The organism is Pseudonocardia tropica, from assembly GCF_040105315.1.
GTDB classification, from domain to species: Bacteria; Actinomycetota; Actinomycetes; order Mycobacteriales; family Pseudonocardiaceae; genus Pseudonocardia; species Pseudonocardia alni.
Map to the genome: position 1 here is coordinate 170,334 of NZ_JBEDNP010000002.1, position 114,254 is coordinate 284,587.

A 114,254-nucleotide genomic window follows, 5' to 3' on the forward strand; every position below is an offset into this window, starting at 1 on the left:
GCGTCGCCGCCGCCGCTCTGTCGATCACCGAGGTCCCCTCGGTGGAGAAGGAGCGGATGTTCGGCGAGACGAACCTGCGCACCTTCGCCGACGGCACCCGCGTCCTGCGGACCCTCGCCGCCGAGCGGCGTCGTGCCGGTCGCGACGACCGGCCCGCCGCGACCGGCACGGCCGTCCCCGGCCCCGCCGCGGTCGTCCCGCCCGCCGGGCACCCGGCGGTGCCCGCCACCCCGGCCACGGCTCCGGTGCCGCCTGCGGTGCCGGACCGTGCCGTCCCGGCGGCGCAGCCGCAGCGCCCGGCCCCGCGGCCGCACGCCGACGCCCCGGCCCCGCAGCGCCCGCAGCAGCCGTCGCGTCCGGCCCCGCAGCCCCAGCCCGGTGCGGGCCGGCCCGCCCCGCAGCAGCCGGTCCCGTCACCGGTCGCCCGCGAGCAGCGCCCCGTCGGCGCCGAGCGCGACGGGTCCGCCCGTCCCGAGCGGACCGGTGTGCGGTACGCATGGGGGGAAGAGGCGTCCTGAGCGCCCGGGACCGGATCGGGCCGGTCCGTGTCCCACCGGCCCACGCCCCACGAGGGGCGTGGCGCCGGGAGAACCACCAGTGAAGAGGAGTGAGCCGCGGTGGGCGTGCAGTCCGCAGCAGAGCTGACCCGCGCGAGGACCGCGCGGCGGTACGTGGCGATCCTGCTCGTCGCCGCCGGCGTCATCGCCTGCGGACTGAGCATCGCCGGGGTCAGCGGGGGCGCACTGGGCGAGTTCCGGCTGCTGGTCACCATCGGCTTCCTGCTGCTCGGTCCCGGCTGGGCCGCCGCGGGCTTCCTGCGCCGCGCGCCCGCCGCGCACGTCTGGCTGCTGACTCTGGGGGTCGGTACCGCCGTCACCCTGATCGGCGGCCAGCTCATGGTCAGCCTGGGGCTCTGGTACCCGAGCGTCGCCCTGTTCGTCGTCACACTCCTGTCGGTCCCGTTCCTGCTGCGCCACGCCGTGGTGGCCCAGTGAGCGGGACCTCCCGGTGAGGCCGGTCGGGCCGGCGCGTCCCCGCCCCGCCGCGGGCACGCCCGGTCCCGGCCCCCTCCCCGGACCGCAGGCGACGGGCGTCGACCCGGACGCCCCGACGCAGCGTCTCGCCATCGCCCACGCCCGGGCGCACTCGCGCCGCAACGCCGAGCAGCACACCGAGTACCTGCCGCCGTTGGTCGGGCTGCGCGGGCCCGGCGAGAACCCGCCGACCCCGCCGCCCACCCCACCGCCCGGACCGGGCGGCGGAGACGGCGGCGGTGGGGACGGTGAGCAGGTCCCGGACCGCAACGGCGGCGTCGGCGACGGCATCGCCCTGACCCTGTGCTCGGGCTTCGGCTCGGTCGCCGGGCTGCTCGGCGTCCTGATCGCGACCCGGATCATGCCGCAGGCCGAGGTCGGCCGGGCCTCGGAGTTCGTGTCGGCCTTCCAGCTGATCGGCGGCGTCGCCCAGCTCAACCTGGGGCTGGCGCTGCTGCGCTGGCTCCCCGGGGCCGGCCGGAAGTCGGTCCGGCTCACGTTCGGCTCGCTGCTGCTGATCATGCCGCTGTCCGGGCTGATCGGCCTGGTCTACGGCACGCTCGTGCCCCGGGTCGCGGAGGCCGCGGGTGGCGGCTCGTTCGGCTGGGGACTGGTCGTCCTGGTCCTGACCTGCGCCGGCTGGTGCGTGTTCGTCGTCCACGACTTCGTCATGGTCGCCATCGGGCGGCCGTGGGTGGCGGTGTGGCGCAACGGCACCTTCGCGGTGACCCGGATCGTGCTGCTGCTGGCGCTGGGCAGCACGCTCGCGTCCGAGGCGCTGGTGCTGTCCTGGGCGATCCCGGTCGTGCTGTGGATCGCCGCGGGCACCGTGCTGCTGTGGTTCATGGTGCGGCGCTTCGCCCGCGCCGGTGGGCCGGGCACGCTGCCGTCGCGCCCGGAGATGATCGCGTTCCTGGCGCCGACCGCGCTGGCGCAGTGCGGCAACGCGCTGCTCTACAACCAGGTCCCGCTGTTCGCGAACTTCCGGATGGGCAACGAGATCGGCGCGGTCTTCTTCATCTGCTGGCAGGCGGTGACCGTCATCGACCTGGCCGCGACGTTCTTCACCAACTCGCTGACCGTGCAGACCGCCCGGGAGCCGCACCGCGCCGAGGAGTTCGCCCGCGTCGCCCGGCGCCGGATGCTCCTGCTGTTCGTCCCGGCGCTCGGGCTGGGCGCGGCACTGGGCTACCCCGTGCTGTCGCTGCTCGGTGAGGGCTACGCGCCGGGCGCCCCGGCGCTGGCCGTGCTCATGGGCGGCCTGTTCTTCCGGCTGATCGTCGTGTTCGAGCTCGCCCGCCGCCAGGCCGACGGCGACGGGATGGGCTACGCGAAGATCCAGCTGCTCAACACCGGCCTGGTCGTGGTCTTCGCCGGTCTGGTCCCGCTGCCGGACCCCGGAACCGCATCGGTCAGCATGACCATGCTGCCGGTCGTCCTCGGCTACGTCGGCGCGCAGATCCTCTGCGCGCTGGCACTCAGATTCGTCCCGGCGTGGAACCGCCGGAGCACACCGGAGGTGAAGTCGTGACGTCGGAGACCCGCCGGACGGGCGGCCCCGACCCGTCCACCCGCGGCCACCGCGGCGAGGAGCCCGCCGTCGCGCGGACCCGCGTCGCGGAAGAGAGCGCGAGCGAGCGGACCCAGTTCGTCACGCCACCGGGCCCGGACTCGCCGACCATGGCCGTCCGCGGCCCGGTCCCGCGTCCGCCCGGTGACGGCCCGCCGCCGCCCCCGCCGCCCGCACCCGAGACCGCCGAGCCGCTGTCCCCGCTGTGGGTCTGGGGCGCCCCGGTCCTGGCCGTGCTCGCGGTGCTGCTGCTGCCTGTCGCCGCCGCGACGACCGACCTGTCCGACCTGGGCGGCTGGGGCCTGGCCCCGGCGCTGAGCCCGTTCGCGTGGCTGGCGCTGCTGCTCGCGATCGGCGCCTGCCTGGTCGAGCTCTGGTCGCGCCGCCCGCGCATCCCGATGCTGGGTGCCGCGACGGGGGTGCTGCTGCTGTGCTCCACCGGTCTGCCCTCGGTCGTGCAGCCCCAGGCCCGGTTCACCACCGCCTGGCTGATCTCCGGTTTCGTCGACGCGGTCTCCGCCAACAACGGCGTCCCGCCCACCGGCGTGGACGCGCGGTTCTACTGGCCCGCGTTCTTCGCCCAGTGGGCGTGGATCCGCGACGCCGCCGGCGCCGACCAGCTCGACACGATCCTGCGCTGGTACCCGCCCGCGGTCACCGCGGTGTGGGCGATCGGCGTCTACGCCCTGGCCCGTTCGATGCTCGGGGGCACCCGTGCGCCGTGGGTGGCGGCCTGGCTGTTCATCGGCCTGAACTGGATCGAGCAGGACTACTTCTCCCCGCAGGCGACCGCGATCGTGCTGCTGCTGACGGTGCTGACCTTCGCGCTGGGCCCGCTGGCGACCCGCCGCGTCGACAACGCCGGGGTCCCGGGCTGGCCCCGGGCGCACCGCGGGGCGCCACCGCTGCCCCGGTGGCGGCGCTGGCTGGTGTCGGCGCTGACCCCGCCGAACACACCGACGCTGCCCGCCCGGCAGCTGCTGCTGATCTACTTCTGCGCGGCGCTGTGCGTCATCGCCGTCGCCCCGGCCCACCAGCTGACCCCGTTCGCGATCATCGGCCAGCTGGCCGTGCTGGCGGTCGTGGGCCGGTTCCGCGGCCGGGGGCTGGTGGTCGTCGCGATCGCGGCGGTGACGGTGTTCGTGCTGATCGGCGCCCGCGACTTCTGGATGAACCAGATCAGCATGATCATCGGTAGTGGCGACGACGGCAGCGCGCTGCAGGCCGGTGTCGCCGACCGCTTCCAGGGCGACACGGGCCAGCTGGTCGGCAAGGGGTTCCGGGTCGCGATGACCGGCCTGACCTACGTCCTCGGCTTCGCCGGGGCCTGGGTCTACTGGCGCCGCCGCCGCGACCTCGTACCGATCCTGCTGGCGATCATCCCGATGGGGATGGCGGTCGTGCAGAGCTACGGCGGCGAGCTGCTCCTGCGCGTGCTGCTCTACGGTCTGCCGATCCTGTCGATCCTGGCCGTCGACGCGCTGCGGGCCTTCGCCCGCGTCGACCGCAAGCGCGAACGGCTGCTCGCGGTGGGGATGGTGGTCGTCTTCGGTCTGCTGATCTTCATCCGCGGCGGCAACGAGGCCTACACCGACGTCACCACCGAGGACGTCCAGATGACCCGCAAGGCCTACGCCGAGGCGCCGCCCGGGGCGACGGTGCAGCCGTTGTCCACGGTCGGGCCGTACGCCCTGGAGGGCGTCGGCGAGAACAACAACATGGCCTCGGGCGGTCAGGGCTGCGCGGTCCTCGCCGCGGACCCGTTCCGCTGCATCGACCAGGTCCAGCCGCAGACGCTCCTGTTCTACCCGGCGATCGAGAAGCAGGGCGTCGTGCTGAACGACCGTGAGCCGGGCTGGACGATCGAGATCCGCAACCAGCTCATCGCGTCGGGCCAGTACCGCGCGACCTACGAGAGCGGCTTCGACGCCATCCTGGTGCGCAACGAGCCGCCCCCGGCGCCGGGCGTCCCGGCACCGGCGACGGCTCCGGCCCCGGCGGCCGGCGGGGAGGTGCCGAACCCGTGAACGGATTCCTCCTGACCTGGCTCGCCTTCGGCCTGATGCTGGCGGCGTTCGCCGCCCGCGCCTGGGTGGTGGAGACCAGCCGGGGCCGGCTGGTCACCAGCGGGTCCGCGCAGCGCGGGCTCACCGCGGCAGCCGTCGCCTCGGTGGCGCTGGTGGTCGTGATGCTGACCCTCAACGGCGGCGTCGAGCTGGTCGAGCTCGTCTCGGGGGGCCGGGCCGACGTGACCCAGCCCGCCGAGCCGCTGCCCGGGCAGGACCCGGCGGTACCGATCCAGCCGCAGGCCCCGGCCCCGGCGGCACCCGCGGCCCCGGCCGACTGACCGACCCGCGACACACGAGGGCCCCGACGCCGTACGGCGCCGGGGCCCTCGGTCGTGCGTGGGGGTCAGCCGCTGTAGCCGATGGCCACGTACTTGGTCTCGAGGAACTCGTCGATGCCGACGTCGCCGCCCTCGCGGCCCAGCCCGGACTCCTTGACCCCGCCGAACGGGGCGGCCGGGTTCGACACCAGACCGGTGTTGAGCCCGATCATGCCGCTCTCGAGGTTCTCGGCGATGTGCAGCGCCCGGTTCAGGTCCCGCGTGTACACGTAGTTGACCAGGCCGAACTCGGTCGCGTTGGCCGCGGCCAGCGCGTCGTCGGCGCTGTCGACGACGGTGATCGGCGCGACCGGGCCGAAGATCTCCTCATGGTTGAGCCGGGAGTTCACCGGAACGTCGGTGAGCACGGTCGGCGGGTAGAAGTAGCCCGGTCCGTCCTGGGCCTTCCCGCCGATCGCGACCGAGGCGCCGGCGGCGACGGCGTCGGCGACCAGGTCGGCGACCTTGTCCAGGCCCTTGGCGTCGATCAGCGGGCCGACGTTCACGCCCTCCTCGGTGCCGCGGCCGACCGTGAGCGCGCCCATCCGCTCGGCGAGCTTCGCGGTGAACTCCTCGGCGACGCCGCGCTGCACGTAGAACCGGTTCGCGGCGGTGCAGGCCTCGCCCATGTTCCGCATCTTGGCGATCATGGCGCCCTCGACGGCGGAGTCGACGTCGGCGTCGTCGAGCACGATGAACGAGGCGTTGCCCCCCAGCTCCAGCGACGAGCGCATGACCTTGTCCGAGGCCTGGGACAGCAGCAGTTTCCCGACCGGGGTGGACCCGGTGAACGACATCTTGCGGGCGCGGCCGTCGCGCAGGATCGGCTCCATCACCGCGCCGGCGTCGGTGGCGTTGATGACGTTCAGGGCGCCGTCGGGCAGGCCGGCGTCGGCCAGCACCTGCGCGAACGCGAGCATCGTCAGCGGCGTCTGCGGTGCGGGCTTGATCACCGACGCGCAGCCGGCGGCGACCGCCGGGGCGATCTTGCGGGTGCCCATGGCCAGCGGGAAGTTCCACGGGGTCACGAACACGCAGACCCCGACGGGCTGGCGGATGGTGAGGAAGCGGGTCTGGCCGTTCGGGGCGACCTGGTAGCCGCCGTCGATGCGCACGGCCTCCTCGGAGAACCAGCGCAGGAACTCCGAGGCGTAGACGACCTCGCCCTTGGCCTCGGCGAAGGGCTTGCCCATCTCCAGGGTCATGAGCAGGGCCAGGTCGTCGATCCGCTCGTGGAGCAGGTCGTAGGCGCGCCGCAGGATCTCGCTGCGCTCCCGCGGCGGCATCGCGGCGATCGTGGGCTGGGCGGCGTGCGCGGCGGCGAGGGCGTCCATGCCGTCGGCGGGCGAGGCGTCGGCGACCTCGGTCAGCACCTCTCCGGTGGCCGGGTCCTCCACCTTCGCGGTCGCGCCGTTCTCCGCCTGCCGCCACCGGCCGCCGATGAACAGGCCGGTGGGGACGGCATCCAGCACCCTGCGCTCGTCAGCATTGGTGGTCATGCCCGGAACGTACCCCGGTGAGTCGGCCCGTAGACACCGCGGCGCCGGCGGGGCTGGGTCATGATGACGCCCGTGGCAGCGACATCGACACCGGTAGCGGCCCTGCCCGAGCTCGTGCCCGACCCGGTCGAGCTCCCCGCCGGGCTGGCGGACCTGCGGGCCGAGGTCCGGTCCTTCCTCGACGACGAGCGCGGCGCCGCCCGCTGGACCCCGCGCGCGGACGTGTGGCTCTCCGGCTGGGACGAGTCGTTCTCCCGCAGGCTGGGGGAGCGTGGCTGGCTCGGGATGACCATCCCCACCGGGTACGGCGGGCACGGCCGGACCGCGCTGGAGCGCTACGTCGTCACCGAGGAACTGCTCGCCGCGGGCGCCCCGGTGGCCGCGCACTGGATCGCCGACCGCCAGATCGGGCCGTCGCTGCTGCGCCACGGCACCGAGGAGCAGCGTCGCGCGTTCCTGCCCGGGATCGCCCGCGGCGAGGTGTACTTCGGCATCGGGATGTCCGAACCGGACTCCGGCTCCGACCTGGCGTCGGTGCGGACCCGGGCGACCCGCGTCGACGGCGGGTGGCGGCTGTCGGGCACCAAGGTGTGGACCTCCGGGGCGCACCACGCGCATGCGTTCTTCGCGCTGGTGCGCACCGAACCGCGCGACGACGCGCACCGGCACGCGGGGCTGTCCCAGTTCCTGGTGGAGCTGGACTCGCCCGGGGTGGAGATCCGCCCGATCCCGTTGCTCACCGGGGCGCACCACTTCAACGAGGTCCGCTTCGACGACGTGTTCATCCCCGACGCGCGGGTCTTCGGCGAGCCGGGCAACGGCTGGGCCCAGGTCACCGGCGAGCTCGCGTTCGAGCGCTCCGGACCGGAGCGGTTCCTGTCGACGTACCCGCTGCTGGCGTCGCTGGTCGGCGAGCTCGTCGGGGCGGGCGGCGCCGACGCCGGCACCCGTCGTCGCGTGGGGTCGCTGGTGTCGCGGCTGTGGACGCTGCGGGCGATGTCGCTGGCCGTGGCCGGGGCGCTGGAGTCCGGCCGGGCCCCCGAGCTGGCCGCGGCCCTGGTCAAGGACCTCGGTACCCGCTACGAGAACGAGATCGTCGACGCCGCCCGGCTCCTGGTCGACATCCCGCCGGACCCCGGCGCGGAGTCCGGGTTCGCCCGGCTGCTCGCCGACGCCGTACTGCACGCGCCCGGGTTCACCCTGCGTGGCGGCACCAACGAGGTCCTGCGCGGCATCGTCGCGCGGGGGATGGGACTGCGCTGATGGCCCGCAACACCGACCTCGCCGACCTGGCCGCCTCGATCCTCGCCGCCGGGTCCGACGACCGCGAGGGCACCGGCCTGGACGCCGCGGCCTGGACGGCGTGCGCCGGGGCCGGGCTGACCTCGCTGACCGACCCGGACACCGGCGGCACCCTCGACGACGCCGCCGTGCTGCTGGAGGTCGCCGGCGCCGACGCGGCCCGCCTGCCGCTGGCCGAGACCGATCTGCTCGCCGGGTGGCTGGCCCGCGCCGCCGGGCTCGCCGTGCCGGACGGACCGCTCGCCGCCGTCGTCACCGACGCGACCGGCGGGGACCGCCCCGCCGGGACCGCCGGGGGCACGGTGACCGGCAGCGGCGGCACCGGCGGCACGGTGTCGGCGGCCCTGGCCCGGGTGCCGTGGGGGCGTTCGCTCGCCGCGGTCGTCGTCCTCGACGGCGACCGGGTGCTCGTACTCGACGCGCGCGCGGCGGAGGTCACCGAGGGCGCCAACCTCGCCGAGGAGCCCCGCGACGGCCTCACCCTCGACGCGGTCACGCCGCTCGCCACCGGCACCGCCCCCGCCGGGGCGGCTGCGGAGCTGACCCTGCGGGCGGCGCTGGCGCGGTCGCTGCTGCTCGCCGGCGCGGCCCGCGGCGCACTGGCCCGCTCGGTGGCCTACGCCGGGGAGCGCACCCAGTTCGGTCGTCCCATCGGCCGCTTCCAGGCCGTGCAGCAGATGCTCGCCGAGGCGGGCGCCGAGGTCGCGGCCGCCTCCGCCTCCTCCGCCGCCGCGACCTCGACCGCGCGGCGCGCGGGGTTCGGTGCCCCGGAGACCGCGTTCGCCGTCGCCGCGGCGAAGGCCCGCTGCTCGGAGGCGGCGACGGCCGTCGCGCGGATCGCCCACCAGGTGCACGGGGCGATCGGGTTCACCCGCGAGCACGCGTTGCGGCTGGTCACGACCCGGCTCTGGGCCTGGCGCGACGAGGACGGCGACGAGGCGTACTGGAACGACCGGGTCGGGGCGGCCGCGCTGGACGCGGGCGCCGACGGGCTCTGGCCCCTGGTGACCGGGCGGCCCTGACCCGGCCCGAACCCGGTGATCGTCACGGGTGAGGGGTTCGGTGCCGGATCCGGCACCGGACCCCTCACGCCCGGCGATCACATCTTCCGGAAGTCCCAGCTGGTGATCTTCTCCGGGCGCAGCCGCAGCCACGCGTGCCGTCCGTCGATCACGACCTGGTCGCCGGTGTAGCGCGCGGCGAAGGCCTGCTCGACCCGCTCCAGCTCCGGGTTCGGCTCGCCGGTGCGGGGCACCTCCCCGACGACCTCGACGGAGCCGCGCAGCTCGACCCCGCGCAGCTCGGCGTAGTCGTGCCCGGCGTCGACGACGACGGCGATCCGCGGGTCGCGCCGCAGGTCCGCCCAGCGCTGCGAGCGCGAGAGCGAGGTCAGCCAGAGCGCCTCGCCGTCCCACAGGTACCAGAGGGGGGTGGCGTGCGGGCCGTTCACGCCGTTGGTCGCGACCCGGCAGGTGCGCTCGGCGTCGAGGAAGGCGGTGACCTCCTCCGAGGTCATCGCGATCTTCCGGCCGCGGCGCTGCGGCTTCGGTGCGGTCATCGTCCGAACCTAGATCAGACCCCGGCCGGTGCGGGTGGGTCGCCCGGGGAGAGCATCACCACGTGCCCGACCTGAGCCCCGGCCTGGAGCAGCTGCTCGCCACCGACCGTCCCACGCCGTACCTGGCGCTGGACCCGTCCGTCGCCGCGGAGCGGTACCGCGCGCTGGCCGCGGCGTTCGGCGACGCCCGCATCCTCTACGCCGTCAAGGCCTGCCCGGAGCCCGCCGTGCTGCGCGCCCTCGTCGCGGCCGGGGCCGGGTTCGACGTCGCCTCCCAGGCCGAGATCGACCTGTGCCTGGCCGCCGGGGCGGACCCGGCGGCGCTGCAGCACGGGAACCCGGTGCGCGGCCCCGGTGCGGCCGCCCGGGCCGCCCGCGACGGCGTCACCCGGTTCGTCACCGACAGTGCCGAGGACGTCGACGCCCTCGCCACCGAGGTCCCCGGCGCCCGGGTGCAGGTCCGGCTCTCGGTCGACGACACCGGCTCGGCGACGCCGTTCCACGGCAAGTTCGGGGCGCCGCCCGACGCCGCCGTCGCGCTGCTGCACCGGGTCGCGGACCGCGGCCTCGTCGCGGCCGGGGTCACCTTCCACGCGGGGTCCCAGCAGACCCGCCCCGCCACCTACGCCGGGGCAGTCGCGCTCGCGCTGGGGGCCGCCGGGCGGGCCGGGCTGCGCCGCCCCGAGCTCGACCTGGGCGGCGGCTGGCCGGTGGCCTACCGCGCCGCCGTCGCCCCCGCGCAGGACTACGCCGCGGCCGTGCGCACGGCGGTGGCCACGGCCGTCGACGCCGGGCACGTGGACGGCGCGACGCTGCTGCTGGAGCCGGGCCGCGCGCTGGTCGCCCCGGCCGGGGTGCTGCGTGCCCGGGTGCTGCGCGTGTCCCGCCGCCCGGGCGTCGACCACCGCCGCTGGGTCTACCTCGACGTCGGCCGCTACCAGGGCCTCGCCGAGACCGAGGGTGAGGCGATCGCCTACCCGCTGCGCGTGCCCGGGCGCACCGGCCCGTGCGGACCGGTCGTCGTCGCGGGCCCCACCTGCGACGGCGACGACGTCGTCTACCGCCGCACCCCGGTGGCGCTGCCGCTGGACCTGGCCGCGGGCGACGTCGTCGACCTGCTCGGGGCCGGCGCCTACACCTCGAGCTACGCCTCGGTCGGGTTCAACGGGTTCGGCCCGCCGGCGGTGATCGTCGCGGGGGAGGGGGCGTCGCTCCCACATCCCGGTTAACGTGTCCGGACGTGTCATCCTCCACCTCGCCGATCATGTCCGTGCCCGCCGCCGCGGCCGGAGAGCTGCATCCGGCCGTCGGGCTCGGGACGGGCGCACCCGCGCTGCCCAGCACGTCGTCACCGGTCGGCAGGCACGTCCTGGCCGAGCTCGGCGGCATCGCCCCCGAGATCCTCGACGACGGCGACCGCCTGCGCCGCGACCTGACCGCCGCGCTGACCGAGGCCGGGGCCCAGGTCCGCCAGGTGGTCGTCGAGCGGTTCGAGCCGCAGGGGGCGACCGTCGTCGCGGTCCTGGCCGAGTCGCACGCCTCGATCCACACCTGGCCCGAGCACGGCGGCATGCACGTCGACGTGTTCACCTGCGGCGAGAGCGCCGACCCGGTCGACGCCGTGCGCCGCCTCGCCGACCGCGTCGGCGCGACCGACACCGCACTGCAGGTCGTCGACCGCGGCGGCGCCCCACGCACCGTCACCGAGCCCATCTCGCCCGGCCTGACCCGGCGCTGGGACCTCGGCCGCGTCCACCACGTCGCGCACACCGGGTTCCAGCACGTCGTCGTCGCCGACACCGCGCACGGCGTCACCCTCTTCTGCGACGACGAGCGCCAGTCCACCGAGCACACCCAGCTCACCTACCACGAGGCGCTGGTGTGGCCGGGTGCGCTGCTGGCCCGCGAGCTGGACCGGGTGCTGGTCGTCGGCTCCTCGGAGGGCGTCGCGTCGGAGATGGCGGTCGCGGCCGGTGCGAGCCGGGTCGACCACGTCGACATCGACGCCGAGGCCGTCCGGATCTGCGCCGAGCACCTGCCCTACGGCTACACCCCCGAGTCCCTCGCCGCGGCCGAGCGCGGCGACGGCCCGGTGCACCTGACCTACGGCGACGGGCGGCAGTTCGTCCTGGACTCCGGCGAGCACTGGGACCTGGTGGTCGTCGACCTGCCCGACGAGCGCCCCGACGAGCCCGACGCCCAGATCAACCGGCTCTACGAGGAGGAGTTCGTCCGCGCCTGCGCGCAGCGGCTCACCCCCGGCGGGGTCCTGGTGTTCCAGGCGGGCAGCCCGGCGGTGTGGCGGGACGCGACGCTGCGCTCGGCCTGGCAGCGCTTCGCCGCGGTGTTCGGCGAGACCGGCGGGCGCGGGGTCTACATCGGCTGCGAGGAGCACGAGTGGGCCTTCCTCGCGGGCGTCCGCGAGCCGATGGACGATCCCGGCGCGGTCGCCGCCGGCCGGCTCGCGTCGATGCCGTCGCAGCCGGAGCTGTGGGACGCGACCGCGCTGCGGCACCGTCTGGTGGCGCCGCCGTCGCTGCGCAGGCTCACCGACCGAGCGAGCCCGGCCCACGGTGCGTGACGGGCCGGGTCGCACCCGGCCCGTCACGTGCGCCGAACGGGGCGTAACCGGCCGGCGACGATGATCGTTGGTCGGTCAGGACCGGCGTGCCCGCGCCGGCACCGTCCGACCGGAGGTCCGAGAGCCCGTGCGCCGTCCCCGTCCGTCCCGGTGGCTCGCCGTGGCGACCATGACCCTGCTGAGCTCGGCGGGGATGAGCGCCCTCGCGCCCGCGCAGGCGGAGGCGCCGACCACGTTCGCCGAGACCACGCTGTCGGCGCGCAACCTCGACACCGCCCCGGTCGGGCGCTTCGTCGCCCTGGGCGACTCCTACGCCGCGGGCCCGCTGGTCCCGGTGCAGCAGGGCACGCCGTCCGGGTGCCTGCGCTCCAACCAGAACTACCCGTCGGTGCTCGCCCGCTCGGCGGGCATCGGCCGTTTCACCGACGTGTCCTGCAGCGGCGCGACGACCGAGGACATGACGGCCCCCCAGCAGGTGCAGGCCGGCCCGAACCCGCCGCAGCTCGACGCCCTCGACGGCTCCGAATCGCTGGTCACCCTGACCGTCGGCGGCAACGACATCGGCTTCTCCGGGATCATCACCGAGTGCGTGCGCCGCTCCTCGGCCAACCTGTTCGGCGCGGCCTGCAAGGACTTCTACACCGCGGGCGGCACCGATCAGCTCGCCGAGCGGATCGACGGCACCGAGTCGAAGGTCTCGGACGTGCTGGCGAAGGTCCGCGACCGGTCGCCTGCCGCGCGGGTCGCCGTCGTCGGGTACCCGTCGATCCTCCCGGACACCGGTCCCGGCTGCTACCCGGTCATCCCGTTCAGCCCGGGCGACACCGCCTACCTGCGCGAGACCGAGAAGAAGCTCAACGCGATGCTGGCCGACGCCGCCCGCGACGCCGGTGTCGACTACGTCGACACCTACACCCCGACCATCGGCCACGACGCCTGCACGCTGCCCGGCGTGAAGTGGGTCGAGGGCCTGGTCCCGACCTCGCCCGCCGCGCCGGTGCACCCCAACGCCCAGGGCATGCGCGCCATGGCCGCGGCCGCCGGTGACGTGCTCGGCATCCGGGTCGCCCGGCCCACCTCGCAGCCGATCCCGGGGGCGACCAACCCGGTGCCGACCGGGTCGCTCCCGCCGCAGGCCCGCACCACCAACTGAGGTAGGGACCTCCGGACCACGGTGCGTGTCAGACTCGCACCGTGACGGGGACGGTCGAGCGGGGACGACGCCTGCCGGTGCCGGCCCGGTGGGGCGAGCTGCGGACGTGGGTGGCCGCGGTCGACCCGGGCCACACCCGGCTGCACCTGGCCTCGGTCGCGACGGCGGCGATGCTGCTGGCCGCGGTCGCCGCGAACGTGCTGCGTGCCCTGACCGGGCAGCCGGTCACGATCGTGCTGTTCTCCGTGGTGCTGGCGATGATCAGCAACCTGGCGGTGAACGAGAACGACCTGCGACGGCGGCGGGTCACCACCGCCCTGATGGTCCTGCCCGCCGCGGCGTCGGCGACGCTGTCCGCGCTGCTGGCGACGAACCGGGTCGCGGCCGACGTCGTGTTCGTCGTGGTCATGATGGTCGCCGTCGCGGTCCGGCGGTACGGGCCGCGCGGGGTCGCGCTCGGCATGGCGGCGTTCATGCCGTTCTTCTTCGTGCAGTTCCTGCACGCCGGCACCGGCGAGCTGCCGTTCCTGCTGGCCGGGGTGGTGATCGGCATCGGCAGCACCTTCCTGCTGCGCTGCCTGGTGTTCACCCGCCGCTCCGAGGCCGTGCTGGACGCGCTGTTCCGCGCGTTCGAGGCGCGGCTGCACGCGCTGCTGCTCACCGCCGTCGAGGCGGTGGAGACCACCGCCGGTGAGCCCGACCTCGACCCGCTGGTGCGCGCCCAGGCCCGGCTCAACGAGACCGCGCTGCTGGTGGCCGACCGGCTCGACGACACCGACGACGACACCGACGACGGCCCCGGCGCCGCGGCCGGTCCCGTCGCGGGCCTGCGGCAGTGGATCATCGACTCCGAGCTGGCGGCCGAACGGGTCGCCATGTCGGTCCGCCGGTCGGTCGAGCACCACGACCCGATCCCCGACGACGACCGCGCCCGGCTGGCCGAGGGGCTGCGGGCCCTCGCCGCGGCCACCGCCGTCGGGACGCCCGGCGCGATCGCCGCCCGCCTCTACGACGGCGCACGGTCCGCCGTCGCCGACGTCGTGGACCGGCCTGCCGGGGTCGGGCCCGCCGCGCGCGAGCAGCGGATCGGGTTCGCCGTCGTCCGGCTCGCCGACGCGATGCAGACCACCGTCGAGCAGGCCCGGCTGCGGATCGCCGAGCACCACGACACCGACCGGGAGACCGCGGGCGGCGACCCCGTCCCGTCCGCCGACACCACCGGGGGGACCCCGGCGGGCCGGGACCGGTTCGGCGGGCTCGCGCTGCACACCCGCCAGGCCGTGCAGGTCGGGGTCGCCACCAGCCTCGCGATCGTCGTCGGCGAGCTGATCTCCCCGGCCCGCTGGTACTGGGCGGTGATCGCCGCGTTCGTGGTGTTCGCCGGCACCGCCAGCCGCGGCGACGTCCTGAGCCGCGGCTGGGCCCGCGCGGTGGGCACCGCGGGCGGTGTCGTGGCCGGGATGCTGCTGGCGCTGCTGGTGGGCGGCGACGTCGTGGCCAGCCTCGCGCTGCTGTTCGTCTGCGTGTTCCTCGCCCTGTACCTGGTCCGGATCTCGCAGGCGATGATGGCGTTCTGGATCACCGCGGTGCTGGCGCTGCTCTACGGTGTGATCGGCCAGTTCAGCGTGCAGACCCTGGTGCTGCGGGTCGAGGAGACCGTCGTCGGCGGCGCGCTGGGCATGCTCGCCGCCTACCTGATCCTGCCCACCCGCTCGCGCACGGCCTTCGCCGAGGCCCTCGACGACGCCCTCACCGCCGTCGACGTCTCCCTGCGCACCTCGGTCGACGCGGCGCTGGGCCGCCCCGGCGCCGGTGACCCGCTGGAGAAGGCCCGCGCCGTCGACACCGCGGTGGCCACCGTGCGGACCCGTGCGGTGCCGCTGCAGCACCCCGTCGCCCGCAGGCCGCTGCGCCGCGGGGTGCACCACACCGTGCGGGTCGTCGGCGCCGTCGACCACTACACCCGCCAGCTCGCCGCGCAGGCCGCGACCGCGTCGGTGCCCGGCTGGGCCGCGACCCTGGAGCCCGCGGCCGCACGGGTCCGTGCCGACCTCGACGGCCTGCGCCGCATCCTCGACGACGGCTGGGGCCCCGCCGACCGGCGCGAGCACCCAAGTGGCGCGGGCCCCGCCGACTACGGCGTCGGCTCCGCGGAGGAGCTGCTCGACGCCGCCGAGGCGGACGCGGCGTCGCGGTCCGCCGCCGCTGCCGGAGCCGGGACCGAGCGGACGCGCCGGCTGGCCGCGGCGCGGCTGCTGCGCCGGATCGACCAGCTCGCCGTCGGGCTGGCCCGGGAGCTGTGCGGCCGGACCTGGAGCGAGCCCGCGCCCGCCGGGCGCGGCGCCGGTCACGCGGACGGGTCCGGTGCCGCGGGTTAGGGTCCGCCCGTGATCTCCGTGAGCACCCACGACGACGTCGGTCTGATCGAGCTGAACCGCCCCGAGCGCCGCAACGCCCTGGACATCGCGACCTGCCGGCAGCTGGTCGACGCCGCCGCCGAGGTCCGCGCGGCCGGCGCGCGGGCGGTCGTCGTCGCCGGGAACGGGCCGGCGTTCTGCTCCGGCGCCGACTTCGGCGAGGTCTACACCGACGAGTTCCTCGACGCGCTCTACGCCGGGCTGCACGCGGTCGCCGACCTGCCGATGCCGACCGTCGCCGCGGTGACTGGGCCCGCGATCGGCGGCGGGCTGCAGCTGGCCCTGGCCTGCGACCTCCGGGTCGCCGCCCCGGAGGCGGTGTTCGGGCTGCCGACCGCGCGGCTCGGGCTGGCCGTGGACCCGTGGACGATCGAGCGCCTCGTGCAGATCGCCGGCGGCGGCACGGCCCGTAGCCTGCTGCTGGCCTGCGCCACCGTCGACGCCACCACCGCGCACGCCCGTGGCCTCGCCGACACCCTCGGTGACCGCGACGCCGCGTTCGCCCTGGCCCGCGACATCGCCACCATGGCGCCGCTGACCCTGGCCTACAACAAGCGTTCGGTGGACGCGTTCGGCCGCGGCGGGCACCCCGACCCGGCCGTCGTCGACGGGCTCACCGCGGAGTTCCGCGGCTGCTGGGCCGCCGAGGACATCGCCGAGGGCCGCGCCGCCCGGATCGAGAAGCGCACGCCGGTGTTCCGCGGCCGCTGACCGGAGGTACTGGACGCCGCAACGACCGTCCGGCGCACCCTGCCAACCGCCGATCGGACGTATGAGGGTGGCCCGTTCAGGTCAAGATCATGTCGGGCTACCGTCCGGAACCGACCGGCTGCGCAGCGCGTCCGGTCGGTCCGGGCGGGCCGAGGACGTCGAGCCCGCCGGGCCCGGCGGAGGAGCGGACGGATGCGCGCACGGGGACGGAGCCGGACCGCCGGGCTCCTCGCGGCGGGCGTCGCGCTGACCGGCGCCCTGACCGCCGGGCTCGTGGCGGGTCCCGCCCTGGCCGAGCCGTCCGAGCAGCCCGCCCCCACCGACCGGCAGGTCGCCACCGGCGAGCTCGTCCCGGGCACTCCGTGCACGTCCTCGGCGCGGGCCTGCGTGGACCTGGAGAGCCGCTCCACCTGGCTGGTCGACGCCGGTCACGTCGTCGCCGGGCCGGTCGCGATGCGTCCCGGCGACCCCGAGGCCCCCACGCCGACCGGCACCTTCGCCGTGCAGTGGAAGGCCGAGCAGTGGACCAGCCGGGAACGGCTGACCCGGATGCCGTGGTCGGTGTTCTTCGCCCAGGGCGGGATCGCCTTCCACCAGGGCGACCTCGCCACCCCCTCGGCCGGCTGCGTCAAGCTCACCGATGCCGATGCGCGCCAGTGGTTCGGCTACCTCCAGGTCGGCGACCAGGTGCAGGTCCACTGACGACGCGTCCGGTGTGAGCCATCTCCCGTGGGGTTTCTACGCGAGGTAGAATGGTTCGCGTAGGATGGCCTTCGTGACGAGTCTGGGCGAGTTGGAGCGGGCGGTCATGAACGTCCTCTGGGAGACCGACCGGGACATGACCGCCCGTGAGGTGCAGGACCAGCTCTCCGACCGCGACCTGGCCACGACGACCGTGCTCACCGTCCTCGGGCGCCTCGAGCGTAAGCAGTTGGTCCAGCGCATCCGCGACGGACGCGCCCACCACTACCGCCCGGTGGCCAGCCGGGAGGACCACGTGGCCGAGCTGATGACCGACGCGCTCGACGACGCGTCCGACCGGGGCGCCGCCCTCGCACGGTTCCTCGGCTCGATGTCGGAGGAGGAGCGGTCCCGGTTGCGTGACCTGCTCGGCTGAGCGCCGGACGGTCGACGACCCTGTCCGGTCGCGGGGGTAATGCGGCGCCGAGCCGCGCTCTCCGCGACGATGTGACGCGATGCAGCTGACCGCGCTCGGACTCGGACTGCTCGGCGTACTGCTCGCCGAGCCGGTCAGCCGTGCGCTGGCGCGGGCGAGCTGGCCCGGCCGCGACCCCGTCGGCGCATTGCTGCTGTGGCAGGCCGTCGGGCTCGGCGGCGGGATCTCGCTGTTCGGCGCGGGGCTGGCCTACGGGCTCTCCCCGATGGGGCACAGCCTGCCGTCGGCGGCCGCCGCGCTGGCGGCGTCGGTGTCGGCGGGGGAGTGGCCGGACCGGATGGACCCGCTGCACGTCGGGGCGCTGCTGATCGCGGTCGGGGTGCTGGTGCGACTGCTGTCGGTCCTGGTGATCACCACCGTGCGGACGCTGCGCGCCCGCCGCCGCCACCGCGACCTGCTCGACGTGCTCGCCACGCCCTGGCCCTACGCCTCCGGTACCCGCGTCCTGGACCACCCCGCCCCCGTCGCGTACTGCCTGCCCGGGCGCAGCTCCCGGCTGGTGGTGTCGGCCGGGGTACTGGAGGCGCTCGACACCGCCGGTGTCGTCGCCGTCCTCGCGCACGAGCGGGCGCACCTGCGCGAACGACACGACCTGGTCGTGCTGCCCTTCGTGGCGTGGGGGGCGACGGCGCCGTTCGTGCGCGGCATGGTGCACGCCCAGCTCGCGGTGGCCCGGCTGATCGAGATGCGGGCGGACGACGTCGCCCGCAGGCTGTGCGACCCCACCGAGCTGGCGACCGCGCTCAAGGCCATCGGCGGGTCCGCGCCGGCGGCGGCGCTGTCGTCGTTCACCGACGCGCTGGAGGCCCGCATCGACCGGGTCACCGCGCCGCCCGTCCCGCTGCCGCGCGTCGTGCACGGGCTGATCCGGCTGGTCGCGGTCGCGCTGGTCGCGGTACCGGTGTGGCTGCTGGTCGCCCCGTGAGCACCCCGGCGCCCGCCCTGGTCGATGCGTTCCCCGGGGCGGAGCCGCTGCTGCGGGTCCACGCTGCGTCGCTGCCCCAGCCCGACCAGCTGGCCGGTCCGTTCGTCGCCCGGCTGCTCGTGGCCGCGCTCTCGCCGCTGCCGGCACCGACCGTGGCCGCCTTCGCCCACGCGGCGGGCACCCGCGTGCGGGCCGGCGACGACATGTCGTCGCGGCCGCCCGGTGCGCCGGCGGACGCCGACTACCTGCGGGGCCTGCCGGTCGCCGCGGACGACGAGCGGGCGGGCACCCCGGTCGCCGGTCTCGGACGCGCGGTCGAGGAGTTCTCCGGGGAGTCGCTCGCGGCGGTCCCGGCGGCCGGGGACTGGACCGGCGACCGGCTCGGGGAGCTGCTCGGTGCGGTCACCGGCGACGGCCCGATCGGGTTCCTGGTGTCGCTCTCGACCGGTGAGCTGGGCGCCGCGGGCACCCCGGTCGCCGATCTCGACGCCGGGGCGCGGCCGGGGCCGGACTGGTCGACCGCGCACGTCGTCGCGCTGTGGGGGCGCCGGGACGGGCCGGGCGGGCCGCTGCTCGCCGTCGCCGACACCTACCCGCAGCTCGGCTCGCCGGACCTCGGGCCGGGACTGCACCTGCAGCCCGCCGATCGGGTCGCGGCCGCGCTGGGCCACGGCGGCGGCCTGGTCCTGGTCGGGCCGGACCGGCGCCGCGACGCGCTGACCGCGGCCGTCGTGGCCGCCGGGCTGTCCCCGCGCTGGTGGGAGGACCCGGCCTGACCTCAGGCCCCGTGCGTCTCGAACAGGGACGGGCCGCCGCGGTCGTCGGCGAGCAGCGCCCGGGTGGCGGCGACGTTGCGGACCCGCGCGGCTTCCAGCGACGCCGGGCTGCGCCGCACCCACCGGCGCTGCACCGCGATCACCCGCCCCAGGACGGCGACGCCCACCTCCCACCCGGGGCTGCGCCGCAGACCCAGCCCGGTGGTCACCGCGGCGCCGTGGAAGCGCCGGGCCAGTGCCTGCAGCAGGCGGCGCCCCTGCGGCACGGGCAGGCGCAGCGGCTGGACGAGCAGCGCGGCGACGGCCCCGACCAGCGCCCCGGCCAGCGCGCGCGACTCGGGGGCGGGCGGTCCGGTGACGGCGGTGACCAGTGCGTCGAGCTCCTCGGCGTCGGCGTGCGAGGTGACGTCGCGGACCAGTTCGGGGTCGATGCCGAGCTGGTGGGCCAGCAGCCGCCAGCAGGCGTAGACCTCGGTGGTCTCGGCGGGGGTGAGCCCGAACCCGATCGTCGCCTCGGCCCGCATCGAGACGAGGGTGAAGTCCAGCCACGTCCGGACCAGGTCGACCTGGTTGACCGGGGTGCCGTGCACGGCCTCGTCGAGGCCGCGGTCGCGGGCGAGCACGCGCATGTGGGCGTGCAGCACGCGGACCTGCAGGGTGCCGACGTAGCCGGGGCTGCCGGGACGCATGCCGCCGGGCAGGGTGGCGGCGAGCAGCCAGGTGCCGGTCTCGGTGAGGCGGCGCTCGGCGGATTCCACCAGCCGTCCGGTGGTGCCGAGCAGCACCGCGATCGACGGGGAGCCGTAGGTGCGCAGCAGCGCCCCGGCCGACAGCGACAGGGTGTGCACCGCGGGCGGCGCGGTGAACATCGGCCGGATCCCGGTGTCGAGCATCGCGGGGTCGGTGCCCGCGGGCAGTGACTCGGCCGAGGTGAGCAGGGCCGCGACGGCGGGGGAGGGGTCGGTCAGCGACGCGAGCCCGTCCCGGACGCCCCGCTGCAGCGCCGCGGTGAGCGCGCGGCCGCCGTCGCGGCCGGCCGCGCGGATCTCGGCGACGACGGCGTCGGCGAGCGGGTCGCCCGCGGTCCGGGCCCGCAGCGCGAGGTCGGCCCGCCGGGCGCCGAAGCGGGCGGCGAGGGCGTCCCGGTCGGGCGCGCCGGGCGGTCGGGTGGCGGTCACGGGAACCGGTCCTCCTGGGTCTGGTGCGGGGTGTCGTGCGGGGTGTCGCGCTCGTCGTGGGGGGCGAGCCCGGCTCCGGCGAGCAGCCGGGCCATCCGGGCCCGCAGCTCGGGCCCGGTCGGCGGGCCGGGGGCGAACACGGCCAGCGCGGACAGCCCGAAGACCCCGGCGAACAGCTCGCGGGCCCGTTCCCGGTTCCCGACGTGGTCCTGGATGAGGTCGACCAGGGCCGCGTCGGGTTCCGCGGCGGCCGGGCCGGTGGCGGTGCCGCCGTGGCCCCGGGCGACGCGCACGCGCAGCTCCAGCATGGTCAGGAACACCGCACGGCGGGGGCCGAGCAGGTCGACCAGGTAGGCGGTGCAGGCGTCGAGCAGGGTCAGCTCGCCGGAGCGTGCCCGGCGGGTCAGCTCGCCCAGCCGTGCGACGGCGTCGTGCTCCAGCTCGGCGGCGACCGCCTCCAGCAGCGCGTCGACGGTGCCGAAGTGGTAGGTCGCCGACGCGGCCGAGGCGCCGGCGCGGTCCGCGACCCGGCGCAGCGTCAGCCGGTCGAAGCCGTGCGCGGTGACGACGTCGACGGCGGCCCGCACCAGCGCACGACGGGTGTCGGCGCCGCGTCGTCGTCGCCCGTCGGGGGTGGGATCGGCCATGCCCGACAAACTATCTGTACAGACAGACAGATTCTAGTCCGGTCCGCGGAACACGGTTCCGCGACGGCGCGCTGCGCCCCGGAACCGGGCGTAGCGTGGAGATCGTGCCCGTCACACCTGACCTTCCCCGTACCGTCGGTGCGCTGCGTGCGTCCGGTCACCTGCAGCGCCCCGTGAAGCACGAGATCCGCGACAACCTCCTGGCGGCCCTGCGCGAGGGCCGCGACCCCTGGCCCGGCATCGTCGGCTTCGACGACACCGTCGTCCCGCAGCTGGAGCGGGCCCTCATCGCCGGCCACGACCTCGTCCTGCTCGGTGAGCGGGGCCAGGGCAAGACCCGCCTGCTGCGCTCGCTGGCCGGCCTGCTCGACGAGTGGACCCCGGTCATCGAGGGCTCCGAGATCGGCGAGCACCCCTACGAGCCGATCGTGCCCGCCTCGATCCGGCGTGCCGCCGACCTCGGCGACGACCTGCCGGTCGCCTGGGTGCACCGCGACCACCGCTACACCGAGAAGCTCGCCACGCCCGACACCTCGGTCGCCGACCTGATCGGCGACGTCGACCCGGTCAAGGTCGCCGAGGGCCGCTCGCTGGGCGACCCCGAGACCATCCACTTCGGGCTCGTCCCGCGGTCGCACCGCGGCATCGTCGCCATCAACGAGCTGCCCGACCTGGCCGAACGCATCCAGGTCGCGCTGCTCAACGTGATGGAGGAACGCGACATCCAGGTCCGCGGCTACACGCTGCGGCTGCCCCTGGACGTGCTGCTCGTGGCCAGCGCGAACCCCGAGGACTACACCAACCGCGGGCGGATCATCACCCCGCTCAAGGACCGGTTCGGCGCCGAGGTCCGCACCCACTACCCGCTGGAGCTGGCCCCCGAGGTCGAGCTCGTCGCGCAGGAGGCCGACCTCGTGGCCGAGGTGCCGCGGCACCTGCTCGAGGTCGTCGCCCGGTTCACCCGGCACCTGCGCGACTCCTCCGCGGTCGACCAGGGCTCGGGGGTGTCGGCCCGGTTCGCCGTGGCCGCGGCCGAGACCGTCGCCGCCGCGGCGCTGCGCCGCGCCGCGCTGACCGGCGAGGAGACCCCCTACGCCCGGCCCGTCGACCTGGAGTCGGTTCCCGCGGTGCTCCGCGGCAAGATCGAGTTCGCGTCGGGGGAGGAGGGCCGCGAGGACGAGGTGCTCGAGCACCTGCTGCGCCGCGCGACCGCCGACACCGCCCGGTTCGCGCTGCGCGGTGTCGACCTCGACGAGCTCGCCGTCGCGGTCTCGACCCGCCCGGTCCGGACCGGCGAGCGGATCCCGGCCAAGGACGTCGTCGCCGCGCTGCCGCAGGTCGACGCGCTCACCGAGATCGCCGCGAAGCTGGGCGCGTCGGGCACCGAGGATCCCGGCCCGATGGCCTCGGCCGCGGAGCTGGCGCTGGAGTACCTGTTCCTGACCCGCAAGTTGGCCAAGGACTCCTCCGACGACGGTGACACGGTGTCGTATGGCTGATCCGAGACGTCGTCGCCGCCGTTACGCCTACGGCCCCTACGTGGGCGGGCCCGACCCGCTGGCGCCGCCGTACGACATCCGCGCGGCGATGGACCAGATCGGCCGCGACGTCATGGAGGGCTCCTCGCCGCGCCAGGCGCTGCAGGAGCTGCTCCGCCGCGGCCTCGACGGGCGGCGCGGGCTCGACGACCTCACCCGGCGGGTGTGGGAGCGGCGCCGGGACCTGCAGCGCGACAACCGTATCGACGGGACGCTGCAGGAGGTCCGCGAGCTGCTGCAGCGTGCGCTCGACGCCGAGCGCGAGGCGCTGGGCCACGAGGACTCCGACGACGCGCGGTTCCGCGAGATGCAGCTCGACGCCCTGCCGTCCGACACCGGCGGTTCGGTCCGGGAGCTGGGCGAGTACGACTGGCGGTCCTCCGAGGCCCGCGAGACGTACCAGGAGATCCGCGACCTGCTCGGCCGGGAGATGCTCGACCAGCGCTTCGAGGGCATGAAGCAGGCCCTGGAATCGATGGGGCGGAACGCCACGCCCGAGGGCCGTGCGGCTCGCGAGCGGATCAACGCGATGCTCGACGACCTCAACGACCTGCTCGACCGGCACGCCCGCGGTGAGGACACCACCGAGCAGTTCGCCGAGTTCATGCGCTCCCACGGGGAGCACTTCCCCGAGAACCCGCAGAACACCGACGAGCTGGTCGACGCCCTCGCCGCCCGGGCCGCCGCGGCCCAGCGGATGATGAACTCGATGTCGGCCGAGCAGCGCGCCGAGCTGGCCGAGCTGGCCCAGCAGGCGTTCGGCGACCCGCGGCTGTCGCAGTCGCTGGCCCGCCTCGACGCCCAGCTGCAGGGCCTGCGCCCGGGCGAGGACTGGTCGGGGGAGGGGGACTTCCGCGGCGAGAACCCGATGGGCATGGGCGAGGCGACCCGCGCGATGGAGGAGCTGGGGCAGCTCGACGCGCTGGCCGAGCAGCTGGCGCAGAGCTACCCCGGGGCGCGGATGGAGGACATCGACCTCGACGCGCTCACCGAGATGCTCGGCCCGGAGGCCGCCGCCGACGCCCGCACCCTCGCCGAGCTCGAACGCGAGCTGCAGCGCCAGGACCTGTTCCGCCGGGCCCCCGACGGGTCGCTGCTGCTCTCGCCCAAGGCGCTGCGCACGCTCGGGCAGTCGGTGCTGCGCGACGTCGCCGACCGGATCTCCGGGCGCCAGGGGCAGCGCGACACCCGGCGTGCCGGGGCGGCGGGCGACGCGACCGGGGCGACCCGGCCGTGGGCGTTCGGCGACACCCAGGCCTGGTCGGTGCCGCGGACCCTGCTCAACGCCCAGCTGCGCCGCGCCGGCGGCGACGACCGGGCACTCGACGTGTCCGACGTCGAGATCGTCGAGACCGAGCAGCGCACCCGGGCCGCGGTGACGCTGCTGGTCGACACGTCGTGGTCGATGGTGGCCGAGGGCCGGTGGGTGCCGATGAAGCGCACCGCGCTGGCGCTGCACCAGCTCATCTCGACCCGGTTCCGCGGCGACGACCTGTCGCTGATCACCTTCGGGCGGCACGCGCAGACCGTGGACCTGGCCGAGCTGATCGGGCTGGAGGGCGTGTACCGGCAGGGCACCAACCTGCACCACGCCCTGCTGCTGGCCCGCGAGCGGCTCGCCGCCCGGCCCGACGCGACGCCGGTGGTGCTGGTGGTGACCGACGGCGAGCCGACAGCGCACCTGGAACCCGACGGCGAGGCGTTCTTCGACTACCCGCCCAGCCCGTACACGCTGCGGGCGACCGTCGACGGGCTGGACCGGCTGATCGGGATGGACGCGGCGTTCACGTTCTTCGTGCTCGGCGACGACCCGGGGCTGCTGTCGTTCGTGAACCGGCTCGCGCGCCGCGCCGGGGGGCGGGTGGTGCAGCCCGACCTCGACGGCCTCGGCGCCGAGGTGGTCTCGGACTACCTGCGCCGCCGTACCGGCTGACCGCGCGGCGCCGGGCCGACGGGCCGGTGCGGGATCAGGCGGGGGCGGGGTGCAGGTGTTCGGCGATCCAGGCGCGCAGCGTCGTCGGGGTCGTCGACACCACGTCGCGGCGCTGCTCGGGGACGTACCCGGGGGCCGAGAGGCCCTCGGCCATCCCGGCGACCGCGTCGACCTCCGGTGCCGTCATGCCGACGCCGGCCAGCATCGACCGGAACTCGGAGCCGGGCAGGTGCACCGCGCGGACCGGGTGGCCGAGGACCCCGGTGAGCACCGCCGCGGCGTCGTCGAACGTGAGGTCCGCGGGTCCGTGCACGGCCTGCACCAGCCGCCCCGACCACACCGGCCCGAGCAGTCGCACCGCGGCGACGGCGGCGACGTCGACGGGCGCGACCCACGGCAGCGGGTGGTCGAGCGGCCACGGCGTCGACAGCGTCCCGCCGGCGAGCTCGTCGGCCGACACCAGCAGGTTCGACATGAAGTAGCCGCACCGCAGGTGCAGCACCGGGGCGCCGGTCGCGTCGAGCGCCTGCTCGGTCGCGGCGAGACCGTCGATGTCCCCCGCCCCGCGCCGCAGCTCCGCCCCGCCGCTGCTCTGGAACACCGTCGCGCCGATCTCGTTGCGGCGCAACGACTCCGCGACGACGGCCGCGCAGGCTGACTGGTGGGCGAGCGGGTCGGTGCCGGACGGAGCCGGCGGGTTCACCCAGTACAGCCGGTCCGCCCCGAGCGTGGCGCCGACGACGGAGTCGGCGTCGGTCTGGTCGGCGACCACCGGCTCGACCAGCCCGGCGAGGTCGGGGGGCAGCCGGGCCGGGTCGCGGAGCAGGGCCACCGGGCGGACCCCGGCCTGCACGAGCAGGCGCAGCAGCCGGGAGCCGACGGTGCCGGTCGGTGTCGTCACCACGATGCGCATGCCGGCACCGTCCCACGGGGGTCCGACGGTCACACCCCGGCTCAGCCGAGCCAGGGGCGGGCGAGGCGGTCCCAGGTGCCGTCGGTGCGGGCGGTGCGCAGCCAGGCGTTCACGCGCCCGGTGAAGGCCGGGTCGCCGGCCGGGGTCAGGTAGGCCTTCTCCGACGCGGTGAACGGGGCGTCGGGGTGCACCGAGCAGAGCACCCCGGGGTGCTGTGCGGCCTGCCAGCGGGTCTCGATCGCGTCGGTGACCATCAGGTCGGCGCGGCCGGCCACGATCTCGTCGAAGATCGTGGAGTTGTCCGGGTGGTCGACGATCGTCGCGCGGGTGAAGGTCTGCCGGGCGAAGCGCTCGTTGGTCCCGCCCGGGTTCACCACGACCCGCACACCCGGCCGGTCGATGTCGGCGACCGTGCCGTAGCGGGCGACGTCGGGGCAGCGCACGATCGGCGTCTTGCCGTCGCGCAGGTAGGGCTCGGTGAACACGGCCCGCTCCGCGCGGTCCGGGGTGACCGAGACGCCGCCGACGGCGATGTCGCAGCGTCCGGCGACGACGTCGTCGAGCAGGGTCGCCCAGGTCGTGCGCACCAGCTCGGCGCGGGCACCGAGCTCGGCGGCGAGGTCGCGGGCCATGTCGACGTCGATCCCGGACCAGGTGCCGTCCGCGGCCAGTGCGGTCAGCGGCCGGTAGTCCCCGGTCGAGCAGACCCGCAGCACCTGCGACGACGCGACCCGCTCCGGCGTCGGGGACCCCGGTGCCGCGGGCGCACCGCATCCGGCGACCAGCAGCGCGAGCAGCAGGACGATCGGCAGGCGGCGCACGGCTCGGGACCCTAGCCGCCGTTCGGAGGGGTCCACGACTCCGGAGAGATGTCGGCGGTGCGGATGCTGCGGACCAGCGCCTCGGCCGGGTCGCTGCGCCGCCGCCCGTGCGCGAGCACCAGCTCGACCGGGCCCAGCTCGGGCAGCCCGGCACGGTCCCCGACGACCTCCAGCCCGTCGGGGACCAGCGTCGCGGCGTGCGCGAGCACCCCCAGCCCGGCGAGCGCGGCGGCCCGCAGGCCGGACAGGCTGCCGCTGGTGCAGGCCATCCGCCACGGCCGCCCGACCGTCTCCAGGGCCCCGACGGCGGCGGTGCGCGACAGGCTCGGCGGGGGATAGGCGACGACCGGCACCGGGTCACCGGGGCCGAGGGGCAGCCCGGGCGCCCCGACCCACACGAACCGGTCGCGTCGGACGACCAGCCGGCCGTCGTCGGGGCCGGGGAGGCGCTTGGCGAACATCAGGTCCAGCTCCCCGGCGTCGAGGCGGCGTTCGAGCCCGCCGGCCAGGCCGACGGTCAGCTCCAGGTCGACCTCGGGGTGGCGGCGGCGGAAGTCCGCGAGCACCGCGGGCAGCCGGGTCAGGACCAGGTCCTCCGACACCCCGAACCGCACCCGGCCGTGCACCCGCGACGCCCGGAAGTGCGCCATCGCCCGGTCACCCGCGTCGAGGATGGTGGCGGCGAACTCCAGCATCGCCTCGCCGTCGACGGTGAGCGACACCGAGTGGGTGTCGCGGTCGAGCAGCGGGCGACCGACCGTCGCCTCCAGGCGTCGCACGTGCTGGCTGACGGTGGACTGGCCGACGCGGAGCGTGGCGGCGGCCCGGGTGAAGCTGCGGGCGCGCGCGACCGCCGCGAAGGACCGCAGCTGGACGGGGTCGAGCACCCGGTCATCATAGATCGCGGACACAGTCATGGTGATCAGCCGGTTTCCCGATGGGCGGACGGCTTGCAGGATGGCACCGTGCGAGTCCGTTCCGATCCCTTCCTGGTGCTGCTCCTCGTGACCGTCGGCGTCGCGTCGCTGTTCCCCGCGCGCGGCGCGGCGGTCGGGGTCGTCGACGTCGCCGTCACCGCCGCGATCGGCCTGCTGTTCTTCCTCTACGGCGCCCGCCTCTCCGCCGCCGAGGCGCTGGGCGGGCTGCGGAACTGGCGGCTGCACGGCACCGTCCTCGCGGCGACGTTCGTGCTGTTCCCGCTGCTCGGCCTGTCGGTGCTGCTGCTGCCGGAGTGGCTGCTGCCCGCGCCGCTCGCCGCCGGCGTCGTGTTCCTGAGCTGCCTGCCGTCGACCGTGCAGTCCTCGATCGCCTTCACCGGCGTCGCCCGCGGCAACGTGCCCGCCGCGATCGTCGCGGCGTCGGTGTCGAACGTGCTCGGGGTGGTCCTCACCCCGGTGCTGGCCGCGCTGCTGCTGGCCACCAGCGGCGGGTTCGACGCGTCGAGCTTCGGCGACATCGCGCTGCGCCTGCTGGTGCCCTTCGTCGCCGGGCAGGCGGCACGACCGCTGATCGGCCGGTTCGTCGCCCGGCACAGGAAGCGGCTGTCGCTGGTGGACCGCGGGTCGATCCTGCTCGTCGTCTACGCCGCGTTCGGCGAGGGCGTCGTCGCCGGGATCTGGGGGCGGCTCACCCCGGTCTCACTGCTCGTGCTGCTCGGGATCTGCCTGGTGCTGCTCGCCCTGGTGCTCGTCGCGACCTCGCTCGGCGCCCGCGCGCTCGGTTTCGACGACGCCGACCGCATCGCGATCGTGTTCTGCGGGTCGAAGAAGTCGCTGGCCAGCGGGCTGCCGATCGCCGGGGTGCTGTTCGGCGGCCCCGCCGGGGCGCTGGTGGTGCTGCCGCTCATGCTGTTCCACCAGATCCAGCTGATGGCCTGCGCGATGATCGCCGACCGGGTCGGCCGGCGCCGCGCGGCGCTCGACACCGACCGGATCGCCGGAGCACCATCGCGGGCGTGACGCCGCCCGCCTGCCGCCTCTGCGGCGCCCCCGGTCCCGACGACGCCGGGGTCGCCGCCGTCGCGGGCTGGGTGACCGACCGCGACGAGCGCGGCCGTGACGGCAGGCTGTGCCCGGCATGCGCCCGCCGCCACGTGCGCGACATCGAGTCGAAGCTCGACGTCGAGTGGTGGTGAACGCTCAGGTCCCCGCGAGCCGGGCGACGACCGGGGCGAGCGCCCGCGCGTACGCCTCGCCGACGACGACGTAGCTCGCGCCCCACTCGTCACGGCGTCGGCGCAGCTCGCCGGCCATGGTCGCGACGGAGCCCCGCAGGCGCGCCGGGCAACGCGGGTCGCGCAGGATCCGCACCGCGTCCGGCCCGGCCCACCGTGCGGCGTCCGGCGGGAGCCGGTCACCGACGGCGAACAGGCTGGTGGCGATCTCGACCGGGTGCCCCCGCAGCGATGCCGCCATGGCGGCCACCTGCTCCCGGGTGGCCGTCGGTGGGGCCGCGAGGGCGACGGTGTCGGCGTCCCGGGCGGCCGCGGCGAGAGCTCGCGGACCGGAGGCGGCGACGACGAGCGGGGTGCGCACCATGCCCTGGTGGGCACGCTCCCCGGCACGGACCGCGGCGAGCGTCGCCTGCAGGGCGGCGAGGCGTTCGCGGCCGGAGCCCCAGGGCAGCCCGAGACGCTCGGCGTCGGAGCCGGCGGCCGGACGGCCGGTCCCCAGACCCAGCTCGAACCGGCCGTCGGTGAGCGCGGTCATGGACCGGGCCTCCCAGGCGACCGCGTCCGGCGGTCGCAGCGGCGCGGCCAGGACGAACGGCCCGACCCGCAGCTCGGGGACGGCGGCCGCCGCGGTGGCCAGGGCGACGAGCGGTGCGTGCGTGTCCAGGGTGTCGGGTGTGAGCAGGACGGCGAACCCGAGATCGGCGACGGCGCGGGCCCGGCCGGTCCACTCCGCACCCGTACCGGAAGCGGCCGCGAGCACGCCGAACCGGAACGGACGGTTCATCGGGAGGCTCCCGGCAGGGGGTCGCGCAGGGTGAAGGCCAGGGCGAGGAGCACGACGACCCCGCCGAAACGCCCCACGGGCAGCAGCGGGTAGAGGACGGGGGCGGCCGGGGCGAGGACCGTCGCCAGCGCGCAGACCCCCACGACGACACCCAGCCACCCGATCACGCGTGGCGCGCCCCCGCCCGCCACCACCGGGATCGCCAGACCCAGCAGGACCAGCCCCAGCGGCACGACGAACCCGGGTCCACCCGCGCCGAACCAAACCGCAGCGAGCAGTTTCGCGAGCACGGCGTCGCCGTACGGGGCGACGACGGCACCGGCCCAGCCGGCGAGTGCGGCCACCGAGAGCGACGCCGCGGCCAGCACCGAGCCCGCGAGCGCCATGAGCGGTCCGGGCGCGGACGGCGCGGCCCGTTCGACGCGACGGACCGCGGTCGCGGCGAGGACGACCAGCGGGATGGCCGACCCGAGCAGGGCGGCCGATCCCGCCCCCATGGCTCCCGCGTGGGCCCGGGCGAGCGCGAGGACCTCGGCAGGCGGTGTGTCCGGCCGGGGGCCGGCCGCGCCGAGCACCGCGGCGACGCCGGTGAGCACGGCGAAGGCGACGGCGGGCACGGGCAGTGGCGGCCCCGCGGGGACGGTCCGGTGGTCGTCGATCATCGTCATCTCCCGTAATCGTTATAAATATGAACGATTACAGTTCGACACCGTTGGTCAAGTGATACGGTCTCGACGTGGCGACGACCCCGCGGGCCGGTTCCGCGTTCCTGCTGGCCCAGCTCGGGGCACACGCCGCGGCGCGCTTCGCCGACCGTGTCGCCGCCCTCGAGCTCACCCCGCCCCAGGCCGGTCTGCTGCGGGCGGTCGCGTCCGGACCGGGCCGTTCGCAACAGGCCCTGGCGAGCCACCTCGGCATGCCGCCCAGCAGGCTCGTGGCCGTCGTCGACGAGCTCGCCGGGCGGGACCTGCTGGAGCGCCGCCGCAACCCGCAGGACCGTCGGCTGCACGCCCTGCACCTCACCGCCGCGGGAGAGCGGGCGATCGCACGGATCGGGCAGGTCGCCCGCGCGCACGACGACGATCTGCTGGCCGTTCTCGACGCCGACGACCGCGCCACGCTGCACGCGTTGCTGACCCGGGTGGCCGCGGACCAGGGACTGACCCCCGGGGTGCACCCGGGCTTCCGCCGGCTCTGAGCCGCGCTGTGGACCGTCCCGGAATCTGCGACCGACCGCGCGCGTTCGCATGCGTGACCGCTTCCGAGAGCTAGGTAGGTTTGACCGCATGGAGACCTGGGCCCCGACCGACGTCCCGGCACTGGAGGGCAGCGGCCCGCCGCTGCGCCTGCACGACACCGCCACCGGCCGGGTCCGGCCCACGGCGCCCGGCCCGGTCGCGACGATGTACGTCTGCGGGATCACCCCCTACGACGCGACCCACCTCGGCCACGCCGCCACCTACCTGACCTTCGACCTGGTCCACCGCTACTGGCGCGACCTCGGCCACGACGTGCACTACGTCCAGAACGTCACCGACATCGACGAGCCGCTGCTGGAGCGTGCCGAGCGCGACCAGGACGACTGGATCGTGCTGGGCCTGCGCGAGACCGCCCTGTTCCGCGAGGACATGGAGGCGCTGCGGGTACTGCCGCCGCGGGAGTTCGTCGGCGCGGTCGAGGCGATCCCCGAGATCGCCGAGCTGGTCGAGAAGCTCGTCGCCGCCGGTGCGGCCTACCGGATCGACGACCCGGAGTACCCCGACGTCTACCACGACGTGACCGCCACCGGGCACTTCGGCTACGAGTCGAACTACGACCTCGACACGATGCTGAGGTTCTCCGCCGAGCGCGGCGGCGACCCGGACCGGCCGGGCAAGCGCAACCGGCTCGACCCGCTGCTGTGGCGCACCGCACGCCCCGGCGAGCCCGCCTGGGACTCCGGCCTCGGCCGCGGCCGCCCCGGCTGGCACGTGGAGTGCGCCGCGATCGGCCTGAACCGGCTCGGCCCGCAGATCGACCTCAACGGCGGCGGCTCGGACCTGATCTTCCCGCACCACGAGTGCGGCGCCCTGCACACCGAGTCCCTCACCGGTGAGCACCCCTTCGCCCGGCACTACGTGCACACCGGCATGATCGGCCTCGACGGCGAGAAGATGTCGAAGTCCCAGGGCAACCTGGTCTTCGTCTCCAAGCTGCGCAACGCCCGCGTCGACCCGAACGTCATCCGGGTCGCCCTGCTCGACGGGCACTACCGCACCGACCGGTCCTGGACCGACGAGGTGCACGCGAAGGGCGACCGGCGGGTCACCCGCTGGCGCGAGGCCGTCGGCCTCGACGCCGGACCGGACGCGACCGCGGTGGTCGCGAGGCTGCGGACCCACCTCGCCGACGACCTCGACACCCCCGGTGCGCTCGCCGCCGTCGACGCCTGGGCCGAAGAGGCGCTCACCCGCCGCGGCACCGACACCGGTGCCCCGCAGCAGGTGCGTACCACGCTCGACGCGCTGCTCGGCGTGCGCCTGTAGCCGCACGGCGAGCGCGGATCCCCGGGGCCCGACACGGCACGCACCCGACCGGCGCGCCGGGCACGGAGCCGGGAGACTCCACGGATGGCCCTCAACGTGCTGGGCGGTGAGCTGGAGACCTGCGGGACCGATCCGCTCACCGGCTTCTACCGCAACGGATGCTGCGACACCGGTGGGGAGGACGCGGGCGTGCACACCGTCTGCGCCCGCGTCACCGGCGAGTTCCTCGACTTCTCCCGCGAGCAGGGCAACGACCTGACCGCCCCGAACCCGGGGTCCGGGTTCCCCGGCCTGGTGCCGGGGGACCGGTGGTGCCTGTGCGCGAGCCGCTGGGTCGAGGCGCTGCGCGAGGGTGTCGCACCGCCGGTGGTGCTCGAGGCGACGCACGCCCGCACCCTCGAGTGGGTCGACCTCGACGACCTGCGGGCGCACGCCGCCGGTTGAGGGCTCAGGCGCGGCGCGGCCGGTCGGCCGCGAGCACGGCCGGCGCGCCCGCCGCCAGCAGCACCGCGGGTGCGAGGAACGCGAGCACCGGATCCGCGTGGTAGACCGGCGTCAGCGCCACCGGCGACGCGGCCGTCCCGGCGAAGCGGACCGCCTGCACGACCGACACCGCACCGCCGCCCCCGTTCGCGCCCAGGACCAGGGTGTTCACCCCGACCAGGATCAGCTGGCCGCACACCCCGCCCAGCGCCCACAGCGCGACGACGACGCCCAGCACCGGCACCAGCCCGATCAGCGCGACGAGCACCCCGCCGACGACGGTCCCGGCGACCACGCAGCGCCGGGCGCCGAACCGGTCGACCGCGCCCCCGATCAACCGGGCGGTGAGGATGCCGGCCACGCCCAGCGCGGTCAGCACCAGCCCCCGCCCGCCCGCCCCCAGGCCGAAGGTCTCCTCCAGGCGCAGCGCCAGCAGGAAGTTCAGGCCCGCCAGGCAGCCCCAGCCGATCCCGGCGACCAGCCCGAGCCGCAGCACCGGACCGGTCCAGGCCGCCCGCAGCCGCGGGGGAGCGCCCGCGGGCGCGGCGCCCGCGCCCCCGGGGATGCCGATCACGGCCAGCCCGAGCGCCACCAGGGCGGCCCCGCCGAAGGCCAGCCGCCAGTCCAGCTCAGCGGCCAGCCCGCCCACCAGCGGCGCCGAGGTCTGCCCGGCCGCCTGCAGCGACCCGAACCAGCCCAGCACCCGGCCCAGCCGGTCCGGCTCCACCGCGGCGGCCAGCGCCGCCAGCAGCAGGGGGGTGGTGAACGCGTTCGCGACGCCCTGCAGCGCCCGCCCGGCCAGGAAGACCGGCCAGGACACCGCCAGCACGCAGGCCAGTGAGGCGACGACGTAGAGCGCGTACCCGGCCACGACGGTGCGCCCCCGGCCCCACCGGTCGCCGAGGGTGCCCGAGACGAGCATGACCCCGGCGAACGGCAGCAGGTACGCGGTGATCGACACCGCCGCCGTCGCCGTCGGGACGCCGAAGTCGGCGCCCAGCTCCGGCAGCATCGCCGCGGTCAGGCCACCGCCGAAGGGCCCGAGGAAGGCGCCCAGGAATAGCGCCGCCCGGCGCAGCGCCACCACGTGCCGCGGCCGGTCAGGAGTTGGGGCCGCGGCGGCGCAGGTAGCGCTCGAAGTCCGCCGCGATCGAGTCACCGGAGGTCTCGCGCAGCTCGGTGCGCGCCTCCTCGTCGTCGGACTCCGACGCCTGCTCCTCCAGCTGGCGCACGTACTCGCGGACCTCGTCGTCGGCGTCGGCCATCTCCGAGACGGTCCGCTCCCACTCCTCGGCCTTCTCCGGCAGCACCCCGAGCGGCACTTCGACGTCGAGGGACTCCTCGATCCGGTGCAGCAGCGCGACCGCGGCCTTCGGGACCTGCGCCTGCGAGACGTAGTGCGGCACCTCGGCCCAGTAGGAGACGGCCGGGATGCCGGACTGCACGCAGGCCTGCTGGAAGACCGCGACGATCCCGGTCGGGCCCTCGTAGTTCGACGGCTCGGTGCCCATCGCCTTCTGCGACTCCGCGTCCCAGGAGGTGCCGTTCACCGGCGTCGGACGGGTGTGCGGGACCTCGGTGAGCAGGGCCCCCAATGTGATGACCTTCGTCACGCCGAGGCGCTCCGCGTGGCCCACCAGCTCCGCGCAGAACGTCTTCCAGCGCAGGTTCGGTTCGATCCCGTTCACCAGGACGACATGCCGGTCGGTGCCCGGCAGCGTGGCCCACGACAGCCGGGTGGTCTGCCATTCGATGCGCCGGGTGACGCCGTCGGAGAGCTTGACGTGCGGGCGCGTGACCTGGAAGTCGTAGTACTCCTCGGGATCGATCGAGGTCAGAGGCTTCGCGTCCCAGCTGAGCTCGAGGTGCTCCAGCGCGGTGCTCGCGGCCTCACCGGCGTCGTTCCAGCCCTCGAACGCGGCGATGAGGACCGGATCGACCAGCTGCGGCGTGCTGTCGCCACCCGTGATGCTCGGCTCTCCGTCGGTCATCACCCCAGCCTACGACCCCGCGGGCGCGAACCCGGGTTCCTCCCCCTCCACCAGGTACCGTGGCGGATCGTGTCATCTACGACGGGAGCGGATCACTCGGTGGGCACCTCTGCGCACGACAGCACCCTGCACCCGGTCGACCCCGAGCGGGTCCGGCGGGCGGCCCGGCGCACGGAGCAGCTCCGGGAGCTGCTCGGCCGCCGCATCGGCGTGATCGACGGTGCCTGGGGCACCGTCATCCAGGGTCTCGGGCTGACGGCGGCGGACTACTCCGCGGACTGGCTCCACGGCCACCACAAGGACACCAACGGCGACCCGGACCTGCTCAACCTCACCCGTCCGGACCTGATCCTGCAGGCGCACCGCAACTACTTCGACGCCGGCGCGGACCTGACCACGACCAACACCTTCACCGCGACCACGATCGGCCAGGCCGACTACGGTCTCGAGTCGAAGGTCGACGAGATGAACGTGGCCGCGGCGAGGCTCGCCCGCGAGGCCGCCGACGAGGCCGAGAAGGCCACCGGGGAGCCCAAGTGGGTGGCCGGCTCGATCGGCCCGCTCAACGTGACCCTGTCGCTGTCGCCCAAGGTCGAGGACCCCGCCTACCGCGCGGTGTCCTACGAGCAGGTCTACGACTCCTACGCCCGGCAGATCGCCGCGCTCGACGAGGGCGGCGTCGACGTCCTGCTGATCGAGACCATCTTCGACACGCTGAACTCGAAGGCCGCGCTGCAGGCCGCGCACGACGTCGCCCCGCACCTGCCGGTGTGGATCTCGGTGACCATCGTCGACCGCTCCGGGCGCACCCTGTCCGGGCAGACCGTCGACGCGTTCTGGACCTCGGTGCGCCACGCCGCGCCGCTCGTCGTCGGGCTGAACTGTGCGCTGGGCGCCGACGAGATGCGCCCGCACGCCGTCGCGCTCGCCGAGATCAGCGACGCGTTCGTCGCCACCTACCCCAACGCGGGACTGCCGAACGCCTTCGGCGGCTACGACGAGACGCCTGCGCAGACCGCGGACTTCCTGAAGGAGTTCGCCGAGTCCGGGCTGGTCAACATCGTCGGCGGCTGCTGTGGCACCGGCCCGGACCACATCCGGCACATCGCCGACCGGGTCAAGGGGCTCCCGCCCCGGGTGCCGACCGAGGCCCCGCAGCGCACCCGCTTCTCCGGCCTGGAGCGCTTCGAGATCGGCCCCGACACCGGCTTCGTGATGATCGGTGAGCGGACCAACGTCACCGGCTCCAAGCGGTTCCGCCGGCTCATCGAGTCCAAGGACTACAACGGCGCGCTCGACGTCGCACTGGACATGGTCCGCGGCGGCGCGAACATGCTCGACGTCAACATGGACGCCGACCTGCTCGAGTCCGCCGACGAGATGCGCACCTTCCTCAACCTGCTGGCCACCGAGCCCGAGGTCGCCCGGCTGCCGATCATGATCGACAGCTCGCGGTGGTCGGTGATCGAGGCCGGCCTGCAGTGCGTGCAGGGCAAGGGCGTCGTCAACTCGATCAGCCTCAAGGAGGGCGAGGAGCCCTTCCTGGAGCAGGCCCGCAAGGTCAAGGCCTACGGCGCGGGCGTCGTGGTGATGGCCTTCGACGAGACCGGTCAGGCCGACACCGCCGACCGCAAGGTCGAGATCTGCGGACGCGCCTACGACCTGCTCGTCGAGAAGGCCGGGCTCGACCCGCACGACATCATCTTCGATCCGAACATCCTCGCCATCGCCACCGGCATGGAGGAGCACAACGACTACGCGAAGGACTTCATCGAGGCCTGCCCCCGGATCAAGGAGCGCTGCCCCGGCGCCCACATCTCCGGTGGCGTCTCGAACCTGTCCTTCGCCTTCCGCGGCAACAACGTCGTCCGCGAGGCCATGGACTCGGCCTTCCTGTTCCACGCCATCAAGGCCGGCCTGGACATGGGCATCGTCAACGCCGGCCAGCTCGCGGTCTACCAGGACATCCCGGCCGACCTGCTCGAGATGGTCGAGGACGTCCTGTTCAACCGCCGCCCCGACGCCACCGACCGGCTCGTGGAGAACGCGGACCGGTTCAAGGGCGAGGGCACCCGGCGCAAGGTCGACCTGACCTGGCGGGAGAACGACGTCCGCGCCCGCCTGTCGCACGCGCTCGTGCACGGCATCGTCGACTTCGTCGAGGCCGACACCGAGGAGGCCCGCGCACAGGCCGCCCGGCCGCTCGACGTCATCGAGGGCCCGCTGATGGACGGCATGAAGGTCGTCGGCGACCTGTTCGGCGACGGCAAGATGTTCCTGCCCCAGGTCGTGAAGTCCGCCCGCGTGATGAAGCGCGCCGTCGCCTACCTCGAGCCCTTCATGGAGAAGGAGAAGGAGGAGGCCAAGGCCCGCGGCGAGATCGACGCCCGCGGCCACGGCAAGGTCGTCATGGCCACGGTCAAGGGCGACGTGCACGACATCGGCAAGAACATCGTCGGCGTCGTGCTGGGCTGCAACAGCTACGAGGTCATCGACCTCGGCGTCATGGTGCCCGCGCAGACCATCCTCGACACCGCCGTCGCCGAGGGCGCCGACGTCGTCGGGCTGTCCGGTCTGATCACCCCCTCGCTCGACGAGATGGTGAACGTGGCCACCGAGATGGAGCGGCGCGGCCTGAAGCTGCCACTGCTCATCGGCGGCGCCACGACCTCCCGCCAGCACACCGCGGTGAAGATCGCCCAGCAGTACCAGGGCGACGTCCTGCACGTCATCGACGCCTCCCGGGTCGTCGGGGTCGTGTCCGACCTGCTCGACGACGACCGCGCCGAGGCCCTGTCCCGGCGCAACGACGCCGACCAGCAGCGGCTGCGCGAGCAGCACGAGGGGCGGCAGGCCAAGCCGCTGCTGCCCTTCGCCGACGCCGTCGCCAACCGGGAGGTCGTCGAGTTCGGCGAGCTGCCCGTCCCGGAGTTCACCGGGGTCCGGCCGTGCGAGCCGACGATCGCCGAGCTCCGCGAGCTGATCGACTGGCAGTTCCTGTTCCTGGCGTGGGAGCTGAAGGGCAAGTTCCCGCAGATCCTGAACTCGCCGGTCGCCAAGGAGCTCTACGACGACGCCAACGCGATGCTCGACCAGATCATCGCCGAGAACCGGTTCACCGCTCGCGGCGTCTACGGCTTCTGGCCCGCCCGCGCCGAGGGCGAGGACGTCGTGCTCTCGCCCGACGGCGGTGACGTGCGGCTGCCGATGCTGCGCCAGCAGACGGTCAAGCCGCAGGGGCGGGCCAACCGCAGCCTCGTCGACTACGTGGCGCCCGGCGGGGACCACCTCGGCGCGTTCGCGGTGTCCATCCACGGCGCCGAGGACATGGCGGCCGAGTTCGAGACCGCGCTCGACGACTACAAGGCGATCATGGTGAAGGCCCTGGCCGACCGCCTCGCCGAGGCCTTCGCCGAGTACGCCCACCGGCAGGCCCGCCGCGAGTGGTTCGAGCCCGACGCGAACCAGCCCGTCGAGGACCTGCACGCCGAGCGGTTCCGGGGCATCCGGCCCGCGTTCGGCTACCCGGCCTGCCCGGACCACACGCTCAAGCGGCCGCTGTTCGACCTGCTGGGTGCCGAGGAGACCGGCGTGGGGCTCACCGAGTCCTTCGCCATGACCCCGGCGGCCGCGGTCAGCGGCATGATGTTCGCCCACCCGGAGTCGCGGTACTTCACCGTCGGCCGGATCGGGCTCGACCAGGTCGTCGACTACGCCGGCCGGCTCGGCGTGGAGGTCGCCGTCGTCGAGAAGTGGCTGCGCCCGAACCTGGGGTACACCCCCGATGCCTGAGCCGACGACGACCCGGCCCGCGGGCGTCCTGCTGGACATGGACGGCACGCTGATCGACTCGGAGAAGGTGTGGGAGGTCGCACTCAACGACCTCATGAAGCACCTCGGTGCTCCGGAGCTGAGCCTCGAGGCCCGGCTGGAGTCCGTCGGCGGCTCGCTGGACTCGTCGCTGCGGATCTGCTTCCGCGAGGCCGGACGCGACCCGGACACGATCCCCGCCGACGAGTATCGCGAGACCGGCGAGTGGCTCTACGACCGGGCCGGGGAGCTGTTCTCCCACGGCGTGCCGTGGCGTCCCGGTGCCCGGGAGCTGCTCGGCGCCCTGCGCGAGGCGGGCATCCCGGCCGTGCTCGTCACCAACACCATCCGGGTGCTGGTGGAGCGGGCGCTGGAGACCCTGGGCCGGGAGCACTTCACCGCCGTCGTGCCCGGCGACGAGGTGCGCGAGCCCAAGCCGCAGCCCGAGCCCTACCGGCGCGGCGCCCAGCTGCTCGGGGCCGACCCGGGCGACTGCGTCGCGGTGGAGGACTCGCCGACGGGTGCACTGTCGGCCGAGCGGGCCGGCTGCGCGGTGCTGGTGGTGCCCTGCGAGCTCGACGTGCCCGCCGGTCCGCGCCGGGTGCTGCGCGAGACCCTCGCCGGGATCGGTCCGGCCGAGCTCGGGGCGGTCCTCGCGGAGGTCCGGGCCCGCTGAACGGCCCAGCGGCCGGTGTGAGCGGGCCGTTCGCGGCGACGAGCGGCACCCCGACCCGATCTTGCTCACTCCGGGTGAACCATCCGGCGCGGTCCGTCGCCCACACGGCTTTCCGCCCCGGATGCGCCCGGCGTGCGGCCCGGGTCACCGTTCACACTGGTACCCGTGAAGACATTCGACGACTTGTTCGCCGAGCTGCAGGCCAAGGCCCAGGAGCGGCCGGCCGGTTCGGGGACCGTCGCCGCGCTGGACGCCGGGGTGCACGCCCAGGGCAAGAAGGTGCTCGAGGAGGCCGGTGAGGTCTGGATCGCCGCCGAGTACCAGGGCGACGACGAGCTCGCGGAGGAGATCTCGCAGCTGCTGTACCGGCTGCAGGTGATCATGCTCCAGCGGGGGCTCACCCTCGAGGACGTGTACAAGCATCTGTAGGTCGACCCGACCCACCGACACCACCACCACCGACGACGACCGTCAGGAGAGCGGAAATGCTCCGCGTGGCACTGCCGAACAAGGGCACCCTGGCCGAGCCCGCCGCGACGATGATGCGCGAGGCGGGGTACCGCCAGCGGACCGACTCGCGCGACCTCAGCGTGGTCGACGACGAGAACGAGATCGAGTTCTTCTACCTGCGGCCCAAGGACATCGCGACCTACGTCGGCAAGGGTGACCTGCACCTGGGCGTCACCGGCTTCGACCTCATGGAGGAGTCGGGCAGCCAGACCCAGGAGATCATCCCGCTCGGCTTCGGCAAGTCGCGGTTCCACTTCGCGGCCCCGGCCGACGCCGACTGGAAGATCGAGAACCTCGACGGCCGCAAGATCGCGACCTCCTACCCCCGCCTGGTCCGCTCGTACCTGTCCGGCAAGCGGATCGGCGCCGAGATCGTGAAGCTCGACGGTGCGGTCGAGATCTCCATCCAGCTGGGCCTGGCCGACGCGATCGCCGACGTCGTGTCCTCCGGGCGCACGCTGCGCCAGCACGGTCTGCAGATCATCGGCGAGGCCATCGCCACCTCGCAGGCCACGCTCATCGAGCGGGAGAAGCGCCACGACCGCGCCGAGGACGCCGAGACCACCCGCCTGAAGAAGGTCTTCGCCGACCGGCTGCAGGGCGTCGTCGTGGCCCGCGAGTACCTGATGATGGACTTCGACTGCCCGGAGGGGCTGCTGGAGGCCGTGGAGAAGGTCGCGCCGGGCCTGCAGGCGCCGACGGTCTCGCCGCTGTCGAAGAAGGGCTGGGTCGCGGTCCGCACGATGGTGCGCACCAAGGACACCAACCGCGTGATGGACAAGCTGGCCGACATCGGGGCCACCGCGATCCTCACCTCGGAGATCCGGTCCTGCCGCGCGATGACGGTCAACGGCCACGGCCACTGAGCCCACCCCGTCCGACGTCCGTTCCCCCCACAGCGGCCCGCCCCCGGTGACTCCGGTGGCGGGCCGCCGTCGTGCTGCGGGAGTCCTAGCGGGCCCGGACGGTCAGCGCCTGGGCGATCCGGCCGGTGTGCCCGTCGTCGTCGAACAGGGTGGCCGAGCAGGTGCCGAGCCCGTCCGGGCCGATCACCGTCGCCGCGTCCACCCCGATCCACTCGCCGGCCGGGGCCCGGTGCAGGTGCACCGTCAGCTCGGTGTTGACGAACAGCCAGCGCGTCACGTCCAGCGGCGCCGCGAGCCCGTTCGCACAGTCCGCGGCGACCATCAGCCGCTGCGCCGGGCTCGGCTCCTCGCCCTCGACGAGCGGGACCCGCATCCGGATCCAGCCGCGCCCCGGGCCCTCGTCGCCGAGGCGGCCGGCGTCGAGCCAGGCCCACTCGATCGCGTCGAGGAACCCGGGCAGCCAGCCGTCCGGCCGCTCGGTGCGCACGACGGCGGCGTCCCGCCCGGGCAGCGCGGCGGCCTGCCCCTGCGCGACGACGGCGGTGTCGGACGCGGCGAGCCGCCAGGCCCGGGCCCGGAGCACGTCCCGGTCACCGGCGCGCATCGTCGCCGACAGCAGCTCGATCGTCCGCCCGGGCCGCTCGACGCCCGCGGTGACCGTGACCGGCCCGGCGGGCACCGCTCCGAGCACCTCGACGGTGACGCGGGCGATCCGCCACCCGGCCTCGGCGCCGCCGGGGCGGGACTCGGGCAGCCGTTCGAGGGCGCGGACCAGCAGCGCCGAGGGCGGGCCCATGTGCTGGGCGTCGGCGAACCACGGGCCGGTCGTCGACGGCGTCGCCTCGAACGCGGCGTGGGTGACGCCGTCGGCGGTGTGCTCGCCGCGGGGCAGGTAGAACGGGCCGGGCGGGATCGGGGGCGGTGCGCTCACCCGTCGATCATGCCGCGCCGCCCGGCCAGCCGGGGTACGGCGGGGGAGTGCCGCCCCAGGCGGGGCAGTGGGCCTTGTGGTCGCAGGTCCGGCAGGCCGGGCCGGTGCGGGGCCGGAAGTCCCCGGTGGGGGCGGCGAGCCGGATGGCGGTCCACACCGCCCCGAGCAGGCGCCCGAAGCGGGTGAGCTCCTCGGCATCGGGCCGGTAGGTCAGGGCGGTGCCGTCGGCCAGGTAGAGCAGGCGCAGCTCGTCGGGGACACGGCCGTGGGTCAGCAGGACGGCCAGTGCGTAGAACTTGAGCTGGAACAGCACGCCGGACTCGTAGCCCTCGCCGGGCGTCGCGCCGGTCTTGTAATCGACCACCCGCAGCCCGTCGGGGCCGTCGTCGAGCCGGTCCAGGATGCCGCGCAGCGGGACCGGTGCCGCTCCGCCGGCGCCGGGCAGGGTCGCCTCGATGCGGGCCTCCACCGCCGTCGCGGTGACGCCGGCCGGGTCCTCCAGCGCGAAGTAGCGGTCGAGCAGCGCCGACGCCGAGTCCAGCCAGAGCGCGAGCTGCGGGTCCTCCGGGCCGGTGAACAGCGCGGCCACGGCGGGCTCGGCTGCGGCGAGGTCGTCCCAGCAGGGGCCGAGCAGCTCCCGGGCGGCCCCGGGGGTGCGGTCCGCCGGGTCCCGGGCGAACAGCTGCTCCAGCACGGCGTGCACCAGGGTGCCGCGGACCTGCGCCCGCGACGGCGGCTCGGGCAGCCGGTCGACCGCGCGGAACCGGTAGAGCAGCGGGCAGCGGCGGAAGTCCGCCGCCCGCGACGGCGACAGCGCGGGCGGCCGCGGCGGTGCCGCGACGGGCGGGGGGATGACCGCGGGGCCCGGTGCGGCCGGGGCCGGGCCGGGCTCGTCGGCGGGGGCTGCGGTCATGGCGGCAGGCTAGCCGCGACCCCCGACGGTTCCGGGCGCCCCGGGGGAGCCACGTGCCCCGGCGTCGGGGCCGGGGGTGCGCGCGGATAGCGTCGTCGCCCGTGCACGACGCCCCGACGCCCGACGCGCCGACCGAGTCCGCGCCCCTCGACACCCCGCAGGCAGAGGAGCCCGTCGACGCGGAGCTCGTCGACACCGACCCCTCCGCCCACCAGCCTGCCGACACCGGGTCCACCGACACCGGGTCCACCGACACCGGGTCCACCGACACCGGGTCCACCGACACCGGGTCCACCGACACCCGGGCGGCCGACACCGGGGCGGCCGAGCCCGAGCCGGCCACCTGGGTGCCCCCGCGCCGCGGCGGGCCGTTCCGCGAGGGCGACCGGGTGCAGCTCACCGATCCCAAGGGGCGCCGCTACACCGTCGTCCTGCAGGCCGGCGGGTCCTACCACACCCACCGCGGCCAGATCGACCACGACGACATCATCGGCTCGCCCGAGGGCGGGCTCGTGCACTCGGCGGCGAACACGCCGTACCTGACCCTGCGCCCCCGCCTGGCCGACTACGTGCTGTCGATGCCGCGCGGCGCCCAGGTGATCTACCCCAAGGACTCCGCGCAGATCCTCATGTGGGGCGACGTGTTCCCCGGCGCGCGGGTGCTGGAGGCCGGCGCCGGATCCGGCGCGCTGACCTGCTCGCTGCTGCAGGCCGTCGGGCCGACCGGCACGGTGATCTCCTACGAGGTCCGCGACGACCACGCCCCGCACGCGGTCACCAACGTCGAGACCTTCTTCGGCCACCGGCCCCCGCACTGGGAGCTGACCGTCGGTGACGTCAGGCAGCACCGCGGCGAGGTCGACCGGGTCGTGCTGGACATGCTGTCGCCGTGGGACGTGCTCGACACCGTCCGCGACTGCCTGGTCCCGGGCGGGATCCTCGTCGGCTACGTCGCGACCACCACCCAGCTGTCGGTGCTCACCGAGGCGCTGCGCGAGATGCAGTGCTGGACCGAGCCCGAGTCCTGGGAGGCGATGGTCCGCCCCTGGCACGTGGTGGGTCTGGCCGTCCGTCCGGAGCATCGGATGATCGCCCACACGGCCTTCCTGCTGACCACCCGGCGGCTCGCCGACGGCGTCACACCGCCCCGCCAGCAGCGGCGGCCGACCGGCCGCTGACCTGGGCATTCCGTCCGGTTTCGACCGGATCACGACCGGGACGCGCCCGAGCGCGGAACGAGAACGTTACGAACTACCCTCCGTGTGGACGTGGCGGTGACGCCCGTGAAGCCGCAGAGTGACCACATGGTGCCGACCGGCTGAGGCCCGGATCACCGGTTCGACGCACCGTCGCGGTCACCCGTCACGGGTACCGTGGTGAGACGGAACACGGAGGGAGGCTGCCGTGAACCACCCCTACGACGACGGTCCCGGCAACCAGGGTTTCCAGTCTGACCGCGACCTCAGCCCCGCTGAGGCCGCCGAGCACATCCGTCACCTCGAGCACGAGATCTCCACGCTGCGTCAACGGCTGACCGAGTCGCCCCGGCACGCCCGAGTGCTGGAACAGCGTCTCGCCGAGACCGCGAGCCGGCTCTCCGCGCTCAACGCTCGGAACGAGAAGTTGACCGAGACCCTCAAGGAGGCACGCGGCCAGCTGGTCGCGCTCCGCGAGGAGGTGGACCGGCTCGCGCAGCCGCCGTCCGGCTACGGGGTCTTCCTCGGCCGGTACGACGACGACACGGTCGACGTCTTCACCTCCGGCCGCCGGATGCGGGTGCCCGTGTCCCCGGCGGTCGAGGGCGAGACGCTGCGCAGCGGCCAGTCCGTCCGGCTCAACGAGGCACTCACCGTGGTCGAGGCCATGGGCTTCGAGCAGGTCGGGGACCTCTACTCGCTGCGGGAGATCATCTCCCGTCCGGGTGCGGACGGCTCGGCCGGTCGCGGCCTGGTCGTCGGCCACTCCGACGAGGAGCGGGTCGTCTGGCTGGCGGCGCCGCTGTTCGAGCTCGGACAGGAGGAGGGCACCAGCCCGCTCAAGTCCGGCGACTCGGTCATGGTCGACTCGCGGGCGGGCTACGCCTACGAGCGGGTCGCCAAGGCCGAGGTCGAGGACCTCGTGCTCGAGGAGGTCCCGGACATCGCCTACTCCGACATCGGTGGCCTGTCCCGGCAGATCGAGCAGATCCAGGACGCGGTCGAGCTGCCGTTCCTGCACACCGAGCTGTTCACCCAGTACGAGCTGCGCCCGCCCAAGGGTGTGCTGCTCTACGGGCCGCCCGGCTGCGGGAAGACGCTCATCGCGAAGGCCGTCGCGAACTCGCTGGCGAAGAAGATCGCCCGGCAGCGGGGCGACGACCCGGACGAGGGGCGCGCGTTCTTCCTCAACATCAAGGGCCCCGAGCTGCTCAACAAGTTCGTCGGCGAGACCGAGCGGCACATCCGGCTGATCTTCCAGCGCGCGCGGGAGAAGGCGAGCGCCGGCACCCCGGTGATCGTGTTCTTCGACGAGATGGACTCGATCTTCCGGACCCGTGGCTCGGGTGTGTCCTCCGACGTGGAGACGACGATCGTCCCCCAGCTCCTCGCCGAGATCGACGGCGTCGAGGGCCTGGAGAACGTGATCGTCATCGGTGCGTCGAACCGAGAGGACATGATCGACCCGGCGATCCTGCGGCCGGGCCGGCTCGACGTGAAGATCAAGATCGAGCGCCCGGACGCCGAGGGCGCGATCGACATCTTCTCCAAGTACATCACCGACACCCTGCCCATCCACGAGGACGACCTGGCCGAGTTCGGCGGCGACCGCACGGCGTGCACCACCGCGATGATCCAGCGGATCACCGAGCGGATGTACGACGAGTCCGAGGAGAACCGGTTCCTGGAGGTCACCTACGCCAACGGTGACAAGGAGACGCTCTACTTCAAGGACTTCAACTCCGGCGCGATGATCCAGAACATCGTGGACCGGGGTAAGAAGTCCGCGATCAAGGCGGTGCTCGAGTCCGGTCAGCCGGGCCTGCGGGTCCAGCACCTGCTCGACGCGATCGTCGACGAGTTCGCCGAGAACGAGGACCTCCCGAACACGACCAACCCCGACGACTGGGCGCGGATCTCGGGCAAGAAGGGGGAGCGGATCGTCTACATCCGCACCCTGGTCACCGGCAAGAACGACGCCACCGGCCGCGCGATCGACACCGCGTCGAACACCGGCCAGTACCTGTAGACACGCTTCACGCCCGACGGGCCCCGCCGCATCCCGCGGCGGGGCCCGTCGTGTGTACGGCGACCCGATGGAATGATCTCGGGACGAAACGGGCATCCTGGGTACGGAGCCGTGCACGTCCGTGCCGCGGCCCGCCACCACGGAGGTCGTCATGGCGAGCATCATCGGGCGCATCAGCGCATTCCTGAAGAGCCCGCAGGGACGTCGCTACGGCGACCAGGCCAAGCGCATGGCGAGCGACCCGCGCAACCGGCAGCGGGCGCAGGACGTGCTGCGCCGCTTCCGCGGCAAGCGCTGACCCCTGTCCGATCCGTTCACGACGCCGGGCCGCCCGCGGCCTAGCGTCGTGGGCATGGACACCTCGATCGGCGCCGAGCTCGACATGATCGGCATCGTGGTCACCGACATGACCCGTTCGCTGGCCTTCTACCGCCTGCTGGGGCTGGAGTTCCCCGAGGGCTCCGAGGCCGAGGCGCACGTGGAGACCACGCTGCGCGGCGGCCTGCGTCTGGCCCTGGACCTGCAGTCGATGGTGGAGGGCTTCCACCCGGGCGTCGCCCCGGACGGCCACGGCCGGGTCGGGCTGGCGTTCCGGCTGCCCACCGCGGAGGCGGTCGACGACGCCTGGCGCCGGGTCACCGCGGTCGGGCACACCTCGGTGCTGGACCCGTTCGACGCGCCGTGGGGGCAGCGCTACGCCACCGTCGCCGACCCCGACGGCTCGTCGCTGGACCTGTTCGCCTGGACCTGACCCCGCACACCTTCCCCCGACCTCGCAGACCCTGCAGCGGCTGCGAGGTCGGGGGAACCCGTGCGAGGTGCGAGCGAGGCCGGTGACACACCGGCGAGGGCGCGGACCTCGCGGGACAGGTGCGGCTGGTCGGCGTAGCCGGTCCGGGCGGCGACCGCGGCCGGGGCGAGCCCGTCGTACAGCAGCGCGGCCGCGGCGCGGAAGCGCAGCACCCGCCGTGCGACGGCCGGTCCGTACCCGAGCGTGGCGACGCAGCGCCGGTGCAGGGTGCGTCCGGTGACGCCGAGCCGGTCGGCCAGCTCCGCGGCGGCCATGCCCCCGGCCAGGGCGCGCAGCGCGGGGTGGGGGAGCGGGGCGGTCGTCCGGTCGTCCCCCGCCGCCGCGTGCAGGGCGAGGGCCAGCCGGGCGAGCCACGCGGCGTCACCGGTGCCGTCGCCGCTGCCGGACGGGGCGGAACGGAGCAGCCGGCGCCGACCGGGGTCGAGCACGTCGGAGAGCGGGACCCGGCGGTCGCGCAGCGCGTCGGCCGGGACGCCCAGCAGGGCCGGGAGGGCGCCGGGGCGGAAGCGCAGGCCGGTGGCCACCCCGCCCGCGGGCGAGCCGGCGAGGTGCGCCGTGGTGTCGGGGCCCGCGACGAGCACGTCGTCACCGGCCAGGAGCAGGTCCATGCAGCCGTCGGGGAGCACCCGCTGGGTGTGCGGCGCGGTACCGGCGTGCGCCCGCCAGGCCACCTCGACGACCGCGCGCAGCGGCCCGGCGGGGGGCGTCTCGGCGTAGCTGCGCACCGCGACAGCCTACGGACGCGGGACGGCCCCGGTACCGGGCGTCGCCGGTCCGGGGCCGTGGCCGCGTGCGCGGGGTCAGGAGGCGCGCAGGACCGCCTCGATCTCCAGCTGCACGTTCACCTTCTCGCTGACGACGACGCCGCCGCCGTCCATCGGCAGCTCGATGTCGACACCGAACTCCGAGCGCTTGATGGTGGTCGTGGCGGTGAAGCCGGAGCGGGTGCCGCCCCACGCGTCCGGGCCGAAGCCGTTGAGCTCGAGGTCGAACTCGACCGGCTTGGTCACGCCCTTGATCGTGAGGTCGCCGGTGAGGACGTGGTCGTCACCCTTCGCGGCGATGCCGGTGGACCGGAAGGTCCACTCCGGGTACTTCTCGACGTCGAAGAAGTCGGCGGAGCGGATGTGGCCGTCGCGCTGGTCCTGGCCGGTGGTGAGGGAGGTGGCGTCGACGGTCGCGGTGACGGAGGAGTCCTCGAACCTCTCCGCGGTGACGAGCTCGCCCGCGACGCCGGTGAAGCGCCCGCGGACCTTGCTGACCATCATGTGACGGACGGAGAACGAGACGTCGGAGTGCGCCGCGTCGATGTCCCAGGTGCCGACGACGTAACCGGGGATCGTGGTGGCGGTGGTCATGGTGTCTCCTCGCGAGATGGTTGAACTTTCACTTGTTGAGAGCGATACTAAGGATAACGAGGGCGACGCTCAAATGTTTCGGAGGGTGCTGTGGGTCACACGCGCTGGCTCGACGACGAGGAACAGCGGACGTGGCGGGCGTTCCTCGCCGCGCAGCGGCTGGTGTCGGACAAGGTCGAGCGACGGCTGCAGTCCGGGGCCGGGATGCCCCAGGCGTACTACGAGATCCTGGTCCGGCTCTCCGAGGCCCCCGAGCGCACGCTGCGGATGAGTGCACTGGCCGACTGCGCGCTGTCCTCGCGCAGCCGGGTCTCGCACGCGGTGGCCCGGATGGAGGAGGCCGGCTGGGTCGAGCGGCGGTCGTGCCCCACCGATCGGAGGGGTCAGCTCGCCCGGCTCACCGACCGCGGGTTCGAGGTGCTGGCCGCGGCGGCGCCGGACCACGTCGAGAGCGTGCGCGAGGCGGTGTTCGACGGCCTGACCCCGGCCCAGCAGGCGGGGCTGCGTGAGGCGTGCGAGGCGGTCGTGGCGCATCTGTCCGGGAGCGGGCAGTGGCCGGTGACCGGGGACTCGGGACCGGACGGCCCGGACCCGGCCCAGGCGTCCTAGGCTGGGCACATGCCTCATTTCGACGTCGTCGTACTCGGAGCCGGACCCGGTGGATACGTGGCGGCCATCCGTGCTGCCCAGCTCGGCCGCAGTGTGGCGGTGATCGAGGAGAAGTACTGGGGCGGTGTCTGTCTCAACGTGGGCTGCATCCCCTCCAAGGCGCTGCTGCGCAACGCCGAGATCGCCCACATCGTCACCAAGGAGCAGAAGACCTTCGGTCTGTCCGGTGAGGTGTCGCTCGACTTCGGCGCCGCCTTCGACCGCAGCCGTTCGGTCGCGGACGGGCGCGTCAAGGGCGTGCACTTCCTGATGAAGAAGAACAAGATCACCGAGTTCGACGGGTTCGGCCGGTTCACCGAGCCGGGCGAGATCGAGGTCGAGCTGTCGAAGGGCGGCAACGAGACCGTCACCTACGACGACGTGATCATCGCCGCGGGATCCACGGTCAAGCTGCTGCCGGGCACCGAGCTGTCCGACCGCGTCGTGACCTACGAGGAGCAGATCCTCACCCGCGAGCTGCCGGAGAGCGTGATCATCGCCGGCGCCGGTGCGATCGGCGTCGAGTTCGCGTTCGTGCTGGCCAACTACGGCGTCGACGTCACCATCGTCGAGTACCTCGACCGCCTGCTCCCGCTCGAGGACGCGGACGTGTCCAAGGAGCTGGCGAAGGCCTACAAGAAGCTCGGCGTCACGGTGCGGACCTCGACCAAGGTCGAGTCCATCACCGACGACGGCAAGGGCGTCACCGTCTCGGTCTCGTCGTCCAAGGGCAGCGAGGAGCTGCGTGCGGACAAGGTCGTGCAGGCGATCGGCTTCGCGCCGCGGGTCGACGGCTACGGCCTGGACAAGCTCGATGTGAACCTCACCGAGCGCGGCGCCATCGAGATCGACGACTACATGCGCACCAGCGTGGAGCACGTCTACGCGATCGGTGACGTCACCGCGAAGCTCATGCTCGCCCACGTCGCCGAGGCGCAGGGCATCGTCGCCGCCGAGACCCTGGCGGGCGCCGAGACCCAGGAGCTGAACTACAAGATGATGCCGCGCGCGACCTTCTGCAACCCGCAGGTCGCGTCGTTCGGCTACACCGAGGCCGAGGCCCGCGAGCTGGCCGACGAGCGCGGCTGGAAGGTCAACACCGCGACCTTCCCGTTCACCGCGAACGGCAAGGCGCACGGCATGGCCGAGCCCGCCGGCTTCGTCAAGCTGATCGCCGACGACACCTACGGCGAGCTGCTGGGCGGGCACATCATCGGCGCGGAGGCGACCGAGCTGCTGCCCGAACTCACCCTGGCCCAGAAGTGGGACCTGACCGTCCACGAGATGGCGCGCAACGTGCACGCGCACCCGACCCTGTCGGAGTGCCTGCAGGAGGCGATCCACGGCCTGGCCGGCCACATGATCAACTTCTGATCGCGGCCGCGACGGGCCCGCATCCCACCCGGGGTGCGGGCCCGTCGTCGTGGCGGGGGTCAGGAGCTCCGGGAGTCCGGCTCGCGGCGGGCGGTGTGCTCGCGACGCGTGGTGGAGCCCGCGGCGGCGCGCTGCTCGTGGCGCTCGGCGGCCAGCGCCGCCTCCACCGCGGCCTGCACGGCGGCGGTGTTGACGTCGGGATCGATCAGCCTGGCGGCGGCGAGGGAACGGGCCGAGACCGAGATGCTGACCATGGGTGACTCCTGGAACTGTCGCGTGGTGGGCGTGGTGGTCCGTCGGGGAGGCCCCACGCTGGGCCCTTCCCGGGGTGGCGTCGCGCGACCCGCCCGGTGTCGACCGGGTCGGGTACCGGTGTGGGTGACATATGTTACCCACTGGTAAACGCGCTGGCCCGAGGACCTTAACGGACGAGGTCGGCCAGCAGCAGGCGGGTGACGTACAGGCCGTCGGGGACCCAGGGCCGGTCCGGCGCGCCGATCCGGGCCGTCAGCTCGTCGAGGGTCCACCAGCCGCCCTCGGCCACCTCCGAGGGCTGGTGGGTCACCGGGCCGTCGGAGAAGGCGCGGTAGACGTGCACGTGGGCCCGCAGCCCGTTCGGGCCGGTGCCGGGCCCGGTGTCGACGCCCAGCGCCGCGGCGTCGAAGGGGACCACGGCCAGCTTCTCCAGCGGCACGCCGGTGACGCCGAGCTCCTCGCCCAGCTCGCGGGCGGCGCCCGCGTCGGGGGTCTCGCCCTCGTCGAGGACCCCACCGGCGAGGCAGTCCCACATCCCGGCCATGACCAGCTTGGTGTCGGTGCGCCGGTGCACGTAGGCCCGCGTGCCGTCGGCGGAGCGGAGCAGGACCGCCGTCGTGGCGTGCCACAGCGAGCGTGCGTAGACCTCGCCGCGCTCGGCGACGCCGGTGGGCGTGCCCCCGGCGTCGAAGACGGTCAGGCGCTCACGTGCGGGATCGGTCACGCCACGATGATCCCGCCGGGCCGCGGTGCGCCCCGGGTGGGGGCGCGGACGGTTAGTCTCGTGCAATGCACTCTCGCGCAGGGGGCCGGTCGTGACGGCCCGCCGGATCATGGGCACCGAGGTGGAGTACGGCATCGCCGTGCCGGGTGACCCCACCGCGAACCCCGTCGTCACCTCGACGCAGGTGGTGCTGGCCTACGCCGCCGCGGCGGACGTGCCCCGCAACCGCCGGGCGCGCTGGGACTACGAGGTGGAGTCGCCGCTGCGCGACGCCCGGGGGTTCGACCTGTCGGCGCCGTCGCTGGCGCCGCAGCTCGACACCGACCTCGACGACCTCGGTGCGGCGAACGTCATCCTCACCAACGGCGCCCGGTTCTACGTCGACCACGCCCACCCGGAGTACTCCACACCCGAGGTCCTGTCCCCGCGCGACATCGTGACCTGGGACAAGGCCGGCGAGCGGATCATGCTGCAGGCGGCGAACCGTGCGGCCACCGTGCCGGGCGCGCCGCGGATGCAGCTGTACAAGAACAACGTCGACGGCAAGGGCGCCAGCTACGGCTCCCACGAGAACTACCTGATGGCCCGTACGACGACGTTCCCGTCGATCGTCACCGGTCTCACCCCGTTCTTCGTGACCCGCCAGGTCGTCTGCGGCGCCGGCCGGGTCGGCCTCGGCCAGCAGGGCGACGAGGCCGGCTACCAGATCGCCCAGCGCTCGGACTACGTCGAGGTCGAGGTCGGCCTGGAGACCACGCTCAAGCGCGGCATCATCAACACCCGCGACGAGCCGCATGCCGACGCCGACAAGTACCGCCGCCTGCACGTCATCATCGGCGACGCGAACCTGTCCGAGATCTCGACGCTGCTCAAGGTCGGCACCACCGCCCTGGTCCTCGACATGATCGAGAAGGGGCGCTCGTTCGAGGACCTGCGCCTTGCCGAGCCGGTGAAGTCGGTCTCGCGGATCAGCCACGACCCGACGCTGCAGCGGACCGTCCCGCTGGCCGACGGCCGTCACCTCACCGCGTTGCAGATCCAGCAGGAGTACCTGGCCCGCGCGGTCGAGCACATGGAGCAGACCGTCTCCCCGCGCCGTGCGGAGTGGGACCCCGACACCCGCGAGGTCGTCGAGGAGTGGGAGTCGGTGCTGGTCGACCTGGAGCGCGACCCGATGCTGACCGCCGACCGGCTCGACTGGACCGCCAAGCTCAAGCTGCTCGAGGCCTACCGCGAGCGCGACGGACTGACCTGGGCGTCGGGCCGGCTCGGGATGGTCGACCTGCAGTACTCCGACGTGCGGCTGGCCAAGGGCCTGTACAACCGGCTCGTCACCCGCGGGTCGATGCGCCGGCTGGTCACCGAGGAGCAGGTCGCCGCCGCGACGACCGAGCCGCCCGAGGACACCCGCGCCTACTTCCGCGGCACCTGCATGGGCCGGTTCCCGGTCGAGGTCGCCGCCGCGTCGTGGGACTCGGTGATCTTCGACCTGGGGCGTGAGTCGCTGGTCCGGATCCCGACGCTGGAGCCGCTGCGCGGCACCCGCAAGCACGTGGGGGAGCTGTTCGAGGCGGTGTCGACGGCCGAGGAGCTGGTCGACAAGCTCACCGCCTCCTGAGCCCGCCCGCCGGGGGGAGCGGATCACACGCCGCTGCGCAACAGGCGATTTTGTCGCCCCCGGTGGGTAGGGTGAACCTGCAGGCAACTCTGCGAGGAGGAGGCGTCATGTCCCAGGAGCAGACCAAGCGCCAGGGTGGCGGCGACGGAGACGACGAGTCCGGGGAGAACGCGTCCGGATCCGGTCAGGAGCGCCGCGAGAAGCTCGGTGAGGACGTCGACACCATCCTCGACGAGATCGACGACGTGCTGGAGGAGAACGCGGAGGACTTCGTGCGGTCCTACGTGCAGAAGGGCGGTGAGTGAGCCCCACGGGGCCGTTCACCGCGCCGCACCCCGGCACCAGCAGTACCGTCCCGGCCGGGTCCGCACCTGCGGGCCCGGTCGTGCCGGAAGGGCCGCAGACCCCGCCGACGTGGGGGAGCGGGACCACCGGCGCACGCAGTTCGAACGAAAGGCACGTCCGAGAGATGGAGTTCCGGCCGTCGGTCACCTCCGGGCTGGTGCCCGGGCACCACACGGGTCAGCTCGGCACCTTCCTGACCGGGTCGCAGTCGTTCTCCGACTTCGTCGGCGGCGCGGCCCCGCACCTGCTCCCCGGCGCGGGCCTGGACCGGACAGCCGGTCCCGGCACCTCCGCCGACGCCCTGGGCGTCCCGCACGGCACCACGATCGTCGCGCTGCTGTTCTCCGGCGGCGTCGTGATCGCCGGTGACCGGCGCGCGACCGCGGGCAATGTGATCGCCCAGCGCGACATCGAGAAGGTGTTCGTCACCGACACCCACTCCGCGGTCGGCATCGCCGGCTCCGCGGGGATCGCGCTGGAGATGGTCCGGCTGTTCTCGGTCGACCTCGAGCACTACGAGAAGCTCGAGGGCGTCCCGCTCTCGCTCGACGGCAAGGCCAACAAGCTCGCCGGCATGGTCCGCCAGAACCTGGGTGCGGCGATGCAGGGCTTCGTCGTCGTCCCGCTGTTCGCGGGCTACGACACCGACGCCGCCGACCCGTCGCAGGCCGGTCGGATCGTCACCTTCGACCCCACCGGCGGCCGATACGACGAGAACCTCGGCTTCCACGCCGTCGGTTCCGGCTCGGTGTTCGCGAAGTCGTCGCTGAAGAAGCTGCACGACCCGGCCGCGGACCTCGACGGTGCGGTGCGCACCGCGGTCGAGGCGCTCTACGACGCCGCGGACGACGACACCGCCACCGGTGGGCCGGACACCGTGCGTCGCATCTACCCGGTGGTCGTCGGCATCACCGCCGAGGGCGCCGCGCGCCGCGACGACGCCGAGATCGCCGCCGTCGTCGACCAGGTGATCGCCGGGCGCCGGGAGCGCCCGGGCGGTCCCTCCCGCTGACCCCCTCCCCGCACGAAGCACGAGCCTGGAGCGCCTCCCCATGACGATGCCGTTCTACTCCTCCGTCGACCAGCTGCTGCGCGACCGTTCCGAGCTGGCCCGCAAGGGCATCTCGCGTGGCCGCAGCGTGGTCGTGCTGACCTACGCCGGTGGCGTGCTGTTCGTCGCGGAGAACCGGTCGACGGCGCTGCACAAGGTCTCCGAGATCTACGACAAGATCGGTTTCGCCGCGGTCGGCCGGTACAACGAGTTCGAGAACCTGCGCACCGGCGGGATCCGGATGGCCGACTTCCGCGGGTTCACCTACGACCGGCGCGACGTGACCGGCCGGATGCTGGCCAACGCCTACGCCCAGGCGCTGGGCACCGCGTTCGTCGAGCAGCAGAAGCCGTTCGAGGTGGAGCTGTGCGTCGCCGAGGTGGGCGTCGAGGCCGCCGGGGACCAGCTCTACCGGATCACCTACGACGGGTCGATCACCGACGAGCCGCGGTTCGTCGTCATGGGCGGTCAGACCGAGCCGATCTCGCAGAAGCTGTCCGAGACGTACTCCCACGGCCTGGAGCTGGGTGCGGCGATCGAGGTCGCGCTGGGCGGGCTGCAGGTTCCGGGCGCGGACCCGGCGTCGCCCGGCAACGGCGCGAACGCGCAGCCGCGGATCCTGGGCGCCGAGGCGCTCGAGGTCGCGGTGCTCGACCGGACCCGGCCGCGGCGGACCTTCCGCCGTCTCGAGGGCGCGGCGCTGGCCGACCTGCTGCCGACCGCGAACCGCGGCACCGAGGAGCCCGAGCCCGACGTGGCGGGCGGGGACGACAGCCCGGCCGCCGGTGGGGCACTGGGTGGGGACGGGGCGTCCTGACCCGCTTCTCCGCGACCACCGCGTCGGAGGCCGTCGTGACGGCGTCGCGCGACGACGTCTGGCGCGTCCTGACCGACCCCGCTGCGCTGCCGACGCTGACGCCGCTGCTCAACCGGATCGACGCCGACTCCGCGCGGGAGGCCGCCGTCGACGGCTACGAGCTGTGGCGCTGGCACATGGTGCGTATCGCGGTACTCGGGGTGGGCATCAAGCCGGTGTTCACCGAGCGGATGACCTTCGTCGAGGGCAAGCGGATCGAGTTCACCCACGCACCGCCCACCGGGGTCACCGAGTGGGCGGGCGCGGAGGGCTACTACGCGCTGAGCGACGCCGACCCGGAGCCGGACGGCTCGCCGGCGACGCACCTGGAGATCTCGCTGACCGTCGACGTGGACATGCCGCTGTCGCGGCTCGCGGCGCCGGTGGTGACCCGCACGATGAAGGCGACGATGGACGCGACCGGGGACCGGTTCGCGGCCAACCTCCTGCGTCGCCTCGGGGCGCGCGAGCGCTGAGCGGACTCAGCCGCGGTCGGGGTCGTCGACCGGGAGCTCGAGGGTGACCGACCCGGCCCGTTCGAAGGTGAGGGTGACCGGGTAGGTCGGGCCGACCGACAGCGACCGGCGCAGGCCGTCGAGGGTCACCGTGGCCCGGGTGACCGACGCCGCGGCGGCGGGGACGGCGGACCCGGTGTCACCCACCAGCAGCGTCGAGCCGCCGATCAGGGCCTGCTCGCCGCTGACGTCGACGTCCCCGGCCAGCGGGGAGCTCACCGAGACCAGCCGGTCGGCGGCGTCGCCGCTGTTGACCGCGACGAAGCGCAGCGCGACGTCGGAGCCCGCGGGGTGGGCGATCCCGCCCTCGACGTCCTCGGCGGGGGCGATGGCCGCGTCGCGGATGTCGATCGCGCCGATCGAGGCGACCGCGTCGCCCGCGGTCCCCATCGGGTCGTCCACGTCGACGGTGGGTGCGGCGGTGCCACAGCCGGCGAGCAGGAACAGGGCCAGCAGCGCGGGCGCGGTACGTCGCATGTGCCCGGGTTTCCCGTTCCGGGCCCCGTCCACGCACGGCCCCCGCACGTGGCATGATGGTTGAAGAATCAACCAATTTGGGGGAGCGGATGAGCGACATCGTGTTCGGCATGGACACCTTCGGCGACGTGCCGGTGGGCGACGACGGCACGCCGCTGTCGCACCCGCAGGCCATCCGCCAGGTCGTCGACGAGGTGGTGCTGGCCGACGGGGCCGGTGTCGACGTCGTCGCGCTGGGGGAGCACCACCGCCCCGAGTACGCCATCACCACCCCGGAGACGGTGCTCGCCGGGATCGCGACCCGCACCTCCCGGATCCGGCTGTCCTCCGGCGTCACCGTGCTCAGCTCGGACGACCCGGTGCGGGTGTACCAGCGCTTCGCCACCCTCGACGCGCTGTCCGACGGCCGCGCCGAGGTCATCGTGGGCCGCGGCTCGTTCACCGAGTCCTTCCCGCTGTTCGGCTACTCCATGAACGACTACGAGCAGCTGTTCGAGGAGAAGCTGGAGCTGTTCGTGCAGCTCCTCGACGAGAAGCCGGTGACCTGGCGGGGCGCCACCCGCGCCGCGCTCGACGGCGTCGAGGTCTTCCCGACGACCGGCCGCCGGCTGCCCGTGTGGGTCGGCGTCGGCGGCTCGCCGGAGTCGGTGGTCCGCACCGCCCGCCACGACCTGGGCCTGATGCTCGCCATCATCGGCGGCCCGGCCGGACGGTTCGCGCCCTACGTCGACCTCTACCACCGCGCCGTCGAGCAGTTCGGGCACGCGGCGAAGCCGGTGGGCATGCACTCGCCGGGCTTCGTCGCCGACACCGACGAGGAGGCGAAGGAGATCTTCTTCGCCCCGTACAAGGCGCAGATGGACCGGATCGGCGCCCAGCGCGGCTGGCCGCCGCTGGACCGCGCCCGGTTCGAGGCCGAGGTCTCCGACGGGGCGCTGCACGTCGGGTCCCCGGAGACGGTGGCCCGCCGCATCGCCGACTCGGTCCGCTCGCTGGGCGCCCAGCGCTTCGACCTGATCTACACCGTCGGGCCGCAGCCGGTGTCGGCCCGGCTGCGCGCGGTCGAGCTGTACGGCACCCGGGTCATTCCGATGGTGCGCGACATGCTCGCCTGAACGGATCCACACCCCCTGCCGGGCTCCCACACCCGTCGCGACGGGTGTGGGAGGCGGCCAGGGGGTGTGGCTGCGGACCCGGGGGTCAGGCGGGGATGATGCGGGCCGCCGCGGCGCGCAGGCCGTCGACCAGGGCGCGCAGCGCGGGGAGGTCGGCGTCGGAGCGGCGGGTGGCCAGGACCAGTGCGCGGCCCGCCGCGGGCCGGCAGGGCAGCAGGCGCACGCCGTCGTCGGCGGTGACCGGGACCGGGCCGGTGCCGCCGGGGACGGCGGACCCCGCCACCGCCATGCCCGGGACCAGCGCGATCGCGAGCCGCGCGCGGACCAGTGCCAGCTGGGTGGCGAAGTCGCCGACCCGGTAGCGGATGTCCGGCTCGGTGCCGACGCCGCGCAGCAGCTGCAGCAGCGCCTCGTAGGGCTCGGTGCCGACCGGGCCGGAGGTCCACACCCGTCCGGCCAGGGTGCGCAGCGGCACCGGGTCGGGCCCGGTGAGCGGGTCGTCGGCGGGGACGGCGAGCATCGCGGGCTCGGTGGCCAGCGCGGTCACCCGGATCCCGGCGGGCAGCCGGGCCGGGGCTTGCGTCCAGCTCTCCATGAGCACCGCGTCCAGGTCGCGCGACTGCAGGGCGGGCAGCAGGTCGACGACCTCGCCGTCGTCGACGGTGGGGACCAGCCGGGGGTGCGCGGCGGCCAGCCCGTCGATGACCTCGGGCAGCAGGGTCCGCAGCGCGCTCGCGACCGAGCCGATCCGCAGCGGGCCCGCGGCGTCGTCGTGCAGCGCGGCGAGGTCGCGCTCGGCACCGGCGACGGTCGCCGCCGCGGTGGCCGCGTGCCCGGCCAGTACGTGCCCGGCGGCGGTGAGCCGGATGCCCCGCCCGTCCGGTTCGACGAGCCGGGTGCCGGTCTCCCGTTCGAGCTTGCGCAGCTGCTGGGTCACCGCGGGTCCGGTGATGTGCAGCGCGGCCGCGGCGGCGCCGACCGAGCCGTGCTCGGCGACGGCGTCGAACACGCGCAGCCGGTCCCAGGAGATCACACAGAATATCTTAGCGGTACCGGGTAGGAACAATCATTGGAGCTTCGCGGTGCGGGCCGGGATCGTGGATCAGGTGAACGTACGCACCGCCCCCGACCCGCACTCCGCCCTCCTCCTGCTCGCCGGCGCCTCGGTCCTGGCCTGGACCGGCATCCTCGTCGCGCTCGCGGGCGCCGACCCGGCGACGGCGTCGGTCTGGCGGTGCGTGCTGGCCCTGGTCGTGCTGGGGCCGTGGGCGCTGGCCGAGTACCGGCGCGCGGGCGGTCTCCCGCTCGCCACCGTCGGCTGGTCGCTGCTGTCCGGGGTGTTCCTGGGGGCGGACTTCCTGCTGTGGACCCGCGCGGTGCTCGACGCGGGAGCGGGGATCGCGAACGTCGTGCTCAACATCCAGGTGCTGGCGCTGCCGCTGATCGCCTGGGTGGTCGCCGGGGAGCGGGTCCCGCGCAGGCTGGTGTACGCCGCGCCGCTGCTGCTGGGCGGGATCGCGCTGGCCGGCGGGGTGCTCGGCGCCGGGGCGGGCGGACCGGAGCCGGTGCGCGGCGCGGTGCTCGGCACCCTCGCAGGGGTCGCCTACGCGGGCTTCCTGCACCTGAACCGCTCGGTGTCGCGGGGCCGTCCGCGCCACCTGGTGACCCCGGTCGCGCTGGCGACCGTGGGGGCCGGGGTGACCTGCGGGCTCGTCGGCGTCGCCGGGGGCGGGATCGCCGTCGCGCTGCCCGCGACGACGTGGGCCTGGCTGATCGTGCTGGCGCTGGCCGGGCAGGTGGTGTCCTGGGTGCTGATCGGCCGCGGCTCGGCCGGGCTGGCACCGGGCACCGCGGGTGCACTGCTGCTGGTGCACCCGGTGCTGTCGGTCGTGCTGGGCATGCTGGTGCTCGGGGAGACCCTCACCGGCTGGCAGGTCGCGGGCTGCGCCGTGGTCGTCGCCACCGTCGCCGCGCTCGTCGGGCCGGCCGGGACCGCGGGGCGGCTGCGCCGGGTGGCGGACCGGCACGAGCGGGCCTGGGCCACGCTCACCCCGCGGGCCTGACCCGCCCCCGGCCCTACAGGTCGATGCGCTCGGCCCCGGTGTAGACGTTGCCGGTCCGTCCGCGCAGGAACCCGACCAGGGTCATTCCGGACTCCTCGGCCAGCTCCACCGCCAGCGACGACGGCGCCGACACCGCCGCCAGCACCGGCACCCCGGCCATGACGGCCTTCTGCACCAGCTCGAACGACGCCCGCCCCGACACCATCAGCACGGTGCCGGTGGCGGGCACGCGGCCGTCCATCACCATCCGGCCCAGCACCTTGTCCACCGCGTTGTGCCGCCCCACGTCCTCGCGGGCGGCGAGCAGGCCGCCGTCGGCGTCGAACAGGGCGGCGGCGTGCAGCCCGCCGGTGGAGCCGAACACCTTCTGGTGCTCACGCAGCCGGTCGGGCAGCTCCAGCAGCAGCTCCCGGCCGATCCGCAGCGGGTCCGCCGCCGGGGAGTGGCGGGTCTTCAGCTTCACCGCGTCCAGCGAGGCCTTCCCGCACACCCCGCACGACGAGGTGGTGTAGAAGTTCCGCTCCACCGACGCGTCCGGTGGGGCGACGCCCTCGGCCAGGTCGACGTCGAGCACGTTGTAGGTGTTGCGGCCGTGCTCGTCGACGGAGTTGCAGTAGCGGGCCCCGGCCAGGTCCGGCCCGGAGCCGATCACGCCCTCGGTCAGCAGGAACCCGTGGGCGAGCTCCACGTCGTGGCCGGGGGTGCGCATCGTGACCGACAGCGCCTTCCCCCCGACGCGCAGCTCCAGCGGCTCCTCGGCGACGAGGGTGTCCGGACGCGACCGGGTGCTGCCGTCCGGGTTCAGGTGCAGTACCGGGCGTCGCACGGTCAGCCGTCCCATTCGATCCCTCCTGCTGTCGGCCTCCCAGAGTAGGAGCAGGATCGGCCCCGTGCGCGGGTACGGGGGGCGGCGGCCGGGAGCGGGGATCGTGCCGGCGGGCGGTGCGTCGTCGCGGATGGGGACGCCGAAGGCGTCGCTGGACTGGCACGGGGCGGCGATGCTGACCCGCACCGTCGCCGTGCTGGGCCGGGCGGTGGACGGGCCGCTGGTCGTGGTGCGTGCCGCGGGGCAGGAGCTGCCGGAGCTTCCGCCGGGCACCGAGGTCGTCGACGACCCGGTCCCGGGGCTCGGGCCGCTGCCCGCGATCGGCGCCGGCCTGGCCGCGGTCGCCGGCCGGGTGGAGGCGGCGTTCGTCGCCTCCACCGACCTGCCGCTGCTGCACCCCGCGTTCGCCGCGCGCGTGCTGGACCTGCGCGGGGAGCACGACGTCGCGCTGCCCGAGGCGTTCGGGCACCACCAGCCGCTCGCCGCCGCCTACGCCACCGCGCTCGCCCCGGTGATCGACGGGCTGACCGCGGCCGGGCAGGGCCGCCCGCCGTCGCTGTTCGACCGGGTCGCGGTCCGCCGCATCGACGAGCAGACCCTGCGCAGCGACCCGGTGCTGGCCCGCCTCGACCCCGACCTGGCGTCGCTGACCAACGTCAACACCCCCGCCGAGCTGGCCGCGGCCCGGGCCCGCCCGCTGCCCGCGGTGCGGCTGCACACCGGGGGGCGGGTCCGCACCGTCCGCGCCCGCACGGCGGGGGAGCTGGGGCGCCCGGTGGCCGTCGCGGGCGGGACGGCGCCGCTGCCGCCGTGGTTCCCGCTGGTGACCGGCGACGAGCTCGAAGGGGTGTGACGCGGGTCTCGACCTTGCTACGGTGCGGGGAGCCGAGGGAACCACCACGCCGGAGGCCGACGATGACCGCCACCCGCCCGCAGGGATCGCGCCGGGGCTTCCGGCCCCGCCACGTCCGCCTCACCGAGCCGCTGGTCCGCGAGAACGGGGTGCTGCGCCCGGCGTCCTGGGACGAGGCCCTCGACCGCGCCGCGGCCGGGTTCGCCGGTGTCCCGGGGGACCGCTTCGGCATGTTCAGCTGCTCCAAGGCGACCAACGAGATGAACTACGTCGCCCAGAAGTTCGCCCGGGCGGTGATGGGCAGCAACAACGTCGACAGCTGCAACCGCACTTGACACGCTCCCAGCGTCGTCGGTCTGACGGCAGTGTTCGGTGCCGGCGGCGGCACCTCCGCCTACGTCGAGGCGGAGAACGCCGACCTCCTCGTCCTGTGGGGCAGTAACGCCCGCGAGACGCACCCCATCTTCTTCCACCACGTGCTGCAGGGGATCCGCTCCGGTGCCCGGATGTTCTCGGTCGACCCGCGTCACACCTCCACCGCGCACTGGGCGGACTCCTGGCTCGGGCTCGACGTGGGCACCGACATCGCGCTGGCCAACGCGGTCGGCCGCGAGATCATCCACGCCGGGCTGGTGAACCACGCGTTCGTCGAGCGCTCCACCACCGGCTTCGAGGACTACCGGGCCGCGGTGGAGCCGTACACCCTCGAGCGCGCCGAGGAGATCACCGGGGTCCCGGCGTCGTCGATCCGGGAGCTGGCGCACGCCTACGGCCGCGCCGACCGCGCCCAGATCTGCTGGACGCTGGGCATCACCGAGCACCACAACGCCGCCGACTACGTCTTCGCCCTGATCAACCTCGCGCTGCTGACCGGGCACGTCGGCCGCTACGGCTCCGGCCTGGTGCCGCTGCGCGGGCAGAACAATGTGCAGGGCGGCGGCGACATGGGCGCCATCCCGGCCAAGCTGCCCGGCGGCTACGACGTGTCCGACGCCGACGCGCACGCCCGCTTCCACACCGTCTACGGCGGCGTCGAGTTCCCCGACCGGCCGGGCCGGCACCTGTCGCAGATGTTCGAGGCGATGGAGGCCGGGGAGATGAGCGCGCTGTACTGCATCGGGGAGAACCCGGCCGAGTCCGAGGCCGACGCCACCCACGCCCGGCACCTGCTCTTCTCGCTCGACCACCTCGTCGTGCAGGACATCTTCCGCACCGCCACCGCCGAGCTCGCCGACGTCGTGCTGCCCGCCGCCGCGGACTGGTGCGAGTACGAGGGCACCGTCACCAACTCCGAACGCCGCGTCCAGCGGGTCCGCAAGGCCCTCGACCCGCCGGGCCTGGCCCGCCCCGACACCCACATCATCTGCGGCGTCGCGCAGCGCCTCGGGCACGACTGGGGCGAGCCGACCGCCGAGCAGGTGTGGGACGAGCTGCGCTCGGTGTCGCTGAACTGGCACCACGGCATGAGCTACCACCGCCTCGACACCCTCGGCGGCATCCAGTGGCCCTGCCCCGCGCAGGACCACCCGGGCACCCCGCTGATGCACACCCGGCTGTGGGCCGACGACCCGGCCGAGCGCGGGACGCCGGCGCCGTTCACCCCGGTCGAGCACGTCCCGCCGGCCGACGAGCTCACCGAGGAGTACCCGATCCGGCTCACCACGGTGCGGCTGCTCGACGCCTACAACTCCGGGGTGCAGACCGGCGGCTACGCCTCGCCGCTGCGCCGCCGCGAGTCGCTGCGCATCGACGCGGCCGACGCCGCCGCGCTCGGCGTCACCGACGGCGACCGGGTGCGGGTCACCAGCCGTCGCGGCAGTGTCGAGGCGCCGGTGTGGGTCGACCGGTCGCTGCGGCCGGGGCTGGCGTCGTTCACCCCGCACTTCACCGAGCAGGTCGACGTCAACGTGCTCACCAACGACGCCTGGGACCCCAAGTCGGGGACCTCGGAGTTCAAGGCGACCGCGGTGCGGATCGAGAGGCTGTGAATGGATCTCCACATCTCCACCGCCGCACCGACCGCGGCCGAACGGGACACGATCGACGCCGCGTTCGCGCTGCTCGCCCCCACCGCCGCGGACGCCACCGCGGGGGACCGGCCGACCCGGTCGGCGCACGCCGGGCACGCCGCCCGCTCGCGGCGCCACCTGCTGCTGCCGCTGCTGCACGCGGTGCACGACGCGGCGGGCTGGCTGTCGGAGGGGTCGCTGAACCACGTCGCGCGGACGCTGCAGGTCCCGCCGGCCGAGGTGTACGGCGTCGCCACCTTCTACGCGATGTTCTCCGTCGAGCCGCGTGCCCCGCGGGTGGTGCACGTCTGCGACGACGTGGCGTGCGGCCCGTCCGGCGGCGAGGAGATCGTCGCGGCGCTGGAGCGCGACCTCGACGGCGGGCGCGCCTGCGTGGTGCGCAGCCCCTGCCTGGGACTGTGCGAGCGGGCACCCGCGGTGCTGCACCAGCGCGCGGGCGAGCCCGACCTGTCCCAGGCCCCCGCGACCCCGCAGGCCGTCCTCGCCACGGCGCACGCGCCCGCCGACCCGGACGGGGAGCAGGCGTCGGAGGCCGACCGGGCCTTCGCCGACACCACCGTCTCGGCCCCGCAGACCCGGACCGGGGAGCACCTGCGGCTGCTGCGCCGGGTCGGCGTCGTCGACCCCACCTCGCTCGACGACTACCGCGCCCGCGGCGGCTACGCGGCGCTGCGCCGCGCGGTGCGCCTCGGCGCCACCCGGGTGATCGCCGAGCTGAAGGACGCCTCGCTCACCGGGCGCGGCGGCGCCGCGTTCCCCACCGGCGTCAAGTGGGAGGGCGTCGCGCAGTCCCCGGAGCGCCCGCACCACCTCGTCTGCAACGCCGACGAGTCCGAGCCGGGCACCTTCAAGGACCGGGTGCTCATGGAGGGCGACCCGTTCGGGCTGGTCGAGGCCATGACGATCGCCGGCTACGTCACCGGCGCCACCGTCGGGCACCTCTACATCCGCGGCGAGTACCCGCTGGCCACCCGCCGGCTGCAGGACGCGATCGCCGCGGCCCGGGCGCGCGGCCACCTCGGCGACGACGTCATGGGGGAGGGCTTCGCCTTCGACATCGACCTGCGCCGCGGGGCGGGCGCCTACATCTGCGGTGAGGAGACCGCGCTGCTGGAGTCGATCGAGGGCTACCGGGGCGAGCCGCGGAACAAGCCGCCGTTCCCGGCGACCTCGGGGCTGTTCGGCAAGCCGACCGCGATCAACAACGTCGAGACCCTCTACAACGTGCTGGAGGTGCTGAACATCGGCGGCGGGGCGTTCGCCGCGGTCGGCGGGGGCCGGTCCACCGGGTCGAAGCTGTTCTGCGTGTCCGGTGCCGTCGGCGTCCCCGGGGTGTACGAGGTCGACTTCGGCACCACCCTGCGCGAGCTGCTCGACCTCGCCGGCGGCACCCGCGGCACGCTGCGCACCGTGCTGCTGGGCGGCGCCGCGGGCGGGTTCGTCCTCCCGAAGGACCTCGACGTGACCCTCACCCTGGAGGGGGCCCGCGACATCGGCGCCACCCTCGGGTCCGGCGTCGTGCTCGTGTTCGACGACCGCGCCGACCTCACCGCCACCCTCCGCCGGATCGCGGCCTTCTTCCGCGACGAGTCCTGCGGGCAGTGCGTGCCGTGCCGGGTCGGGACGGTGCGCCAGGAGGAGGCGCTGGCCCGGCTGGAACGCGGGGCCCCGCTCGGGTCGCGGGAGGCCGAGCTGGCCCTGCTCGACGACCTCGCCCGCGTCATGCGCGACGCGTCGATCTGCGGGCTCGGGCAGACCGCGCCGTCGGCCGTCGCCTCCGCACTCGACCTGGGACTGATCGCGGCGCCGTCGCACTCGTCGAACGGACACGGGGGGCGTCGATGACCACGACCAGCGGCAAGGGCCCGATGGGGCCGGGCGGCGGCTCGCGGGCGCCCCGGGCCGGGGAGGTCGACGGCGCGCCCGAGGCGGACGCGTCGTCGGGCGACGGCACCCCCGGCGACGGGCCCGGCGCGGGGGAGGGCGTCGCCGCCCTGCACCGCACGAACGGGGCCGGCGCGGTCGGCGTGACCGTGGCCGACCCGGCGGGCTCCGGTCCCGGACCGGCCGAACGGCTGGCCGGCGGCCCGGTGATGCTCGGCGCGATCCGGCGGACCGTCACCGTCTCGCTGGACGGCACCGAGGTCCGGGTCCCGGAGGACGCGACGATCCTCGACGCCCTGCACCGCGAGGGCTCGCCCGCCCAGGCCGACACCCCCACCCTGTGCTGGGCGCCGAACATGGACCCGGTCAACGCCTGCCGGGTCTGCGTGGTCGAGGTCGAGGGCTCCCGCGCGCTGGTGCCCTCCTGCGCGCGGCGCTGCGAGGACGGCATGCAGGTGCGGACCGACACCGACAAGGTCCGGCACAGCCGCCGGATGGTGCTGGAGCTGCTGGCGTCGTCGGTGGACATGACCCAGGCGGGCGCCGACGTGGCGCGCTGGATGACCGACCACGGCGTCGACCCCGAGCGCTACGGACCGCCCGCGCCGCCCGCCGCGGCGGGGGAGCGCGACCGCCGCCACGCCGGGCACCACCCGGCCCCCGACGGCGCGACCCGGGCGACCGTCGCCCAGCCCGTGAAGATCGACAACGAGCTCTACGTGCGGGACTACTCGCGCTGCATCATGTGCTACAAGTGCGTCAACGCCTGCGGGACCGACGCCCAGTTCACCTTCGCGATCGCCGCCGCGGGCCGCGGGTTCGACGCCCGCATCGCCACCGAGCACGACGTCGAGCTGCCCGGGTCGGCGTGCGTCTACTGCGGCAACTGCATCGGGGTCTGCCCGACCGGGGCGCTGAAGTCAGTCGCCGAGCACGACCGCCGCGAGGCCGGCGACTGGCACCCCGACGAGGAGACCGTCACGACGACGATCTGCTCGTTCTGCGGGGTCGGCTGCAACCTGGAGCTGCACGTGCAGCGGGGCGAGATCGTCAACGTCACCAGCCCGGCGGACCACTCGGTCACCCACGGGCACCTGTGCATCAAGGGCCGGTTCGGGTTCCGGCACGTGCAGAACCTGCCGGAGGCGTGAGCACCGCGGCCACGAACCGGGTCAGCTCCCGCTCCACGTGCTCGGCGACCGGCACCCGGGGGTCGAAGCTCCACCACAGCAGGGCGCCCTGCCAGTGGGTCGCCAGGAGCGCGCCGGCGCCGTCCGGGGCGCCCGGGGTGCCGGCCAGGCACGCGTCGAGGACGTCGGTGAGCGCCTGCCGCCAGGCGGCGCCCCGTCGTCGGACGTCGGGGTCGAGGAGGTCCTCGCGCAGGACCAGCAGCGCGTCGGCGTAGCTGTCGATCCCGCCGTACTGCCCGGAGAGCCCGACCAGGAACGCGACGGCGCCCTCCGGCGTGCGCTCCGCCCGGGCCCCGCTCCCGGCGGTCTCGCGGTCGAGCCGGTCCCACGCGTGCAGCAGGGTCCGGCGCAGCAGGTCGGACTTGCCGCCGAAGCGCTGCACGAGCGTGGCCGGGGCCAGCCCGCTCGCCCCGGCCAGCGCGGCGAAGGTGAGCGCCTGCGGCCCGCGGGCGTGCAGCACGTCGAGGGCGGCGTCGAGGACGTCCGCGTCGGGGACCTGCTTGCGACGGGGCACGGCTCACCCTCTCAGGCGGGCGGCGCCACGGGCGCCGCGGACCCGGCGAGGCCGGCCGGGTCGGGGCTGTAGGCGACCATCCAGGTCGGCTCGATCCGGTAGAAGACGACCTCGTCCCAGACGAACCCCTCCGGTCCGTAGCAGCGCTGCAGGTGGTCGAGGGTCGCGGGCCACCGGGGGTGCGCGGGCGCGCCGGCCGGGTTGAGCGGGTGCGCGGTCCCGTGCGTGAAGATCCCGAGGTCGTCGCCGCGCAGGTGGGCGGCGCTGACCGCGGGGCGGGCCGCGAGGTGGCGGGCCTTGACCGCGCGCGGGTCGGTGCCCACGACCCACGCGCCGTGCAGGAGGTGCCCGTCCACGCCGCTGACGCGGGGCTCGCCCCGCCGCGTGGTGGTGGCCAGCGCCAGGGTGCAGATGCCGGTGGCGACCCGGACGAGCTGCTCGGCGGTGAGCGTCCGCTCCCCGGGGGTGACGATGGTGCGCAGGTGGTCGCCCGCGCCCGCGACGGAGGCGTCGAGGAGCCGCTGGAGGTCGGTGATCTCGGTCGTCGTCTCGAACATCCTGGAGGTCGGTCCTCTCGTCGGCCCGGGTCGGCGCCGACGAACATAACCGAATGCTCGTTCATGAACAACGGCGACCGGAGTGGTCAGACCGGGGCGCGCGCGTCGCGCCGCTGGATGACCAGCAGCGCCGCCAGCGCCAGCAGCGCGAGCACCGCGACCGCGACGCAGAACACGATGCCCGCGGTCCGCAGCCCCCACGCCTGGCTGGCCGCCCCCAGCCCGACGACCGGCAGCGAGATCGCCACGTAGACCACGACGAAGTACGACGACGTCGTCCCCGCCCGCTGGTGGGCCTCCACCCGCGCGTTCACCGCGGCCAGCCCCTTGGAGAACGTCATGCCCTGACCGACCCCGGCGACCACCGCGCCGGCCACCAGCTCGACCATCGAACCCTGCGCCACCGACACGGCGACGAGCACCAGCCCGGCCGCCAGCAGCACACAGCCCAGGTCCAGGATCCGCTCGGTGGGCGCGGTGCGGACCACGAGCTGCGCGAGGACCGAGGCACCCAGCAGCAACAGCGACATCGCCCCGGCGACGGCATGGCTCGGGTTCCCGACCAGCTCGGACACGATCCGCGGGGACAGCGCGGTGAACAGGCCCAGCACCGCGAAACCGGCGAACCCGGCCGTCGCCGCGGGCACGAACACCGCGCGCACCGCGGGCGGCACCTCGGGCCGCTGCGGCCGCAGCGCCGGGTGCGCGGGCCGGTCGGTCACCGTCTCCGGGGCGCCCAGCACGAGCAGCCCGCACAGCGCGACGGCGACGGCGTGCACCGCGAAGGACAGGTGCAGCGGCGCGGGCAGGAACTCCACTGCCACCCCGGCGAGTGCCGCGCCCAGCCCGAGCCCGCCGATGTTGGCGACGGTCGCGACCGCGGCCCCACGTTCCCGCCAGGACTGCGGTGCGGCCTCGATCACCGCGGCCGTCGCCGCCCCCGCGAAGATCCCGGCGGAGAACCCGGACAGCAGCCGCCCCACCAGCAGCACCCACACCGGACCCGCGACCAGGAACACCACGCTCGACGCCAGCGACAGCGCCACCCCGCCCAGCAGCACCGGTCGCCGCCCCAGCTGGTCCGACCACCGGCCGGTGACCAGCAGCGCGGCGAGCACACCGACCGCGTAGACGGCGAAGACCACGGTCTGCACGGTGGGGGAGAACCCGAGCTCGCGCTGGTAGAGCGCGTACATCGGGGTCGGCATCGTCGCCCCGAGCATCACCACGGCGAACGTGACGGCCAGGCCGGCGAAGGCGGCGGCCCGAGGCAGGCGGAGGATGGCGGAACCCCTTCCGGAGTACGTTGCGCGGTGCACCGGCCATGATCGCAGCCGGTCGGTGCGACGGCATCCGCAGTGGCGGCGGCCCCGGCCGCACGGTCAGGGGCGGCGCAGGACGTGCAGGTCCACCCCGTCGCGCAGCCGGCGGGTCGTGACCGTCCACGTCTCCCGGGCCGTGGCGAGCCAGCGCGGCGCCTCGGGGCGCCCCGGGTCGGCCAGCCACACCTGCCCGTCCGGGCCGGTCACCCGCGGCAGCAGCGCGGTGAGCGCGTCGGCGGCGGCCGCGCCGTAGAGCACGTCGGCGGCCAGGACCAGGTCCCAGGTGCGGCCGCCGACGGCGTCGTCGGCGCCGTCGAACGCGGCGACCGCCGTCGCGACCCGCAGGCCCGCGCGGCGCGCGGTCGCCGCCACCCACCCCGGAGCTGCGGGGGAGCGGTCGGTCGCGAGCACCGGGTGCGCCCCGGCCCGGGCGGCCACCAGCGACGGCAGCCCCAGCCCGCAGCTCAGCTCCAGCACCGAGCGTCCGGCGAGCAGGGCGGGGCCGGCGGTGTCCAGCGCCGTCGCCAGCGCCCGCCCGGACGGCCACAGCCGCGCCCAGTGCGGCGGGTGCAGCTCCTCCACACCCTCGTCGACGGCGACCGGGTCGAACGCGACGGCGTCCGGGTCGGCGGGGCGCAGCAGGTCCAGCGGCCCGCCCGGGAGCCCGACCCGCTCGCAGACCTGCGGGTCAGACACCGGCGCGGTGGGTGAACCGGCCGCCGACGAGCGTCGCCGCGACCGGCATGGCCCGCAGCGTCGCCGGGTCGCAGGAGGTCGGGTCGGCGTCGGTCAGCACGAGGTCGGCGGGCGCGCCCACGACGACCGCGGCGGCCGAGCCGTCCACCACCCCGAACGACGCCCCGAGCGCGGTCGCCCGGTCGATCTCCTGCTCGGGGTGCCAGCGGTCCCGGTCGTCGGCGGTGCGGTGCACGGCCGCGGCGAGCGCGATCCACGGGTCCAGCGGCGCCACCGGGGCGTCGGAGCCGAGCGCGAGGCGGGCCCCGGCGCGGTGCAGCGTCGCGAACGCGAACGCCCGGTCGGTGCGGCCCGCCCAGAGCCGGTCGGCGACGTCGCGGTCGTCGAGGGCGTGCTCGGGCTGCACGCTCGCGACCAGGCCGAGCCCGGCGAAGCGGGGCACGTCGTCGCCGGTGAGCAGCTGGGCGTGCTCGACCCGCCCGCGGGCCCCGGTCCCGGCGAACGCGTCGAGTACGAGGGTGTTGGCGTGGTCACCGATGGCGTGCAACGCCGCGGTGAGCCCACCCGCGTGCGCCCGGGCCAGCAGCGGGCGCAGCTGCGCCGGCGGGACCAGCAGCAGCCCGCACGGGTGCTCCAGGGGGTTCTCCGGCGGCGCGGGGTAGGGGTCGTAGCAGTAGGCGGTGCGGGTGTTGAGCGACCCGTCGGTGATCACCTTCAGCGGGCCCGCGGTGAGCAGGCCCCCGGTGCCCTCGACGACGTCGCCGCTGCGCAGCCCGGTGGCCAGGGCGTCGTCGAGGCGGTCGGGCCACACCGACGCCTCGACCCGCAGCCCGGTCGTGCCGCCGGCGATCCGGCGCCGCCAGTCCGGCAGCGACCACGGCGCCTCGAAGTCGACAACGCCCACCACCCCGCGCGCCGAGGCCGCGGCGACGGCGTCGGCGACGAACCCGTCGAGGGCCTCGGTCGGCGCGTCCTGCAGCGCGGGGGACACGACGGCGAAGAACTCCGACTCCCGGATCCGGCCGGTCGGGTGTCCGCCGTGCCCGAAGCGGGCCAGCGCGGCGCCGTTGAGCCAGCCCTGGTGCAGGTCCCCGGACACCAGCACGACCGGGGTGTCACCGGTGACCGGGTCGAGCAGCGAGCGGTGCGCCTCGTCGGGCCACAGCGCGTCGCGGAACCCGAACCCGACCAGCACCTCACCGACGGCGGGCGGCGCGGTCGCCATCCGGGCCGCGACGAGTGCCGCGGCGTCGGCGGCCGAGCGCGCGCCGGACACGTCGAGCCTGCGGCGGGCCAGCGCCCACTGCGCCATGTGCACGTGGTGGTCCCACAGCCCCGGCAGCAGCGCCCGCCCGTCGCACGCGACGAGCTCCGCGCCGCCCGGGTCGAGCCCGGCGCCCACGGCGCGCACCCGGCCCCCGTCCAGGAGCACGTCGACGGGGCCGCCCAGGCCGTCGCAGCCGGGCCGCAGCGGCCGCACCGACCGCAGCAGCACGGTGCCCGTCGCCACGGTGTCCGTCGCCACGGTGCCCGTCGGCACGCCGCTCATCCCTGGAACGGGCGGTCCCGCCCGGTCCAGCGGTCCTCGTCGCGGCGGTAGACCGGGATCGGCTTCTCGGCGACCCGGAAGGTGTAGCGCCCGGCCTCCTCGACGACCTCGCCGTCGGTGGCCAGCATGCTCGGCTCCAGCAGCTCGACGTCGAGGCGGGGCACCTCCCGCTGGTGGTAGACCCGGCTGTGCCCGAGGGCCCCCAGGATCAGGGCGAGCACCACCCGCAGCCGGGAGAACCGCACGTCGGCGCGCAGCCACCGGACGTCGAGCAGGCCCGAGTCCAGTGTCGGCCGCCAGGCGGGCACCGCGCCGCGCGGGTGGTAGGGACCGTTGCCGACGAACAGGAACCAGACCTTGTACCAGCGGTCCCCGATCCGGACCGAGATCTTCTCCGAGCGCTGCAGCACCGTGATCAGCGCCGCGGCGAACGCAGGCCACTTGCCGTAGCGCGGCTGCCACTGCTCCCGCAGCCGCACCAGCTCCGGGTAGGAGCCGATCGAGGCGGTGTTGATGAAGTAGCGGGTGCGGGTGACCGAGATGTCGTGCGGGTCGTCGAGGCGGCCCGGGTGGGCCTCGACCAGCGCCAGGTCGACCGCGACGGCCTCGCCGGCCTGGGTGGCGTCGACGGCCTCCTGGGTGTCGTAGACGCCGACGTCGCGGGCGAAGTGGTTCAGCGTCCCGCCCGGCACGACGACCAGCGGCAGGCCGTGCCGGTCGGCGACCGCGGCGGCGGTGGCGACGGTGCCGTCCCCGCCGGCGACGCCGACGGCGCGCACCCACTGCCCGCGCTCGGCGATCGCGTCGGTCAGCATGTCCTCGACCTTCACCCCGTCCCCGACGACGAGGTGGTGCGCCGCGGGCAGCCGCTCCCGGACCTCCTCGGACACGTCGTGGTCGGGCGGTCCGGAGAACGGGTTCGACACGATGACCAGGCCCTCGCCCTGCGGCAGGACCGGGACGGTGTCGATCGGGCGGGCGCGGGCCTCGTCGCTGGGCCGCACCGGCCACCAGCGGTCCGTCAGCTTCGCCACGCCGGTCCCGATCGCCGCGCCGACCAGCACGTCGGAGGTCCAGTGCACGCCCACGTGCACCCGCGACCAGCCCACCAGCGCCGCCAGCGGCACCACGACCGGCGCGGCCCGGCGGTTCTCCATCACCACCGCCGTCGCGAACGCCGCGGCCGAGGCGGCGTGCCCCGACGGGAACGACGACGACGACGGCGGGTCGGCCACCGTCCGGTAGGCGGGCAGCTCCGCCGCGGCCGGCCGTCGGCGCGGCAGCAACGGCTTGAGCAGCGCGTTCGCGGTGAAGCTGGTCAGCGCGATGGACGCGATCCCGCGCATCGCCGCCTTGCGCCCGGCCCCCCGGCGCACCGACAGCGCCGCGGCGATCGCGAACCACAGCACGCTGTGGTCGGCGGTGCGGGTGAGCCGCCGCAACGAGGTGTCCACCCGGCTCGGTGGACGGCTCGCGATGAACTCGGTGACCGCCCGGTCGGCCCGGGAGACCGAGTCCACCCCGCGGTCCAGACGACGGGACCTGCGGGCGACGCGTTCGAACCATCCACTCACAGTCGTGACAGTAGAGGGGGTCGGGCGCCTACCCTGAACGGCATGCAGCGTCGGATCTTCGGGGTCGAGACGGAGTTCGGTGTCACGTGCACCTTCCACGGGCAGCGCCGACTGTCCCCGGACGAGGTGGCGCGCTACCTCTTCCGCCGGGTGGTGTCGTGGGGCCGGTCCTCCAACGTCTTCCTCCGCAACGGTGCCCGTCTCTACCTCGACGTCGGGTCGCACCCCGAGTACGCCACGGCGGAGTGCGACTCGCTGACCCAGCTCGTGTCGCACGACAAGGCAGGCGAACGGATCCTCGAGGACCTCCTCGTCGACGCCGAGCGGCGCCTGGTCGACGAGGGCATCGGCGGGGACATCTACCTGTTCAAGAACAACACCGACTCCGCGGGGAACTCCTACGGCTGCCACGAGAACTACCTCGTCGCGCGGCAGGGCGAGTTCTCCCGGATCGCCGACGTGCTCCTGCCGTTCCTGGTCACCCGCCAGCTCATCTGCGGTGCCGGGAAGGTCCTGCAGACCCCGCGCGGCGCCGTCTACTGCCTGTCCCAGCGGGCCGAGCACATCTGGGAGGGTGTCTCCTCGGCGACGACCCGGTCCCGGCCGATCATCAACACCCGCGACGAGCCGCACGCCGACGCCGAGCGCTACCGGCGGCTGCACGTGATCGTCGGCGACTCGAACATGTCCGAGGTGACGACCCTGCTGAAGGTCGGGTCGGCGACGCTGGTGCTGGAGATGATCGAGGCCGGCGTCCAGTTCCGGGACTTCACCCTGGACAACCCGATCCGCGCGATCCGCGAGATCAGCCACGACCTCACCGGGCGCCGCCCGGTCCGGATGGCCGGCGGCCGGGAGGCCTCGGCGCTGGACATCCAGCGCGAGTACCACGCCCGCGCCGTGGAGTACCTGGAGGCGACCGGGCACCCGGACCCGGCCATGGCGCGCGTCGTCGAGCTGTGGGGCCGCACCCTCGACGCCGTCGAGTCCCAGGACCTGTCGAAGATCGACCGCGAGATCGACTGGGCGATCAAGCACCGGCTGGTGGAGCGCTACCGGGCCAAGCACGACCTGGACCTCTCCAGCGCCCGGGTCGCCCAGCTCGACCTGGCCTACCACGACGTCCGGCGCGGCCGCGGCCTGTTCGACATGCTCCAACGCAAGGCGCTGGTCGACCGGGTCACCGACGACGGCGAGATCGAGGCGGCCAAGGACACCCCGCCGCAGTCGACCCGGGCGAAGCTGCGCGGGGACTTCATCGCCGCCGCCCAGGCCGCCGGGCGGGACTTCACGGTCGACTGGGTGCACCTGAAGCTGAACGACCAGGCCCAGCGCACCGTGCTGTGCAAGGACCCGTTCCGCGCCGTCGACGAGCGGGTCGACCGCCTGATCGCCTCGCTCTGACCCGCCGCGCCCCGTCCCCGGGTGCGCACTCATGGAGCGAAAGCCCCGTGGCACCGGGCTTTTGCTCCATGAGTGCGGTCCCGAGGGGGTGGGCAGGTCAGTCGGGCTGGGCCACGCGGCCGAAGCGGGACTCCGACGGGTCGGCGAACACGTGCAGCCCGAAGCGGCGGGACAGCTCCCGGCAGACCGCGACCCCGCGCACGGAGTTGCCGTGCCGGTCCAGGCCGGGGGAGTACACCCCCAGCCCGAACCACCGCGGCAGCACGCCCATGATCCCGCCGGACACGCCGCTCTTGGCCGGGATGCCGACGTCGTGGGCCCACTCGCCCGCGGCGTCGTACATCCCGCACATGCTCGTCACGCTGATCACCGTGCGCAGGTGCTCGCGGAGCAGCGCCCGTTCACCGGTCAGCGGGTTGACCCCGCCGTGGGCCAGGGTCGCGCCCATCGCCGACAGCTCCGGTGCGGTGACCGTGATCGAGCAGGCGGCGAGGTAGACGTAGAGGGTGTCGTCGATGTCGCCGTGCAGCATCCCCAGGCTCCGCATGAGGTAGCTGAGCCCGAGGTTGCGGTCGTTGGAGACCAGTTGCTCGTCGAGGACCGCGCGGTCGATCTCCAGCGACGGGTTGCCGGTGTAGACGCGGTTGCGCTCCAGCAGCCGCTGCGCCCGCTCCTCCTTCGTGGCCCCCTTGACCAGGTTCGCCGCGACCAGCGCCCCGGCGTTGATCATCGGGTTGAACGGCCGGTTGTGCGCCTCGTCGAAGGTGATGGAGTTGAACGGGTCACCGGACGGCTCGACGCCGACCCGGCGCAGCGTCTCGTCGAGCCCGTTGTCCTCCAGCGCGAGCCCGTAGGTGAAGACCTTCGAGATCGAGTGCAGCGGGAAACGGACGTCGCAATCGCCGACCTGCCACTGCGTGCCGTCGACGTTCGTGCCGGCCAGGCCGAACTCCTCGGCCCGGGCCTCCATCGACGCCGGGTAGTAGCTGACGACCTCCTCGCCGGGCAGCAGGACGCCGCTGCCGGCGGTGCAGGTGCGGCGGAGGTCCTCGAGCTGCTGCTGGACCAGTTCGCGTTCGGCCTGCGCGACCATCGGTGTCCCTTTCGTCGGGGGTGTCCGGTCGCAGAACCTACTGCCCCGGCCGCCGCGGGGCCGGGATCCGGGCCACGGGGCGCCACAACCGCTCCCAGCCCATGTCCGCGAAGCACGGGCCCTGGGTGGCCTCGGAGAACTTGATGTCGTTGTGCCCGGCGTTCCACTCCAGCACGACCGGCCGCTCGTCGGCGTCGACGGTCAGGTCCCACCCGACGCACCGCGCGAAGGGCATCCGGCGGTGCAGCTCCAGCACCGCGTCGACGCAGGCCGCGAACCCGGGGACGGCGACGCCCGCGAACCCGGTCCCCGAGTCCGGGTGCGCGGTGAGCGTGGTCCAGCGGGGGGTGAAGCCCTCGGCGGCGAGCCGGCCGTCCCGCAGGCCGACGGCCACGCGCACGTGGCTGCCCGACCGCACGTGGGTGTCGACGGCGCGCCCGAAGCGCAGGTAGGCAGCCCGCAGCGACGCCGTCCCGTCGTCGGCGACCGCGGTCGTGACGCGCATCGTGGCCACCGAGCCGGGGGTGAACGTCGCCAGCAGCGGGTGCTGCTCGGCCCAGCTCTGGAACACCCCCGACGGCAGCCGGTCGACCGAGGCCGGGTCGAAGCGGTCGCGGTGCAGCACGTGAACGCCGTCGCCCTGGATGGAGTCGTCGGACTTGAACACCGCGCGGTCGGTGCCGGCGAACAGCACCGACGCGAGCGCGGCGCGGTCGAGGTGGCGCAGGTCGCGGTCGTAGAGGCCGCCGTTGACCCAGTAGGCGACGTCGGCGATCAGGTCGGACTGCAGCAGCCGCCGTGACAGCGGCTTGAGCTTCGAGACCTCGCCGTAGGGCCCCTGCACGGCGGGCAGCACGACCCGGCCGTAGTAGTTGTCGGGGATCCAGCCCTCCCGGAACTCCCCGGCCACCGCGGTGTAGACGCGCAGCCAGGGTGCGTAGCCGCGCCAGCCCAGCACGTCGCCGGCGTAGGCGTCGCACGCCCGGGTCAGCGCCGGATCGGTCGGGCCGCGCTCGGCCTCGATCGTGGCGAGCAGCGCCGACGCCTCGGTGCGGTGGCGGCGGTGGAACCGGTAGGCACCGGCCTGGCGCACCGCGCGGTCGGCGACGGAATCCAATGCGGACATGCGACCTGCTCCCGGGACGGCGGACGTCGAGGAGCACACCCTGTCACGACGACGGCGGTCTGACACCCGTCCGTCGAGGGCGGGCCGGGCGGTCAGAGCCCGTCGGGCAGCCACCCGTCGCCGGAGGGGTACATCTCGGTCGCCTCCTCCCGCCGGCCCGGACGCACGATCCGGCCCAGCCGCGACTCCGACGGGTCGGCGAACACGTGCAGCCCGAACCGGTCCGACAGCTCCCGGCACACCGCGACCCCGCGCACCGAGTTGCCGTGCCGGTCCAGCCCGGGGGAGTAGACGCCGACCCCGATCGCGTCCGGGATCGCCGCCAGGATCGCCCCGGACACGCTCGACTTGGCCGGGATGCCGACCTCGTAGGCCCACTGGCCCGCCGCGTCGTACATGCCGCACATGCTCATCACGCTGAGCACGTCCCGGGTGTAGGTCCGGGGCAGCGCAGGCACCCCGGTGAACGGGTTCGCCCCGCCCCGGGCCAGGGTCGCCGCCATCGTCGACAGCTCCGCGGCGGTCACGGTCACCGAGCAGGCCGCCAGGTAGACGTAGAGGTTGTCCTCGATGTTGCCGTGCAGCATCCCCAGGCTGCGCATCAGGTACGACAGCGCGACGTTGCGGTCGTTGGACACCAGCTGCTCGGCGAGGATGTCCTCGTCGACGGCCAGGTCCGGGTTGCCCGCGTAGATCCGCAGCCGGGTGAGCAGCCGCTCGACCTTCTCCTCCCTGGTGGCGCCGTGCACCAGGTTGACCGCGACCAGCGCCCCCGCGTTGATCATCGGGTTGAACGGGCGGTGGTTGACCTCGTCGAAGCTGATCGAGTTGAACGGGTCGCCGGAGGGCTCGACCCCGACCCGCAGCAGGACCTCCTCGCGGCCGTTGTCCTCCAGTGCCAGGCCGTAGGTGAACACCTTGGAGATCGAGTGCAGCGGGAAGCGGACCCCCGCGTCGCCGACCTCCCACTGGGTGCCCTCGATGTCGGTGGCGGCCAGCCCGAACAGCTGTGCCCGCCCGGCCATCGACGGCGGGTAGTAGGCGACGACCCGCCCGTCGGGCACCCCACCGGGGCTCCCGACCGCCCGGTGCAGCTCCTCGAGCTGCCGCTGCACGATCGCGCGCTCGGTCTGCTGCTCCATCGGCGCCCCTCCTCGCGGACCGGTCCGTCCGGTGCGGAGCGCAACCTAGATCACCGGTGCACCGTCACTCGATCCCGGGCATGATCCGGCGGCGCAGCTCGGCCAGCTCGTCCTGGACGTCCGGGTCGGCCGGACCCGCCTTCTCCGGGGCCGGGGCGATCCCCATCGACCGCAGCAGCCCGGTCGCGGCCGCGGCCGGGTCCCCGGCCTCCCCGAGCACCGGGTGCAGACCCTGGTCGGCCAGGTGGTGGAACACCAGGTTCACCACGGTCCACGGGTTGAACGTCTCCTGCTCGCCGGACATGCGCCACCTCCACGTGCCGGTACGGCCGCGGTGCCGCACCTGCGGCCGAGCCTTTTCCGTGCGCGCGCCGCCGTCAACGACCCTGTCGCAGGATGAGACACCGGTCAGCGGCGACCGGTCCCGAGACCGGCGTCGCGGGCGGCCACGATCGCCGCGGCCCGGTCCACCACCCCCAGCTTCAGGAAGACCGAGGACACGTAGTTGCGGACGGTCTGGTGGCTCAGGTGCAGCTCGGCCGCGATCACCGGGTTCGCCAGTCCCGCCGCGACGAGGTCGAGCACCTCCCGCTCGCGGACGCTGAGCTGCGGGAACACCTCCGGGGCCGCGGCCGTGCCCCGGTGCACCGCCAGGACGGCGTCGGCCACCGCGGGCCCCAGCACCGACCCGCCGGCCGCGACGATCCGGATCGCCGCGGCGATCTCGGCCTCGTCGGAGCCCTTCACCAGGTAGCCGCGGGCACCGGCGCGCAGCGCGGCCAGCACCGTGCCGTCGTCGGACAGCATCGTCAGCACCACGACCGCGACGTCGGGGTGGCTCTCGGCGAGCCGTGCGGTGACCGTGACCCCGTCCGGGCCGGGCAGGTGCAGGTCCAGCACCACCAGGTCGGGCCGGGTGGTCGCGACGGCGGCGAGCGCCGCGTCGCCGTCCGCGGCCTCGCCGGCGACCTCGGCGTCGGGCATCCGCTCCACCACCCCGCGCAGCCCGGCCCGGAACAGCGGGTGGTCGTCGACGACCAGCACCCGCACCGGGCGCCCCGGCTCACCCACCGGACCGCCCCCCGCCCACCGGGAGCACGGCCCGGACCAGGGTGCCCGCGGGCACCCGGGGGAGCACCTCCAGCGTCCCGCCCAGCGACCGGGCCCGCTCCGACATCGACGCCAGCCCGGTCCCGCCGCCCGGCGCCGCACCGCCCGAGCCGTCGTCCTCGATCTCCAGGCACAGCCGCGGCCCGTCGAGGGCCAGCCGCACCGAACAGCGCCCGGCCCCCGCGTGGCGCAGCACGTTCGTGATCGCCTCGGAGGTGATCCGGTAGGCGGCGACCTCGACGGCGGCGGGCAGCGTCGTGCCGTCCAGCCCGCTCTGCACGACGAACCGCGGCGCGCTGTCGGCGTGTCGGAACGTGGTGAGGTACCGGTCCAGCGCCCCGGCCAGGCCGAGCTCGTCCAGCGCCGGGGGCCGCAGCGCGTCCACGATCCGCCGCAGCTCACCGATCACGTCCCGGACCTCGGACTTGACCGCGTCCACCCGGTCCGGGACCGCCCCGGCCGGGTCGGCACCCCGCGCGGCGTGCGCGATCCCGTCCAGGGCGAGGACCAGCGCCGCCAGCGACGGCCCGACGCCGTCGTGCAGGTCGGCCCGCAGGCGTCTCCGTTCCCGCTCCAGCGCCTCCACCAGCGCCTCCCGGGACCGGCGCAGCTCGGCGCGCAGCACCGCCGCCTGCACCGTCGCGGCCAGCGGGCGCGCCAGGTCCGCCAGCAGGACCCGGTCGCGCGCGGTCAGCGGCTCCCCGGGACGGCGGGTCGCGACGTGCAGCTCACCCACCGGGGTCCCCTGGTGCAGCAGCGGCACGGTCTCCACCGCGCGTCCGTCGCCGGGGCGGTGGCCGAGCACCGACTCGGTGCCGCGCTCTCCGCCGCTCCCGTCCGCCGGGCCGTCGTGGACCCGCAGCGACACGTACGGGACCCGCAGCGCGGTGCGGACCTCGGCCAGCGCCACCCCCGGGACGTCCTCGGGGTCCAGGTTCGCCTCGAGCCGCTCGGCCAGCCGGGTCAGCGCGGCGTAGGGGTCGTCACGGTCGCCGTGGATCAGGGTCCGCGCCATCCGCTGCACCCGCGACAGCAGCGGCGCGAGCACCAGCGCGACCGTGGCCGCGCCCAGCAGCGCCGCGCCCTCGGGCAGGACCCGGTCGGCCAGACCGACCACCCCGACGTAGACCAGCAGCAGGCACAGCGCGACCGTCCCGAACACCAGCGTCCGGTGCAGCGCCGGCTCGACGCCCCAGAGCCGGTGCCGCACCACCGAGACCGTGATCGCCAGCGCGGCCAGGCCCAGCGCCAGGCCGGTGAGCACGTCGCTCACCGGGGGCCCCGGGACGAACAGCGACGCCGCGACCACCGCGGCCGCCAGCAGGAACCAGCGCAGCCGCGCCCGCCCCCCGGTGTCGCCGCGCAGGTAGGTCACCACCGCGGCGGGCACGCAGACGAACGCCGCCGCGAACACGCACCCCACGACGAGCCCCTCCACCAGCGGCGTCACCCACCACGGGCCGGTCACCAGCGGGTTCTCGGCCAGTCCCAGGGCCACCCGTGGTTCGAGCAGGCTCAGCACCGGCACCGCGACCAGCACGACCAGCAGCACCCGTTCGGCGACCGTCCAGAACCGGCCGGCGGGCCGCCCGTCCGGGAACCACAGCGGCAGCAGCGTGATGAGGGCCAGGAACGGCGTCCAGGTGGCGCCCGCGACCAGCGCCGCCCACTCCGCCCCGGGCAGCGCACCGGGGCGGCTCCGCAGCGCGTAGTCGGCCCAGCTCAGCGCCAGGAACGACACCCCGAGACCGGCGGCCGACAGCAGCACCAGACCGATCCGGTGCCCCGGCCTGCGCGCGAGGACGAACGCACCCGCCGGCGGGACGAGCACCCCGACCACGGCGTTCACGACGTACACCGACCCGGGCCCGAGCGTCCGCCAGTTCACCACCGCCGGCGGGACGGCCGCGGCGACGCACACCGCGGACCCGACGGCCACCGCCCACACGGCGACGACGGTGCCGCGGCGGGCCGGTCGTATCCCGGCGGGTTCCACCGGCCCATCATCGTGCGCCGGGGTCCCGCTGTCACCGGACACCGGTCACGGACCGGACGGGTACACCGGTCCCTGGCCGCGGGACCGCCGCCCGCGCTGCACTCGTCGTCGTCCGTCGGGTGACGGGTCGAACGGGAGAGGGTGGACGGCGATGACGGGGACCGATCGATGGCTGGCGATCACCGCGGGGGCGGGTGTGCTGGGCGGCGTCGCGTGGACGGCGAAGGTCGTGACGCTGTGGGCGACCGGTACGGAGGGCGGACTGGACCAGCTGTTCTTCGGGGTGGGGTTCGCCGCGCTGCTGCTCGCGGCGACCGGGCCGGGGGTGTGGCTGCTGCGCAGGCGGCCGGTGGCGTGGCGGGTCCTGGGCGGTGTCCTCGGACCGCCCCTGGGGGTCCTGGTCTTCCTCGTGGGGGTGCAGGGGGCGGTGGAGCCGGTGAACCCGGCGCTGCCGTTCGGGCTGGCGGGGGAGGTCGGGATCGTGCTCGCCGCCCTCGCCGGGGTCGTGCTCGGCGGCGGGCGGCTGGTGCGGGTCGTCGGTGACCCGGTGTCGGCGACCTGAGGCGCCCCCCGGCGCGGTCCCGGGTGCCCGCGGCCCGGGGCGCCCGATCCGTCCCGTCCGGCCTGGCTACGATGCCCGTCGTGTCCTCCGCCCGCGCCGAGCGACTGGTCAACCTGGTGCTCTGCCTGATGTCGACGCGCCAGTACCTGTCCGCGGAGCGGATCCGGTCCATCGTCCCCGGCTACGCCGACGGCACCGGCGACGAGGCGTTCTTCCGGATGTTCGAGCGGGACAAGGCCGAGCTGCGCGAGCTGGGCGTGCCCCTGGAGACCGGCCACAACTCGGTGTTCGACACCGTCGAGGGCTACCGGATCGCCCGGGCCGACTACGAGCTCGGCGAGATCCACCTCGACCCGGACGAGGCGACCGTCGTCGCGCTGGCCGGGAACCTGTGGGACTCTCCGGAGCTGGCCGGCGCCGCGCACGGGGCGCTGGTGAAGCTGCGCGCCGCGGGCGTCGAGGTCGCCGAGACCCCGGCCGCGGCGATCCGGCCGGGCGCCGCCGCGGGTGAGCCGGCCCTCGCGCCGCTGCTGGGCGCGGTGCGCACCGGCCGCGTGGTCACCTTCGACCACCGCCGCGGCGGCCCCACCGGGGAGCTGGTGCGGCGGACCGTCGAGCCCTGGGGCGTGGTGTCGTTCCGGGGCCGCTGGTACCTGGTGGGCCACGACCGCGACCGCGACGACGTGCGCTGTTTCCGGCTCTCCCGCGTCGAGGGCCCGGTGCGTGCCGTCGGACCGGAGGGCGCGGTCACCGTGCCCGCCGGTGTCGACCTGCGGGCGCTGGTGCGTGCCTCGGCGGGCCCGCAGCCGGTGTCGGGCACCGCGCGGGTCTGGGTCGCGGCGGGACGCGCGGCCGGGCTGCGCCGCGCCGGCCGCGAGCGCGGGCCACGCGAGCACGCCGGACGGCCGGGCGTGGAGATCGAGCTGGACCTGCGCGACCGGGGCACCGTCGCGCGGTGGCTGGCCGGGCACGGCCCGGACGTCGCCGTCCTCGACCCGCCGGAGCTGGCCCGCGCGGTCCGCGAGCTGTGGGAGGCCGCGCTCGGTGCCGGTGCCCTCGGGACCCGCACGTGAGCCGCCAGGGCGTCGCCCGGCGCCTGCCCCGGCTGCTGTCGCTGGTGCCCTACCTGCGGGCGCACCCCGGGGTGCCGGTCGCCGAGGCCGCCGCGGACTTCGGCGTCGACGAACGGCAGCTGCGCAAGGACCTGGAGCTGCTGTGGATGTGCGGGCTACCCGGCTACGGGCCGGGTGACCTGGTCGACCTGTCGTTCGCCGGGGACACCGTCGACGTCGTCTTCGACGCCGGGCTGACCCGGCCGCTGCGCCTGACCACCACCGAGGCGACCGCGCTGCTCGTGGCGCTGCGGATGCTGCACCAGACCGCCGGGGTCGTCGACTCCGACGCCGTCGGGCGGGCCATCGCGAAGGTCGAGGCCGCGGTGGGGGAGGCGGCCGGTCCGGGCGGTCTGCTCACCGTCGAGTCCGGGATCGGCGAGCGCGACACCACCGCCGTCGTGCGCCGGGCGCTCGACCGCGGGCGCGCGCTGCGCATCGTCTACTTCACCGCGGGCCGTGACGCGGTGTCCCGCCGCGACGTCGACCCCATGCGGCTGGTCGTCAGCGGCGGGCGCGGCTACCTGGAGGCGTGGTGCCGCCGCGCCGAGGACGTGCGGATGTTCCGCCTGGACCGGGTGGAGCAGGCCGAGGAGCTCGACGAACCGGCCCGCGCCCATCCCGAGGCCCGGTCCGTCGACGTCTCGCACGGGCTGTTCAGCCCGCGGGCCGAGCACCGGTACGCGGTGCTGGAGCTCGACCCGGACGCGCACTGGGTCGCCGAGTACTACCCGGTCGACGAGGTGCGCACCGGCGCCGGTGCGCCGGTCGAGGGCGACCCGCCGCCCGCCGCGCCGGACCCGGTGCCCGCGGCGGCGGGCGGCGACGACCGGCTCCGGGTGCTGCTCCGCTTCGCCGACGACGACTGGCTGGTCCGCCTCGTGCTGGGGCTCGGTGGCGCGGCCCGCATCGTCGAGCCCCCCGAGCTGGCGACGGCGGTGCGCGAACGGGCCCGCGAGGCCCTGCGGATCGCCGACGCATCACCCTGAGTCACCTCGATCGTGTCGGGAGGGGAATGCGACAGGATGACGACGACGGAATGAACACCGGGTGACCTGAGCCACGTCCCGGGACGGGGGGACCGGGCGACCGATTCGCCCGTGTCTACACTCGGTGTCGACCCGGCCCGATCGACGCGAGGTGGACCCATGCCCGGTGGCTACGAGTGGCTGATCATCATCGCCGTTCTGCTCCTGCTGTTCGGCGCGAAGAAGCTGCCCGAGATGGCGCGGTCGGTCGGTCAGTCCGCCCGCGTGTTCAAGGGCGAGATGAAGGGCCTCAAGGACGACGACGCGCGCACCCGGCAGGCCGAGGAGCCCCAGCCCGCCCAGGAGCTGCCCGCGGCCGCCCCGGCGCCGCAGCAGACCGCCCCGGCGCCGCAGCAGACCGCTCCGGCTCCGCAGCAGCCGCCCGCGCAGGCCACCGACCGGCCCGCCGGTCCGACCGCCTGAGGCACCTCCTCCCGTGAAGGCACCGTTCCGTCGGAAGCGCAGGCTGAACCCCGACGGGACCATGACCCTGATCGAGCACCTCTACGAGCTGCGCAACCGGCTCGGCATCTCGCTCGCCGCGATCGTGGTGACGACGGTGTTCGGCTACATCTGGTTCGAGGTCTCGTTCTTCGGTCTCCCGAGCCTGGGTGAGCTGCTCAAGGAGCCGTACTGCTCGCTGCCGCCCTCGGCGCGCGCGTCGCTGACGGCCGACCCGAACGCCTGCACCCTGCTCGGCACCACCCCGTTCGACCAGTTCATGCTGCGCCTGAAGGTCGGGGCGACGGCCGGGGTGATCCTGGCCTGCCCGATCTGGCTCTACCAGCTGTGGGGCTTCATCACCCCGGGCCTGCTGACGAAGGAGCGCCGCTACGCGCTGGGCTTCGTCTCGGTGGCCGCGGTGCTGTTCGTCACCGGCGCGGTGCTCGCCTACCTGATCATCCCGCAGGCGCTCGGCTTCCTGCTGACCATCGGTAGCGAGATCCAGACGACGGCGCTGACCGGCACGTCGTACTTCTCGCTGGTCGTGAACCTGATCGTCATCTTCGGGGTCAGCTTCCTGATCCCGCTGCTGGTCGTCGCGCTCAACGCGGCCGGTGTCGTGTCCTACGACGTGCTCCGCCGCTCCCGGCGCGGGCTGATCTTCGGGCTGTTCTGCTTCGCCGCGATCGCCACGCCCGGCCAGGACCCGATCTCGATGCTGGCGCTGGCGTTCGCGCTGACCCTGCTGTTCGAGGGCGCCATCCAGGTCTGCCGGATCACCGACCGGCGCCGGGCCCGCCGTCGCGCCGCCGAGGGCTGGGACTCCCTGGACCCGGACGAGCCCTCGCCGCTGGACACCACGCCGTCGCCGATCGAGGGGCCGTCCCGGATCGAGCCGTCCCGGATCGAACCCCCCGCGCCGGTGTCGACCACCCGGGCACCCGTCGTCGCCCCGGACGGCGGCACCGCGGGTGCGGGGAACGGCCGCACCGGGGGTGCCGGGACGAACGGGACCGTGCCCGGGCCGCCCCGCCTTGACGACATCACCTGACCGGGGCGGTGCCGCGGATCCCCCCGCGGCCCCGTCCGGCACGGCTCCGTAGGCTTGCCCCCCGGATCGGGTCGGGCGGCACTGAGGAGCGGGTCGGGACAGATGAAGTACAACCGGGTGGTCATCAAGCTCAGCGGACAGGCGATGGCCGGTGCCGACGGCTTCGGGTTCTCCGCGCACGCCCTGTCCCACCTCGCCGACCAGATCCGGCAGATGCGTGCGCTGGGGGTGCAGGTCGCGGTCGTCGTCGGCGGCGGGAACGTGTTCCGCGGCAACCGCTCCGAGACCTGGGGGATCGACCGCGTCGAGGCCGACAACATCGGCATGCTCGGCACCGTGATCAACGGTCTCCTGCTGCGCGGCAAGCTCTCCGCGGGCGGCGAGGAGAACGTCCGCGTCATGACCGCGATCCCGATCAACGCCGTCGCCGAGCCGTTCCTGCGGCTGCGCGCCAAGCGGCACCTGGAGAAGGACGCGATCCTCATCTTCTCCGGCGGCAACGGGCAGCCGTTCATCACCACCGACTACCCGAGCGTGCAGCGTGCCCTGGAGATCGGCGCGGACGCCCTGCTGGTGGCCAAGCACGGCACCGACGGGGTCTACGACACCGACCCGCGCACCAATCCCGACGCCCGCCGCTACGAGCGCCTGCCCTACGACGAGGTGCTGTCGCGGCGGCTGGCCGTGATGGACCAGACCGCGTTCATCCTGGCCCGCGACCACGGCCTGCCGCTGCACGTGTTCGACATCGAGAAGGACGGCCTGATGGCCGCCATCTGCCGCGGCGAGCACCACGGCACGGAGATCAACCCCGACATCGTCGAGGCGGAGTTCGCCCGCCCGCAGTAGCCCGGCGGTGCCACGTGGCCCGGCTCACCCTGTGACGGAGCAGGGTGTCGGTGCCGTGTGACAGCCTGGGGCCGTGAATGGTTCCGCCGCCGACCCGGCCGCCGCGTACGCGGCGGCGAAGGCCCGCGCCGCCTATCCGCGGCTGGCCGAGTTCACCGGTCTGATGCCCTTCGACCTGGACCCGTTCCAGCGCGAGGCGTGCGAGGCCCTGGAGGACGGCCACGGCGTCCTGCTCTGCGCGCCCACCGGCGCCGGCAAGACCGTCGCGGGCGAGTTCGCCGTGCATCTGGCCCTGTCCGAGGGCCGCAAGTGCTTCTACACCACGCCGATCAAGGCGCTGTCCAACCAGAAGTACGCCGACCTGGTCGCCCGCTACGGCGCGGACGCGGTCGGCCTGCTCACCGGCGACACCGCGGTGAACGGCGACGCCCAGGTGGTCGTGATGACCACCGAGGTGCTCCGCAACATGATCTACGCCGACTCCGACAAGGCGGCGAACCGGCGGCTGGACCACCTCGGCTACGTGGTGATGGACGAGATCCACTACCTGGCCGACCGGTTCCGCGGCGCGGTCTGGGAGGAGGTCATCCTCCAGCTGCCCGAGCACGTCGCGGTCGTCGGGCTCTCGGCCACGGTCAGCAACGCCGAGGAGTTCGGCGACTGGCTGGTCGAGGTCCGCGGTGACACCCGCGTGGTGGTCGACGAGCACCGCCCGGTGCCGCTGTGGCAGCACATGATGGTCGGGAACCGGCTGTTCGACATGTTCGGTGAGCGGAGCACCCCCGGCGGGCCCGGTGAGGTCGTCGTCGACCCGGAGCTGGTCCGCTACACCCGCGAGATGGCGCGGCGGGACTTCACCACCTCCCGCGCCTCGGACCGGGCGGGCGACCGCGGGCCGCGCGGACGGGGTGGCCCGCAGCGCGGCCGCACCCGGGGCGGGAGGACCGACTCCACGGCCGTCGTCGGGCGGGGGCCGCGCGGGGGCGGGCCGTCGCGCGGGGGGTTCCGGCCGCCGTCGCGGGTGCAGGTGATCGACCGGCTCGACCGCGAGGGGCTGCTGCCCGCGATCACGTTCGTCTTCTCCCGGGCCGGCTGCGACGCCGCGGTCGGCCAGTGCGTGCGGGCCGGGGTGCGCCTGACCGTGCCCGAGGAGGTCGACGAGATCCGCCGGATCGTCGAGAAGCACACCGGCGACCTGCCGCAGGCCGACCTCGGCGTGCTCGGGTACTGGGAGTGGCGCGAGGCCCTCGAACGCGGCGTCGCCGCCCACCACGCCGGGCTGCTGCCGGCGTTCAAGGAGACCGTCGAGGAGCTGTTCGTCGCCGGCCTGGTGCGCTGTGTGTTCGCCACCGAGACCCTGGCGCTGGGCATCAACATGCCCGCCCGCACCGTCGTGCTGGAGCGGCTGGTCAAGTACAACGGCGAGGCCCACGTCGACCTCACCCCCGGCGAGTACACCCAGCTCACCGGGCGTGCCGGACGGCGCGGGATCGACGTCGAGGGCCACGCCGTCGTGCTGTGGGCACCCGGCATGGACCCGGAGCAGGTCGGCGGGCTGGCCTCCACCCGCACCTACCCGCTGCGCAGCTCGTTCCGGCCGGTCTACAACATGTCGGTCAACCTGGTCGGGCGCCTGGGCACCGACGCCGCCCGCGAGCTGCTGGAGCGCTCCTTCGGGCAGTTCCAGGCGGACCGCTCGGTGGTCGGGCTGGCCCGGCGGATCGACCGCAACACCGAGGCCCTGGACGGCTACCAGGAGGCGATGAGCTGCCACCTCGGCGACTTCGCCGAGTACGCCGACCTGCGCAGGCGCATCGCCGACCGGGAGAAGTCGCTGCGCCGCCAGAACACCGTCGCCGCCCGCGACGAGGCCTCGGAGTCGCTGCGCGAGCTGCGTCCGGGCGACGTGATCGCGGTGCCCTCGGGCAAGCGCGCCGGGATCGCCGTGGTGCTCGACCCGGGGATCGGGGCGGTGTCGGCCGCGGGCCGCGACGCCGAGGTCCGGCCGCTGGTGTGCACCGAGGACCGCTGGGCGGGACGGTTGTCGGCGGCGGACTTCCCGGACGCGGTGGAGGTGCTGGGCCGGATCAAGCTGCCGAAGCGGGTCGAGCACCGGTCCCCGCAGGTCCGCCGGGACCTGGCCTCCTCGCTGCGTGCCTCCCGGCTGGGGGAGGGGCGCGCCCCCGGGCGTCGTCGCCGGCCCGGGGTGCAGGACGACCCGGAGCTGTCGACACTGCGCCGGGCCCTGCGCGCGCACCCCTGCCACGGCTGCGACGACCGCGAGGCCCACGCCCGCTGGGCGGAGCGGCACGCGAGGCTGGAGCGGGAGACCGAGACGCTGCGGCAGAAGGTGCGGGCCACGACGCACTCGCTGGCCCGGGCGTTCGACCGGATCCGGGCGCTGCTCGCCGAGCGCGGCTACCTCGTCCCGGCGGGGGAGGCCGAGCCCGGCGAGGAGGAGATCACCGCGCACGGCCGGGTCCTGGCCCGGCTGTGGGGCGAGTCGGACCTGCTGGCCGCCGAGTGCCTGCGGCACGGCGCGTGGGACGGCCTGGAGCCCGACGAGCTGGCCGCGGTGGTCTCGGCGCTGGTCTACGAGTCCCGCCGCGACGACGCACCGATGCCGCGGCTGCCCACCGGCCCGGTGTCCGACGCGCTGGAGCGGACCGTTCGGCTGTGGGAGGAGCTCGACGCCGACCAGCGCCGGCACAAGGCCGAACGCACCCGCGCACCCGACCTGGCCTTCGCCTGGCCGATGCACCGGTGGGCCCGCGGCGAGTCCCTGGCACAGGTCCTGGAGGCCGCCGAACGGAACGGGCACGAGCTGTCCGCGGGCGACTTCGTACGCTGGACCCGGCAGGTCCTCGACCTGCTCGACCAGATCGCCGGGGTCGCCGGGCGGTCGAGCGCGGTCGGGAAGGCGGCCCACCGGGCCTCCGGTGCGGTCCGGCGCGGCGTGGTCGCGGCCGGTATGCAGTAGCAGTCACGAACAGCACCGGCAGTCACGAGCAGCACCAGCTGTCACGACGGCACGACGAGAGAGACGGGCGGACGAGTAGGCGATGAACAACCCGCAGGGACCGGACCGGCATCCCGAGGATGCCGCGGAGCGGACCGGGGAGATCCCCGCCTGGGGCACGCCACCGCCCGGCGGGTGGGGCGCCGACTCCGAGACCACCGGAGCCTGGTCCCCCGACCGCGACGACCGTGACGGCTGGGCCGCCCCCGACGCCGCCCACGACGCCGGCGGCGCACCCGCGCAGGGCACCGGCGGCTGGGACGCCGTCCCGCCCGCGGGCGGACGCCACAGCGGCGACACCGGCGGCTGGGCCGCCCACGACGGGGGCGCCGGGGACCCGGCCCGCGGCGAGCCGCTGTGGGGCGACGAGGCCGGCCCCGACACCGGCACCGACGGCGGATGGGCCGTCCCGACGGGGCGCCGCGCCCGTCGCCGGGCCGCCGAGACCGGAGCGCCCACCGACGCCGTCCCCGCGTCGTCGCCCGGGTCGCCCTGGGCCGACGCGCAGACCACCGCGGCCGTCCCGGCCGACGGCGGGTCCGGGCCGGGCGGATGGCAGAACCCCGGCCCCGGCGAGGACGAGCCCTGGGTCTCCCGGGACGCGGTCCGCTCCCCGTCGCGGACGCGGCGCTACGTCCTGGCCGGGATCGGCGCCGTGGTGGTGGCCGCACTCGTGGTCGGCGCGCTGTTCTGGGCGGGCGTGCTCGGCAGCGACCGGCTCGACCGCACCGCGCTGCAGGCCGGGGTCAACCAGGTCCTCACCCAGGACTACGGCCTGCAGGTCGGCGCGATCGCCTGCCCGGAGGACGTCGAGGTATCGGCCGGCACGCAGTTCACCTGCCAGGCCGTCGTCGACGGCGAGCAGGTGGAGGTCCCCGTGGTCGTGACCAGCGACCAGGGCGACTATCAGGTCGGGCGGGTCTGACCGGGCCGCGGTGGCGGGCCGGGTAATCGGCTGGCGCGCGGGGCGCGCGGACGCGAGGCTCGTCGGATGTGAGCCCCGATGACCCGTTCGCCCCGCACCCCGCCCCGCCGGCCGTCGCCCCCCACCCGGTCCGGCCCCTGACCGACCCCGCCGACCGGCGCCGCGCGTTCGACCTGTTCCTGGGCACCCTGCACCACGGCCCGATCACCGACGACGCGTGGGAGGCCCACGGGCAGGCCCCCGACGAGCACTGGCTCGGCGTCGTCGACCCCTCCGGTGCGGTGGTCGGGTCGGCGTACTCCTTCCCGACCCGGCTGACCCTGCCCGGCGGGGCCCGGGTCCCCGCCGCCGCGGTCAGCGGCGTCGGGGTGCGACCCGACCGGACCCGCGCCGGGCGTCTGACCGCGCTCATGCACGCCCAGCTGACCGCGGCCCGCGACCGCGGCGACGTCGCCGCGGTGCTCCGCGCGTCGGAGGCCGGCATCTACGGTCGCTACGGCTACGGCGTCGCCTCCCGCGCCGACCAGGTCCGCGTCACGGCGGGGGCGGCGTGGCGCCCGGAGGCCCCGGCCGGGGGCACGGTGCGGATGCTCGACCCCGACGAGGCGACCGGGCTGCTGCCCGGCCTGCAGGAGCGCCTCGCCGCGGACCGCCCGGGCGGGATGACCCGCTCCGCGCGCTGGTGGCGGCGGGCGCTGCGCCCCGCGGGCCCGTCCGCCGGCGAGTACAGGGGCGTGGCGGTGCACACCGGCACCGACGGCGTCGACGACGGGTTCGTGGTGTGGGGTGTCGCGGAGGGCGACCTGGCTACCGGCGGCACGGACGAGGTGCGGCTGCAGCAGCTCTGGGCCGCCGGGCCCGCCGCGACGGCCGGGCTGTGGCGGTTCCTGACCGGCCTCGACCTGGCCGGCGCGGTGACGAGCTGGGCACGTCCCCTCGACGAGGACCTCGACCTGGTGCTGGCCGACTCCCGGGCCCACCGGGTCACCGGCCGCGGCGACGACCTGTGGCTGCGCCTGCTCGATCCGGATGCCGCGCTGCGGGCCCGCGCCTGGGGCCCCGGCGGACCGGTCGTGCTGCGGGTGCACGACGCGTTCCTCGGCGACACCGGCACCTGGCGTCTCGCCGACGGCGCCGCCGAGCCCGCCGCCGGCACCGATCCGGACCTGGAGTGCACCGTCGACGCGCTGGCGGCGGCGTTCCTCGGCGACCGGTCGCCGTCGTCGCTGGTGGCGGCGGGCCGCTGGCGCGAGCACACCCCCGGCGCCCGGGCCCGGGCGGACGCGCTGTTCGCGGTGCCCGGACCGGCGCCGTGGTGCGGCACGTTCTTCTGAGCGTCCCCGCCGGCGACGCGGACGCTCAGGCCCGGCGGCGGGCCCGGACGACCGCGTCGTGGCCGGTCACCGTGCTGCCGTCGGGCAGCGTCACCGGACGCGGCCGCGCGTCGGCGACCAGGACCTCCCACCGGTCCGGGTCGAGCGCACCGGCGAGCTCGTGCTCGTCGGGGAACAGCTCCGGCTCCGGCGGGCGCGGGATCCCGGCGGCCAGGTCGCGCGGGTGGTGCAGCACCAGCAGCAGCGTCCCGCCGGGGGCGACGGCGTCGGCGAGCGCGGCGTACAGCGGGCGGCGCACGTCCGGGGGCAGGTGCAGGAACTGGGCGTTGACCAGGTCGTAGACGCCCGCGGCGGGCGGGGCGGAGCGCAGGTCGGCGGCGGTGAGGGTGACCGCGTCGGCCCACCCGGCCCGCTCGACGGCGGCCCGGGCCCGCTCCACCGCGACGGGGGAGACGTCGACGGCGTCCACCCGCCAGCCCCGCGCGGCGAGCCACACCGCGTCGCCGCCCTCCCCGCAGCCGACGTCGAGCGCCCGCCCGGGCGGCAGGTACGCGGCCTCGGCGACGAGGGCGGCGTTGGCGTCGCCGCTCCAGATCTGCGGACGGGTGTCGTAGTGGGCGTCCCAGAACGCCGCGGACCAGCGGTCCTCGGTCACGGTGGCTCCTCCGGTGGATGTGGTGGATGTGGTGGGCGCAGCGGCGGTGATGATGCCGGTGGCGAGTCCGTGCACCCGGTCGTCCGCGACGAGCGCGGCGACCCGGCGCTCGGACGCGGCACCGAACGGGTCTGCGGGAGAGGAGGTCATGGCACCACCCTGCGCGCCTCGGCGCGAGACTGGCAAACGTCGTTGCCGGGATGGCAAACTGCCGGTGTGGACGAGGCGATCGCGGACACCCTGGCCGGCGTCGGCCCCCGGCTGGCCGGGCTGCGCACCGCGCACGGCATGACCCTGGCCGACCTGTCGGAGGCCACCGGCATCTCGGTGAGCACGCTGTCGCGCCTCGAGTCCGGCGGGCGCCGTCCGACCCTGGAGCTGCTGCTCCCGATCGCGGCCGCCCACCAGGTGCCGCTCGACGAGCTCGTCGCCGCCCCACCGGTCGGCGACCCGCGGGTGCGGCTGCGGCCGCGCCGGGCCAACGGGATGACCGTCGTCCCGCTGACCGAGCGCCCCGGCGGGCTGCAGGCGTTCAAGATGCTCATCCCGTTCCGCGGCGACGAGCCCGACCCGCGGGTGCACGAGGGCTACGAGTGGCTCTACGTCCTCGACGGCAGGCTGCGCCTGGTCCTCGGCGGGCACGACGTCGTGCTCGGCGCCGGGGAGGCCGCCGAGTTCGACACCCACGTCCCGCACTGGTTCGGCTCCGCCGACCGCGACCGCGCCGTCGAGGTGCTCAGCCTGTTCGGCCCGCAGGGCGAGAAGGTCCACACCCGCGCCGCGCCGCGCGAGCGCCGCACCCCGGGCCACGGCGGCTGAGCTCAGTCGAAGAACGCGGGCACGTCCACCGGGCCGCCCGCCTCGGCGAACTCCGCCGCGACCGCCCCGCGCAGCACCTCGTCGTACAGCAGGTCGGCCACCACCGCCGCCAGCCCGGCGGCGCCGTCGAGCACCGCGCGGTCCCCGGCCGCGCTCGCGGCGGCCTCGGCGAACCCGGTGGTGTGCAGCGCGGTGCCCGGCTCCGCGATCGCGATCATCGGATGGATCGACGGCACCCGCAACGAGACGTTGCCCAGGTCGGTCGACCCCGTCTCGGTCTCCGGCACCACCCCGCGCGGATACACCGTGCGCCCCCGCCCGGCCTGGTGCACCGCCCAGCGCGCGGCGAGGGTCCGGTTGTGGCGGATCGGCAGGTACGGCGGGCGCGGGTCCCACTCCAGGGTGTGGCCGCAGCCGGTCATCGCCGCCGCCGCGACGGCGATCGCCTCCACCCGCGTGGTCAGGTCCCGCAACGTCTCCGGGCGCTGCGAGCGCAGGTAGTAGCGCGCCGCCGCCCGCTCCGGCACGACGTTGGGTGCCTGCCCACCGTCGACGACGACGCCGTGCACCCGGTCGGAGTCGGGGATGTGCTGGCGCAGCATCGCGATCCCCTGGTAGCCCAGGACGACCGCGTCCAGGGCGTTGCGGCCCCGGTGCGGCTGGGCCGAGGCGTGCGCGGCGACCCCGTGGTAGGTCACCTCCAGCTGACGGCGCCCAGGAACGGGTGGTCGGCGATGTCGTGGGCGAACGGGTGCAGCATCACCGCGGCGTCGACGCCGTCGAAGGCACCGTCGCGGGCCATCGTCTCCTTCCCGCCCCCGCCCTCCTCCGCCGGCGTGCCGAGCAGCACCACGGTGCCGCCCACCGGGTGCGCGGCGAGCACCCGCGCCAGCGCCAGGAACGCGCCCACCGCCGCCGAGCAGATCACGTTGTGCCCGCAGGCGTGCCCGATGCCGGGAAGCGCGTCGTACTCGGCGAGCACCGCGACCGTCGGGCCGTCCCCGGAGCCGAGCGTCGCCCGCAGCGCCGTGTCCAGCCCGTGCACGCCGACAGCGGCGTCGACCCCGTGCCCGGCCAGCAGCGCGGCCACCGCGGCGACCGAGCGGTGCTCGGAGAACGCGGTCTCCGGGTGGGCGTGCAGGTCGTGCGAGAGCGCCAGCAGCTCGTCCCGCAGCTCCTCGACCGCGGCCGCCACCGCCTCCCGCACCGCGGCGGGGGCGCCGTCGTCGGGGGAGGTGATCGGCTCGGCCGCCGCCGCGCGCACCGCGGTCTCCCGGGCCACGACCTCGTCGTACGCCGACGACGGCGGGACCGGCAGCCCGTGGTCCGGGCAGGTCACGACGACGCCGCCGCGTCCAGGGCCTTCCGCAGCCGCCCCACCGAGGACTCCAGACCCCACCGCCGTGCCAGCTCGTCGAGCCGGTCCGGGTCGGCGAACGACGCCGGGAGCACGTCGTCGCGGCTCAGGTCGACCTCGGCGTCGGTCCGCACCCGCACCACCGGCTCGACGACGTCGAGGTAGTCCCGCGCCGCCGCCAGCTTCGCCCGCGGCCCCGCCCCGATCCGGGTGTCGCCGTCGCCGACCGCGGCCAGCAGCTCCGCCCACGAGCCGAACCGGCCCACCAGCGTCGCCGCGGTCTTCGCCCCGACCCCGGGCACCCCGGGCAGCCCGTCGGAGGGGTCCCCGCGCAGCATCGCCATCTCCGCGTACGCCGCGCCCGCCCGCTCCCGGGGCACCCCGAACTTCTCGGCGACGTCGTCCGGGCCCAGGTTCTCGGCCTTGTTCAGCCCGCGGCCGATGTACAGCAGCCGCACCGGCGGGGCGTCGCGCACGATCTGCATGAGGTCCCGGTCCCCGGACACCCCCAGCACCGGGTCCGAGGCCTCCCGGTGGGCCAGGGTCCCGATCACGTCGTCGGCCTCGCAGCCCACGGCCCCGCCGGTCGCGATCCCCGCCGCGGCCAGCACCTCCATGATCAGCGGCACCTGCGGGGCGAGGGTGTCCGGCACCTCCTCGGGCACCCCGGCCGGCACCTCGTCGCCGGCCCGGCCCGCCTCCACCCGGTGCGCCTTGTACGACGGCAGCGCGTCCACCCGGAACGCCGGCCGCCAGTCCAGGTCGAGGCAGGCCACCAGCCGCACCGGGCGGTGCTCGGTGACCAGCCGCGCGATCATGTCGGTGAACCCGCGCACCGCGTTCACCGGCGTCCCGTCCGGGGCGGTGACGCTCTCCGGCACGCCGAAGTAGGCACGGAAGTACATGCTCGCGGAGTCCAGCAGCATCAGCGGGCGCTCACTCATGCCGCGAGTCTGGCACCGCCGCCGTACCCGGGTGGGCGCCACACCCGCGCGGACCGTGCAGAATGCCCGGTGTGGAGAACAGCGGAACCACCACGAACAGCGGACCTGCTGCGGTCACCGGGCGCGACGACTGGACCGCCGAGCGGGATCTGTTTGTCGTCACCGAGCAGCGCGGTGGCCCCGCCGAGGACGCCCTGGCCGACACCGGCCCGCTCGCCCGCGAGTTCGCCGCCCTCACCGGCGCCCTGCTCGCCTCCGGCTCGGTCGCCGACGTCCTCGCCCGGGTCGTCGCCGCGGTCCGCCGGGTCGTGCCCGGCGCGGACATGGTCAGCGTCACCCTCCGCGACGACGACGGCCGCTTCCACACCCCGGTCGAGACCGACCCCGCCGCCTCCTCGATCGACGAGGCCCAGTACACCAGCGGCTGCGGCCCCTGTGTCGAGGCCGCCCGCGCCGACGGTCCCGCGCTGGCCTTCTCCGACGACCTCGCCGCCGAGAGCCGCTGGAGCGACTTCGCCCACGCCGCCGTCGGGCACGGGTTCCACTCGGTGCTGGCGGTCTCGCTGATCCCCGACGCCGAGCCGCCGCGGCTGCCCGGCGCGCTCAACGTCTACGCCACCGACCGCCGGGCGTTCACCTCCGCCGACCGCGACCGCCTGATCCTGCTCGCCACGCACGCGTCGCTGGCCCTGGCCACCTGCGTCGCCGTGTCCGACGCCGGGCTCCAGGAGACCCAGCTGCGCCAGGCGATCGCCTCGCGCGACGTGATCGGCCAGGCCAAGGGCATCCTGATGGCGCGCCGCGGGCTCACCGCCGAGGAGGCCTTCGACGTGCTCCGCCGTACCTCCCAGGACCTCAACGTCAAGCTCGTCGAGCTCGCCGGGACCGTCACCGCGCACCCCACCGCGCTCGACACCGACTGACCCGCCCTCCGGCTCCGCAAGCGTCCGGTCACGCAGCGCGTCCGGACGCCCACCGGCCCCCGCCCGGCCCACGCCGCGGTGCTCCGGGTGGCGGTCGTGTACCCCCCGTGCCCGCCTACGCTCACGGTCATGACCGATGCCGTCCCCACCGAGCTGCTCGCCGACCGGCTGCGCCGTGCCGGTGAGCACGCCGCCGAGCAGGGCACCGACGTGCTGTTCCTGACCCCGGGAACCGACCTGCGCTACCTGACCGGGTTCGACGGGTCCTCGCACGAGCGCCTGACCTGCCTGATCGTCCCGGCCGCCGGGCACCGGGCGCCGCCCGCGCTCGTCGTCCCGTCGCTGGAGGCGCCCGGGTTCGCCGGTGTGCCGCTGGAGGCGCTCGGCATCGACCTGGTCACCTGGACCGACGGCGAGGACCCGTACCTGCTGGTCAGCGACCTCGCCGGCGGCCCCACCCGGATGTCGGTCGACGACGACATGCCCGCCCGCCACGTCCTCGGCCTGCGCCACGCCTTCCCCGACGTCCCGCAGTACCTCGGCGGCACCGTGCTGCGCGAGCTCCGCATGCGCAAGGACCCGGCCGAGATCGACCGCCTGCGCGAGGCCGGCGCCGCCATCGACCGGGTGCACCGACGGATGGGTGAGTTCCTGCGCCCCGGCCGCACCGAGGCCGAGGTCGGCGCCGACATCACCGCCGCGATCATCGCCGAGGGCCACACCGAGGCCGCGTTCGTCATCGTCGGCTCCGGCCCCAACGGCGCCAGCCCGCACCACGACGTCTCCGACCGCGTGATCGAGGCCGGCGACGTCGTCGTCATCGACATCGGCGGGCCGCTGCCCGGCGGCTACAACTCCGACTGCACCCGCACCTACGCCGTCGGCGGCGAGCCCGGACCGGACGTCAAGGAGACCTACGCGGTGCTGCAGGAGGCCCAGGAGCGCGCCGTCGCCGCCGTCCGGCCCGGTGCCACCGCCGCCGACATCGACGCCGCCGCCCGCGAGCACATCGCCGCCGCCGGGCACGGTGAGCACTTCATCCACCGCACCGGGCACGGCATCGGCCTCGACGTGCACGAGGAGCCCTACATCGTCGGCGGCAACGACCTCGTCCTCACCGAGGGCATGACCTTCTCGATCGAGCCCGGCATCTACCAGGCCGGCAGGTGGGGCGCCCGGATCGAGGACATCGTCGTCGTCACCGCCGACGGCGTGGAGCGGCTCAACACCACCGCCCGCGACCTCGTCGTCCTGTAACGACCCCCGGGGCGCGTTCGGGGTCACCCTCCGGGTGTTCCCCGAGCGCGCCGGGCCCCGGTGGTGCCAGGGTGGGGGAGGTCCCACCCGCACCACGAAGGAGCACCCCGTGAACATGCCCGTGACCCAGCGTCTCGTCCGTCCCCGCAACGGGAAGGTGATCGCCGGGGTCTGCGCCGGGCTGGCCGACCGTTTCGGGATGGGTCGCAACACCGTGCGGTTCCTGTTCGTGCTGTCCTGCCTGCTGCCCGGCCCGCAGTTCGTCATCTACCTGGCGCTCTGGCTGATCATGCCGAGGAGCACCGTCTGACCGGTGTGAGCGCCGTCGCGGGGCCCCGGTGTGGACCCGTGACGGCGGCCCTGCCATCATCTCCCGCGTGATCGAGCCGACGACCGCCGCCGCCGCGCGCCCCGTGCGCGCCGCCGTGTGTCGCTGTCGTCGGGGTCCGTCCCCGCGCGGCTGACACCGCCGTCCCGGCTCACCGTCCGTGGACCGCTCGCGCCGCCCGGGTACCGACCCGCTCCGGACCCGTGTCCGTACCGGCCGCCCCGGCCCCGCACGCGAAGCGATCACCAGGTGCACACCCTCTCCGGCCAGACCGTCCTGGCCCTGCACGCCCACCCCGACGACGAGTCGATCTTCACCGGCCTGACCCTGCGCCGTCTTGCCGACGCGGGCGCCCGCGTCGTGCTCGTCATGGCCACCGGCGGCGACCTCGGCGGGTCCCGCCTCCCCCTGGAACCCGGCGAGACCGTCCCCGACCGCCGCCGCCGCGAGCTCACCGACGCCGCCGCCCTGCTCGGCGTGCACCGCCTGGTGCTGCTCGGGCACCGCGACTCCGGTCTGCCCGGCGGCCCCGGCCTGCGCCATCCGCGCGCCCTCGCCGCCGCCGACCCCGTCGCGCTCGGCCGCGCCGTCGCCGAGATCGTCGACGCCGAGGGCGCGGGCACCGTCCTGCACGACGACGACGCCGGCATCTACGGCCATCCCGACCACCGCGCCGCGCACGCCGCGGGCGCCATCGCCTGCTCGCTCACCGGTGCCCGCGGCTACCGGATGACCGTCGACCGCGAGCACCTCGCGCTGGCCGCGCGTGACCGGCACCTCGTCCACGGTGCCGCGCACGCCGCGGGCGTCGGCTACGGCCGGGTCACCGCCGAGATCGCCGTCGCCGTCGGGGGCGGCCCGGCCGAGCTCGCCGTGAAGCGGGCCGCGATGCTCGCCCACGCCAGCCAGATCGCCCCGGACGCGGTCGACGAGGCGGGCTTCGCCGCCGCCTACGGCTACGAGTGGTTCCTCCCCGGCGAGAACACCGGCGGCCGGGCCCGCGGCGGTGTCCTGGAGGCGCTGGGCAACGCCCACCTGCTCGCCGGGACCCGCTGACCGCAGCCCCCGTCCCGCGCCCGCTCCCGCCCCGGGTCCGGTCCCGCGTCCGGTGCCGCCGCGTCGGGCGGTCGCGGCGCTCCACTACGCTGTCCGCACGACCGCGCTCCGCCGCAGCACGACGAGCGGTGACCGAGCAGGTGCGGTCGGTACGGGTAGGGTCGTCCGGTCGACACCGATCGGGCGGGGGAGAGGACGAGCATGGTCGAACCGCCGGGCCCGGTCCTGGTCGTGGTTCCCACTTACGACGAGCGGGAGAACCTCGGTCCCGCCGTCGCGCGGCTGCACGCCGCGCTGCCCGACGCCGACGTCCTCGTCGTCGACGACGCCAGTCCCGACGGCACCGGGGAGCTCGCCGACGCCCTCGCCGCCGCCGACGAGCGGGTCCGCGTCCTGCACCGCTCCGGCAAGGACGGCCTCGGCGCCGCCTACCTCGACGGCTTCCGGCACGCGCTGACCGGCGAGCACCAGGTCGTCGTCGAGATGGACGCCGACGGCTCGCACGCCCCCGAGGACCTCCCCGCGCTGCTCGCCGCCCTGACCGACGCCGACGTCGTCCTCGGCTCCCGCTACGTGCCCGGCGGGCGCGTCGTGAACTGGCCCTGGCACCGCGAGCTCCTCTCCCGCGGCGGCAATCTCTACTCCCGCCTCGCACTCGGCGTGCCGCTGCGCGACATCACCGGCGGCTACCGCGTCTACCGGCGCACCGTGCTCGAGCAGCTGCACCTGGACTCGGTCGCCTCCCAGGGCTACTGCTTCCAGGTGGACATGGCCTGGCGGGCCCTGCAGGCCGGGTTCCGGGTCAGCGAGGTCCCGATCACCTTCACCGAGCGCGAGCGCGGTGCGTCCAAGATGAGCGGCGGCATCGTCGCCGAGGCGCTGTGGCGGGTCACCTGCTGGGGCCTGTCGCACCGGCTCGGCCGCGACATCCCCCAGCGCCCCGCGGGGCCGGTCACCGAGGGCGCCGCACACGGCTGAGCCGCGCGGCGCCCCCGGGTGCGCTCAGGCGCGCGCCGGCAGGGCCGCCAGCTCCGGCACCAGGTCGTCGAGACCCAGCGTGCCCTGCGCGAGCGCGGCGGCGTGCCACGCGGCGAGGTCGAACTCCTCCCCGCGGGCGGCGTGCGCGGCCCGGGCCCGCTCCCGCCCGGTCAGCCAGGCCCGCTCGCCCAGCTTGTAGCCGATCGCCTGGGCCGGTCCGCCGAGGTAGCGCAGCAGCTCCGAGTCGGCCATCGCGTCCCCGCCGCCGACGTGCCGGCCGAAGAACTCCCGCCCCAGCTCCGGGGTCCACCGCCGACCGGCACCGACCGGGGAGTCGTCGGGGACCGGCAGCGACAGGTGCATGCCCAGATCGATCACCACACGCACCGCGCGCAGCATCTGGGCGTTGAGGTAGCCCAGCCGCGAGCCCGGGTCGGAGTGGTGGCCCAGCTCGTCCATCAGCCGCTCCGCGTAGAGCGCCCAGCCCTCCACGTCCGCGCTCACCGCACCCACCAGCGACGTCTGGAACGTCGACAGCTCCCGGCTGCGCACCGCCCACGACGCCAGCTGCAGGTGGTGGCCCGGGACGCCCTCGTGGTACCAGGTGCTGATCAGGTCCCAGAGCGGGTAGCGGTCGTCCTCGCTCGCGGGCAGCCAGGTCCGGCCCGGCCGCGAGAAGTCCAGCGCCGGCGGTGTGTAGTACGGCGCCGCCGCACTGCCCGCCGGCGCCAGCCGGGACTCGACCTCCCGCAGCCGGCCGGACAGGTCGAAGTGGACGCCGTCGAGCTCGGCGATCGTGTCGTCCATGATCTTCTGCAGGTGCGCCCGGGCGGCCTCCCCGCCCACGACGACCCCGGTCGAGCCCCCGTCGGTCTCCAGGAGCTCCATCGCCTCGCGCACGCTGCCGCCGGGCACGATCCGCGCGGCCTCGACGGCCATCTCCTCGCGGATCCGGCGGAACTCCGACCAGCCCCACTCGTAGACCTCGACGGTGTCGATGTCGGCGCCGTTCCAGAACCGGTTCGCGATGCGGTACCGGTCGGGGCCCACGCCGTCCGGGGTCCCCTCCGCGGCGGGCAGGTACTCCGCGGCCAGCCAGTCCCGCAGCTCGCCCAGCGCCGCCGTCGCCTCCCGCGCACCGCGGTCGAGGTCGGCGCGCACGGCGTCACCGACGGAGGCGTCCGCGGCGAACCCGGCGAACCAGCCGCGGCCGCCGGCGTCGCCGTTCCAGGCGTCGATCTGCCCGGTCACCCGCACCACCTGGCGCGGGGCGGCGAACAGCCCGCGACGGCGTCCCTCCGCCAGCGACGCCCGGTACCCGGCGAGGGCCTCGGGGACCCGCGCCATCCGCGCGGCGACGGTGGCCCAGTCCTCGTCGCCGTCGACCGGCATGAGGGTGAACGCGGTCCGCAGGGTCGCCAGCGGTCCGAACAGCTCCTGCACCGCGCGCAGCGGCTCCCCGGAGGTCAGGTGGTCGAGCTGGGCGCCGAGACGCTCGCGCAGCAGCCGTGCGCAGCGACGCTCGTCGGGGTCCGCGGGCTGCCGGGCGCCCGTGGTGGTGTCCAGTCGCTCCAGGGTCTCCCGGCAGGCGGCGACGAGCGCGGCGGTGCCGTCGGGGGAGAGGTCGGGCAGCTCGTCCTGCCGCTCGGTCCAGCCGAGGTCGCCGGCGAGGACCGGGTCGAGCTCGGCGAGGCGCCGGACGTGGTCGTCGGCGAGGTCGCGGACATCCCGGGCGGGGCGGGAGGGGCTGGTGGTGCGGGTCTGCTGATCGTTCATCACCGGTCATCATGCCCGCACGCGACGGAGCCCGGACCCCCTGAGGGATCCGGGCTCCGTGGTCACCGGGTGGTGGTCCGGTGTGTGCCTGCGGTGCGGCCGGGATCAGGCGATCTCGGCGCGCCGCTCGCGCAGCAGCTCCAGGCGCTCGTCGAGCAGCTCCTCGAGCTCGGCGATCGACCGGCGCTCGAGCAGCATGTCCCAGTGCGTACGCGGCGGCTTCTGCTTCTTCTGCTCCGGCTCGGTCCCGTCCACCCGACGACCGACGCCGCCCTGCGGGGACTCCCACGTCGCGGGAGCCTCGGCGTCGTTCGCGAACGGCACCTGGAACTCGTAGCCGGACTCGGACACATAACGGACCATCTGCCGCGGCGCCAGGTCGTGGTTGCGGTCCGTCTCGTAGCTGACAGCCCCGAGCCGGCTGCCACGCAGAACGCGGTCGGCCATGCGTCACCCTCCTGTAGCGCGATGTCGAGGGAGCACCTCGACGGTTACGTCTTCGCCACCGGGTGTAACGTACGTGGAGCTACGGTATTCCGGCGGCAGGGCAGAACAGACCCGCTCGAGTTACCTCGCGGTAACCCGCTCTGCGCCCGATTGACCAGTGTTCCCTATCGCCGCCCGTTACACACTCCGATGTGACGTGTCAGCCATGTGTGACGGTGCTCACCGGGGCGTCGACGAGTGTTCACACAGCCGACCGGACCGGTGCACGGCCGGGGGAGCGCACCGGCAGCAGCGCGACCAGTCCCGCTGCCAGGACCAGCACGATCCCGACCGTCCCGGCCCGGTCCGAGCCGAACACGTAGGTGAACAGACCGATGAGCGCCGGCGCCAGGAACGACACCGCGCGCCCGGTCGTCGCGTACAGACCGAACAGCTGGCCCTCCTGCTGCGGCGGACACACCCGCAGCAGGTACGACCGCGACGACGCCTGCGCCGGCCCCACGAACAGCCCCAGGACCAATCCGAAGATCCAGAACATGGTCGGCCCGGACACGAACAGCAGGATCACACCCACCGCCACGCTCCCGGCGAGCGACCCTGCGACGACGGCCTTGGGCCCCAGCCGGTCGTCCAGCCGGCCGCCGACCACACAGCCCAGCGCCGCGACCACGTTGATCGCCACACCGAAGATCAGCACCTGGCCCGGCTCCAGCCCGTACACCGTCACCGCCAGGACCCCGCCGAAGGCGAAGACCGCGTTGAGGCCGTCCCGGTACAGCGCGCTCGCCCCGAGGAAGTACACCGTGTGCGGGCTGGCCCGGTAGAGCGCGCGCAGGTCGGCCACCAGCCTGCGGTAGGAACCGGCCACGCCCAGCTTCGGTGCGTCCGGCGCCACCGCTGGAGTCTCGGGCAGCAGGAGGAACATCGGCGCGGCGAACACCGCGAACCACACCGCCGCCACCAGCACCGCGATCCGCACGTCCAACCCGTCGGCGGTGGGGACACCGAGCAGGCCGCCGTCGCCGGACAGCAGGAACGCGTACACCCCGAGCAGCAGCACGATCCCGCCGATGTAGCCCAGCGACCAGCCGAAGCCCGACACCCGCCCGACCGTCGTCGGCGTCGACACCTGCGCCATCAGCGCGTAGTACGACACGTACGCCAGCTCGACGAAGATCGACGCCATGCCCAGCAGCAGCAGACCGAGCCACAGGTAGGACCAGTCGTCGCGGACGAGGAACATCCCGGCCATGCAGAGCACGACCAGCGCCGTCCACACCCCGGTCGCCCGCAGCCGCCGCCCCGTGCGGTCCGCGCTCTGACCGACCACCGGCGCCATCAGTGCGATCAGCACCCCGGCGGCCGCGGTCGACCACGCCAGCCAGCTGTTCGCACTGACCGAGCCCGGCAGGTCCGCCCCGACGGCGTCGGTCAGGTACACCGAGAACACGAAGGTCAGCGCGATGTGCTGGAACCCCGAGGAGCCCCAGTCCCACAGCCCCCAGGCCCACAGCCGGGATCGGCGGGGCGGGGCCGGCTCTGCGGTCGGAGCGGTCGAGGCGGTCACGGCGCGAGCGTATCGACGCCCGCGGGACCCGGCCTCCGATCATCTACGCAGGCGCCCACCCGGTCAGCTCCCGACGACGTCGAGCAGCCGGTCCGGCCGGTCGGACAGCAGCCCGTCCACCCCGAGGGCCAGCAGCCGTCGCATCTGCTCGGTCTCGTCCACCGTCCACACGTGCACCTCGTGCCCGGCCTGGTGCGCCGCCTCGACGAACCGGCGGTCCGACGCCACCGGGATCAGCCCGAACATCGGCGGGACCTGCGCGAACATCCCCGCCGACGCCGGCAGCAGCCGGCCGGGGACGCCCCACGCGCGGGCCCGCAGCGCCACCACCTCGGCCTGTCCCATCGACGTGCACAGCCTCGGCCCGGCCAGCCTCCGGGCGACGCCCAGCCAACGGGCGGAGAACGAGCCCAGGCACACCCGGTCCCAGGCGTCGGCGGCGTCGAGCACCGCCAGTGTCGGTGCGACGACCCCGGCCGACTTCAGCTCGATCGTCACCCGTACCCCGGGGACCGCCGCGAGCACCTCGGCCAGTCGCGGCAGCGGCTCGGTGCGTTGTGTCCCCGTGACCCGCACGGTGTCGAGCTCCGCGGCGGGGCGCGCGTCGATCCGGCCGGTGCCGTCGGTGGTGCGGTCCAGCGTCGGGTCGTGGTGCACGAACGGGACCCCGTCGGCGCTGGCGTGCACGTCCATCTCGACGTAGCGCAGACCGTGGTCGGCGGCGGCGGTGAACGCGGCGACGGTGTTCTCGCAGCCGGTCAGCTCGCCGATGTGCCAGCCACGGTGGGCGTAGGCGCGGGGGTGCGGACCGTCGAGGTACGGGTGGTGCACGGCGGTCAGCCTGGCACCTGCCCGATCACGCCACCACGGGGGAGCCGGAAACCCTCGGTGTCGATCAGGGGACGCATCAGGTCCCCGTGCGTGTCCAGCCGTGCCGGGAGGTCGTCGAGGGTGAACACCAGGTCCGCGGGCTCGCGGCAGCCCTCGACCTCCGCCCACGTCACCGGCGTCGCCACCGTGGGGCGGTCGCGGCCGCGCAGCGAGTAGGAGGCGATGGTGGTCTTGGCGGTGTTGTTCTGGCTCCAGTCGACGAAGATCTTCCCGCGCCGACGGGCCCGGGTCATCACCGCGATCACCTCGCGCCGGTGCTCCTCGGCGAGTCGCTCGGCCACCTCACGGGCGAACCCGCTGGTCCGTTCCGGGTCGGTGACCCGCGCCGGCAGGTAGAGCTGCATCCCCTTCCCGCCCGACGTCGACGGGTACACCGCCAGCCCGTGCCCGTCGAGCAGGTCCCGCAGCCACAGCGCCACCCGGCAGCAGTCCACGACCGTGGTGCCCTCGCCGGGGTCCAGGTCGAACACCACCCTGTCCGGCGGGTGGCGACCGTCGCGCTGGCCGAGACGCCACTGCGGCACGTGCAGCTCCAGCGCCGCCAGGTTCGCCGCCCAGGCCAGCCCCTCGGCGTCGGAGAGCACCGCGAAGTCCGCGGACTCCGACCGGCCGCCGGGCGTCCCGACGCGGGCGGTGCGCAGCCAGCCCGGCGCGTGCCGGGCCACGTTCTTCTCGAAGAACGACGGCCCCTCCACCCCGTCCGGCCAGCGCTTGAGCGTCGCCGGCCGGGCGTCGAGGTGCGGCACCATCACCTCGGCGACGGCCAGGTAGTGGCCCAGCACGTCGGCCTTGGTCGTGCCGGTGGCGGGGTAGAGCACCTTGTCCGGGTTGGACAGCGACGCCCGCCCGTACCCCTCGCGCCGTGCCGTCCCGCGCTGTGCCGTCCCGCGCTGTGCCGTCCCGCGCTGTGCCGTCCCGCGCTGTGCCGCCTGCCGGCTCGCACCGTCCACCCGGACCTCCCGCCAGTCGTCGCCCGCGCCCTCGGGGTACCGGGAACCGGCCCGGACGGCGACCACCCCGGGCAGGCCCTGGTCGCGCACCGCGTCGAGCAGCCGGGCACCCGCGTTCGGGTACGACGGCGCCGCCCGCCGGTGCGGCCCGTCCAGCGGCAGTTCCTCCAGCAGCGCGCGACGCTGCTCGGCGGGCAGCGCCCGGACGTCGCGGCCGCCGGTGTGCAGGACGTCGGCGACCCACAGCTCGCCGCGTCCGGTCAGCTCGGCGTCGAGCAGGTGCCCACCGGCGCCCAGGGCGGGCCCCAGGCCCCGCAGCGCACCCGGCGGGTCGAACGGCTCCCCAGGACGGCCCTCGTCGTCCACGGGGCGCAGGGAGAGCCGGCCGCCGTCCACTCGCACCAGTACCCGGCGGCCACCGAAGACCGGGCGGACCGTCCAGCCGTCCCCGGTGGGCAGCCGGTCGGCGGGGCGGGGGACGGCCAGGACGACGTCGCGGGGGAGCGGGTCGCCCCCGGCGTCCATGCCGTCGGGCTGGTCCCGGGTGCGGCGCAGCAGCCAGTTGTCCTTCCGCCCGCCGGAGCTGCGGTGCAGCAGCACGAACCGGCCGCGGACGCGCCCGCCGTGCAGGACGAACGCGATCTCGCGGTCGTTCCACTTCTCGGTGTCGTAGCGGCCGTGGTCCCAGATCGCCATCCCGCCGCCGCCGTACTCGCCGCGCGGGATCTCCCCGGAGAACTCCAGGTACTCCAGCGGGTGGTCCTCGGTGCGCACGGCCATCCGGACCGTCTCGGAGTCCTCGGGCAGTCCCTTGGGGACCGCCCACGACGCCAGGACGCCGTCGCGCTCGAGCCGCAGGTCCCAGTGCAGCGCCGTCGCGTGGTGCTCCTGGACGACGAACCGGTCACCGACGGCGTCCGATGGGCCGGCGTCGCGCTCAGGCACCGGCTCGGGCGTGCGCCGCGCATCGCGCCGGCGGCGGTACTCGTCCAGGGGCACAGCGGCAGCGTAGTGACCGGCACCGACACCGACCGGGTCGTCGTTATGACAGTCCCGGTGGAGCCCGTCCGGCTCGACGTGCGGGGAGAGCCGGTCGAAGATACGTTCGACCCATGACCAACGACCACAGCACCGACGCCGTCGACCCCGGGACGGCCGAGAAGGACCCCGCGGACTGGACGACCGGCGACGAGCCGATGACCGGCCCGCAGCGGTCGTACCTGGCGACGCTGCTCCAGCAGGCCGGGCAGGACGCCCCGGAGGGCCTGGACGAGCTGACCAAGGCCGAGGCGTCGAAGCGGATCGACGAGCTGCAGGACGCCACCGGCCGCGGGAACTGAGCCCGGCGTTCTCGACCGACGGCGTGGTGTGGACCGGCCCCGGACGTGTCCGGTCGCGGCAGGCTTTCCCACTCCACCGTTGAGCCGATAATGCACGTTATGACAGTTTGAGCGTTGCGGGTCCACTCACCGAGGTCGCCGTCCCCACCCCCCGTACGGCGTCATGCCGCAAGGATCACCCGGCCCCGGTGCCTCCGCGACCGTCCGGCGTCCTAGGTTGGACGCGTGAAGGTCCTGTTGCTGGAAAACATCCACCCCGGCGCCGCCGAGGCGTTCCGACGCGATGGCTTCGAGGTCGAGACCCGACCCGGGTCGCTCAGCGGCGACGAGTTGCACGACGCGCTCGCCGGTGTGCACCTGCTCGGCATCCGCTCCAACACCACGATCACCGCCGAGGTGCTCGACGCCGCCAAGGACCTGCTGGCCGTCGGCTGCTTCTGCATCGGCACCAACCAGATCGACCTCACCGCGGCCGCCGAGCGCGGCATCGCCGTGTTCAACGCGCCGTACTCCAACACGCGCAGCGTCGTCGAGCTGGTCATCGGTGAGATCGTCGTCCTGGCGCGGCGGCTGACCGAGAAGACCCAGCGGATGCACGAGGGCGTCTGGGACAAGTCCGCCAAGGGCGCGCACGAGTTCCGCGGCCGCACCCTGGGCATCGTCGGCTACGGCAACATCGGCACCCAGCTGTCCAACATGGCCGAGGCGATCGGGCTGCAGGTCGTGTTCTACGACACCGCCGACCGGCTCGCGCACGGCAACGCCCGGCGGATGCCGAGCCTGGACGCACTGCTGGCCGAGTCCGACGTCGTCTCCATCCACGTCGACGGCCGTCCCGGCAACGCCGGCCTCTTCGGCGCCGAGCAGTTCGCCCGGATGAAGCCCCGCTCGATGTTCATCAACGCCTCGCGCGGAATGGTCACCGACGAGCACGCCCTGCGGGAGAACATCCTCTCCGGGCACCTCGCGGGCGCCGCCGTCGACGTGTTCCCGGTCGAGCCCAAGGCCCAGGGCGACGAGTTCGACTCGCCGCTGCGCGGCCTGGACAACGTCATCCTGACCCCGCACATCGGCGGGTCGACCCAGGAGGCGCAGGAGGGCATCGGCACCTTCGTCTCGCGCAAGCTGCTCGACTTCGTGCAGCTCGGCGCCACTCCCCTGTCGGTGAACCTGCCGAACGTCGGCGCCCCGAACCCGCCCGGGGTGTTCCGGACCGCCTACCTGCACACCAGTACCCCCGGTGTGCTCGCCGACATCAACCGGCTGCTGGCCGACGCGGGCGTCAACGTCGTCGGGCAGTCGCTGTCCACCGGCGGCGACCTCGGCTACGTGCTGACCGACACCGACCGGATCCTGCCCGAGGACGTGCTCTCGGCGCTCCGCCGGGCCGCCCAGACCGTCTGGCTGCGGTCCTACCGGCTCTGAGCGCTCAGGCGCAGGCGTTCGCGCCGTACTCCTCGACGTCGGAGGGGTGCATCGGGCCGTACACCCCGTGGAACACGACGAACTCGACGCCGGTCGGGCGGTGGAACAGCCCGCCCGTCCGGCGCCGGTACACCAGCGGCGCGCAGCGGTACCCGAACAGCGCCCGCGCCCACCCCTCGGCCTCGCCGCGCGCCAGCGGCTCCGATCCGGTGACGGCGAGCTCCCAGATCCCCACGCCGGTCGCCGGGGAGCTCCGGTCCGGTGCGGTCGAGGCCACCAACGTCAGCTCGCCGGTCCCCCGCATCGCCGGGACGACGGTCCGCGCGCGGTGCCAGTCGGCCACCGGGTGCGGGTAGGGGTAGGTCAGCAGCCCCTCGCGCAGCGCGGTCACGGGTCCCCCGTGTTGCTCGTGGATCAGCTGCGCCAGGTCCACCGACCGCTTGCGGCGCAGGTCGGCGTTGACCAGACCGGCTTCGACCGTCATCCCCGTGGCCTCATTTCCGTCCCCGCGTCCCGGGACGGACCTCCGGCGCTGAGGCGGCGCGGTGGGGCCCGACGCCCGGGTGGGAGGACCCTCGAACGGTCCGGCGTCGGTACCGTGTTCTACGGATCGTAGAGCATTCTAGATCACGCCCGGCGTCCGGGCGAGAGCGGGATCACATGATCGTCGGATCACACGACGGGCCGGTGGCGCCCGCTCCACCTGGTCCAGCCCCGTCCCTCCACCCGGCGGGCACGTCTCAAGAATTGCTCAAATACCGCGCCGACCCATTCGGCACGCTCCTATCGTCGGTACATCGCACTTTCACCGGCGGCGGGTGGCCGCGTACCGACCCGGCGAGGAGAACATCATGAGCGCAGTCGTCGCAGTACTGCTGGTCATTGTCCTGATCGGCCTCGCCGTCCTGATCGGAACGCTTCGGGAGGTGCGTCCGACCAGGCCGAGTGTGATCCGGGCGCGGGAGTTCCGCCGTTCAGCCCGGCCGGGCGCCCACGATTCGGGGAACACCCGTCGTTATGCTTCCGGCGACCCCGGGTGAATCCGGGACGGCGAACCGGGAGGAACTGCAGTGGCGAAGGTCGAGACGATCCGGCTGGTCGACGACATCACCGGCGGCGACGCCGACGAGACCGTCGACTTCGGGCTCGACGGCCGCCGGTTCGAGATCGACCTGACCGCGGTCAACGCCGCGGCGCTGCGGGACGCGCTCGCCCCGTTCGTCGGGGTCGCGCGCGCCGCGGGGTCCCCGCGCACCGGCCGGAACGCGGGCGTGTCCACGCCGTCGGGCGGGCGCAGCGGCGCGGACGGCTCGGACACCGCCACCCGCGAGCACAACCGGGCGGTGCGGACCTGGGCCCGGGAGAACGGCTGGACGTTGTCCGAGCGGGGCCGCATCCCGTCCGAGGTCGTCGAGGCCCACCGCCGCGCTCAGGACGGCGACGCGGCGGGCACCGCACCGGCGACACCGGCCACCGGGACACCCGCCACGGACGAGCCCGCCGCCGAGGCCGTCCCGACCGCAGGGGCCGTCCCGGACGGCGAGACCGGGGACCGGGCGCCCGCGGAGCGCAGGCAGCCCTCCGCGGCACCCGCGGTCGAGTTCAGCGGCTGATCCCGCTCCCCCGGGCCGGGCCGGCCCGGGGTCGCCGTCACCGGCTCGGGGACGGGACGCCCGGCGGCGGCGCCGGCAGCGGACCGGAGCTGTAGAGCCCGGACCGGTCGACGTCGCGACGCTCCAGGGTCGGCGCGACCGCGTTCGGCCGGTACGGCTGGATCGCCTGCACCTTGCCCCAGTCCCGGCCCGGGTCGCCCTCGAGGTAGGTGGGCAGCTCCGCCTGCTTGCCGATCACGGTGATCCAGCCCAGGGGGCCGCCGGCCTGCGGGGACGACCAGCCCTCGCCGTCGCCGCGCATCTGACTCCCGTCGGCCTGCAGCCGGTAGGCCGGGACCTCGGCGATCCCGCCCGCGGTGCGGAACGGGTGCAGGCACGGGCTGGCCAGCGACACCGGGTACTCCAGGAACATCGGCTGGTCGCCCACGACCTGCGACAGCGGCGCCAGCTGCGGCGCGCGCAGCGGTGCGACGGCGAGCCACCCGTCGTCGCCGAGCGAGTTGTCCTGCACGACCATCCGGACCTCGGTCGCCGCGCGCGCGGTCTCGGGCAGGTCGAACCGCAGCTCGCGCCACGGCATCTCCTCCACCCGGCCGTCGTCGAGGGCGGTCTGCTCGACCACGCGGACCCGTCCGTCGGACAGCCGCGTCGCGTACTGGACGGTGAGCCGGTTCCCGTTGCCCAGGCGCCCGGCCGCGGTGACGACCAGCGGCGTGGTGCCGGCGCGCTGCTCGGCGGTCAGCATCACCCAGGGGGTACGCAGGGTGCCGGTGTTGCGGTCGCCGCGGGGCAGGTAGCTGCCGAACGCGGGCGCCGCGTCGCTGCCCAGGCCGCCGGACAGGACGTACTCGAACCCGGACGCCCCGGTCCCGCCGCCGGTCGGCGGGATGCCGTTGCGGACGAAGCCGCCGCCCCCGCTGTTGGGGTCGAGCAGCTGGGCGTCGGGGCTGTTCGCGGGGACGACGCCCGGCGGCAGCGGCGCCGGGGTCGAGGTCGGTTCCCCCGGCGGGGGCGGCGGGGCGACGGTCGGGAGCAGCCCGGAGCGGGCCGGTGCGGCCATCCCGGTCGGTTCCGGGGCGGGGGGCAGCACGCCGTCGACGGGGCGGCGTTCGGCGAACACCTGGTTGGCGAGCCCGCAGGACCCGCCGAACGGATGCGACAGCGCGTCGGCGCCCATCGTCCAGGTCCCGGAGCGGTCCTGGACGGCCGAGACCATCGACCACACGTTGAACGTGACGAGCAGCCCGCACAGCACGGCCAGCGGTGCCGAGGTCAGCCGCAGCCGCCGTGTCGCCCGCAGCGCCGACGACGCGTCGCGGCGCCAGTCCCGGGCCCGGACCCAGCGGCCCACCAGCGGGATCCGCCCCAGCGCCCGCTCGACGCCTGCGAGCTGGTCGGGGTGGCGCTCCTCGCGGATACCGCGCAGGTGCTCGACCCCGGCGCCCGCGGCGAGCAGCAGCGCGACGAGCAGCAGGATCGTGGAGAGCTCGTAGCCGGCGACGGTGACCTGCTCACCGGCCCACGGCACGCCCCAGTTGTTCGTGTACCACCACAGGTTCGGCCCGGCCGCGGACAGCGCAGCCACCAGGAACACCGCGGACAGGAACGCGAGCCGGTTGCGCAGCGAGCGCAGCACGTCCGAGCCGGTGGCGATCGCCGCGAGGGCCACCGTGCCCGAGCCGAGGCCGACCAGGTCGCCGAAGTGGTGGGTCCACTTCGTCGGGGTCAGCGCGAAGATCAGCAGCGCGATCACGGTGCTGCCGATGAGACGCTGGGCAGGCCCGAGCGCGGCGCCCGGGATGCGGTTGCGCCGGATCAGCACGACCACGCACGCCAGCAGGCAGAGGATGACCAGCAGGATCGGGAACCGGCGCGCGATGGAACCGTCCGCGAGCCCCTCGAACAACGGCGCGTAGCGCTGGGCGATCTCGGTGTACCAGGGCCAGTCCGGTCCGATGTCGGACCGCAGCCGGGTGGAGTCGATCACCGCGGCCCAGCTCTGGTCCGCCCAGGCGATCATCAGGATCGCGGTGCCCGAGGCCAGCAGCGGCGCGAGCACCGGGACCGTGCCGACGGCCCGGATGCGGGCCGCGAGCAGGTGCCACAGCGGGCGCACACCGGCGATGAACGGCGCGATCGCGATCAGCCCGGCCGGGTTCGCCCCGACCGCCATCGACGCCGCGAACAGGCCGAGCGCGACCGGGAGCAGCCGCTGCAGGGCCAGCGCCCGCTCGACGCAGACCAGCGCCAGCAGCGAGCACACGACGACGACCGGCTCGGGCCGCAGCCCGGAGTTGTAGGCCATCCAGAACGCCAGGAACACCATCCCCGCGGCCCAGGTGGCGGCGCGGGAGCGGCGGGCCTGACGGCCCAGGCGCGGGAGCAGTCCGCGGGAGACCAGCCACCAGGCCATGATCCCCATCAGCACCGAGGGCAGCCGCAGCCACAGCAGCGAGTCCGAGACCCGCACCCACAGCGCGTAGAGGTCGTAGAACCAGCCGAACGGCGCCTCCGCGGCGTCGTACCAGCGGTAGTAGTTGCCGACGTAGCCCGAGGTGGGGACGTCGCGGACGATGCCGAGGGTGAACCCGTCGTCGGAGGTCTGGCCCCCGATCGCGGCCCACCCGACCAGCACCACCGTGACGATCAGGTCGATCGGCCGGGGCCTCGCACGGGACCACCAGCGGCGCAGCCGCGGCGGCCACCGCCCGGCGAGACCGCCGATGGCGTCGCGCCCCGCCCGGTGCGGGCTGCGGCCCAGGTGCCGGTCGACGCCGGCCAGCGCGAGCAGCGAGCCCAGCAGCGCCACCACGGCGACGACGGTGGCCGCGGTCTTCCACACCGACGGGCTGGTGTCGAAGCGGGTGTCCGGGGTGATCCGGACCGCGGTACCGGCCGTCGGGTCGAGCGCGGTGTCCAGGTCGGAGTAGATCCCCACGACCTGCGGCCGCAGGTCGCCCTCGAAGGTCTGCGCGCCGGAGCCCAGGTCGATCGTGGTGGACGTGCCGTCGGAGGTGACCCGGACCTCCGAGGGGCCGGCCCGCAGTGGCGCCGTGGCGAGCTGCTGGCCGCGGTCGACCAGCGCGAGCTGGCCGTCGGCGACGGTCAGGACCATCCCGGAGCGGGCGCCCTCCGGCGACTCCGGCGGGACGGTCGACAGCACCGTGGCGGAGCCGTCGGTGCGGTCGTCGAGGCTGCGGATCGCGTCGGCGGGGACGACCACGGACATCGTCTCCGGGCGCAGCGCGACCAGCGGCGCGTTGACGTCGGCGGTGCCGTCCGTCACCGACGGCCAGACGATCGTGGTGGTGTGCTGCACCACGGGCAGGAACGGCACCGCGACGGCGAGCACGAACGCCAGGAGGCCGAGCCGGCCGGCCCAGCGCAGGCGTCGACGGTCGCGGAGCGTGTCGACCGGAGCCGGCGCGGCGACCGTCGCTTCGGAGGTGAGCACCGAACGACGGTAGCGGCCTCGCTCCGTGTGATCCGGGGAGCCCCCGGGGGTGATCAGCCCACCGGGACGTGGTGCCGGTCGCGGAACCGGCGGCCCTGCAGCCACCAGCCCAGCACACGGGTGATCCAGGGCAGCATCACGTACACCATGACCGGGGTCAGGACGACCGTCGTGACCGCCAGCCGCGGCACGACGTGCCAGTCCGCGAGCAGCGCGCCGAGGGTCACCGTGGCCAGCAGGTTCATCGGGAAGAAGACGAGCCAGATCGTCGTCGCCTGCTTCCAGCGGGGCGGGGTGACCTGGGGCGGGCCCGCCGTCTCCACCGCGGTGGGCTGGTCGAACCAGCCCTCGATCCCGGTGCGGCGCTCGGCCCGGGTCATCTCGGCCAGGCCCTGGGCGGACCCGAGCCACCAACGGCGCTCCGGGCTGGCCTCCCAGCGGCCGAGGGACTCCGGGGAGTCGAAGCGGGCCAGCATGTGCCATTCGTCGGAGCCGTCGCGGCTGCGGACCCAGCCGCCGCCGAGGAAGCCGGGGAACCCCTCGGCCATGAGCAGCCCGGAGCGGATCCAGGCGGTCATCTCCGCGGCGTGCCCGGGGTCGGCGCGACGGGTGAACGAGACCGTGACGGGGTCGCCGCCGGTCGGTGCGGGAGCGGACGCGGCGGCGGGGGTGGTGCCGTCGGCCCGGTCGCGGGTGTCGAGGGACATGCCCCTCATGGTGACCGCCGACCCGGCGGACTCCCAGCCCGGCCGCACGACATCACTCCGGGACACTCTCCGGAGCCCGCTCCCCCGCCGTCCCGCGTCGAGAGGTCCCGCCGTGCCCGTACCCGTCCTGCGCCGGGCCACGGTCCGTGACGTGCCGTCCGTCGTCGCGCTGCTGGCCGACGACCCGCTCGGCGCCACCCGGGAGACCCCGGAGGACCTGGCGCCCTACCTCGCCGCGTTCGCCGAGCTCGACGCCGACCCCCGGCACCTGCTCGTGGTCGCCGACGACGACGGCACGGTCGTCGGGACCCTGCAGCTCACGCTGCTGCCGGGCCTGGCCCGGCGCGGTGCACTGCGGGCCCGGATCGAGGCGGTCCGGGTGGCCACGGGTCGGCGCGGCGAGGGGCTCGGGGCGACCATGGTCCGGTACGCCGTCGACGAGGCCCGCCGACGTGGCGCGGTGCTCGTCCAGCTCACCTCCGACCGGTCCCGTACCGACGCCCACCGGTTCTACGAGCGCCTCGGGTTCCTCCGGACCCACGACGGCTTCAGCCTCCCCCTGACCTGACGGCGGCCGCTCCCCCGGCCCGGTTCGGCCCCGCCTCGTCGTGGCGAGTTCGTCGTCGTCGTTTCGGTGACCACGGGAAGGCGTCAATGATCCATTGACTCCAGGGGAAACGGGGCCGTCACCTCGATCCGGCGTACGGGTCGCGGCGAACCCGGGGCACAGACGGGTCCGGAGGCGGCGGGTGGACGGCTCCCCGTCTCCTGATCTGCCGGCGCGTGGCGACGTCGCCTCTCCCGGCACCGTGCCGCCACCCCGGTCCGCCGCCACTCACCCCGCCTGTCCGGCGCCGCGGTGCACCACAGCGCGGCCACCGACGCCGAGCCCGCCCCACCGGACGGCCCGCACAGGGCCGTCCCCAGCGCCTCGTGGACCTCCTGGACCTCCTCCCGGACGGCCGGCACCCGGTCCCGCCGCCGTGATCCCGGCTGCCGCGCCCCGGCCGGCGGCGCCCGCGGTCCTTCTCGTGTCCCGCTCCCCCGCGACACGCCGGTGTCGCGCAACGGTTGACCGCGCGTGCGCGTCAATGAACCATTGACAGCATGAGGTACGACGAAGCGCAGCGCTGGCTGGAACGGGCCGACCCCTCGATCGCGAAGAAGCGGGAGTCCATCACCGAGCAGCTGGACGGGATGAAGGAGCGCGCGGCCGACGGCGTCCTCACCCACGACGGGGCCGCCGCCTGGTACGCCCTGGTGCAGGAGATGCGTCGGCTGGCCGACTACTACGAGCGCGACCTGATCCGCACCCTGCGGGCCGGCGGGATGACCTGGAAGGAGGTCGCCGACGCCGTCCAGGCCCAGCTGTCGAGCCGTCAGGCGGCCCAGGCCAAATGGAAACGCCTGGTCGACCCGACCCGGCGGACCACCAACGGGAACATGCGCCGCGGCGGACGTCCCCGCCACGACCAGGTCCCCCGGCACGCCGGGACCACGGAGCCGGACGGGAGCACCGGGCAGGATCGGACGGAGTAGCCACTCCTCCCCGGACGGCCCTGTCCGGTCACGGTGCGCAACCTGCGGTGACCGCCGTCGTCGACCCTCGTGACGACGGCACCCGAGGAGGCCGCCGGTGGCCGGACAGGGCGACGACCGGCGCAGGTGCGGCGGTCGTCTCGATCGCGGTCGCGGTGTGCACGGTCGGTCTCGCTCCGGTGCCGCCCGCCCGGGCGGCGGCACCGGAGCCCGAGCAGGTCGCGTCGGTGCAGGACCTGCTGGACCCCTCCCCACCCGGGTCGAACGACTGGGGCTGCCGGCCGTCGGAGGCGCACCCGGAGCCGGTCGTCCTCGTCCACGGCCTCTCGGCCGACCAGGGGAGCAACTGGGCCTCCATGGCCCCGCAGCCGGCCCAGCGCGGTGTTCTCCCTGACCTACGGCCGCAACCCCCTGGCCTCGCCGCCGCTGACCCGGGTCGGCGGGCTCGCCCCGATGGAGGACAGCGCCGCCGAGCTCGCCGCGTTCGTCGACCGGGTGCGCGGGGCCACCGGTGCCGCGAAGGTCGACATCGTCGGCCACTCCGAGGGCTCACTGATGCCGAACCACTACGTCCGGTTCCTCGGCGGCGCCGACGAGGTCCGGCGCTACGTCGGCCTCACCCGCTCCGGGACGGCACGGACACCGCCGGGCCGGCGTTCCTCGACCGGACCGGTGAGCAGCTCGGCCTCGGCCCGGCCGTCGGCACCGTCCTCGGCCCGTCCCACGCGAACCCGGTGCGCAGCCTGCCGGTGGCCCCGGACGCACCGGCCGCCGCCTGACCGTGCCACGCTGTCGCCCGTGACGGCGGTGACGACGGCGGAG

Annotated in this window: 109 protein-coding genes and 1 pseudogene (2 of these 110 cut by a window edge); 67 read left to right on the plus strand and 43 right to left on the minus strand. The window is 74.9% G+C overall.

Annotation, left to right across the window (positions count from 1 at the left end):
- The 5 genes from WHI96_RS04075 to WHI96_RS04095 all read left to right on the plus strand — a co-directional run.
- Positions 1-518: the 3' portion of a glycosyltransferase family 2 protein gene (locus WHI96_RS04075; RefSeq protein ID WP_349302343.1), read on the plus strand. Its footprint begins 568 nt before the window's first position; only the last 518 of its 1,086 coding nucleotides appear in the window; its start codon lies beyond the left edge, outside the window; its stop codon occupies positions 516-518.
- A gap of 99 nt (positions 519-617) precedes the next feature.
- A complete protein-coding gene (locus tag WHI96_RS04080; RefSeq protein ID WP_345650594.1) occupies positions 618-995 on the plus strand; it encodes a hypothetical protein in 378 nt (125 codons plus the stop codon).
- Between the two features lie 13 nt (positions 996-1,008).
- Complete coding sequence (locus WHI96_RS04085) at positions 1,009-2,565, plus strand: lipopolysaccharide biosynthesis protein (protein ID WP_345650597.1); 1,557 nt, start codon at positions 1,009-1,011, stop codon at positions 2,563-2,565.
- Positions 2,562-4,631 carry a hypothetical protein gene (locus tag WHI96_RS04090; protein WP_345650600.1) on the plus strand — a complete coding sequence of 690 codons (2,070 nt, stop codon included), beginning with the start codon at positions 2,562-2,564 and terminating at the stop codon, positions 4,629-4,631. Before WHI96_RS04085 ends, WHI96_RS04090 begins: the two co-directional genes overlap by 4 nt.
- On the plus strand, positions 4,628-4,951 hold the full coding sequence (locus tag WHI96_RS04095; RefSeq protein WP_345650602.1) for a hypothetical protein: 324 nt from the start codon (positions 4,628-4,630) through the stop codon (positions 4,949-4,951). The genes WHI96_RS04090 and WHI96_RS04095 overlap by 4 nt, the downstream gene beginning before the upstream one ends.
- Positions 4,952-5,016: 65 nt before the next feature.
- On the opposite strand, the gene WHI96_RS04100 is transcribed toward WHI96_RS04095, so the two are convergent.
- The gene (locus WHI96_RS04100) at positions 5,017-6,489 is read right to left on the minus strand and encodes an NAD-dependent succinate-semialdehyde dehydrogenase (protein WP_345650604.1); all 1,473 of its coding nucleotides are present in this window, start codon (positions 6,487-6,489) and stop codon (positions 5,017-5,019) included.
- A 63-nt stretch (positions 6,490-6,552) separates the two neighbouring features.
- On the opposite strand from WHI96_RS04100, the gene WHI96_RS04105 reads away from it, so the two are divergent.
- Entirely contained in the window at positions 6,553-7,752 is a 1,200-nt protein-coding gene (locus WHI96_RS04105) for an acyl-CoA dehydrogenase family protein (protein WP_345650856.1), read from the plus strand.
- Complete coding sequence (locus WHI96_RS04110) at positions 7,752-8,813, plus strand: acyl-CoA dehydrogenase family protein (protein WP_345650607.1); 1,062 nt, start codon at positions 7,752-7,754, stop codon at positions 8,811-8,813. The genes WHI96_RS04105 and WHI96_RS04110 overlap by 1 nt, the downstream gene beginning before the upstream one ends.
- A 77-nt stretch (positions 8,814-8,890) precedes the next feature.
- On the opposite strand, the gene WHI96_RS04115 is transcribed toward WHI96_RS04110, so the two are convergent.
- Entirely contained in the window at positions 8,891-9,349 is a 459-nt protein-coding gene (locus WHI96_RS04115) for a pyridoxamine 5'-phosphate oxidase family protein (RefSeq protein ID WP_345650609.1), read from the minus strand.
- Between the two features lie 62 nt (positions 9,350-9,411).
- Between WHI96_RS04115 and WHI96_RS04120 the strand changes: the two genes are divergently transcribed.
- The 9 genes from WHI96_RS04120 (at position 9,412) to WHI96_RS04160 (ending at position 19,089) form a co-directional block, all read left to right on the plus strand.
- On the plus strand, positions 9,412-10,578 hold the full coding sequence (locus WHI96_RS04120; RefSeq protein ID WP_345650612.1) for a type III PLP-dependent enzyme: 1,167 nt from the start codon (positions 9,412-9,414) through the stop codon (positions 10,576-10,578).
- A gap of 11 nt (positions 10,579-10,589) precedes the next feature.
- Positions 10,590-11,930: an adenosylmethionine decarboxylase gene (gene speD, locus WHI96_RS04125; protein WP_345650614.1), complete on the plus strand. Its 1,341-nt coding sequence runs from the start codon at positions 10,590-10,592 to the stop codon at positions 11,928-11,930.
- A 169-nt stretch (positions 11,931-12,099) separates the two neighbouring features.
- Complete coding sequence (locus WHI96_RS04130; RefSeq protein ID WP_345650617.1) at positions 12,100-13,083, plus strand: SGNH/GDSL hydrolase family protein; 984 nt, start codon at positions 12,100-12,102, stop codon at positions 13,081-13,083.
- A 41-nt stretch (positions 13,084-13,124) separates the two neighbouring features.
- Positions 13,125-15,461, plus strand: coding sequence for an FUSC family protein (locus tag WHI96_RS04135; RefSeq protein ID WP_345650620.1), 2,337 nt, complete (start codon positions 13,125-13,127; stop codon positions 15,459-15,461).
- Between the two features lie 9 nt (positions 15,462-15,470).
- Positions 15,471-16,211, plus strand: a complete 741-nt coding sequence (locus tag WHI96_RS04140) for an enoyl-CoA hydratase (protein ID WP_345650623.1) — start codon at positions 15,471-15,473, stop codon at positions 16,209-16,211.
- 192 nt (positions 16,212-16,403) lie between these two features.
- Entirely contained in the window at positions 16,404-16,913 is a 510-nt protein-coding gene (locus WHI96_RS04145) for a L,D-transpeptidase (protein WP_345650626.1), read from the plus strand.
- Between the two features lie 73 nt (positions 16,914-16,986).
- Entirely contained in the window at positions 16,987-17,328 is a 342-nt protein-coding gene (locus WHI96_RS04150; protein WP_425571674.1) for a BlaI/MecI/CopY family transcriptional regulator, read from the plus strand.
- Positions 17,329-17,407: 79 nt separating this feature from the next.
- Complete coding sequence (locus tag WHI96_RS04155; RefSeq protein WP_345650632.1) at positions 17,408-18,313, plus strand: M56 family metallopeptidase; 906 nt, start codon at positions 17,408-17,410, stop codon at positions 18,311-18,313.
- Positions 18,310-19,089: a DUF6885 family protein gene (locus WHI96_RS04160; RefSeq protein WP_345650635.1), complete on the plus strand. Its 780-nt coding sequence runs from the start codon at positions 18,310-18,312 to the stop codon at positions 19,087-19,089. The genes WHI96_RS04155 and WHI96_RS04160 overlap by 4 nt, the downstream gene beginning before the upstream one ends.
- A 2-nt stretch (positions 19,090-19,091) precedes the next feature.
- On the opposite strand, the gene WHI96_RS04165 is transcribed toward WHI96_RS04160, so the two are convergent.
- Positions 19,092-20,267, minus strand: coding sequence for an oxygenase MpaB family protein (locus WHI96_RS04165; RefSeq protein WP_345650638.1), 1,176 nt, complete (start codon positions 20,265-20,267; stop codon positions 19,092-19,094).
- Entirely contained in the window at positions 20,264-20,914 is a 651-nt protein-coding gene (locus tag WHI96_RS04170; protein WP_345650641.1) for a TetR/AcrR family transcriptional regulator, read from the minus strand. The genes WHI96_RS04165 and WHI96_RS04170 overlap by 4 nt, the downstream gene beginning before the upstream one ends.
- 104 nt (positions 20,915-21,018) lie before the next feature.
- Here WHI96_RS04170 and WHI96_RS04175 point away from each other — a divergent pair, with 104 nt between their 5' ends.
- Both WHI96_RS04175 and WHI96_RS04180 read left to right on the plus strand, forming a co-directional pair.
- Positions 21,019-22,413 carry a sigma 54-interacting transcriptional regulator gene (locus WHI96_RS04175; RefSeq protein WP_345650643.1) on the plus strand — a complete coding sequence of 465 codons (1,395 nt, stop codon included), beginning with the start codon at positions 21,019-21,021 and terminating at the stop codon, positions 22,411-22,413.
- Positions 22,406-24,385: a vWA domain-containing protein gene (locus tag WHI96_RS04180; RefSeq protein WP_345650646.1), complete on the plus strand. Its 1,980-nt coding sequence runs from the start codon at positions 22,406-22,408 to the stop codon at positions 24,383-24,385. The genes WHI96_RS04175 and WHI96_RS04180 overlap by 8 nt, the downstream gene beginning before the upstream one ends.
- A 34-nt stretch (positions 24,386-24,419) precedes the next feature.
- Here WHI96_RS04180 and WHI96_RS04185 read toward each other — a convergent pair whose 3' ends face one another.
- The 3 genes from WHI96_RS04185 to WHI96_RS04195 are packed head-to-tail and all read right to left on the minus strand — an operon-like array spanning position 24,420 to position 27,006.
- Positions 24,420-25,298 carry an NAD(P)H-binding protein gene (locus WHI96_RS04185; RefSeq protein WP_345650648.1) on the minus strand — a complete coding sequence of 293 codons (879 nt, stop codon included), beginning with the start codon at positions 25,296-25,298 and terminating at the stop codon, positions 24,420-24,422.
- Positions 25,299-25,339: 41 nt separating this feature from the next.
- Positions 25,340-26,119 (minus strand): transporter substrate-binding domain-containing protein, encoded by a 780-nt coding sequence (locus WHI96_RS04190; protein ID WP_345650651.1) that lies wholly within the window; start codon positions 26,117-26,119, stop codon positions 25,340-25,342.
- Positions 26,120-26,130: 11 nt separating this feature from the next.
- Entirely contained in the window at positions 26,131-27,006 is an 876-nt protein-coding gene (locus WHI96_RS04195) for a LysR family transcriptional regulator (protein ID WP_345650654.1), read from the minus strand.
- Positions 27,007-27,084: 78 nt separating this feature from the next.
- On the opposite strand from WHI96_RS04195, the gene WHI96_RS04200 reads away from it, so the two are divergent.
- Complete coding sequence (locus tag WHI96_RS04200; RefSeq protein WP_345650657.1) at positions 27,085-28,077, plus strand: bile acid:sodium symporter family protein; 993 nt, start codon at positions 27,085-27,087, stop codon at positions 28,075-28,077.
- A complete protein-coding gene (locus tag WHI96_RS04205) occupies positions 28,074-28,253 on the plus strand; it encodes a hypothetical protein (protein ID WP_345650660.1) in 180 nt (59 codons plus the stop codon). Before WHI96_RS04200 ends, WHI96_RS04205 begins: the two co-directional genes overlap by 4 nt.
- Positions 28,254-28,257: 4 nt before the next feature.
- Here the strand turns inward: WHI96_RS04205 and WHI96_RS04210 are convergent, their stop codons facing one another.
- Both WHI96_RS04210 and WHI96_RS04215 read right to left on the minus strand, forming a co-directional pair.
- Entirely contained in the window at positions 28,258-29,076 is an 819-nt protein-coding gene (locus WHI96_RS04210) for an LLM class flavin-dependent oxidoreductase (protein ID WP_345650663.1), read from the minus strand.
- Positions 29,073-29,744 carry a DUF4386 domain-containing protein gene (locus WHI96_RS04215; protein WP_345650666.1) on the minus strand — a complete coding sequence of 224 codons (672 nt, stop codon included), beginning with the start codon at positions 29,742-29,744 and terminating at the stop codon, positions 29,073-29,075. Before WHI96_RS04215 ends, WHI96_RS04210 begins: the two co-directional genes overlap by 4 nt.
- A gap of 68 nt (positions 29,745-29,812) precedes the next feature.
- On the opposite strand from WHI96_RS04215, the gene WHI96_RS04220 reads away from it, so the two are divergent.
- From WHI96_RS04220 to WHI96_RS04230, 3 genes are all read left to right on the plus strand, one after another.
- Complete coding sequence (locus tag WHI96_RS04220) at positions 29,813-30,274, plus strand: MarR family winged helix-turn-helix transcriptional regulator (RefSeq protein ID WP_345650669.1); 462 nt, start codon at positions 29,813-29,815, stop codon at positions 30,272-30,274.
- An 88-nt stretch (positions 30,275-30,362) separates the two neighbouring features.
- Positions 30,363-31,601, plus strand: coding sequence for a cysteine--1-D-myo-inosityl 2-amino-2-deoxy-alpha-D-glucopyranoside ligase (gene mshC, locus WHI96_RS04225; RefSeq protein WP_345650672.1), 1,239 nt, complete (start codon positions 30,363-30,365; stop codon positions 31,599-31,601).
- A gap of 84 nt (positions 31,602-31,685) precedes the next feature.
- The gene (locus WHI96_RS04230; RefSeq protein WP_345650674.1) at positions 31,686-32,045 is read left to right on the plus strand and encodes a DUF2237 family protein; all 360 of its coding nucleotides are present in this window, start codon (positions 31,686-31,688) and stop codon (positions 32,043-32,045) included.
- 4 nt (positions 32,046-32,049) lie between these two features.
- Here WHI96_RS04230 and WHI96_RS04235 read toward each other — a convergent pair whose 3' ends face one another.
- Entirely contained in the window at positions 32,050-33,171 is a 1,122-nt protein-coding gene (locus WHI96_RS04235) for an MFS transporter (protein WP_345650676.1), read from the minus strand.
- A 13-nt stretch (positions 33,172-33,184) separates the two neighbouring features.
- The gene (locus tag WHI96_RS04240; protein WP_345650678.1) at positions 33,185-34,075 is read right to left on the minus strand and encodes a PAC2 family protein; all 891 of its coding nucleotides are present in this window, start codon (positions 34,073-34,075) and stop codon (positions 33,185-33,187) included.
- A 126-nt stretch (positions 34,076-34,201) separates the two neighbouring features.
- Here WHI96_RS04240 and metH point away from each other — a divergent pair, with 126 nt between their 5' ends.
- From metH to hisG, 4 genes are all read left to right on the plus strand, one after another.
- Entirely contained in the window at positions 34,202-37,867 is a 3,666-nt protein-coding gene (metH, locus tag WHI96_RS04245; protein WP_345650859.1) for a methionine synthase, read from the plus strand.
- Entirely contained in the window at positions 37,860-38,561 is a 702-nt protein-coding gene (locus WHI96_RS04250; protein WP_345650680.1) for an HAD family hydrolase, read from the plus strand. The genes metH and WHI96_RS04250 overlap by 8 nt, the downstream gene beginning before the upstream one ends.
- 165 nt (positions 38,562-38,726) lie before the next feature.
- On the plus strand, positions 38,727-38,990 hold the full coding sequence (locus tag WHI96_RS04255; protein ID WP_062395155.1) for a phosphoribosyl-ATP diphosphatase: 264 nt from the start codon (positions 38,727-38,729) through the stop codon (positions 38,988-38,990).
- Positions 38,991-39,046: 56 nt separating this feature from the next.
- On the plus strand, positions 39,047-39,937 hold the full coding sequence (gene hisG / locus WHI96_RS04260) for an ATP phosphoribosyltransferase (RefSeq protein ID WP_345650682.1): 891 nt from the start codon (positions 39,047-39,049) through the stop codon (positions 39,935-39,937).
- A gap of 85 nt (positions 39,938-40,022) precedes the next feature.
- On the opposite strand, the gene WHI96_RS04265 is transcribed toward hisG, so the two are convergent.
- Positions 40,023-40,868: a thioesterase family protein gene (locus tag WHI96_RS04265; RefSeq protein WP_345650684.1), complete on the minus strand. Its 846-nt coding sequence runs from the start codon at positions 40,866-40,868 to the stop codon at positions 40,023-40,025.
- Positions 40,869-40,875: 7 nt separating this feature from the next.
- Positions 40,876-41,781 (minus strand): RecB family exonuclease, encoded by a 906-nt coding sequence (locus tag WHI96_RS04270; protein WP_345650687.1) that lies wholly within the window; start codon positions 41,779-41,781, stop codon positions 40,876-40,878.
- Between the two features lie 347 nt (positions 41,782-42,128).
- On the opposite strand from WHI96_RS04270, the gene WHI96_RS04275 reads away from it, so the two are divergent.
- From WHI96_RS04275 to WHI96_RS04290, 4 genes are all read left to right on the plus strand, one after another.
- Entirely contained in the window at positions 42,129-42,959 is an 831-nt protein-coding gene (locus WHI96_RS04275; protein ID WP_345650862.1) for a tRNA (adenine-N1)-methyltransferase, read from the plus strand.
- Between the two features lie 226 nt (positions 42,960-43,185).
- Complete coding sequence (gene arc, locus WHI96_RS04280) at positions 43,186-45,006, plus strand: proteasome ATPase (protein ID WP_345650689.1); 1,821 nt, start codon at positions 43,186-43,188, stop codon at positions 45,004-45,006.
- 151 nt (positions 45,007-45,157) lie between these two features.
- Positions 45,158-45,304 (plus strand): hypothetical protein, encoded by a 147-nt coding sequence (locus WHI96_RS04285; RefSeq protein ID WP_345650691.1) that lies wholly within the window; start codon positions 45,158-45,160, stop codon positions 45,302-45,304.
- 54 nt (positions 45,305-45,358) lie between these two features.
- Entirely contained in the window at positions 45,359-45,757 is a 399-nt protein-coding gene (locus WHI96_RS04290) for a VOC family protein (RefSeq protein WP_345650693.1), read from the plus strand.
- On the opposite strand, the gene WHI96_RS04295 is transcribed toward WHI96_RS04290, so the two are convergent.
- A complete protein-coding gene (locus tag WHI96_RS04295) occupies positions 45,700-46,542 on the minus strand; it encodes an AraC family transcriptional regulator (RefSeq protein ID WP_345650696.1) in 843 nt (280 codons plus the stop codon). The two genes, WHI96_RS04290 and WHI96_RS04295, sit on opposite strands and share 58 nt — an antisense overlap.
- A 75-nt stretch (positions 46,543-46,617) precedes the next feature.
- Positions 46,618-47,175 (minus strand): YceI family protein, encoded by a 558-nt coding sequence (locus tag WHI96_RS04300; RefSeq protein WP_345650699.1) that lies wholly within the window; start codon positions 47,173-47,175, stop codon positions 46,618-46,620.
- A 90-nt stretch (positions 47,176-47,265) separates the two neighbouring features.
- Between WHI96_RS04300 and WHI96_RS04305 the strand changes: the two genes are divergently transcribed.
- Both WHI96_RS04305 and lpdA read left to right on the plus strand, forming a co-directional pair.
- Entirely contained in the window at positions 47,266-47,784 is a 519-nt protein-coding gene (locus WHI96_RS04305) for a MarR family winged helix-turn-helix transcriptional regulator (RefSeq protein ID WP_345650702.1), read from the plus strand.
- Positions 47,785-47,793: 9 nt separating this feature from the next.
- The gene (gene lpdA / locus WHI96_RS04310; protein ID WP_345650705.1) at positions 47,794-49,197 is read left to right on the plus strand and encodes a dihydrolipoyl dehydrogenase; all 1,404 of its coding nucleotides are present in this window, start codon (positions 47,794-47,796) and stop codon (positions 49,195-49,197) included.
- Between the two features lie 59 nt (positions 49,198-49,256).
- On the opposite strand, the gene WHI96_RS04315 is transcribed toward lpdA, so the two are convergent.
- Positions 49,257-49,451 (minus strand): hypothetical protein, encoded by a 195-nt coding sequence (locus WHI96_RS04315; RefSeq protein ID WP_226357189.1) that lies wholly within the window; start codon positions 49,449-49,451, stop codon positions 49,257-49,259.
- A 167-nt stretch (positions 49,452-49,618) separates the two neighbouring features.
- On the minus strand, positions 49,619-50,176 hold the full coding sequence (locus tag WHI96_RS04320) for an NUDIX hydrolase (RefSeq protein ID WP_345650709.1): 558 nt from the start codon (positions 50,174-50,176) through the stop codon (positions 49,619-49,621).
- A 109-nt stretch (positions 50,177-50,285) separates the two neighbouring features.
- Between WHI96_RS04320 and dop the strand changes: the two genes are divergently transcribed.
- The 5 genes from dop (at position 50,286) to WHI96_RS04345 (ending at position 54,522) form a co-directional block, all read left to right on the plus strand.
- Complete coding sequence (gene dop, locus WHI96_RS04325) at positions 50,286-51,794, plus strand: depupylase/deamidase Dop (RefSeq protein WP_345650865.1); 1,509 nt, start codon at positions 50,286-50,288, stop codon at positions 51,792-51,794.
- A 107-nt stretch (positions 51,795-51,901) separates the two neighbouring features.
- A complete protein-coding gene (locus WHI96_RS04330) occupies positions 51,902-52,099 on the plus strand; it encodes a ubiquitin-like protein Pup (RefSeq protein ID WP_020626587.1) in 198 nt (65 codons plus the stop codon).
- Positions 52,100-52,263: 164 nt separating this feature from the next.
- Positions 52,264-53,151: a proteasome subunit beta gene (prcB, locus tag WHI96_RS04335; protein ID WP_345650713.1), complete on the plus strand. Its 888-nt coding sequence runs from the start codon at positions 52,264-52,266 to the stop codon at positions 53,149-53,151.
- Between the two features lie 40 nt (positions 53,152-53,191).
- Entirely contained in the window at positions 53,192-54,007 is an 816-nt protein-coding gene (gene prcA / locus WHI96_RS04340) for a proteasome subunit alpha (RefSeq protein ID WP_345650715.1), read from the plus strand.
- A complete protein-coding gene (locus WHI96_RS04345) occupies positions 54,004-54,522 on the plus strand; it encodes an SRPBCC family protein (protein ID WP_345650867.1) in 519 nt (172 codons plus the stop codon). Before prcA ends, WHI96_RS04345 begins: the two co-directional genes overlap by 4 nt.
- A 6-nt stretch (positions 54,523-54,528) precedes the next feature.
- On the opposite strand, the gene WHI96_RS04350 is transcribed toward WHI96_RS04345, so the two are convergent.
- On the minus strand, positions 54,529-55,038 hold the full coding sequence (locus WHI96_RS04350) for a copper chaperone PCu(A)C domain-containing protein (RefSeq protein WP_345650717.1): 510 nt from the start codon (positions 55,036-55,038) through the stop codon (positions 54,529-54,531).
- Positions 55,039-55,127: 89 nt separating this feature from the next.
- Here WHI96_RS04350 and WHI96_RS04355 point away from each other — a divergent pair, with 89 nt between their 5' ends.
- Positions 55,128-56,153 (plus strand): LLM class flavin-dependent oxidoreductase, encoded by a 1,026-nt coding sequence (locus WHI96_RS04355; protein ID WP_345650720.1) that lies wholly within the window; start codon positions 55,128-55,130, stop codon positions 56,151-56,153.
- An 85-nt stretch (positions 56,154-56,238) separates the two neighbouring features.
- Here WHI96_RS04355 and WHI96_RS04360 read toward each other — a convergent pair whose 3' ends face one another.
- Entirely contained in the window at positions 56,239-57,186 is a 948-nt protein-coding gene (locus WHI96_RS04360; RefSeq protein WP_345650723.1) for a LysR family transcriptional regulator, read from the minus strand.
- A 73-nt stretch (positions 57,187-57,259) separates the two neighbouring features.
- Between WHI96_RS04360 and WHI96_RS04365 the strand changes: the two genes are divergently transcribed.
- On the plus strand, positions 57,260-58,216 hold the full coding sequence (locus WHI96_RS04365; RefSeq protein ID WP_345650726.1) for a DMT family transporter: 957 nt from the start codon (positions 57,260-57,262) through the stop codon (positions 58,214-58,216).
- A 13-nt stretch (positions 58,217-58,229) separates the two neighbouring features.
- Here WHI96_RS04365 and fdhD read toward each other — a convergent pair whose 3' ends face one another.
- The gene (gene fdhD / locus WHI96_RS04370) at positions 58,230-59,057 is read right to left on the minus strand and encodes a formate dehydrogenase accessory sulfurtransferase FdhD (RefSeq protein WP_345650729.1); all 828 of its coding nucleotides are present in this window, start codon (positions 59,055-59,057) and stop codon (positions 58,230-58,232) included.
- 49 nt (positions 59,058-59,106) lie between these two features.
- Here fdhD and WHI96_RS04375 point away from each other — a divergent pair, with 49 nt between their 5' ends.
- The 4 genes from WHI96_RS04375 (at position 59,107) to WHI96_RS04390 (ending at position 64,960) form a co-directional block, all read left to right on the plus strand.
- Positions 59,107-59,895, plus strand: a complete 789-nt coding sequence (locus WHI96_RS04375; RefSeq protein ID WP_345650731.1) for a molybdenum cofactor guanylyltransferase — start codon at positions 59,107-59,109, stop codon at positions 59,893-59,895.
- A 62-nt stretch (positions 59,896-59,957) separates the two neighbouring features.
- Positions 59,958-61,883 carry a molybdopterin oxidoreductase family protein gene (locus WHI96_RS04380; protein ID WP_345650734.1) on the plus strand — a complete coding sequence of 642 codons (1,926 nt, stop codon included), beginning with the start codon at positions 59,958-59,960 and terminating at the stop codon, positions 61,881-61,883.
- Positions 61,884-63,770, plus strand: a complete 1,887-nt coding sequence (locus WHI96_RS04385) for an NAD(P)H-dependent oxidoreductase subunit E (protein ID WP_345650737.1) — start codon at positions 61,884-61,886, stop codon at positions 63,768-63,770.
- Positions 63,767-64,960 carry a 2Fe-2S iron-sulfur cluster-binding protein gene (locus WHI96_RS04390; RefSeq protein ID WP_345650740.1) on the plus strand — a complete coding sequence of 398 codons (1,194 nt, stop codon included), beginning with the start codon at positions 63,767-63,769 and terminating at the stop codon, positions 64,958-64,960. Before WHI96_RS04385 ends, WHI96_RS04390 begins: the two co-directional genes overlap by 4 nt.
- Here the strand turns inward: WHI96_RS04390 and WHI96_RS04395 are convergent.
- The 6 genes from WHI96_RS04395 to WHI96_RS04420 all read right to left on the minus strand — a co-directional run bounded on the left by WHI96_RS04395 (position 64,911) and on the right by WHI96_RS04420 (position 71,211).
- Entirely contained in the window at positions 64,911-65,513 is a 603-nt protein-coding gene (locus tag WHI96_RS04395; RefSeq protein WP_345650743.1) for a TetR family transcriptional regulator, read from the minus strand. The genes WHI96_RS04390 and WHI96_RS04395 overlap by 50 nt on opposite strands.
- 11 nt (positions 65,514-65,524) lie before the next feature.
- Positions 65,525-66,070, minus strand: a complete 546-nt coding sequence (locus WHI96_RS04400; RefSeq protein ID WP_345650746.1) for a pyridoxamine 5'-phosphate oxidase family protein — start codon at positions 66,068-66,070, stop codon at positions 65,525-65,527.
- An 86-nt stretch (positions 66,071-66,156) separates the two neighbouring features.
- Complete coding sequence (locus WHI96_RS04405; RefSeq protein ID WP_345650749.1) at positions 66,157-67,389, minus strand: MFS transporter; 1,233 nt, start codon at positions 67,387-67,389, stop codon at positions 66,157-66,159.
- 63 nt (positions 67,390-67,452) lie between these two features.
- Positions 67,453-68,088, minus strand: a complete 636-nt coding sequence (locus tag WHI96_RS04410) for a class I SAM-dependent methyltransferase (protein ID WP_345650751.1) — start codon at positions 68,086-68,088, stop codon at positions 67,453-67,455.
- Positions 68,081-69,628 (minus strand): amidohydrolase, encoded by a 1,548-nt coding sequence (locus WHI96_RS04415; protein WP_345650753.1) that lies wholly within the window; start codon positions 69,626-69,628, stop codon positions 68,081-68,083. The genes WHI96_RS04410 and WHI96_RS04415 overlap by 8 nt, the downstream gene beginning before the upstream one ends.
- A 5-nt stretch (positions 69,629-69,633) precedes the next feature.
- Positions 69,634-71,211 carry a bifunctional phosphatase PAP2/diacylglycerol kinase family protein gene (locus WHI96_RS04420; protein WP_345650755.1) on the minus strand — a complete coding sequence of 526 codons (1,578 nt, stop codon included), beginning with the start codon at positions 71,209-71,211 and terminating at the stop codon, positions 69,634-69,636.
- Positions 71,212-71,253: 42 nt separating this feature from the next.
- Here WHI96_RS04420 and pafA point away from each other — a divergent pair, with 42 nt between their 5' ends.
- On the plus strand, positions 71,254-72,615 hold the full coding sequence (gene pafA / locus WHI96_RS04425) for a Pup--protein ligase (RefSeq protein ID WP_345650758.1): 1,362 nt from the start codon (positions 71,254-71,256) through the stop codon (positions 72,613-72,615).
- A gap of 97 nt (positions 72,616-72,712) precedes the next feature.
- Here pafA and glsA (WHI96_RS04430) read toward each other — a convergent pair whose 3' ends face one another.
- The 6 genes from glsA (WHI96_RS04430) to WHI96_RS04455 form a co-directional block, all read right to left on the minus strand.
- Complete coding sequence (glsA, locus tag WHI96_RS04430) at positions 72,713-73,708, minus strand: glutaminase A (protein ID WP_345650761.1); 996 nt, start codon at positions 73,706-73,708, stop codon at positions 72,713-72,715.
- Positions 73,709-73,745: 37 nt separating this feature from the next.
- Positions 73,746-74,834, minus strand: a complete 1,089-nt coding sequence (locus WHI96_RS04435) for a sugar-transfer associated ATP-grasp domain-containing protein (protein WP_345650764.1) — start codon at positions 74,832-74,834, stop codon at positions 73,746-73,748.
- 92 nt (positions 74,835-74,926) lie between these two features.
- Complete coding sequence (gene glsA / locus WHI96_RS04440) at positions 74,927-75,976, minus strand: glutaminase A (RefSeq protein ID WP_345650766.1); 1,050 nt, start codon at positions 75,974-75,976, stop codon at positions 74,927-74,929.
- Positions 75,977-76,040: 64 nt separating this feature from the next.
- A complete protein-coding gene (locus WHI96_RS04445; RefSeq protein ID WP_345650769.1) occupies positions 76,041-76,280 on the minus strand; it encodes a hypothetical protein in 240 nt (79 codons plus the stop codon).
- 104 nt (positions 76,281-76,384) lie between these two features.
- The gene (locus WHI96_RS04450; protein WP_345650772.1) at positions 76,385-77,047 is read right to left on the minus strand and encodes a response regulator; all 663 of its coding nucleotides are present in this window, start codon (positions 77,045-77,047) and stop codon (positions 76,385-76,387) included.
- Complete coding sequence (locus tag WHI96_RS04455; RefSeq protein WP_345650774.1) at positions 77,040-79,082, minus strand: histidine kinase; 2,043 nt, start codon at positions 79,080-79,082, stop codon at positions 77,040-77,042. The genes WHI96_RS04450 and WHI96_RS04455 overlap by 8 nt, the downstream gene beginning before the upstream one ends.
- A gap of 151 nt (positions 79,083-79,233) precedes the next feature.
- Between WHI96_RS04455 and WHI96_RS04460 the strand changes: the two genes are divergently transcribed.
- The 9 genes from WHI96_RS04460 (at position 79,234) to WHI96_RS04500 (ending at position 89,406) form a co-directional block, all read left to right on the plus strand.
- Entirely contained in the window at positions 79,234-79,644 is a 411-nt protein-coding gene (locus WHI96_RS04460) for a hypothetical protein (protein ID WP_345650776.1), read from the plus strand.
- 80 nt (positions 79,645-79,724) lie between these two features.
- Positions 79,725-80,717: a helix-turn-helix transcriptional regulator gene (locus WHI96_RS04465; protein ID WP_345650778.1), complete on the plus strand. Its 993-nt coding sequence runs from the start codon at positions 79,725-79,727 to the stop codon at positions 80,715-80,717.
- Positions 80,714-81,745: a helix-turn-helix transcriptional regulator gene (locus tag WHI96_RS04470; protein WP_345650781.1), complete on the plus strand. Its 1,032-nt coding sequence runs from the start codon at positions 80,714-80,716 to the stop codon at positions 81,743-81,745. The genes WHI96_RS04465 and WHI96_RS04470 overlap by 4 nt, the downstream gene beginning before the upstream one ends.
- Positions 81,746-81,904: 159 nt before the next feature.
- Positions 81,905-82,207: a Sec-independent protein translocase subunit TatA gene (tatA, locus tag WHI96_RS04475; RefSeq protein ID WP_345650784.1), complete on the plus strand. Its 303-nt coding sequence runs from the start codon at positions 81,905-81,907 to the stop codon at positions 82,205-82,207.
- 61 nt (positions 82,208-82,268) lie between these two features.
- Complete coding sequence (gene tatC, locus WHI96_RS04480) at positions 82,269-83,279, plus strand: twin-arginine translocase subunit TatC (protein ID WP_425571679.1); 1,011 nt, start codon at positions 82,269-82,271, stop codon at positions 83,277-83,279.
- Positions 83,280-83,381: 102 nt separating this feature from the next.
- On the plus strand, positions 83,382-84,128 hold the full coding sequence (gene pyrH, locus WHI96_RS04485) for a UMP kinase (protein WP_345650790.1): 747 nt from the start codon (positions 83,382-83,384) through the stop codon (positions 84,126-84,128).
- Positions 84,129-84,201: 73 nt separating this feature from the next.
- The gene (locus WHI96_RS04490; protein WP_345650793.1) at positions 84,202-87,108 is read left to right on the plus strand and encodes a DEAD/DEAH box helicase; all 2,907 of its coding nucleotides are present in this window, start codon (positions 84,202-84,204) and stop codon (positions 87,106-87,108) included.
- Positions 87,109-87,190: 82 nt separating this feature from the next.
- Entirely contained in the window at positions 87,191-88,072 is an 882-nt protein-coding gene (locus WHI96_RS04495; protein WP_345650796.1) for a DUF4333 domain-containing protein, read from the plus strand.
- Positions 88,073-88,140: 68 nt separating this feature from the next.
- Positions 88,141-89,406 carry a GNAT family N-acetyltransferase gene (locus tag WHI96_RS04500; protein WP_345650799.1) on the plus strand — a complete coding sequence of 422 codons (1,266 nt, stop codon included), beginning with the start codon at positions 88,141-88,143 and terminating at the stop codon, positions 89,404-89,406.
- 25 nt (positions 89,407-89,431) lie between these two features.
- Here the strand turns inward: WHI96_RS04500 and WHI96_RS04505 are convergent, their stop codons facing one another.
- Entirely contained in the window at positions 89,432-90,211 is a 780-nt protein-coding gene (locus WHI96_RS04505; protein ID WP_345650802.1) for an SAM-dependent methyltransferase, read from the minus strand.
- 66 nt (positions 90,212-90,277) lie between these two features.
- On the opposite strand from WHI96_RS04505, the gene WHI96_RS04510 reads away from it, so the two are divergent.
- Entirely contained in the window at positions 90,278-90,880 is a 603-nt protein-coding gene (locus WHI96_RS04510; protein ID WP_308215792.1) for a helix-turn-helix domain-containing protein, read from the plus strand.
- A gap of 2 nt (positions 90,881-90,882) precedes the next feature.
- Here WHI96_RS04510 and WHI96_RS04515 read toward each other — a convergent pair.
- Together WHI96_RS04515 and WHI96_RS04520 are read right to left on the minus strand one after the other, a co-directional pair.
- Positions 90,883-92,219: pseudogene (locus WHI96_RS04515) on the minus strand (M20 family metallopeptidase).
- Positions 92,216-93,181 (minus strand): 5'-3' exonuclease, encoded by a 966-nt coding sequence (locus tag WHI96_RS04520; RefSeq protein WP_224402490.1) that lies wholly within the window; start codon positions 93,179-93,181, stop codon positions 92,216-92,218. The pseudogene WHI96_RS04515 and the gene WHI96_RS04520 overlap by 4 nt, the downstream one beginning before the upstream one ends.
- A 71-nt stretch (positions 93,182-93,252) precedes the next feature.
- Here WHI96_RS04520 and WHI96_RS04525 point away from each other — a divergent pair, with 71 nt between their 5' ends.
- From WHI96_RS04525 to WHI96_RS04545, 5 genes are all read left to right on the plus strand, one after another.
- Positions 93,253-94,104 (plus strand): GAF and ANTAR domain-containing protein, encoded by an 852-nt coding sequence (locus tag WHI96_RS04525; RefSeq protein ID WP_425571677.1) that lies wholly within the window; start codon positions 93,253-93,255, stop codon positions 94,102-94,104.
- Between the two features lie 129 nt (positions 94,105-94,233).
- The gene (locus tag WHI96_RS04530; protein ID WP_345650806.1) at positions 94,234-95,361 is read left to right on the plus strand and encodes a M24 family metallopeptidase; all 1,128 of its coding nucleotides are present in this window, start codon (positions 94,234-94,236) and stop codon (positions 95,359-95,361) included.
- Between the two features lie 115 nt (positions 95,362-95,476).
- On the plus strand, positions 95,477-95,671 hold the full coding sequence (locus WHI96_RS04535; RefSeq protein WP_345650873.1) for a PspC domain-containing protein: 195 nt from the start codon (positions 95,477-95,479) through the stop codon (positions 95,669-95,671).
- Positions 95,672-95,938: 267 nt separating this feature from the next.
- A complete protein-coding gene (locus WHI96_RS04540; protein ID WP_345650808.1) occupies positions 95,939-96,745 on the plus strand; it encodes a PIG-L deacetylase family protein in 807 nt (268 codons plus the stop codon).
- Between the two features lie 201 nt (positions 96,746-96,946).
- Complete coding sequence (locus WHI96_RS04545) at positions 96,947-97,723, plus strand: polyprenol monophosphomannose synthase (RefSeq protein WP_345650810.1); 777 nt, start codon at positions 96,947-96,949, stop codon at positions 97,721-97,723.
- A 24-nt stretch (positions 97,724-97,747) separates the two neighbouring features.
- Here WHI96_RS04545 and WHI96_RS04550 read toward each other — a convergent pair whose 3' ends face one another.
- From WHI96_RS04550 to ligD, 5 genes are all read right to left on the minus strand, one after another.
- Complete coding sequence (locus WHI96_RS04550; protein ID WP_345650813.1) at positions 97,748-99,499, minus strand: DUF885 domain-containing protein; 1,752 nt, start codon at positions 99,497-99,499, stop codon at positions 97,748-97,750.
- A 105-nt stretch (positions 99,500-99,604) separates the two neighbouring features.
- The gene (locus WHI96_RS04555) at positions 99,605-99,946 is read right to left on the minus strand and encodes an RNA polymerase-binding protein RbpA (RefSeq protein ID WP_020627709.1); all 342 of its coding nucleotides are present in this window, start codon (positions 99,944-99,946) and stop codon (positions 99,605-99,607) included.
- 241 nt (positions 99,947-100,187) lie between these two features.
- Positions 100,188-101,513 carry an MFS transporter gene (locus tag WHI96_RS04560; RefSeq protein WP_345650817.1) on the minus strand — a complete coding sequence of 442 codons (1,326 nt, stop codon included), beginning with the start codon at positions 101,511-101,513 and terminating at the stop codon, positions 100,188-100,190.
- A gap of 63 nt (positions 101,514-101,576) precedes the next feature.
- Positions 101,577-102,344 carry a glycerophosphodiester phosphodiesterase family protein gene (locus WHI96_RS04565; protein WP_345650820.1) on the minus strand — a complete coding sequence of 256 codons (768 nt, stop codon included), beginning with the start codon at positions 102,342-102,344 and terminating at the stop codon, positions 101,577-101,579.
- Between the two features lie 5 nt (positions 102,345-102,349).
- Complete coding sequence (ligD, locus tag WHI96_RS04570; RefSeq protein WP_345650822.1) at positions 102,350-104,353, minus strand: non-homologous end-joining DNA ligase; 2,004 nt, start codon at positions 104,351-104,353, stop codon at positions 102,350-102,352.
- A 113-nt stretch (positions 104,354-104,466) separates the two neighbouring features.
- Here ligD and WHI96_RS04575 point away from each other — a divergent pair, with 113 nt between their 5' ends.
- Together WHI96_RS04575 and serA are read left to right on the plus strand one after the other, a co-directional pair.
- Positions 104,467-104,694, plus strand: a complete 228-nt coding sequence (locus tag WHI96_RS04575; protein ID WP_345650824.1) for a DUF3072 domain-containing protein — start codon at positions 104,467-104,469, stop codon at positions 104,692-104,694.
- Between the two features lie 225 nt (positions 104,695-104,919).
- A complete protein-coding gene (gene serA, locus WHI96_RS04580) occupies positions 104,920-106,119 on the plus strand; it encodes a phosphoglycerate dehydrogenase (protein WP_345650826.1) in 1,200 nt (399 codons plus the stop codon).
- Positions 106,120-106,123: 4 nt separating this feature from the next.
- Here serA and WHI96_RS04585 read toward each other — a convergent pair whose 3' ends face one another.
- A complete protein-coding gene (locus WHI96_RS04585; RefSeq protein ID WP_345650829.1) occupies positions 106,124-106,603 on the minus strand; it encodes a hypothetical protein in 480 nt (159 codons plus the stop codon).
- 367 nt (positions 106,604-106,970) lie between these two features.
- Here WHI96_RS04585 and WHI96_RS04590 point away from each other — a divergent pair, with 367 nt between their 5' ends.
- Together WHI96_RS04590 and WHI96_RS04595 are read left to right on the plus strand one after the other, a co-directional pair.
- Entirely contained in the window at positions 106,971-107,159 is a 189-nt protein-coding gene (locus tag WHI96_RS04590) for a hypothetical protein (RefSeq protein WP_345650832.1), read from the plus strand.
- 30 nt (positions 107,160-107,189) lie between these two features.
- A complete protein-coding gene (locus WHI96_RS04595; RefSeq protein WP_345650835.1) occupies positions 107,190-107,732 on the plus strand; it encodes a histone-like nucleoid-structuring protein Lsr2 in 543 nt (180 codons plus the stop codon).
- A 37-nt stretch (positions 107,733-107,769) separates the two neighbouring features.
- Here the strand turns inward: WHI96_RS04595 and WHI96_RS04600 are convergent, their stop codons facing one another.
- A complete protein-coding gene (locus WHI96_RS04600) occupies positions 107,770-111,186 on the minus strand; it encodes an arabinosyltransferase domain-containing protein (RefSeq protein WP_345650837.1) in 3,417 nt (1,138 codons plus the stop codon).
- A 53-nt stretch (positions 111,187-111,239) separates the two neighbouring features.
- Positions 111,240-111,893, minus strand: coding sequence for an antibiotic biosynthesis monooxygenase (locus tag WHI96_RS04605; RefSeq protein WP_345650839.1), 654 nt, complete (start codon positions 111,891-111,893; stop codon positions 111,240-111,242).
- A gap of 112 nt (positions 111,894-112,005) precedes the next feature.
- On the opposite strand from WHI96_RS04605, the gene WHI96_RS04610 reads away from it, so the two are divergent.
- From WHI96_RS04610 to WHI96_RS04620, 3 genes are all read left to right on the plus strand, one after another.
- The gene (locus WHI96_RS04610; RefSeq protein WP_345650841.1) at positions 112,006-112,461 is read left to right on the plus strand and encodes a GNAT family N-acetyltransferase; all 456 of its coding nucleotides are present in this window, start codon (positions 112,006-112,008) and stop codon (positions 112,459-112,461) included.
- Positions 112,462-113,000: 539 nt separating this feature from the next.
- On the plus strand, positions 113,001-113,432 hold the full coding sequence (locus WHI96_RS04615) for a hypothetical protein (protein ID WP_345650844.1): 432 nt from the start codon (positions 113,001-113,003) through the stop codon (positions 113,430-113,432).
- Positions 113,433-113,813: 381 nt separating this feature from the next.
- Positions 113,814-114,254, plus strand: partial view of a pentapeptide repeat-containing protein gene (locus WHI96_RS04620; protein ID WP_345650847.1) — the 5' portion only. The gene runs 645 nt beyond the window's last position; 441 of the gene's 1,086 nt are visible here — the first part of the coding sequence; its start codon is at positions 113,814-113,816; its stop codon lies off the right edge, out of view.

Bases quoted from the DNA above. Each gene is read 5' to 3' on its own strand.
- WHI96_RS04100 (WP_345650604.1), bottom strand. From the start codon at position 6,489: ATGACCACCAATGCTGACGAGCGCAGGGTGCTGGATGCCGTCCCCACC.
- WHI96_RS04105 (WP_345650856.1), top strand. From the start codon at position 6,553: ATGACGCCCGTGGCAGCGACATCGACACCGGTAGCGGCCCTGCCCGAG.
- WHI96_RS04110 (WP_345650607.1), top strand. From the start codon at position 7,752: ATGGCCCGCAACACCGACCTCGCCGACCTGGCCGCCTCGATCCTCGCC.
- WHI96_RS04115 (WP_345650609.1), bottom strand. From the start codon at position 9,349: ATGACCGCACCGAAGCCGCAGCGCCGCGGCCGGAAGATCGCGATGACC.
- WHI96_RS04130 (WP_345650617.1), top strand. From the start codon at position 12,100: ATGACCCTGCTGAGCTCGGCGGGGATGAGCGCCCTCGCGCCCGCGCAG.
- WHI96_RS04145 (WP_345650626.1), top strand. From the start codon at position 16,404: ATGCGCGCACGGGGACGGAGCCGGACCGCCGGGCTCCTCGCGGCGGGC.
- WHI96_RS04155 (WP_345650632.1), top strand. From the start codon at position 17,408: ATGCAGCTGACCGCGCTCGGACTCGGACTGCTCGGCGTACTGCTCGCC.
- WHI96_RS04170 (WP_345650641.1), bottom strand. From the start codon at position 20,914: ATGGCCGATCCCACCCCCGACGGGCGACGACGACGCGGCGCCGACACC.
- WHI96_RS04180 (WP_345650646.1), top strand. From the start codon at position 22,406: ATGGCTGATCCGAGACGTCGTCGCCGCCGTTACGCCTACGGCCCCTAC.
- WHI96_RS04185 (WP_345650648.1), bottom strand. From the start codon at position 25,298: ATGCGCATCGTGGTGACGACACCGACCGGCACCGTCGGCTCCCGGCTG.
- WHI96_RS04210 (WP_345650663.1), bottom strand. From the start codon at position 29,076: ATGAACCGTCCGTTCCGGTTCGGCGTGCTCGCGGCCGCTTCCGGTACG.
- WHI96_RS04215 (WP_345650666.1), bottom strand. From the start codon at position 29,744: ATGACGATGATCGACGACCACCGGACCGTCCCCGCGGGGCCGCCACTG.
- mshC (WP_345650672.1), top strand. From the start codon at position 30,363: ATGGAGACCTGGGCCCCGACCGACGTCCCGGCACTGGAGGGCAGCGGC.
- WHI96_RS04230 (WP_345650674.1), top strand. From the start codon at position 31,686: ATGGCCCTCAACGTGCTGGGCGGTGAGCTGGAGACCTGCGGGACCGAT.
- WHI96_RS04240 (WP_345650678.1), bottom strand. From the start codon at position 34,075: ATGACCGACGGAGAGCCGAGCATCACGGGTGGCGACAGCACGCCGCAG.
- WHI96_RS04250 (WP_345650680.1), top strand. From the start codon at position 37,860: ATGCCTGAGCCGACGACGACCCGGCCCGCGGGCGTCCTGCTGGACATG.
- hisG (WP_345650682.1), top strand. From the start codon at position 39,047: ATGCTCCGCGTGGCACTGCCGAACAAGGGCACCCTGGCCGAGCCCGCC.
- WHI96_RS04270 (WP_345650687.1), bottom strand. From the start codon at position 41,781: ATGACCGCAGCCCCCGCCGACGAGCCCGGCCCGGCCCCGGCCGCACCG.
- WHI96_RS04285 (WP_345650691.1), top strand. From the start codon at position 45,158: ATGGCGAGCATCATCGGGCGCATCAGCGCATTCCTGAAGAGCCCGCAG.
- WHI96_RS04290 (WP_345650693.1), top strand. From the start codon at position 45,359: ATGGACACCTCGATCGGCGCCGAGCTCGACATGATCGGCATCGTGGTC.
- WHI96_RS04300 (WP_345650699.1), bottom strand. From the start codon at position 47,175: ATGACCACCGCCACCACGATCCCCGGTTACGTCGTCGGCACCTGGGAC.
- lpdA (WP_345650705.1), top strand. From the start codon at position 47,794: ATGCCTCATTTCGACGTCGTCGTACTCGGAGCCGGACCCGGTGGATAC.
- WHI96_RS04315 (WP_226357189.1), bottom strand. From the start codon at position 49,451: ATGGTCAGCATCTCGGTCTCGGCCCGTTCCCTCGCCGCCGCCAGGCTG.
- dop (WP_345650865.1), top strand. From the start codon at position 50,286: ATGGGCACCGAGGTGGAGTACGGCATCGCCGTGCCGGGTGACCCCACC.
- WHI96_RS04330 (WP_020626587.1), top strand. From the start codon at position 51,902: ATGTCCCAGGAGCAGACCAAGCGCCAGGGTGGCGGCGACGGAGACGAC.
- prcB (WP_345650713.1), top strand. From the start codon at position 52,264: ATGGAGTTCCGGCCGTCGGTCACCTCCGGGCTGGTGCCCGGGCACCAC.
- prcA (WP_345650715.1), top strand. From the start codon at position 53,192: ATGACGATGCCGTTCTACTCCTCCGTCGACCAGCTGCTGCGCGACCGT.
- WHI96_RS04350 (WP_345650717.1), bottom strand. From the start codon at position 55,038: ATGCGACGTACCGCGCCCGCGCTGCTGGCCCTGTTCCTGCTCGCCGGC.
- WHI96_RS04355 (WP_345650720.1), top strand. From the start codon at position 55,128: ATGAGCGACATCGTGTTCGGCATGGACACCTTCGGCGACGTGCCGGTG.
- fdhD (WP_345650729.1), bottom strand. From the start codon at position 59,057: ATGGGACGGCTGACCGTGCGACGCCCGGTACTGCACCTGAACCCGGAC.
- WHI96_RS04385 (WP_345650737.1), top strand. From the start codon at position 61,884: ATGGATCTCCACATCTCCACCGCCGCACCGACCGCGGCCGAACGGGAC.
- WHI96_RS04390 (WP_345650740.1), top strand. From the start codon at position 63,767: ATGACCACGACCAGCGGCAAGGGCCCGATGGGGCCGGGCGGCGGCTCG.
- WHI96_RS04400 (WP_345650746.1), bottom strand. From the start codon at position 66,070: ATGTTCGAGACGACGACCGAGATCACCGACCTCCAGCGGCTCCTCGAC.
- pafA (WP_345650758.1), top strand. From the start codon at position 71,254: ATGCAGCGTCGGATCTTCGGGGTCGAGACGGAGTTCGGTGTCACGTGC.
- glsA (WP_345650761.1), bottom strand. From the start codon at position 73,708: ATGGTCGCGCAGGCCGAACGCGAACTGGTCCAGCAGCAGCTCGAGGAC.
- WHI96_RS04435 (WP_345650764.1), bottom strand. From the start codon at position 74,834: ATGTCCGCATTGGATTCCGTCGCCGACCGCGCGGTGCGCCAGGCCGGT.
- glsA (WP_345650766.1), bottom strand. From the start codon at position 75,976: ATGGAGCAGCAGACCGAGCGCGCGATCGTGCAGCGGCAGCTCGAGGAG.
- WHI96_RS04445 (WP_345650769.1), bottom strand. From the start codon at position 76,280: ATGTCCGGCGAGCAGGAGACGTTCAACCCGTGGACCGTGGTGAACCTG.
- WHI96_RS04460 (WP_345650776.1), top strand. From the start codon at position 79,234: ATGACGGGGACCGATCGATGGCTGGCGATCACCGCGGGGGCGGGTGTG.
- tatA (WP_345650784.1), top strand. From the start codon at position 81,905: ATGCCCGGTGGCTACGAGTGGCTGATCATCATCGCCGTTCTGCTCCTG.
- tatC (WP_425571679.1), top strand. From the start codon at position 82,269: ATGACCCTGATCGAGCACCTCTACGAGCTGCGCAACCGGCTCGGCATC.
- pyrH (WP_345650790.1), top strand. From the start codon at position 83,382: ATGAAGTACAACCGGGTGGTCATCAAGCTCAGCGGACAGGCGATGGCC.
- WHI96_RS04495 (WP_345650796.1), top strand. From the start codon at position 87,191: ATGAACAACCCGCAGGGACCGGACCGGCATCCCGAGGATGCCGCGGAG.
- WHI96_RS04505 (WP_345650802.1), bottom strand. From the start codon at position 90,211: ATGACCTCCTCTCCCGCAGACCCGTTCGGTGCCGCGTCCGAGCGCCGG.
- WHI96_RS04520 (WP_224402490.1), bottom strand. From the start codon at position 93,181: ATGAGTGAGCGCCCGCTGATGCTGCTGGACTCCGCGAGCATGTACTTC.
- WHI96_RS04530 (WP_345650806.1), top strand. From the start codon at position 94,234: ATGACCGATGCCGTCCCCACCGAGCTGCTCGCCGACCGGCTGCGCCGT.
- WHI96_RS04535 (WP_345650873.1), top strand. From the start codon at position 95,477: ATGCCCGTGACCCAGCGTCTCGTCCGTCCCCGCAACGGGAAGGTGATC.
- WHI96_RS04545 (WP_345650810.1), top strand. From the start codon at position 96,947: ATGGTCGAACCGCCGGGCCCGGTCCTGGTCGTGGTTCCCACTTACGAC.
- WHI96_RS04550 (WP_345650813.1), bottom strand. From the start codon at position 99,499: ATGAACGATCAGCAGACCCGCACCACCAGCCCCTCCCGCCCCGCCCGG.
- WHI96_RS04555 (WP_020627709.1), bottom strand. From the start codon at position 99,946: ATGGCCGACCGCGTTCTGCGTGGCAGCCGGCTCGGGGCTGTCAGCTAC.
- WHI96_RS04575 (WP_345650824.1), top strand. From the start codon at position 104,467: ATGACCAACGACCACAGCACCGACGCCGTCGACCCCGGGACGGCCGAG.
- WHI96_RS04585 (WP_345650829.1), bottom strand. From the start codon at position 106,603: ATGACGGTCGAAGCCGGTCTGGTCAACGCCGACCTGCGCCGCAAGCGG.
- WHI96_RS04590 (WP_345650832.1), top strand. From the start codon at position 106,971: ATGAGCGCAGTCGTCGCAGTACTGCTGGTCATTGTCCTGATCGGCCTC.
- WHI96_RS04605 (WP_345650839.1), bottom strand. From the start codon at position 111,893: ATGTCCCTCGACACCCGCGACCGGGCCGACGGCACCACCCCCGCCGCC.
- WHI96_RS04615 (WP_345650844.1), top strand. From the start codon at position 113,001: ATGAGGTACGACGAAGCGCAGCGCTGGCTGGAACGGGCCGACCCCTCG.